Source organism: Butyrivibrio sp. LB2008 (assembly GCF_000621565.1).
Taxonomy (GTDB): domain Bacteria; phylum Bacillota; class Clostridia; order Lachnospirales; family Lachnospiraceae; genus Butyrivibrio.
Genome location: NZ_JHXZ01000012.1, coordinates 1 through 115,343 on the forward strand (window position 1 = coordinate 1; position 115,343 = coordinate 115,343).

Genomic DNA, 115,343 nt, shown 5'->3' on the forward strand with positions numbered 1-115,343 from the left:
CCTTAGCTTTGTTGGGAGATAATCAAACGGATGTGAATGTGCAATCAATTTGTAGTGATTCTTGTCCTTCAAAAATAATTCCTTCATTTCCTTTGTTTGTTTACGCGTAAGTTTTAAATCAATATTTACATCAAATTCTTCTTCATCAGGTAGGTCTAATCCATTCTTAATTCCTCGTGTACCATCCTTAATCCTTATGAGAAAATACCAACCTTTTTCTTGGATATGTGCCATACTGTGATAAGATTCGTATCCTCTATCAGCAATTACTAATGCTTTGGGAATAGGCGATCTATCTACCATCTCTTGCAATGCAGAGTGCTCATTTGCATCATGCTTTCCTTGAAGTACTACATCAGTATATAAATGATTTTCTAGATTATAGAGTGCATTTAAATGCAACAAATTGTAGGGCTTTTGTCCATTAACACTGGGATAATAAGATTTTTTATCTTCAGAATTAGTTGGAATTTGAATATCAGAACCATCAACTGCAAGAATAGTTAAATCAGAATGCGAATGATTTTGTAGTTTATTTGTAAACCCTTTAAAGATGTCTCTAAAAAATTCGGGCTTAATCTTTTGTCTTTGCTGAACAAAAGCCGAGGCAGATGGCAATGAACTGACATCATGGAAGATATCAATCATCTCATTGGTTATACTCTTGCTTTCCATCTCGATGATAGCTCTGACTATTTTTTCGAATGGAAGCTTACGATTCCTAGTGAAATCTACTTTGGGATTAACAACATAATCCAACATGTTTTGAGTAGTGGTAGTGATTTCAGATAATAAAAGCTTTTTAATGTGTTTTGGTTTCATATGTGACCTCCTTGCAATCAAGTTTTCCTTAATTACAAGGGCCGCTTTCGCTACCTTTAAAACATCAGTAGCGAAAGCGGCCACACATTTACGATAATCTGTCAATACCTTTTAAGAAAAAAAGACCCCTATGTCATTTCTGACATAGAGATCTTTTGGGCTGTCATCTTAACTTAATGACATTGATTTTCTATCGGCTAGCCTTTTTCATTCTTGTTTCCACTCAACTGATATAAAAAATCATACTAAAAACCGACTAAAAAGAAGTTTTTAGTATGTACACAGGCTTTAGCTTGTGCTAAGCAAAATTTACTTTTGACACTCACATCATTATATAGGGTGATTATATCAATTAATTTCCTTAATAAAATTAACCAGGATATCTGAGCATTTCTCAGGTTTATCCAGATATATTTCATGCCATCCAGGGCACTCTACCATCTGACAATTTCCTAGCTTTTCCATATATGTTGCTTTTATATCAGGATTTTCACTTTCTACTCCATATGTTGTGGCCGCAACATATACTTTAGGTATTTCATTCGTTTTTAAGGTGTCCCAAGTCTTTCTAATGTTGTCTCCAAATAGCTTTTCTTCTGAGTTACAGGCATTTGAACCCATAGTCTTAGATAATACTCTCCAGGCTATATCTCTATGCTTTTCATCCAAGATAGCAAAAGTACTGTCGTCATCATCCTCATTACAGATAGGCTTAATCAGAGCGTTGATTAGACCAAATTTACCAGCTGTATGCATCCAACCAGGGAAGAAGTCCCAAGCACTGTACTGGTCCTCTTCAATCGGATAAACTGGTACGCCATCAAAAATTGCGACACCTTCTATTTCATCAGGATATTTGCTTTCCCAATAAGTAGAATATATACCGCCTAAGGAATGGCCTATAAGAACATATGGAGGCTTCACGCCGGCATTTTTAAGAGCCTTGCGATAGTCCTCAACAACATATTCAACTGTCATATCGTTTTTAGTGTCGTCACTCAAGCCATATCCAGCCCTGTCGATGAAATACAATTCATTATTCTTTTCAATTTCTTTTGTCATTTCTCGCCAGGCTATGACAGCTTCACCATCAATAAATCCCGATAAGCAAACTATTCTATGATTACCATTTTCTTTTCCACACTGATACACATTAAGCGAATAATCACCCACTGAAACTCGATTTTCATAGCCTTCTGTTCTAAGCTGCTTAAGAGCTCCATGCATATTCAAATGCTGATAAACAGCAAATATAGTAATAAACAGGACAATCCCTGCCAAAATAACACCTGTGACACGGCCTATTATCTTCTTCATCTTTCTCCTATTAATAAAACATATTCCGATTTCTATACTCGACTGCCATAGTATGTCTGACGTAGTATGTTATATCATAGGATTTCTTCCCTGTCAAGGATTCAACAAGATAGAGTTTCGCTATGCGAAACTCCCGCAGTGCGAGCCTGCAATTGCTGAAAGCAATTAAGTACATATGCAGGCGAGACACATCTTACAAGCGCAGCTTGTTTTTTATGTAATAGGAGATTCCAGAGGAATTTCCTATTACATAAAAAAGGCTAGCCACGGCTCAATGTCATTAATTTAAAATAACAAACATAGATTCCTATATCAGAAATGGTATAGGGGTCTTTTTTTTAACACTTGACACGAGCGACAAAATGTGCGGCCGCTTTCGCTACTGATCGAATAGAGAGGTAGCGAAAGCGGCCCTTGTAATTAGCAAGAGTTAATTGCAAGGAGGTGCTTATATGAAACCAAAACACATTAAAAAGCTATTAATGTCGGAAATTGAAACTGTTGCAAATGCTTCTGATAAGTATTGTTCAAATCCAGGGCGTGATTTTTCACGAGAACGAAAACTCTCTTTTAAAAAAGTCGTGGAAAGTATTATCGGAATGGGTAGCAAGGGACTTACAAATGAGTTGATTGACATCTTTAATAATGACCCTGAAATGCCCTCCGCCTCTGCTTTTGTCCAACAACGGAGCAAAATCAAGCCTGAAGCCTTCAGGGATATATTGGCAGGGTTCACAGAAAAGATAACCGAGCAATCTTGCCAATTAAGATTATTGGCAGTAGATGGTTCTGATATTCAAATCGCAACTAATCCAGATGATGAAGATACCTATTTTCCAGGGGCAAATGGTCAGAAGCCTTACAACCTAATTCATTTAAACGCCCTTTATGATCTTGAACAACATATTTATGTTGATTCAAGAATACAAGGGCGTATGAGTGGGAATGAACATATGGCATTGTAAGAAATGGTTGATAAATCAGACATACAGAAGGCCTTAGTCATCGCAGACAGGGGATATGAATCTTATAACAACATGGCTCATATACAGGAAAAAGGATGGTTCTTTTTGATACGTGTAAAAGATGGAAAAGCTGGCATAAAGGACGGATTGCTACTCCCTGAAGAGAATGAATTTGATGTTGATATTTGCTTGAAGCTTGTACGAAAACAAACCAATGAAATAAAGGAACTTATGAAAGATAAAAATAAATATCGATTTATCCCCCATAACGCAAGTTTCGATTATTTACCGGAGAAAACAAGAAAAGCAGATCCTGTTATATTTTATGAATTAAAGTTCAGGGTGGTCCGTTTTGAAATAGGAACTGAGAGTTACGAAACAGTACTCACGAACCTTGACAAAGACGCGTATCCAGCGACAGAGTTAAAGCGACTATACGCTGCCCGTTGGGGAATTGAAACATCTTTCCGAGATTTAAAGTATACATTAGGGATGCTTGATTTTCATTCAAAAAAGGTGATGTGCATCCATCAAGAAATCTATGCACATCTGATTATGTATAACTTTTCTGAAATGATTACCTCGCATGTAGTCATTGCTAAAAAACAAAGAAAGCATACATATAAAGCAAACTTCTCAGTTGCCGTCCATATGTGCAGACTCTTCTTCTATGAAAGAGCATCACCACCCAATCTGGAAACCATAATTGCAAGAAATCTTATACCGATACGGCCAGAACGACATCGCACTCGAAATCTGACTACAAAGATTTTTCATGGTTTCTTGTATAGAGTAGCATAATTATACTTAATTGAATACTTTTTGCGGCAGACTTTCGTCTGTCTTGTTGTGATGCTCAGAAATAAAAAAAGAACGATTGAAGATATAAATACCTCAATCGCTCTTGTTGATTCTTTGGTTAATCCCTTAATTGGTCAATGTTAACTTAATGACATTGATTATTGAATGTACTGCTTTTTTTAAAACATAGATAGAGCTGTGAGGTTAATCAAGCAGATCTGTCATGCTCCTTATACTGAGTGCAACCGTTGATGTGTTATGCAGAAGTGACGTTGTGGTTGGGCTGAATATTCCAAACATTCCCATAAGGATGAGGAATGAGTTAAAGCCCAGTATTGCGCGATAGTTAAAGTCAATTCTATCCATCAATTTAGTGCTTAGTTCTTTTAAGGTTATGAGCACCGAAAGATCGTCGGAAGAAATGGTGATATCGGCAATTTCTCTTGCTATTGAAGCGCCGGTGCTTACGGCTATTCCGGCATCAGCTTCGGAGAGAGCGGGAGAGTCGTTTATTCCGTCTCCGACCATTATGACTTTTCGGCCTGCTTCGTGTTCTGCTTTAATAAATGCGGCTTTGTCTTCAGGCAGAACTTCTGAGAAATACTTGGTCACGCCTGTTTTTGAAGCGACCGATGCGGCAGTTCTTTCGCTGTCGCCTGTCATCATTACGATATTTTCAAATCCGATGTTCTTTAGCTTCTTTATAACTGACGGAGCTTCTTCTCTGATAGGATCTTCGATAAGTATGACGGCTGACAAAACTCCACCTATTGCCATATATAGGTGCGAATACTCATTTGGAAGATTGTCAAAGCGTTCTTTTTCTGTTTCGGGAATAGTGCATCCTTCATCTTCGAAAATGAAATGATGGCTTCCGATACATACTTTCTGATTATCGATGGTACTTGAAATTCCATGTGCGACGATGTACACAGCCTTAGTATGTTTTTCTTCATGTGACAGGTTGCATTATCGGCTACTTCTGTGGTGCTGCTACCGGTATCTGAAGCGGATGAATCCACGCCGTCTTTTCCGCATCCTGTAAGAGATAATACAAGAATAGCAGAGAAGATGACTGACAAAACTTTGATTTTCATATTTATAGCTCCTCTCTTAAGTAGAAAAATAATATGTTAGCGAGTGCTAACCAGTCACCAGTGAAGTCTATCATAGATTTCGTGGCTTTGATATGAGCAAAATAGACAAAAAAATGTAAATGGTTACCAGAAACTAACGGAAAAGTGTTGACAAAGAAGTTAGCGAGTGCTAACATAAACGCAGTTAGGTGAATCTAACGTGTGACATACGTATGCTTACAGAAATCTCCTACACAAAATGCCGCATCTTGCCAATGCGGCATTTTTCTGCGGTTTGGTGGATAGAAATGTTTTTGCGATTATGCTATTGACAAACATTCTTAATAAGAATATTCTATGTTTGGGGTTAGCATAAGCTAATAGTGATTGTATGATGCTAACTCGAGTTACAGGAGGGTAATATGACACTTAATGATGCGGAACTTGGTAAGGAATACATAATTGATGCTATAGACACAGGTGGAGATGAGGAGATGGAGAGCTTCCTTTTTTCACTGGGATGTTATAGCGGAGAGAAGATTACTGTTGTTGATAAGAAACGTAATCTTGTGGTCGCTATTAAGGATGCAAGATATAATATCGATCCTGAGTTAGCGGGAGCTATCAATATCTGAGGATGTGCAGAAATCTGCTTTCCATAAATTTTTTTAAACGATTTTAGGAGGAATTGTAATGAGAATCGCAATGGCAGGTAATCCCAACAGTGGAAAAACGACCATGTACAACGCTCTGACGGGAAGGAGCGAGAAGATTGGTAACTGGGCAGGAGTTACTGTTGACAAGAAAGAGCATGCTATTAAAAAGAGTTATTATGATGGAGACAAAGAGCTGATCGCTGTCGATCTGCCCGGTGCATATTCGATGTCACCGTTTACTTCAGAGGAGAGCATCACAAGTGCTTATGTAAAGAATGAGCATCCTGACGCGATAATAAATATCGTTGATGCAACTAACTTAAGCAGAAGCCTTTTCTTTACAACACAGCTCCTGGAACTTGGGATTCCTGTTGTTGTTGCACTCAACAAGAATGATGCCAATGACAAAAAGGGCAATTCAATTGACGAGAAGGCATTGGCAGAAAAGCTCGGATGCCCTGTGATCAAGACTGTTGCAACATCTGAGAACGGTCTCAAAGATGTGGTTAAGGTTGCGGCATCACTTGAAGGAAAAGGACAGAAGGAACCTTACAGACAGGGAGATGTTGACGTTCATGATAAAGCGGCGGTTGAAGCAGCTGACAGAAAGCGTTTTGAATTTGTAAATAAGATTGTAAGCGAAGTTGAAAACCGTAAGGTACTTACAAAAGATAAGAACTTTGGCGATACGATCGATAATGTGATAACACATCCTGTTATCGGAATTGTTGTTTTTGCTGCTATTATGTGGCTTGTGTTCTATATTTCACAGACAACGGTCGGAACATGGCTTGCAGATATTCTTGCAGGTTGGATTGAAAGCTTCCAGGGAATGGTCGGAGATGCAATGGCAGATGCCAATCCGCTTCTCTATGCACTTCTTGTAGATGGTATCATCGGTGGTGTAGGAGCGGTTGTAGGATTTCTTCCTCTTGTTATGGTAATGTACTTCCTTATCGCGCTTCTTGAAGATTGTGGATACATGTCAAGAGCAACTGTTGTGCTTGATCCTATCTTTAAGAGAGTAGGTCTTTCAGGAAAGTCGGTTATTCCTATGATCATCGGAACAGGTTGCGGTATACCTGCGATCATGGCTTGCCGTACTATCAGAAATGAGAGAGAAAGACGTGCAACAGCTATGCTTGCAACATTTATGCCTTGCGGAGCCAAGCTTCCCGTTATCGCACTTTTTGCAGGCGCATTTTTCCCTGAATCAAGATGGGTAAGTTTCATCTGCTATATGGGAGGTATATTGCTTATCCTTCTCGGAGCACTTCTTATCAAGGCTATTACAGGTATGAAGTACAGAAAGAGCTTCTTTATCATCGAGCTTCCCGAGTACAAGGTTCCGAGCCTTATGTTTGCGATTAAGTCAATGCTTGAGAGAGGTAAGTCATACATTGTTAAAGCAGGAACCGTTATCCTTGTTTGCAATACTGTAGTTCAGATCATGCAGACATTTGATTTCAGCTTCCAGCCTGTAGAAGAGGGAATGGAAGGAACATCAATCCTTGCAGGCGTTGCAGGACCTTTTGCTTATCTTCTTATTCCGATTGTAGGCGTCATGAGCTGGCAGCTTGCGGCAGCAGCTATCACAGGATTTATTGCGAAGGAAAATGTAGTAGGAACAATCGCTACCGTATATGCAATCTCAAATCTTATCGATACGGAAGAACTTGAGCTTATCGGAGAAGGTAACGCTGTTGCGGCAGTAATGGGAATCACTAAGGTTGCAGCTCTTGCATATCTTATGTTTAACCTTTACACACCACCTTGCTTTGCAGCTCTTGGTGCTATGAATTCTGAGATGAAGTCTGCCAAGTGGCTCTGGGGAGCAATCGGACTTCAGCTTGCATCCGGATTTACTGTTGGTTTCCTTGTATACCAGATTGGAACACTTATTACAACAGGAACTGTAGGCGCTGGATTTGCGGCAGGACTTGTTGCAATCGCAGTATTTGCATGTGTTATTGTATATCTCATAAAGAGAACTCAGAGAGAGATGGTACTTGAATATAAACTTGACTAATAATTTGTAAGCCCGTTTAATGCGGGCTTACTTAATAACAAAAGGTTAGCTTAAGCTAACATACGATATATAACAGACGGAACAGTATGATGGCTTTTTGAATTGGAGACGAGATTATGAATGATGAACAGATAATCATGATGCTACGAAACAACGGAATGCGAATAACTAAACAGAGAAAAATTGTGGCTAAGGTTATTGCTGAGAATAATGGTGTTTCATGCAAGACAATATGCTGTATTGTCAAGAATAGAGACGAATCAATAGGGACAGCAACTGTTTATCGTATGATAAAAGAATTGGAGGACATTGGGGCTGTTGAGAGAATAGACATGATCAAACATAATTGACGGCACCATTCCATAGAACAAGGAATTATTATGCAATTAGAATTACAGAACATCAAAAAATCGTATGGCGAGGGTGGAAGCCGTATTGAAGTACTTAAGGATATTAGTCTTGGCATTGAAAAAGGGGAGTTTGTGGTACTTCTTGGCCCGTCAGGTTCCGGAAAGTCCACTCTCCTTAATATAATCGGAGGGATTGATACCGCCGATTCAGGCAAGATAATTATCAGAGAAAAGAGTATGGCGGATATGGATGAGAAGGCACTTACTTCATACAGAAGAGAGCACCTTGGGTATATTTTTCAGATGTATAATCTAATCCCTAATCTTACCGTCAGAGAAAACATTGAGGTTGGGGCATATCTTTCCAAGAAACCGCTTGATATTGACGAAATCATAGAGGTACTTGGTCTAAAGGAACATCAGAACAAAATACCGAGTCAGTTGTCGGGAGGGCAGCAGCAAAGATGCTCGATAGGAAGAGCAATCGTAAAGAATCCGGATATTCTTTTGTGCGACGAACCCACAGGAGCCCTCGATTACAATACTTCCAAGGAGATTCTTGCACTTATTGAAAGAGTTAACAAGGAATATGGAAATACGGTCATCATGGTCACTCACAATGATGCCATAAAAAATATGGCAGATTTTGTAGTGAAATTAAGAGACGGCGTTATAAGAAAGAGTTACAGAAATGAAACGAAACAAACAGCGGAAGAACTTGACTGGTAAGATGAAGAAACCGCTTAACAAAAGACTTATCAGAGAACTTACAGGCGATATTGGAAAATACATTGTTATTTTCATTCTGCTAGTTTTTTCAATAGGTTTTGTTTCGGGTTTTCTTGTTGCCGGTGAGAGCATGATTAAAGCTTATAATGAGAGCTTTGAAAAATATAACATAGAAGATGGGAACTTCAGAACAGAAGAGAAAATAACCGCCGCTCAAAAAGAGCGGATTGAGAAAAAAGGAGTTTCCATATTTGAAAACTTCTATATAGAAAAAGAATTTGATAACAACACAAAACTTAGAATATTTGCAAACAGGGAACAGATAGATAAGGTATGCGTGATGGAGGGAAGACTTCCGGATGACCTTTATGAGATTGCGATAGACAGAATGTATGCAGATAATAACGGGCTGAGTGTCGGAGACAAACTGGTTTCGGGAAGTGAGAGCTATGAGATTGTAGGTCTCGTGGCATTGTCTGACTACAGCGCACTTTTTTACAGCAATAACGACATGATGTTTGACGCATCTGCATTTGGTGTTTCAGTTGTATCGGATAAGCAATTTGCGGAATATGATGAAGCTAAGCTTCGTTACAACTATGCCTGGCTGTATGACGATAAACCACAGACTGACGAAGAAGAGAAAAAAGCTTCTGACGATCTGATGGACGTTCTGGCTAATATTGTTTCACTCGAGAATTTTGTTCCGGGATATCTTAATCAGTCGATTACATTCACGGGAGAAGATATTGTCGGCGACAAGGCAATGATGGAAGTTCTTTTGTACATAATAATCATCATTGTTGCTTTTGTATTCGGAGTTACGATCAATAACACTATACATAAAGAAGCTACTGTAATAGGTACGCTCAGGGCGTCGGGATATACGATAAATGAGCTTATAAGACATTATATGTCAATGCCGCTTATAGTAACCGTTATCGCTGCAATTATCGGAAACATTCTGGGATATACATGTTTTAAGAACGTATGCGTTGCTATGTATTACGGAAGCTATTCACTTCCTACATATGTGACGATCTGGAGTGCGGAGGCTTTTTGGAAGACCACTGCAATTCCGGTAGTGATAATGATCTTTATAACTTATTTTGTCCTTAGGAAAAAACTGAGCTTAAGTCCTTTAAAGCTTATCAAGCGCGACCTTAGCGGGAAGAAGCCGCGGGCTGCGATTGCTTTGAATAAAAAGATAAGGTTTTTTGACCGTTTTCGCATACGAATTCTTATTCAGAATAAGAGTAGCTACATAATCCTCTTTATGGGGCTTTTGTTTGCAAATCTACTTCTCTTTTTCGGAATGATGCTTCCGCCGCTTCTTGTGCATTTTCAGGGAATCGTGACGGAGAACATGCTTGCAAAGCACACATATATGCTTCAGATTCCGGCAGGGGCGATAGATGACGAAGATGAATTGTCGGCGGCTTTTTCATATGTCTTTTTACTGAACAAGATAAGTACAAATAATCCGACGGCGGAGAAATTCTCTGCTTACGGGCTTAAGACAACGGGCGAAGGCGGAAGCAGGGTTGAAGATGTAAGCCTATATGGGATAAAAGAGAACAGCAAGTATATTCACGCTGACTTTGATGATAAGACAGTGCTTGTTTCTTCGGCGTATGCAGATAAGTACGGGCTTAAAGAAGGCGATGTGATAACACTTAAAGAGCCCTATGAAGATAAATATTACGGCTTTAATGTAACGGGGGTATATGACTACGACGGCGGAATTGCGGTCTTTATGAGCAAAAAACATCTAAATGACATAATGGGACTTTCGGAAGATATGTTCTCGGGATATTTCTCCGATACGGAAATTACTGATATAGAAGATAAGTACATTGGTACTGTCGTAGATGAAGAGTCGCTTACAAGAGTGTCGAGGCAGCTTATGATTTCGATGGGGAATCTCATGTACATGGTAGACGGGTTCTCGGTGGTCATGTTTATTGTGCTGATATATCTTTTGTCCAAACTCATCATCGAAAGGAATGTGCAGTCGATATCTATGGCTAAGATTCTGGGGTACACGGGAAAAGAGGTTGCTGCGTTGTATATAGTCCCCACAGCACTTGTGGTTGTGGCTTCGCTCCTTATTTCGTACCCGATATTGTCTTATGTCATGGTCGGAATATTCAGAGTGATGTTAAAGCAGATGATGAGCGGCTGGATGGTTATCTGGCTTGATCCGTCGGTTTATGTAAAGATGTTCCTCATGGGAATAATTACTTATGCGGTTGTTGCCGTTATTGAGTACAGGAAGATTGGTAAGATTCCGATGAGCGAGGCACTTAAGAATGTTGAGTGATGGATTTTGGGTAAATTACTCGGTGTGAACTATGCAAGTTGACTAGGGTTTGAGCTTGCCGGATAAAAAAGATGAGAGGATGAAAAAATATGGGATTATTCAAAAAGTATGTAAATCAGGTGAGTAAACCGGAAGGTTTTCTGGGAAAGATGATGATTGATACTATGAACGGCGGACATGCGAAGATGGCTGACTGGGGAATATCGCACCTTCAGACAATTGCGCCGGATGAAATTCTGGAAGTCGGATGCGGGGGCGGAAGAAACGCATTTGCGCTTATGAAGAAGTATCCGTCTTCTAAGCTTACTGCAATTGATTATTCGGAGTTATCTGTTGAGAAGGCCAAGGCTTATAATGCAGATATGATATCGAGTGGACGTTGCAAGGTGCAGCAGGGGAATGTTGCTGAGCTTAATATGAATGAGCAGTTTGATCTTGCTACTGCGTTCGAGACTATTTATTTCTGGCCGGGGCTTGAGAAATGTTTTGGTGAAGTGAATAAGGCACTTAAGCCCGGTGGAACATTCATGATCGTAAATGAATCTGACGGAATGGACAAGGCAAGTCTTGGATTTGAGAAGATTGTTGAAGGCATGAAATGTCATACGATCGAAGATATCAAGAGTGCACTTAAAGGCGCAGGCTTTAAGAAGGTTGTTGCGGATCATCATGGAAACAAGCCGTGGATAACGGTTATCGCGAAAAAGTGATAAAGGAAAATGATTTAAATGAGGTTTTTGTGAAGAAGTGATGAAGGCTTGGGTAACGGTTACTTCCAAAAAAGAATTGGGAATAAGGTCTGAAGGAATGGGTGTGGAGAAATAAGGTCTGAATGAATAAATGTAGTGGGGGCATGTTTGGGGATAAGCGGTTACTAATATAGAATGTCATATATGTGAGGTGCCGATTATGTCAAATATTATAATAGCAGCGATTTTGGCAATGATTTTGTTCGCGGCTTTTAGCGGAGCGATTAAACACTTTAAGGGTGAAGGAGGTTGCTGCGGAGGCGGTGGCTCGACAGTGAAAGAACCGGACAAAGAGCTTGCCGGTCCTGTTATAAAGACTAAAGTGTTTGAAATAGAAGGGATGCACTGTGAAAACTGTGTAAACCGAGTTAAGCGCGCAATAAACAGAATTGACGGCGTTTCAGCCAAAGTCAATCTGCGAAGGAAAGAGGCGGTTGTCAGCTATGACAGGGAGATTGACGACAGCTCTTTTACCAGAGATATAGAAGCTTTGGGATATACAATTACGGAGAAATGAGGAAGAACACGCCAAGCAGCCGGAGCATGCATTAAGAATGCATTGTGTAAAGGTGCATTATAGGGGCGTTAGGTAAAGACTGCGAGGCTGAATAAGTGAAAGTATGCCTTAAGAGGATGAAAATCATGATGTAAGGCATATTTTAATAAGAGAATGCAGCGTTGAAACGGTACACTGCGAATAGACTATTTTGATATTACGGTAGCTTGCATAAGCCCTTAATATAACATAATTTTAGGAAAGGGGAAGTATGTCCGGACCTATCACGATAGTAGTCGGACAATACGAAAAAAACATGGAAAAAAATTATTTTGACTTAACAGAGAGAGTGGCACTTATCACAGGATGTTCCTCGGGACTCGGAGTGCAGATGGCTAAAGCGCTTGCATCACAGGGATGCAATATCGTAGCTGTTGCCCGTCGTAAAAATCTTATTGATGAGGTTGCAAAAGAGATCGCTGAAAAGTATAAGGTTAAGGCGATAGGCGTTACATGTGATATCACAAGCACAGAAAATGTAGAAAATGCTGTTGATATTGTGATGCAGAAATTTGGAAGAATTGACATTCTAATCAACAATGCAGGCACGGGATCGGGAGCTACAGCTGCCGAGAATGTTGAAGACTCGCAATTTGAAGGTGAAGTTGCGATAGATCTTACAGGAAGTTTCAAGATGGCAAGAGCGGTTGCAAAGAAAGCAATGATTCCCGCTGCATATGGCAGAATTATAAATATTGCTTCCATGTACGGACTTGTTGGAAATAACATTGCTCCTGCGGTTGCATATCATGCAGCAAAGGGTGGTGTAGTCAATCTTACAAGAGCGCTTGCTTCCGAGTGGGGAAATAAGGGCATTACGGTAAATGCGATCTGTCCCGGATATTTTGAAACACCGCTTACAAAAGAAACTTTGGACAGCGAGTTCTTCCAGCAGTACGCGCGAACAATGATTCCCATGCAGCGCTATGGAAAAGAAGGAGAGCTTGACAGTGCGGCAATCTTCCTTTCATCTCCGGCAAGTACATATGTAAATGGAGTTATCCTTCCCGTTGACGGCGGATATACGGCCATGTAAAAGTGAAGAAAGTGAATCAATCCCGGACAACCTCCGGGATTGATTTTTCTGCTTTATATCATGGGGGATTTCTAAATACGTGATAGATGTGCAATTTAATTATTCAAGCTAAAACTTGTATGCATCGGCGTACAAAGCAACTCTTGCGATACCGTAGAATATTGGCGACAGATAATAACTGAGCTTGATTAAAACGTAATACTATGGTTAAACTGGATATGAATGAGTATTTGAGTATGCAATGGTAACATAAGGAAAAAATGATCTGGGAGAGAAAAGATATGAGAAGAGTGGCGTTGATCCTTGTTTTGGCTGTTACTACATTGACGGCGGTGAGCTGCGGCAAAAGAGAAAAAGAAAAAGAGATTGCTGAGGAAATAGAGGAAATATACAAAGATGGCCCTACATCTGTTTATATTTCGCCGGATGCAGATCAAGATACGATTGATGGTCTTATATCATCTATAAAAGATTATAATGCACAATTAGACGGCAGATGGCAGACTGCATCAATGTCTTATGAAGCCGATGGAAGTATGCAGCCGGAGTTCTATGTTGAGTTTACGGATAGTGAGATAAAATACGGACATCTTAAGGATGATGAGTTTGTTGTAGATCATGCCGATAAGATTGAGTCGATGTTATTCGGTGAAAAGTGTGTAATACAGGCAACATCACAAAACGGAGTTAAGTATACATACAGGACTTCGGAAAGTGACAGCAATATTCTCGAATACTATGAGACTTGGAACGAAGAGGAGTATCCTGACGCGTACAGAGGGGGTGCTTCACTTAGCAGATGTGAGTAAGTGCGTAAAGCAAAATTGTCATCTGTGTTTTGGCGAGAAATTTCGGAGAAAAAACGGAGAACACAGATTGGAATTGAGTCAGCGATATCATTTATCTGTGTTTTAGCGAGAAATTTCGGAGAAAAAAACGGAAAACACAGATAAGAACTGTAGAAGTGAATATCCTTATCTGTGTTTGGCGAAAAAATCCGGGAAAAAGAGCCCCAAAACACAGATAAGACTTGAATAAGTGACACCATTTATCTGTTTTCAGGCAATAATCCTGAGGAAAAGAAAAACCCGAAAACAAGAATAGTAACAATAATATAGCCTTTTTCTAAAAAGATGTGCTATTATATGTGATGAAAATTTTATAAGAAGCGGAAGGTGTCCGCAGTTTGATGTTTATTGAGAATTGTTTCTTAAATTTCCAATGAAAAAAAGTGATGTGCAAGGCAAACTGCTAGGGAAGCGCAAATTGACTTTTGTTCTATATCAAACTGTGGGTGAAAAGGGAAGCAGGTGCAAATCCTGCACGAACTCGTCACCGTGATTCGAAAGTTTATGACTTCTTGAATGAAATTACAGAAATCCGCACTGGTTGCGGATTTCGTGAGAAAGTGATTCAAGAGTCAACCAAGCCTAATCGACAAAGTCGATTCTAATTGGCTTGGTTGATACATTCTTGAACATTATGTTCAAGAATGTATACCAATCGATCAGCCGGGAGACCTGCCTGTCGCTGTACATGGGATACCCAAGCCACGAGGAACTGGTTGTACGAAGAAATGGTTTGCTGTAAAACGCAGCAAATTGGTTTTTTGCGCATTTTATATCGTATGGATTTAGGGCTCGTGTAACAATAAGCACGAGCTTTTTCAATATAAGTAGGAAATCAATTTCCTACTTATATAAAACCGCTCCGCTACACCTCATTTCTCAACGGCTTTCGTAATCATATATTTTCACGGAGGACTATTATGAAAAAGAAAACACTTGCATTAGTACTTGCAACAGCACTGTGTGTATCAATGCTTGCAGGATGTGGCAAGGCACAGACTGAGGCACCTGCTGACGGAGCGTCTGCAGAAGTGTCATCCGAAGAGGCAGATGCAGCAACTTCAGAAACGTCAGATGCCGAGGCGGCAGACGGAGAGCTTGCAGACGGAACTTACACAGCTTCTTTTAACACAGACAGCTCAATGTTCCATGTAAATGAGGCAAATGACGGAAAAGGAACACTTACTGTTAAAGACGGTAAGATGACAATCCACGTATCACTTGCATCAAATGGTATTTTAAATCTGTTCTGCGGAACTGCAGAGGATGCGCAGAAGGAGGGAGCAGAGCTCCTTCAGCCTACAAATGATACAGTAACTTACGAAGACGGAACAACAGAAGAAGTTAATGGCTTCGATATTCCCGTTCCTGCAATTGATGAGGAGTTTGATGTGGCACTTATTGGAAAAAAGGGAAAATGGTACGATCATAAGGTTTCTGTTTCTGATGTTAAGCCCGAGGCTTCGGATGAAGATCAGGCAGCAGCTGATAATGTTGCAAAGCTGATCGATGCTATCTATGTTCAGGAGCGTACGGATAAGACTGATGAACAGTGCGCCGAAGCAAAGAAAGCATGGGATGCGCTTACAGACAGTCAGAAGGAGCTTGTTGAAGGTGAAGAGGCAGATCCTGATTACTTCGGAAGAGATACAGGCGATGCATCCAAGGATGATGCCCTCAATGCCGATAAGATTGGGGATAAAGAGATTCTTGTAGTAAGTTTTGGAACTTCTTTTAACGAAAGCAGGGTTGAGGATATAAGCGGAGTGGAGAAGGCTCTTGCAGCAGCTTATCCTGATTATGCGGTAAGAAGAGCTTTCACAGCACAGATTATTATCAACCACGTTCTTGCAAGAGACAATGAAGCTATCGATAACGTGGATCAGGCACTTGAGAGAGCAGTAAATAACGGCGTAAAAGAGCTTATCGTTCAGCCCACACACCTTATGCACGGTGCGGAGTATGACGAACTTATGGATGCGCTTAAGAAATATGAGAGTAAATTTACTAAGGTGGCGGTAGCAGAGCCTCTTCTTGGTGAAGTTGGAAAAGATGCTTCAGTTATCAATAAGGATAAAGAAACTGTAGCAAAGGCAGTTGTTGCAGAAGCGGTTAAGACAGCAAAGTTTGACAGCATCGAAGCTGCTGATAAGGACGGCACAGCATTTGTTCTTATGGGACATGGGACATCACACACAGCAAATGTAACTTACAGCCAGATGCAGACACAGATGGATAAGCTTGGATACAAGAACGTATTCATCGGAACAGTAGAAGGCGAGCCTGAAGAGACTGAGCTTAGCAAGGTTATTGAGAAGGTTAAGGCAGCTGGATATAAGAAAGTAGTTCTTCGTCCCCTTATGGTTGTTGCAGGAGATCACGCAAACAACGATATGGCCGGAGATGATGCCGATTCCTGGAAGAGCGGATTTAAGGCAACGGGTGCATTTGACAGTGTTGAGTGCCAGATAAGCGGTCTCGGAAGAATCGCAGATGTTCAGAAACTCTATGTTGAGCACACAGGTGCTGTTATCAAATAAATGAAAACCACAATGAACAGGCAGAAAAATATACTGAATAAATATATAAAGAGTATTGTATTTCTTCTGTTTTTCACCATAAGTGTAATCGGATGCGGCAATATTTCAGACGGGGAATATGCCGCATCTGTTACTCTTACGGGAGGAAGCGGAAAAGCAACTATAGAAAGTCCTTGCGCAGTAACTGCCCAAAAAGGCAAACTTACGGCGAGGATTGTTTGGAGTAGCCCAAATTACGACTACATGATCGTAGACGGGCAAAGATATGATAAAGTAAATACTGAAGGGAATTCTGAATTTGAGATTCCGATAGTCCTTGATAAAAAGATGGATGTTCAAGCTGATACGACAGCCATGAGTAAGCCACATCTTATTGATTACACACTTACTTTTTCTGTTTCCGATTCCAAAGATGATTCAAAAAGTGAAGATGAATCTGCAAAAGAAACGAAAGTAAAGCTTAAAACAGAAACTGAACTTGAAAAACCACCTGTGATAGCAGGTCTTACATATGAATCAACCGATGATAACAACTTCGCAAAGTGCTACAGAATACACAGATATTCAGACGGCTACGCGGTTATAAGTATAGATGACGGAAGAAATTATCTTATAGTACCTGACGGAAAAGAAATCCCGAAAGTAGAAGAAAAAGATATGAAAATCTTACAGCAGCCGCTTGATAAGATTTATCTTGCTGCATCAGGCGCAATGTGTCAGTTTGATACGATAGGAGCCACCGGGAACATCGTTCTTTCGGGAATCGAGCGAGACAACTGGTACATAGATTCTGCCGTAAAGATGATGGATGAAGGAAAACTTAAATACGGCGGGAAGTACAGCGCGCCTAATTATGAGATGATGGTGTCCGATGACATCGAGCTTGCGATTGAATCGACTATGATACTTCATTCTCCTAAAGTCATTGAGAAACTTGAACAGCTCGAAATACCTGTTTTTATTGATAAATCGAGCTATGAGCAGGACCCGCTCGGAAGATGCGAGTGGATAAAGATATACGGTCTTTTGACGGGAAAAGAAAAAGAGGCGGAGCAGGCTTTTTCTGAGCAGATTGCAAAAGTTACATCGCTTGATGATATTGATTTTTCGGGCAAAACAGTATCTTTTTTCTCTGTAAATTCAGAACATCTGATATTTACGAGGGGGAAAGACGACTATCTTGCAAAGATGGTAGAAAAAGCAGGCGGAGTCTACGTTGCACCGCCGCAAACCGGTAAAGAAGGTAATTCGTCATATCTTAGCGTAAGTACTGAGGCATATTATGACTATGCAAGAGATGTTGATATTCTCATATATAACGCCGCGATAGAAGATGCGCCCGCAGATCTTGCCGAACTTAAGCAAAGCGATGTGATATTTAATGATATGAAAGCTGTAAAGAACGGCGATGTCTGGTATACAGACAAATCACTGTATCAGTTTGCAAATAAAACCGGTGATATAATAAGTGACCTCGGCGGGGTGCTCTCAGGTAAAAGCGATGATACGGGATTTTTTCATAAGCTCAGATGATACATGACAGCGGCATTAAAAAGAGGAAAACAGATGGAAATTAAGCACATTCTTCCTTCCGATATAGAAAAAACAAGTCTTGGCATAATAAAACAAGAACTCACACAAATGGGAAAGACGCTTCCGGATGATACAGAAGCTACCGTGATAAGGGTGATTCATACCACAGCTGATTTTGAGTACGCGGATACAATGATGTTCTCGGAAGGCGCGGTGGAAAAGGGGCTTGAGGCCATTAAGAATGGCGCACACATTGTGACCGATACGAATATGGCACTTTCGGGAATCAGCAAAAAGACTCTTGCGAGATTCGGAGGAGAAGTTCATTGCTTTATGGCTGATGAGGAAGTTGCAAAGGAAGCCAAAGAGCGAAATGTCACAAGAGCTTATGTCAGCATGGAAAAGGCGGCAAAGCTCGGCGTTCCGATAATTTATGCGATAGGAAATGCGCCGACGGCACTTATCAAATTAAAAGAGCTTATGGATGAAGGCTACAGACCTGAACTCATAATAGGTGTGCCGGTCGGTTTTGTAAACGTTGTTGAGGCAAAAGAACTTATAATAGATAATGACAAAGACGTTCCTTATATAGTTAACAGAGGACGCAAGGGCGGAAGCGGTGTTGCGGCGGCGATATGCAATTCGCTTTTGTATAAATTGTATCGTTGACGCTGTTTTTGGCATATGGACGAGTGTGTTGTTTTGATCATCTATAATCAGATTGTGCAGTATACTGGGGTAAATTCTGTTTATTTACAACTGTGACAGAGCATCGGAGGAAAATAGGCATATGGAACTAAGGAGCGGCTTTACGACGGGGAGCTGTGCGGCGGCTGCGGCGAAGGCAGCGCTTATGATGCTGCTGGACTCGGTTGAGGTTTCGAAGGCGGAAGTAGAGCTTGATTCAGGTCGCGGACCTGTCGCAGATAACAGAGTTAAGGATATTGAGTATGTGAATATAATGACTCCCAAGGGCGTACCGTACTACGCGGAGATAGTCAATGTCGTGCGCGATGAGAGCGGGAAAAAAGTTACCTGTTCCGTTATTAAGGACGGCGGCGACGATCCGGATGTCACGACGGGGGCTTATATCGAGGTCAGCGTTAGAATTGTAGACAAACCCGGAATTACGATTGACGGCGGAAAAGGCGTCGGACGTGTTACTAAGCCGGGACTTGATCAGCCTATAGGTGAAGCTGCGATAAATTCTGTTCCGAGGAAGATGATAGAAGAAAATCTTCTTGAAGTTCTTAAGGAAAGAAATGCCGGGAACACCGGGCTTGAAGTTATAGTGAGCGTACCCGATGGTGAAAAAATTGCTGAAAAGACCTTCAATCCAAAGCTTGGAATAGTCGGAGGAATATCTATTCTTGGAACGACGGGCATAGTTGAGCCCATGAGCGAGAAGGCGATAGTTGATACGATAAGAACCGAGATGCGCGTAAGGAAAGCGGAGGGGCGACAAGTTCTTTTGGCTGCGCCGGGTAACTACGGAATAACTTTCCTTAGCGAAAAGTGCGGGATAGATAAAGACATTGCCGTTATGACTTCTAATTTTGTTTATGACTCCGTTATGATAGCAAAGGAAGAGGGCTTTTCCGAGATGGTCTTTGCGGGGCATATCGGAAAGCTTGTTAAGGTCGCAGGCGGGATTAAGAATACCCACTCAAGATACGGCGACCACAGGATGGAGATTCTGACTGACATCACGGGAATGTTTTCATGCGGAAAAGAGTTTGATGAGTTAAAAGAAAAGATCGCAGAGTGCGTTATGACGGATGAAGCCGTCAGGATAATCACGGAAGCAGGGCTTGCTGATAAAGTTTTTCCTAAGATGGCAAGTCTTATAAAGGAAAATATGGAAAAATGGGCTGAGGGAATGCTTAAAGTTGAAGTAATAGTTTTTTCTAACGAATACACGGAACTTGTAAGTACCGTAAATGCCCATGAATACTTGGAAAGGACAACTTAATGGTACATTTTGTCGGAGCGGGCCCCGGAGCTGTCGACCTTATAACGGTCAGGGGAAAAGAACTTTTGGAAAAAGCGGACGTCATAATATATGCGGGATCGCTTGTAAATCCTGAGCTTCTTAAGTATGCAAAAGACGGCTGCGAGATACATGACAGCGCAAAGCTTGACCTCGGGCAGGTTATAGAAATCGTGCAGAAAGCGGAAGAAGAAAATAAGATGACGGTGAGACTCCACACGGGGGATCCGAGCATCTATGGCGCGATAAGAGAGCAGATGGACGAGCTTGATAAGCTTGGTTTTGAGTATGATGTGACGCCGGGTGTCAGCTCTTTTTGCGGGGCGGCGGCAGCACTTAATATGGAATACACATTGCCGGGCGTAACGCAGAGCGTAATTATCACAAGGATGGAAAAGAGAACTCCCGTGCCTGAGAGAGAGTCTGTAGAGGAACTTTCAAAACACGGGGCTACGATGGTTTTCTTTTTGTCGGCAGGGGATACGCAGACACTTAGCAGGAGGCTAATAGAAGCGGGAGTTGCAAAAGATACTCCTGCGGCGATTGTATATAAGGCAACCTGGGATGATGAGAAGAAGTTTGTTACGGATGTTGAGAATCTTCCGAATGTTGCGGTAGAGAACGGTATAAATAAGACGGCGCTTATCATAGTCGGAAACAGCGTCAAACAGGCGGATTACGAGAAGTCAAAGCTGTATTCGCCTGATTTTACTACGGGCTTTAGAAAAGGCAGAAATACAAATGACTAAGAATGGAAATAAAAGAGCGGTAGTGGTTTTTGCGCTACTGATAGGTCTTTGCGTCTCAGCTTTTTTTGCAAATATTATTATCGGAAATGTCAGGATAAGTCTTGATGAAGTGATGAGGATATTGTTTGCGGGCGGAGGAGACGTTAAGAGCAGGAATATAATAGCAAGCATAAGACTTCCGAGGACTGTTATGACATTTGTTCTTGGGGGAGCTCTTGCGGTATCCGGATTTCTTTTGCAGACATATTTCGCCAATCCGATCGCGGGCCCGTACATTCTGGGGATTTCGTCGGGCGCAAAGATGGCGGTTGCGATGAGCCTGATATTCATAACATCGGGAACGGGTTATACATCGAATCTGATGCTTGTGATGACTGCTTTTGTCGGAGCGATGGCTGCTACGGGCTTTATCATTCTTATTTCCAAGAGGGTGCGGAATATGGCGGCGCTTCTTGCGGCGGGAATAATGATAGGCTACATATGCAGCGCTGTGACGGATTTTCTCGTCACTTTTGCGGAGGATTCGGATATTGTCAATCTTCACAGCTGGTCGCAGGGGAGTTTTTCGGGAGCGTCGATGAGCGCTGCTTGGTTTTCTGCGGTGATCGTGGCTATTGTTTTTGTTGCGGTCATGCTTATGAGTAAAGTTCTGGATGCGTTCAGGCTCGGAGAAGTGTACGCTGCGAGTGTCGGCATAAATGTGAAGCTATGCAGAGTCCTTCTTATCGTGCTTTCAAGTATTTTGTCGGCGTGTGTGACGGCATTTGTGGGGCCTGTTTCTTTTATCGGAATCGCGGTGCCTTTTCTTATGAGAGAAGTATTAAAGTCGTCTAAGCCGATAATCCTGATTCCGGCGTCTTTCCTGTCGGGAGCGGTTTTTTGCATGATAAGCGATCTTCTTGCGAGGATGCTTTTTGCACCGACTGAGATCAATATTTCTGCGGTGACTTCACTTTTTGGGGCGCCGATAGTTATTTTCATGATAATAAAAAGAGGTAAGACAGGGTGAAAATAGAGGATTTATCTGCGGGATATCGCGGAAAGGCGGTTGTTCCGGGAGTTAATCTTGAAATAAAAAAAGGAGAGATAATCTCCTTCATAGGACCGAACGGTGCGGGAAAGTCCACTCTTTTAAAGACTCTTTACAGGGAACTTACGCCTGTTGCGGGAGCGGTATTTATTGACGGCGCAGATGTGTCCAAGATGACGCTTAAAGAGCTTGCAAAGAAACTGTCCATAGTTACGACGGACAGGATAAAGCCCGAGCATATGACTTGCAGAGAGGTTGTGATGGCGGGGCGCCTTCCTTATACGGACGGATTCGGAGTTCTTGGGAAAGAGGACAGGCAGGCTGCGGAAGATGCGATAGCTCTTATGAAAATCGAGGGCTTTGCGGACAAGCAGTTTAGTAACTTGAGCGACGGGCAGAAGCAGCGGACGCTTATTGCAAGGGCAATAGCGCAGTCTCCCGAGTATCTTGTAATGGATGAACCCACATCCTATCTGGACATTAGGTACAGGATGGAACTAATGGAAGTTCTGGAAGGTCTTGCGAAAAAAGGTGTGACGATAGTTATGTCGATTCACGAGCTTGAGCTTGCTGTTTCTGTTTCCGACAGGCTTCTTCTTGTATATGATGATGGAAAGACGCTGTGCAAGACACCTTTAGAAGTCATGGAAGAGGGGCTTATCAAGGATTTGTTTTCACTTACGGATGAAATGTATGAAAAGATTTATGGAAAAGGCAGAATATAAGAATTATAAGATTATAAGTTTCACTTCAAGGGGAAAAGAGCTCGCGGAAAGAGTGCTTTTCCTTGTTTCGGGTGGAGAGTTTGAACGAGGCTGTGATGGCAGTGGACTTGGTAAAGGAGAACGATATAAGAAAAGTTTTGGCAGAGAAAATGCTGTCGTGAAAGGTATAGATGAGGGCTTTACATTAGATGGCTTTGTTAAAGAAAACTTTCATCAGGGAAATGTTCTCATATTCATAGGCGCTGCCGGAATCGCGGTAAGGGCGATAGCGCCTTATATTGAAGATAAAACGAAGGATCCTGCTGTGATTGTTATAGATGAAGCGGGAAAGAATGTGATACCTCTTTTGTCCGGACATATCGGAGGCGGTGTGAGAGAGGCAAAGCGGATTGCGGAGCTTCTTGGTGCGAATCTGGTTGTTACTACGGCGTCTGACGTTTCCGGAGAATTTGCGGTTGATGTTTTTGCTTCCGAGAACGAATTTGTGATTTCCGATATGAAGAAGGCTAAAGAGTTTACGGCAAGGCTTCTTGAGGAGAAAGAGGCTGTGTATGAGGTGGATAAAGAGCTTGCGGGGATGCCTTCTTATGATGTTGATGCGGGATATGCGAATGTAGTCAGGCGATTGGCGGATGGAGAGAGTTGTGGCAGTGAGGTTAAAGGCACTGATATCAAAGTAGATGCAGATTGTAAATGCGCTGAAAATATAGCGGGTAAGAATGCTGTTAAAGAGAGCAATATTGAAAGAGACAAAGCATGTTTTACAATTTCTTTTCGCAAGGATAAGTCTGAGAGCGGAGTGCTAAACCTGATTCCTAGGTGTATTGTAATCGGCGTCGGCTGCAAGAAGGGGACGCCTTATGAGAAGCTGCTGGCTTTTGTTGAGGATAAGCTTTCGGAGCACAATATAGATAAGAGGGCGGTAAGTGTGCTTGCTTCCGCGGATATTAAGAAAGAGGAAGAAGGTCTTATAGGTCTGTCAAAAGAACTTGGAGCAGAGTTTAAGTTTTTTTCTTCGGATGTCCTGATGGCGCAGGAAGGGGAGTTTACGGCTTCTGAGTTTGTAAAGAGTATAACGGGGACGGATAATGTCTGCGAGAGAGCGGTCGTTGCCTGTGGTTGCAAGAAGATTCTTGTTAAGAAAGAACGCTTTGACGGGATGACTTTTGCGGCAGGTGTGATGGGAAATGGCAATGTAACGTCTCAGGGCACGGAGTGTGACGGAAGCGCAGAGAGTGTTGATATGGATTTTGCATGCGTTGGCGGAGAGACTGTAAGTGATAGAAGTTGTGGAAAAGTCTCGGTTGTCGGAATAGGACCCGGAAATTATGAGAATATGACGGTTAAGGCGGCAGAGACGCTTAAGGCGTGCGATGTAATCGCAGGATATACTGTGTACTGCGATCTTGTCAGACCTTTTTTTCCTGATAAAGAATATATCTCAACGCCAATGATGGGTGAGGAAAAGAGAGTCAGACTTGCTTACGAGAAGGCGGCGGAAGGATTTAAGGTAGCGCTTGTATGTAGCGGAGATGCAGGAGTTTACGGAATGGCCGGGCTTTGCTATGAAGAGGCGGTTAATTTCGATAACGTTGATACGGAAGTTGTTCCGGGCGTTACGGCGGCAATCAGCGGAGCGGCACTTCTTGGGGCCCCGCTTATACATGATTTTTGCCTGATAAGTATGAGCGACAGGCTTACGCCGATGGAACTGATCGAGAAGAGGCTTCGTGCTGCGGCTTTGGCGGATATGGTGATCGTGATCTACAATCCTCAGAGTAAGGGGAGGAAAGGGTATCTTGCCCATGCCTGCGAGATTCTGATGGAGAATCTGCCACCCGAGCGGGTTTGCGGAATTGCAGGAAACATCGGAAGAGATGGCGAATACTGTAAGGTTATGACTTTGGGTGAATTAAAAGGTGCTGAGGTGGATATGTTTTCGACGATATTTATCGGAAATTCTTCTACTAGAAATATTACAGAGCACATGGTTACTTTAAGAGGATACAGAAGTGAGAGATAAGGTTCTTATTTTCGGAGGAACAACTGAAGGAAGGGAACTTGCGGCTGCGCTTTCTGCAGCAGGTATAGAGCATTTGGTGAGCGTTGCGACTGATTATGGCAAGGAAATTGAGGACTCTTTTGGAGAGAAAAATGTCATTGTCGGAAGAAAGAACTCGGATGAGATGGCAGAGCTTATGGTTTCCGGGGGCTTTACGGTTTGCGTTGATGCGACACATCCTTTTGCGACGCTTGTTTCTGCTGAGATTAAGAAGGCCTGTGAAAAGACGGGAGTTGAGTATATAAGGCTTCTTAGAGATACAGGGGCGAAGGCTTATTTGGAGATAGCTTCGAGTGAATGTGGCGGTGAGAAAAGGTTTGATGAAAAAGTGGTGCGTACAGCGGGAGTTGAGATAAATGGCCTGAATCGATTGCCGTTATGTGATGCAGGTTCAGATGGATTTCATGCTGATATGGAGAATGGCGGAATTAAGATTTTGAGTTGTGATTCTGTCGTGAGCGCGGCGAAGGAGCTTGAGAAGATACAAGGCAACATACTTCTTTTGACGGGAAGTAAGAATCTGAAGGCGATTATGACTGAGATTTCCGATAAGAGCAGGGTGTACGCCAGAGTTCTGCCGAATATCGAGAGTATCACAAAGTGCGAAGATGCGGGGCTTCGCGGAAAGCAGATTATTGCTATGCAGGGGCCTTTTTCCAAAGACATGAATGTAGCGCTTATTAAAGAGATTGGAGCGGCGGTTATTCTTACTAAGGAGAGCGGTGCTACGGGTGGACTTGATGAGAAACTCCTTGCGGCAAGAGAGTGCGGGATTAAGGCCATCATGATAAAGAGCCCGGAGAGCAGAGCTGGCGGTCCGGGAAGCGATGAGGGCGCATTTGCAAAAGGGTACAGTCTGCCGGAAGTGTTGGAAAAACTTGGAGTTGATGAGCAGAGGATTGAATCAATTAAGGTTGAGAATGATGAAATAAGCAGTATTGGAGTTAATGAATCCGGCGAGAATGAGAAAAAATGTCGAGTATCAAAAGGGGGCAAGACAAATATCGGTAGGCATATCACACTTGCCGGAATAGGCCCCGGTGATGCGAGATATTATACAAGAGAACTTGAAGTGGCACTTGAGAGCGCGGATGTGATCTTCGGAGCAAAGAGTATTCTTGAGAGAGTTGATAAGAGCAGGATCAGAGCTGAATTTGTGCCGCTTTATATGGGAAAAGATATTCTTGAGTACTTGGAAAAAAGTGGATTTGATGAGGCTGTCGTTGTGCATGAAGAAAGTAGTGAAAGTAAAGCAAGTGATGTAGGCGATGTAAGCGGTGACGGAAATAAGAATGTGATTTTTGATAAGTCCGCTTTTAAGTACAAGAATCCGTTGGCTCTTTTTTCGGGAGATATAAGCCTTTGCAGCGGCGCAAAGAATGCTACGCAGGCTTTTGAAGGTGCAGGGTATAAAGTGCGCAAGATATCAGGGATTTCTTCGGCAGCTCTTTTTGCAAACAGATTGGGTCTTGGGCTGGAAGACTGCAGTATAGTGAGTGCGCATGGAAGAGAGTGTAATGTTGCGGGATATATTGCGGAAACTAAGAAGCTTATCATTCTTCCTTCGAGCTGTGCGCACGCGGGCGAGATTGCGAGATTGGCATTTGATGTTGCTGATAGTATCTGTGATAGGAACTACGAGAATAAAACGGCAGAACAGATTGGCTTAAAATATGCATTGGAAGTGAATGCAGAAGGTCTTAATGATGATGCGGATAATGAAGTTTCTGCCGGATGTGGAAATCTTAAGATAGTGATCGGATATGAGCTTGGGACGGTTTCGGAGAAAATTCTTGAGATTACGCGTGATGACTTATGTGCTTCCGGAGAAGAAATGTTTGGAGATAGTGCATCTGAAAAGAAGATGTGTGAATATGGAATAGTTAGTTGTGGGAACAGTATTTTTTCACCTGATGAGAAAGGAAAATGTCTGTTGTATATAGAAAATAAGCGTGTCGGCGAAACGCCTGTAATAAGAGGAATATCTGACGATGAGTTCATCAGGGGCAAGACTCCGATGACCAAAGAGGAGATAAGAGCTATATCTATCAGAAAGCTGGGACTTTCCGCGGATTCCGTGCTCTATGACATTGGCGCGGGGACAGGTTCAGTATCTGTCGAAGCAGCTCTTTTGCACCCTGATATCAAGGTCTTCGCGATTGAGAGAAACGATGAGGCGGCCGAGCTTATCAAGAAGAACAAAGAGAAGTTCTGCGCGGATAACATTACTGTGATAAAGGGCGAAGCATCGGGGGTGCTTGGCAAGATGGCAGTATCGGAAATTGCAGCGCCTAAAGAAACAGGGAAATCCGGTATTTTTGCTTCAGCAAGCGAGTGCTCTGATATTGGTGTTGAAGGAAAGTTACTTGTGCCTACGCATGCTTTCATTGGCGGAAGCGGCGGGAATATGCGGGCTATCATTGATCTTCTCAAACAGAGGAATCCCAATGTGCGAATCGTGATAAACTGCGTCACGCTCGAGACGCTTACTGAAGTGCTTACTGTTATCAAAGAGGGAGATTTTGCGGAGCCTGATATTGTGCAAGTCAGTGCGAACAGGTATAGGAAAGTCGGAGAGTATCATATGGCCGATGCGATCAATCCTGTGTATATAGTGGCAGTGAGCGGTATATGATTTATGGGAACATATAGGGGCAATATATGGGGGATGTTCACTGAGCTGAGAATGCTACCATTATGTATTTGAGAATGGTAGCAGAATTACTGAGGCTAAAAAACTGTTGGAAATATGAGAAATCAGAATATCAACAGGGAGTTTAGGCTAAAATACCCTGTTGGGAATGCGGTAAATAGAATATCAACAGGGAACCTGGGCGTAAAATATTCTGTTGGATATGCAAGAAATCATAATACCAACAGGTGGTTTAGCCGGAAATACCCTGTTGGAAATGCAGAAAATAGGGATGTTAACAGGTAGATAGGGCAAAAATACTCTGTTGGGAATGCGGGAAATAGAATATCAACAGGGGCGCTAGGCTAAAATGCCCTGTTGGAAATGTGAGAAATCAGAATATCAACAGGGGGTTTAGACAAAAATACCCTGTTGGGAATGCTGAAAATAGAATATCAACAGGGGGTGCTAGGCTAAAATGCCCTGTTGGAAATGTGAGAAATCAGAATATCAACAGGGAGTTTAGACAAAAATGCCCTGTTGGGAATGCTGAAAATAGAATATCAACAGGGAGTTTAGACAAAAATACCCTGTTGGAACGCGGGAAATTCGAATATCAACAGGAGGTAAAGACACTAAGAATGCCACTATTTTTATATGCGTAATAGTGGTAGTAAATCATGTTTGATTAGTAGCGGAATTTTATAAGCGGTGTAAGCATGTTAGTAGGCATTAGACAAATGTATATAAAATTACATCGGATTCTGCCAAAACATGCCAAGACATGTCAAAGCATGCTAAAGCATATCGAAACATGCCAAACATGTCAAAACATGTCAAAGCATACCAAAGCACACCGAATCACTCCTGATCCGGTGAGTGGCCTGAATTGCCGTAAGGTTCGATTTCATCGATCATCTCCATGTCGTCTTCCGAGAGCTCAAAGTCAAACAGCTCAGAATTTGAGCGGATTCTTTCGGGATTGACGGACTTGGGGAGCGGAACGACGCCGTGCTGCATTTCCCAGCGAAGGATGATCTGGGCAACGGTGCGGTCGTACTTTTCGGCAAGGTCCTTGAGAAGCGGATGCTCGAGGGATTTGCCTCTTCCGAGCGGGCTCCAGGCTTCTACGAGGATGCCGTGTTCCTGACAAAAATCTACTGTATCTTTCTGCAGGAAACCGGGATTTATCTCAATCTGGTCAACTGCAGGGATGATGTCGAATTCCATGAGTGCCTTGAGGTGATGAGTGAGAAAGTTTGAAACGCCGATTGCTTTGACGCGTCCTGACTTGTATATCTCGATCATAGCCCTCCAGGTCTCTCTGTTTGTATTCTCCCAGTCATCGTCGAATGCATATGATGCGGGCCAATGAATAAGATAGAGGTCAAGATAATCAAGACCGATCTCGCTCATTGTCTTTTCAAAAGCTGCAAGAGTCTTTTCATAGCCAAGTTCTGACTTCCATACTTTGCTGGTTACGAAAATATCATCCCTTTTAGCAGCACCCGTAGCGATAAAGTCGTTTATGGCCTGTCCGACCTGCTTTTCATTTTCATAAAAAGCAGCAGTATCTATATGACGATATCCAATCTCGAGAGCAGATTTTACAGAGTTGTAAGCTTCTATGGGATCTTTTATCTTATATGTGCCAAAAGCAAGGCAGGGTATAGCTGTTCCGTTATTTAGCTTTATTCTGTCCGTGAGTGTATTCATTGGTTATACCTCTTTCTTTTAGAGAAATGTTTATCTGAATCATTTTTTCCGGTGCTTCTGTCACCAAATAACTCGACTTATTTGGTGACAGCGGCACTGATTACATACTTACACAATAGTACCATATAATTCTTGAATAAGAAATTTAATAATGTCGCAAACAAGCCTGTTTGGTAAGAGCATTTTAGTGACAATCCGATACTTTGGATACCCTTACGAAAAATTGGTGATAATTAACAAATTAAAAGTATATAGGTGAAAATGTTGTGTACTAATGAACAGAGTTAAAATAAATTTTAAAAAACGCTTACAAAAGTACGGTTATGTTGTATTATAGAAATACATAACACTACTACAACAAGGGGTATCTATGACTAATTATTTTCCAAGAGTAATGATTTCGGGAACCGGAAGCGGCAGCGGCAAGACAATGGTCACATGCGCTCTTCTGAGGATTCTTAAAAGAAAAGGTTACAAACCTGCAGTATTTAAGTGCGGGCCTGATTATATAGATCCGATTTTTCACAAAACGGTTTTGGATGTACCTTCAAGAAATCTTGATATCTTTATGGCAGGAAAAGACGGTATTCGCCGTACACTCGACAGAGGAAGCGAAGGCAGGAATTTTGGCGTTATAGAAGGTGTAATGGGCTTCTATGACGGTATCAGCGCATCCGGAATCGATGGATCGAGCTATGATATCAGTAAGGAAACGGAAACCCCTGTTATACTTGTTGTAAATGCAAAAGGGATGAGTATGTCCATAGTTCCCATGGTACAGGGATTTTGCGATTATGTCGGTAGAATTAACAATCCAATTAAGGGAATTATACTCAATAATATCTCCCCGATGATCGCGGATGATATATCAAGACGCATCGAGGAAGATGTTCATATACCGGTTGTAGGATATATCCCTCATATTAAGGATGCCAATATAGATAGCAGACATCTGGGGCTCGTACTTCCGAATGAGATTCCGGATCTCCTTGAAAAGATAGATGCCGTAGCTGATAAACTTGAAGAAACGCTTAATTTTGACAAACTCATTGATATCGCTGAAAAAGCGGAGGGCTTTCGTACTTTGCAGACAAGTTTCGCGCTTCCGCTCTGCGCAGAGCCTGCTGAGGGTGGCCCGCTGAAGGTTGCAGTGGCAAAGGATGAGGCTTTTTGCTTCTATTATGAAGATAATTTTGACCTTATGAGAGATATGGGGCTGGAGCTTGAGTTCTTTTCTCCTCTTCATGATAAAAAGCTTCCTGACGCGGACGGTTATATTTTTGGAGGCGGTTATCCGGAGCTTTATGCAAAAGAGCTGTCTTCCAATACTTCAATGCTCGAAGATATAAAAAAAGCTACCGATAACAATGTCCCTATTATTGCGGAATGCGGCGGATTCATGTATCTTCAGGAAGAAATTGAGGATAAAGACGGTAATACCTATAAGATGGTAGGAGCGATTCCCGGCAAGGCATTTATGACCGGCAAATTGACAAGATTTGGATATGTGACGATCGCGGCTGCAAAAGATAATACATATCTTAAGCCGTTTGAATGCATAAACGGACACGAGTTCCACTATTATGACACGACGAATAACGGAGATACCTGCATTATAACCAAGGGCACGCAGAACCGTTCCTGGGAAGGAATTCAGATAAAAGGTAATCTCTTTGCGGGATTCCCGCATCTTTATTACCCTTCATGCAATTCTTTTATAGAAAGATTTGCAGCAAGCATGCTGGTAGTTCGTTCACAAAAAAATGAACTGTGAGAGGAAAAGTTTCCAAATGAACATACATCTTTGCAAAAACGACGAAACTCTTGAACAGGCGCTTGAATATATTAACGAGCACGATTCAGAGGGAAGAAAATATACATTTGATAAAGAAAAAGACAGATGCTACGTCGGCGACGAAGCTTTTGCATCCGCACCTGTCATCATAAATCATAAAAACAATTATTGGGCACTACACATTGCAGAATAAGAATGTGAGTGATGCCGGTTATTGAAAAAGTATGGTGTTGTTAGCATATGACGGATACCTTGTTAATGTGCAGACAATACCATTTTTTTATATCATAGAATTAAAATAAAGATATTCTTTTTAATATGTCTTTCAGTTATAGGAATATGATAAAATGAATACGTATTAACGTACACAACACGTTGATTTATATTGTGCATCGTATATGCATAATCAATAATCATTACATAGATGAGAAGCCAAAGAACCAACTCCGTGCCAGCGAAGGCGTATATATATTTTTTGCGATTTTGTGCCACGGAGATGAGCCCAAGTCATAATTTCATGCCTATGCATGTAATTATGACTGCCCTGGGCTTATCGCAGTTCCCGGCACAATCGGAGCAAAAAATATATATACGCCTTCGCTGGCACGGAGTTGTCCCTTGGCTATCCATAATGTTTCTATTTGCATTTACACGTAACGAAGCTTACAGGTGAGCCTATGAGAAAAAGTAAGTATTTTGTTTTTTTTACCAAAAGAAACCAGGTTGATCTGGTGCTTGTACTTGTAGCATCTGCCCTTACTTTGATTTTGGCCGATATTTTAGGGAACGTAGGACCGGATTCCATATTAAGAACTGTTAAGTATATCCCAATCATGCTTGTTACGGCACTTTGTGGTATTATCCCCGGAATGCTGAGTCTTGTTCTGATTTTTATCTTTGGTTCTTTTTTGCAAGGATCGATCATGTATCATGCTTTTGCATATCTTCTGATCGCTTGTGCTATGAATGTTCTTACCAGAACCGGTTTTTTCAAAAAATTTTTTAAAGTAATACTTGCTTCTATGATCTTGCAATTTATTTTGGGCGACTTGTGGGGATTTTGTAAGCTTGTGCTTAATGACATTGGTTTGGCCGGATTTGACACTGGGAAGCTTATTCCGCTGTTTTTTAGAGAAGCCCCCGGATGTCTGTTTACCTGTTTTTTCGTATATATTCTTTTTAAAAAATTGCCGGATGATATCAAATTACAATTAGGAAGCGGACTGTACTATGTGGACACCACAAAACTTGATGAGGACGACAGATATGTTGTTGAAGGTAAGTCCAAAATCGGAAGCGTTGTAATGCAGGTGATAGTTTTTGAGGCAATAGTGCTTGGAATTATTGCTGAGATTGCAGCGAGAGAGCTGTACGCGGATATGACATTACGCGGCGGAATAGAGATGGCGATGCTCATATCGATCATAATTACTCCGATGGCGATTTTTGTTAATAACTATGCGCAGTACAGGATTGCAGAGCCTATAAGGATTTTGTCGAATGCCGTTACCGATATTTACAATTCCCAGGACACGGATATAAATGCAAGCGTAGAGGGGGTTCATAGACTTAGGATAGATACCAACGATGAGATAGAGGATCTGTATCATGCTATCGATCTTACTTTTTACAGATTCATGGAATACATTGAACTTGTGAAGAGCAGACAGCATATTGAGGATCAGCTCAGAGTGGAAAAGAGTGCCAATGAAGCCAAGTCGCGATTTCTTTCAAATATGTCTCATGAGATAAGGACACCTATAAATGCTGTACTAGGTTTTGATGAATTGATACTCAGGGAATGTAATGATGCGAATATCTTAAGCTATGCCACAGATATTCAGAATTCGGGAAAAACTCTTTTGGCACTTATAAATGACATACTTGATTTCTCCAAGATTGAAGCGGGAAAGATGGAGATACTGCCTGTAGAGTACGATGTCTGTTCGATGTTAAACGATGTCATCAATATGATCGATGTAAAGACCTATGAGAAGGGGCTTGAGTTTGTCGCAAATATTGCGGAAGATATACCGCATGTGTTGTTTGGCGATGAGACGAGAATAAAGCAGTGTATAATGAATCTTCTTACAAACGCGGTGAAATATACCGATACCGGAACGGTCACAATGGTCATATATAAAGAGGATTATGAGCCTGAGATAAACAGTAATGACTTTAGCGAGAAGATAGTCCTTGGTGTGCGGATAATCGACACCGGAATAGGGATAAAAGAGGAAAATATTGAAAAACTTACGCATGCCTTCGAGAGAGTTGATGAAATGAGAAACAGAACGATTGAAGGCACAGGACTTGGAATAAGCATAGTCACAAATCTTTTGGGACTTATGGGGGCAAAGCTCAATGTAAAGAGTGAATACGGAAACGGCTCGGAGTTCTCTTTTGAAGTGATACAGACCGTGATCAACAGAGAGCCTGTCGGAGACTTTAGCAAGAACTACAGTCACAGCAAGGTTGACATGAAGCAGTATAAAGAAAGCTTCCATGCACCTAAAGCCAAGATTCTTGTTGTCGATGATGTGAGCACGAATCTTGCCGTGATACAGGGACTGCTAAAAAAAACACTTATTACTGTCGATACGGCGCTCAGCGGAAGAAAAGCTCTTGAACTGGTTGCCGCCAATAAATATGATATTATTTTCCTTGATCACAGAATGCCTGAACTTGACGGCGTTCAGACTCTTCATATGATGAAGGGGCAGAATAACAATATGAATAAGAAGACTCCGATTGTGGCACTTACGGCAAATGTCATTTCGGGATCGAGAGAAATGTATTTCAGAGAAGGATTTACGAATTACTTATCAAAACCTGTTTCGCCGGGTAAATTGGAGGAAATGATACTCAGCTATCTTCCTTCATATAAAGTTTCACTTCCGGGAGACAGCGATTTTGTTGAAGCCGGTAATGAGGATAAAAAGAAAGAAGATGATATAGAATCAAGGCTTGGGCAAGTGCAGGGGATTGACGTTAAGACGGCTATAGCAAGGTGCGGTTCGCCCGAAGCGGTTGTTGATGTTATCAAGGATTTCAGGATTTCAATAAAAGAAAAAGCTGATCTTATTGAAAAAACTGCGGATGAAGATATCAAAAATTACAGGATATATGTACACGGGCTTAAGAGCTCCGCGATGGCGATAGGAGCAAAAGAACTCTCACGACTTGCGGAATATCTTGAGGATTGTGCGGAAAAAGAAAATCTGATCGAGATCGAGGCGCAGACGCCTAAGCTTCTTGAAATGTACAGAAGTTACATTGACAAACTGGCCGGTATCGCGGGCGAAGAAGAGGACGATCAGGATAAGCCGGTCATACCGGAAGATGAACTTAAAGATGCTTTTTCTGCGATAAAAGAATTTGTTTCGGCGTCATATTTTGATAGTGCCGATGACATAATGAACATGCTTGAAGAATATAGTATTCCTGAGAAATATAAGGATAAGTACAGAGATGTAAAAAGACTTATGGCGGCAGTTGACAGAGACGGACTATTGAATATATTGTAGTAATAGCGCAAAGCGGAAGGGCATGATATGGAAAAACGCGTACTCTTAATAGGCCATGGAAAAAGCTTTATGGTTAATGCCATAGAGAAGGGGCTCGAGAAGGAAGGATACGGAGTTTTAATGACAGAACCCGAACGGGAGGATATTGAGGACATGGAGAACCGGCCCAATATCTATCTTTTGTACATGGGTGATCTGGCGGAGTCTGACCATGAGCTGCTTGAATATCTTAATGATGCGATAGACAGCGAACGTTTTTTGCTTTATATCATTGGGAATAAAGAGGAACTTGATCTGGCGATCAATTATATTGCCAAGGAAAAAGTTCAGGAAATGTATCTCAGACCTCTCGATGTTAAGCTGATTACGGAAAATCTCAATTCTGTTGTGGAATACAGCGAGATTGATGATGAGCTGAAAAAGAAAATCCTCATAATAGATGATGACGGAACTATGCTCAGAATGATGAGAACCTGGCTGTCGGTGAAGTATCATGTATATATGGCAAGCTCGGGAAAGATTGCTCTGTCTTTTTTGGCGAAAAATCCTATAGATCTTGTACTTCTTGATTATGAAATGCCGGGAATGGACGGGGCAACGGTTTTGAAGGAAATAAGAAACACTCCTGCATACAAGGATATTCCTGTTATTTTCCTTACCGCTAAAGATGACAAGGAGAGCGTTATGAAGGTGGTTGGACTTAAACCCGAAAAATATCTCCTTAAATCAATGCCGAAAGAAAAACTTACCAATGCGATTGATGAGTTTTTTATTATTAAATCTATGAAAAAAGCGAGGAAGGAATAGTTATATGATTTCAAAATTGATCGACAAGATTGTAAACACAGGTGCGCCTATTGTAGTGGGACTCGATCCCAAGCTTGATTTTGTACCTGATGCAATAAAGAAAAGATGCTTTGAAGAAAAGGGTGAGAATCTTGACGGAGTTGCAGAGGCGTTCTGGCAGTTTAACAAAGAAATCATTGACAATATATATGATGTGGTTCCTGCAGTAAAGCCACAGATTGCAATGTACGAGGAGATTGGTATTCCCGGTCTCATCGCATTTAAGAAGACAGTAGATTACTGTAAGGAAAAAGGACTTATCGTTATCGGAGATATCAAGAGAGGCGATATCGGTTCTACAGCACAGTCTTACGCAGTTGGACATCTTGGCGGTGTTAAGGTTGGAGACAAAGTATTTAAAGGCTTTGATGAAGATTTTGTAACTGTTAATCCTTATCTTGGATCTGACGGTGTTAAGCCTTTCATAGATATTTGTAATAAGGAAGACAAGGGAATCTTCGTTCTTGCAAAGACATCAAATCCTTCAAGCGGAGAGTTCCAGGACAGAATTATCGACGGAAAGCCTCTCTATGAGATAGTAGGCGCTAAGATAAGAGAGTGGGGCGAAGAGTCGACAGACGGTTCATACAGCAATGTGGGTGCCGTAGTCGGAGCAACATATCCCGAGATGGGCAAGGTGCTCAGAGAGATCATGCCTCACAATTACATCCTTGTTCCCGGATACGGAGCACAGGGCGGTAAGGGAAAAGACCTTGTTAACTTCTTTAATAAAGACGGACTCGGAGCAATCGTAAATTCTTCGAGAGGAATCATAGCAGCATGGAAGAGCGACAATTACAAGCAGTTTAGTGACGGGAAGGTTGGAGAAGCTGCAAGGGCGGCAGTCCTTGATATGAAGGCGGACATCGCAGGTGCGCTCGTTCAGTAACAGAACAAAAGGAATAATTTGCATATTGGCAGCGGCTTTCGGCTTTGCACTTATGACGGCGTTTGTACGTGCAGCCGGAGACGTGCCCGTAATGCAAAAGAGTTTTTTCAGAAATTTGGTGGCAATGTTCATCGCGTCTATCGCTCTGGTAAGATCGGGCATTGGCTTTAAAATTGAGAAAAGCTACAGACTTGATATTTTCTTTAGGTGCCTATTTGGCACGTCAGGTGTTATCGCAAATTTTTATGCAATAGGAAAACTTGGGATAGCGGACGCAAACATGCTAAACAAGCTAGCGCCGTTTTTTGCCATAGTGCTCTCAATACCGCTGTTAAAAGAAGTTCCGTCAAAGGTGGATGCCATATCAACTTTGATCGCATTTATCGGAGCTCTTTTTATCATAAGACCGACAGGTATTGTTTCCGAGATGTTTCCGGCTCTCGTTGCTTTTTACGGAGGATTCGGTGCGGGAACGGCATACGTGTTTGTTAGAAGAGCAAGCAAAAAAGGTGCAGAGACACCGACTATTGTTTTTGCGTTTTCAACTTTTTCATGCCTTGTAACGCTTCCGTTTATAGTATTTGACTATCATCCCATGACAAAGTGGCAGCTGATAAGTCTGCTTATGGCGGGAGTATCCGCTTCGCTCGGACAGTTTTCGATTACTTCGGCGTATCGCTTTGCTCCGGCAAAAGATCTGTCGGTATTTGACTACACACAGGTTATATTTGCCGCGCTTATCGGTATTGTGGCGTTTTCTGAGACTCCGGTTTTGCTGAGCATAATCGGATATGTCATAATAATAGGCGTTTCGGTGGTCAGATGGCTTAAGAGAAATGAAGAAAAATGAAGTGAATATATTAATTGTAGATATTAATGTAAGATGCTATAATACTTTCTCAGAGGAAACGAATACGTTTCGACATTATATATAAAGACAATATAACCAAAGGAGTTTATGAGTTATGGAGAGATATAAGGAAGAGTTCATTGAATTTATGGTAGACAGCAATGTCCTTAAGTTTGGAGAGTTTACTCTGAAGAGTGGTCGTAAATCTCCTTTTTTTATGAATGCGGGAGCATATGTTACCGGTTCACAGCTTAAAAAGCTCGGTAACTACTATGCGAGAGCAATTCATGATACATTCGGACTTGAATTTGATGTCCTTTTTGGACCTGCATATAAGGGAATTCCGCTTACTGTTGCAACAAGTATGGCAATCAGCGAGCTTTACGGAAGAGAGATCAGATATTGTTCCAACAGAAAAGAAGTAAAGGATCACGGTGATAAGGGAATTCTTTTGGGAACAAAGCTTCGTGACGGAGACAGAGTTCTTATAATCGAAGATGTTACAACATCCGGAAAGTCTATCGAAGAGACAGTTCCGATCATTCAGACTCAGGCTGATTGTGATATCGTTGGACTTATGGTATCTTTGAACAGGCAGGAAAAAGGTCAGGACAGCGACATGAGTGCTCTTGACGAGATCAAAGAGAGATATGGCTTCAGCGCACATTCAATTGTTACTATGGATGATGTTGTAAGTTATCTTTACAACAGACCAATCGACGGAGAGATCCTTCTTACAAAAGATATCAAGAAGGCAATTGACGAGTATTACGCTGAATACGGCGCTAAGAAAGACTGATAACAGACTGCAGCGGTGAAACCGCCTATGGAGGTACATTATATGGAAGAACATACATACAAGGTGCTTGGAGGCACGGGCGCTATGAATATAGCATTGGGAGTGGTTTCACTTGTAGTGGGGATAACTGCCGGAATATTGCTTATAGTATGCGGAGCAAAGCTTCTAGGCAGCCGAAAGAATGTAATTATCTGATATTTAGAAAACGACTGGAAGGCATGAAGAAATTCAATTTAAAAAAGATCAATATTCTAAATAAGCTTAGTCTAGTCAGGGAAAAGTACGTCTTTACTGACAACAGACATCCTGAAAAAGGAATAATGTCTACCATACTCGGAATCCTGTCAGATGTATCGCTGGTGACGGCAGTACTCTTTTCATACAGGAACGGGGGGCAGGCTCTTATGAGATACGCCGCAGCGGCATTTGTTGCGGCGATATTTTCATGTTTGGGACTCACTCTTGGAATCATGTCCCGAATGGAAAAAGATATATTTAAGTTGTTCCCGAATCTTGGAATTATACTTAACCTGATTGCAGTTCTTTTTATTATTTTTATTTTGGTTCTCGGCTTTATGTGATCATAAGCGGGAAAGAACAGCGGGAGCGAAAGGAAAACGGAAATGACTGAAAATGAATCAGTATTTGAATTTAGCGTTGGAAATGATGTTACCGATGAGAGATACTCTCTTGCAATTGAGAGGGTGACGGAGATTTCCGATGAGCATATAGAGAATAAAGAGTTTGATGACTATTTTCACACAGTCAGAGATTTTATTCTTATGATAGACGAGACCTATAAATGGTCCGAAAACGGCGGGAAAGATGCGGATACTCTTAAGGAGCTTCAGGATAGAAATAAGAAACTCTACAGCGACATTCTTCCCGAGAACTATGACAGAAGTTATGGAAATCCTGCATATGCATGCGGTAAGCTCGGAGATGAATTCGGCAAGATTTTATCGGCATTGTATTTTGAACTTCGATCAATGATCACAAATGCTTTTGAGCTTCAGAAGTATGAGATTTTGATCAGGGTAGAAATGTTTCTTGAAGTATACGGAGCTTTTTTGCAGGCTTCGGAAGAAGGAAAACTTCCTGAATATGAGAGCATCAGACAGATCATGTACTGGTTCTACAGCGATTATGCTGAGGAAGAGAAGATGCTCAGATTTGCACAGATGGTCGATCCTGAGGATGATTATTTCAGGAATATTATAATGAACAGTGATCTGAGTGACATACGTTACCTGTACAAATTCGGTGAGTATGTAACGGACAATGAGATAAAGACAGCAGAACATCTCATGAAGATGTCGGAAGAAGAGATTACCAAGATAGCCGATACTTTCACTGAAGGTTATCGTATCGGATTTGCCGTAACAGGCAAGGATATCAGCATTAAAAGTACTGCATCTGTAATTTATATTTTGGGATTTGAGAGAATCATCAGAAAGGCTGTTGCCAATTTTGAAAAGATTGGACTTAAATCCGGAATCTTTCGTTCCGTCATGAGCACTTTCTACACAGCAGGAAGTGCAAGAAGGGCCGGATGTCACGGTGCGATTCCCAACAAGCAGTTTGATTACGATCACAAGGATGACGATGGTTTATTCCTTGATGCAGCTCTTGTTAACAGAAGACTTGAAGCAGTCAGAGCTGCGGGAGAAAAATATAAGAAAGAAGCCAAGTTATACGGCGGTCCCGCTGTGCTTGACGGATTCGGCGATGTACCTTTTTCACCCGAACAGAAGAAGGAAGCGGTTCATCTTAATGACGAGCAGAGTAAGCTACTTAGTGATTTCAAGATCAGGGCTTCGCTTATTCAGAACGAATATATTATAGGAAAAGAGAGAAGCTTTACTATCATTTCTTTCCCTGTGCCGAATATCGGTGACCGCTATGAAGAAATCTTTGATGAGACTGTCAGGATAAATACTCTTGATTATAATCTCTATCAGAATATACAGAAGAAGATAATCGATGCGCTTGATGAAGCAAAGTACGTGACAGTCAGGGGAATGGGCGATAATCACACGGATATCAAGGTTATGCTTCATGAGATAAAAGACAAAGAGAAGGAGACAAATTTTGAGAACTGTGTTGCGGATGTAAATATTCCCGTCGGAGAAGTGTTTACATCACCCGTACTTGCCGGAACGTCAGGAATACTGCACGTTACGGGCGTTTATCTCAAGGGGCTTTACTTTAAAGATTTAGAGATTAAATTTAAGGACGGATGTATCGAAGATTACAATTGTTCAAATTTTATAATTGAAGAAGACAACAAAAAATATATAAAAGAAAATATCATGTACAACCACGATACTCTGCCCATTGGCGAGTTTGCGATCGGCACAAATACCACAGCTTACATGTTTGCGAGGAAGTTTGGTATCGCAGACAAGCTTGAGATATTGATCGCAGAGAAGACAGGACCGCATTTTGCGGTGGGTGACACATGTTATTCCTATGAAGAGGATAACGACACATTTAATTTTGACGGAAAGAAGATCATTGCAAAAGAAAATGAGATTTCCGCAAAGCGTAAAACAGATCCGGATAAGGCATATTTCAGCTGCCATACAGATATAACGATTCCTTACGACGAGCTCGGCGAGATAAAAGCCGTAAGAGAGGACGGAACCGGCGTAACTATCATAGAAAACGGCAGATTCGTGCTTCCCGGCACGGAAGAGTTAAATAAGCCTCTGGATGAATAAAATAAACCATAGGTTGTAAGAAAAAAAACCATTGGTTGAATAAAAAAGTGGCACAATATATTGTGTTGTGCTATGATACAAGTGGCTAAATGTTGAAGCAGAAAAATGGAGGAAAACATGGCAAAAGTTGGAATAGTAATGGGCAGTGATTCAGATATGCCTGTTATGGCAAAAGCTGCAGATATTCTTGAGGAGCTCGGGATTGAATATGATATGAGAATTATATCCGCTCATAGAGAGCCCGATGAGTTTTTTGAATATGCGAAGACTGCAGAAGAAAAGGGATTTAAAGTAATTATCGCCGGAGCAGGAATGGCGGCACATCTTCCCGGAATGTGCGCTGCGATATTCCCTATGCCCGTTATAGGAATCCCTATGCACACAACTTCTTTGGGAGGCCGTGATTCTTTATATAGTATAGTTCAGATGCCTACCGGTATTCCTGTTGCTACAGTTGCTATCAATGGTGGAGCAAATGCAGGTATACTTGCAGCAAAGATTTTGGCAACAGGTGATGAGAAGCTTCTTGAGAAACTTAAGAAGTACACTTCTTCACTTAAGGACGGAGTTGTTGCCAAGGATGCAAGACTTCAGGAAGTCGGATACAAGAACTATTGATCGGTTATTGAATATAAATAGGCGAAATGCGAGGAGTTAAAATATTATGGCATTGGATTACAAAAAGGCTGGCGTTGATATCGAAGCAGGATATAAGTCTGTTGAACTTATAAAAGGTTATGTTAAAGAGACAATGAGACCGGAAGTACTTGGAGGACTCGGTGGCTTTTCGGGTGCATTTTCACTCAGTAAGATAAAAGACATGGAAGATCCGGTTCTTTTGTCCGGAACAGACGGAGTCGGAACAAAGATTAAGCTTGCGTTCCTTCTTGACAAGCATGATACTATCGGAATTGATGCTGTTGCAATGTGTGTAAACGACGTTGCATGTGCAGGCGGTGAACCGCTGTTTTTCCTTGATTATATTGCATGTGGCAAGAATATTCCCGAGAAGATCGCTGCAATCGTTAAGGGTGTTGCCGAAGGTTGTAAGCAGTCTGATGCTGCACTTATCGGCGGAGAGACAGCCGAGCATCCCGGACTTATGCCCGAGGATGAGTATGACGTTGCAGGATTTGCTGTCGGCGTTGTAGACAGAAAAGATATGATCGACGGAAGTTCAATAAAGGACGGAGACGTACTTATCGGTGTTGCTTCAAGTGGTGTTCACAGTAACGGATTTTCACTTGTAAGAAAAGTATTCGATATGACAAAAGAGAGCCTTGAGACATATTATGATGAGCTCGGTGCTACTCTTGGTGAGACACTTCTTACACCTACAAGAATCTATGTAAAGATGATGAAAGCAATCAAGAATGCAGGTGTTAAGGTTAAGGGGTGCAGCCATATCACAGGTGGCGGATTTTATGAGAATGTGCCCAGAATGCTTCCTGACGGAATCAAGGCTGTGATCGAGAAGAACAGCTATGACATTCCCCCTATCTTCAAGCTTATGCAGACAAAGGGCGGAATTGAAGAACAGATGATGTATAACACATATAATATGGGACTTGGCATGGTTCTTGCCGTTGATCCGAGTGATGTTGATGCTGCAATGAAAGCTATTGAGTCAGCAGGCGATAAGGCTTGGGTGGTAGGTAAGGCAGTTGCAGGCGAGAAGGGTGTAGAACTCGTATGAAGATAGCGGTTATGGTTTCCGGTGGCGGAACAAATTTGCAGGCTATAATTGATGGTATCGCAAACGGTACTATCACAAATACTGAGATCTCACTTGTATATAGCAATAATCCGAATGCTTATGCAATCGAGAGAGCAAAGAAAGCCGGTATTCCTTACGCGGTTAAGAGCCCTAAGGAATTTGAAAACAGAGATGATTTTAATAAAGCATTATTAAAGATCTTACAGGATGCCAATCCGGATCTTATTGTTCTGGCGGGATGTCTTGTTGTTATTCCGGAATGTGTTGTTAAGGCATTCCCCAACAAGATAATCAATATCCATCCTTCACTTATACCGGCATTTTGCGGTACGGGTTTTTACGGACTCAAGGTGCATGAACAGGTGCTTAAGAGAGGCGTAAGAGTATCAGGTGCTACAGTTCATTTTGTTGACGAGGGAACTGATACGGGACCGATAATATTGCAGAAGCCTGTTATGATAAGACAGGATGACACTCCGGAAGTGCTTCAGAAGCGTATTATGGAGCAGGCAGAGTGGAAGATCATGCCGATGGCGATTGATATGATAGCAAACGGCAGAGTAAGAGTAGAAGACCATAAAGTAATTATTGACGGATACGAAGAGGAGAATATTTTTTCATGAAGGTTTTAATTGTTGGCGGAGGCGGAAGAGAACATGCTATTGCTGAGGCTGTTTCAAGAAGTCCTCAGGTTTCAAAGATATATTGTGCTCCCGGAAACGGTGGAATTGCTGAACTTGCTGAATGTGTGCCGATAACACCTATGGAATTTGATAAGCTTGTTTCTTTTGCAAAAGAAAAAGAAATCGATCTTACCGTTATCGGAATGGACGATCCTCTTGTAGGAGGAATCGTAGATGCATTTGAAGCTGAGGGACTCAGAGTATTCGGCCCCAGAATGAATGCTGCAATACTTGAAGGAAGTAAGGCTTTTTCAAAAGACCTTATGAAGAAATACAATATCCCTACAGCGGCTTATGAAACATTTGATAATGCCGGGGATGCTCTTAAGTATCTCGAAACAGCTAAATTTCCCATTGTTCTTAAGGCTGACGGACTTGCACTCGGTAAGGGTGTTCTTATCTGCAACAACCTTGAGGAAGCTAAGGATGGCGTAAAAGAGATCATGGAAGATAAGAAATTCGGAGATGCCGGTAATCACATGGTAATCGAAGAATTTATGACAGGAAGAGAAGTTTCCGTATTGTCTTTTGTAGACGGAAAGACAATAAAGCTCATGTCCTCAGCTCAGGATCATAAGAGAGCGGGAGACGGAGATACTGGACTCAATACGGGGGGAATGGGCAATTTCTCACCCAGTCCTTTCTACACGGAAGAAGTAGACAAGTTCTGCCGTGAGAATATTTACAGCAGAACCGTTGAAGCAATGGCAAGTGAGGGAAGAGAGTTCAAGGGAGTAATCTTCTTCGGACTTATGCTCACACCGGACGGACCTAAGGTTCTTGAGTACAATGCAAGATTTGGAGACCCTGAGGCGCAGGTGGTACTCCCGAGACTCAAGACGGATATTATTGATGTATTTAATGCATGTATCGACGGCAAGCTTGATGAGATCAATCTTGAATTTGAAGATAAGGCAGCCGTATGTGTTGTTCTTGCAAGCGAGGGATATCCGGTAAGTTATGAGAAAGGTAAGCTTATAACCGGTCTGGATAATTTCAAGGGCAAGGATGGATATTATTGTTTCCATGCGGGAACAAAAAAGACTCCGGAAGGAATTGTTACTAACGGAGGAAGAGTTCTTGGTATCACCGCAAAGGGTGATACATTGGAAGAGGCTCGTACTAAGGCCTATGAAGCTACAGAATGGGTAAGCTTCGAAAACAAGTATATGCGTCATGATATAGGAAAAGCGATCGATGAAGCAAAAAAGTAATAAAACCTGCAAAAAGTGCCTGCAGTATATGGCACAAATCCTAAGTTGAAAAGGAGGCTGTATGAAGAATACGATGGAAAAGATAATAAGAAACACTATACTTTCTCTAGCATTGTCATTAGCAGTTTTTATCGGCTTCGGGATTGGTGCGAATGCATATACAACGACAACCGGAAAAGTAAAAGCTGATAATGTTAAAGTCAGAGAATCAGCAAGTACCACATCTTCTCAGGTATCAAGTGTAAGCCAGGGAGCTACGGTTGACATTGTAGATGAGGAAAAAGACGATTCCGGATATGTATGGTATAAGATTAAAGTAAAAAATGATGAATATGGCTACATAAGAAGCGATCTTGTCGAAAAGTCAGGCGGTTCATCAGGAGACTCATCCGATAACAGCGGATCATCTTCTGAAGTAAAAGCTGTTGATCAGAAGACCGTAGAAGTTCTTGCTGACAGTGGAACTATCAGACAGGGTGCAGGTACAAATAAGGACGCTGTAGGAAAAGTAAAAAAAGGCGATACAGTAACAATTGTCGGAGAAACAAAAGGTTCAGACGGAAAGAAATGGTATGAAGTTACTTTCGGAGAGAGCAACAGTAAGGGTTTTATCAGAAGTGATCTTGTTGCTGATTCGGAAGTTGCATCCCAGTCCGTAAAGTCAGAACAGACTGATGCTCCTTCGGATAACAGTAGCCCGGATGTTGTTGCTGAACTTGCGGAAAGCGATGAGCTCTTGAATGAAGACTCAGAAGAGGAGCCGGAAGCAGATACTGAGGCTGAAGCAGGTGCAGAGCCTATTGCTCCTGATGAGGTAGGAGACGGAAAGTACTCTCTTACATATGAATCTGAGAACGGTGCATGGTTCCTTAATGTTATAGAAAAGAAACAGAGAGTGGATGTTGATCAGCTCTTGCAGGTTGCTGACAGTTCCAAAGGATATTATGAAAACGCTCAGACATTTAAGAAAATAGCAATTGCTGTAGGTGCATTGGCGATTGTTCTTGTGATCGTAATTGTAATCCTCATTTTCAGACTCAGAGATGCAGCTTATTATGATGACGAAGAGGATGAAGATGATGAGGATGACGAAGACGAGGAATTTGATCGTTATTCTTCACCCAAGAAGCGTTCAAGAGATAATGCAAGAAACAGAGATGTATCGAGAAGTGAAGTAGAAACTGACGACGATATGGGCGTTAACTTAAAGAAGAGAAGACGCTCAAGAGATGAGGATGAAGAAGAACCTCAGAGCCGCAGAGCAGCAGCCAGAAGAGCTCCTGAAGATGCTCCCGAAAGACCGGCAAGGAGAACGGTTACTCCGGAAGATAGAGCAGCCAGACCTGCAAGGCCTGAGCGTCCTATGAGAAGAAGACCTGATGATTCTTTCGAAGAGCGTCCTTCAAGAGGCGCGGAAGAGAGAACTGTCAGACCTTCAAGAAGAGATGACGATTCTTTATATGAGGATTCAAGATATGAAGAAAGACAGCCATCTGACAGAAGGATGAGGACAGAGGAGACAGCAAAGGATGAAGCTCCTTCAAGAAGAGCTAAGAACTTCCTTGGAGACGATGACGACTTTGAGTTCGAGTTCCTTGATCTTGATGATGATGACAGATAATTTGAACAAAAATGATTTAAAAGCGCCGGTTCTTGGCTTTTGTGAGAGAACCGGCGCTTTTTTCGGTATTTTTTATTCATAAAATTGACGAATCTGTATCACGTGTTATACTAAATATATCACAAGTATGCAACAGGAGGCGGAGATGATCATAGAAATTGATTTTAACAGTGATGAAGCTATTTACATACAGCTTTGTAATCAGATCATTTTGGGCATAGCTACGTCTCAATTTCGCGAGGGAGAACAGCTTCCAAGCGTGAGGCAGCTTGCGGAGACCATTGGTATCAATATGCATACGGTCAACAAGGCTTATTTGATCCTGCAGAGAGAGGGATTTGTTAAGATTGACAGAAGGCGGGGAGCTATAATCGCCATAGATATTAACAGGATTCAGGCACTTCAGGAGGCTCAATCAGAGCTGGCTGTCGTTCTTGCAAGAGCTATATGTAAGGGTATAGGACGCGGCGAGATACATGAACTTGTAGATAAGCTTTACGACAATTACGAAAGGATAGATGGGATATGAATGATCAATTTACTGTCATGGCTGAGGATGCGCTCAGACTCGCCAAGAAAACAGCAAGAAATTTAAAACTTAATTACGTTGGTACAGAACATATTCTTATGGGACTTATCCTTGAGGACGGAAGCGTTGCTTCCAGGATCCTTATCGATAACGGAATAGATGAAGCCAAGATGATGGACATGATAAAGGACCTTATCGTTCCGGGAAGCAGTGTGAGGACACTCGACAGGGATGGTTTTTCGCCGAGAGCGGAGAAGGTTCTTGAGGATTCACATATCATGTCTGAGCGTTTCAAGGCGGATAAGACCGGAACAGAGCATATTCTGCTTGCTCTTATCAAAGAGGGTGAGAATGTGGCTGTAAGACTTATCAGCACGCTTGGTGTACCTGCGCAGAAGATTTATGCAGAGACTTTGGCTGCAATGGGAGAAGATCCGAATCTGGTAAAAGAAGATCTCGGAAGAAGGCCCAATCCCAGAGGAAACAAGAAAGGTTCTATTCTTGCGCAGTACAGCAGGGATTTGACTGCTCTTGCGCGTGAAAAAAAACTTGATCCTGTAGTGGGAAGAGAAAGAGAAATAAAGAGAGTTATTCAGATATTAAGCCGCAGGACCAAGAACAACCCTTGCCTCATAGGTGAACCCGGTGTAGGTAAGACTGCGGTTGTAGAGGGACTTGCACAGAGAATAGTTTCCGGAAATGTGCCTTTTACAGTGCAGGATAAGAGACTTGTTACACTGGATCTTTCCGGAATGATCGCAGGCTCCAAATACAGAGGTGAGTTTGAGGAGAGAATCAAGAAAGTCATAAAAGAAGTTACAGAAGACGGAAATATAATTCTTTTTGTCGATGAGATGCATACTTTGATCGGTGCCGGCGGTGCAGAAGGCGCAATCGATGCATCAAATATCTTAAAGCCCTCTCTTGCAAGAGGTGAGATTCAGATGATCGGTGCGACCACTATTACTGAATATCGCAAGTATGTAGAGAAGGATGCTGCTCTTGAGAGACGTTTCCAGCCTGTAAATGTGGATGAACCTACAAAGGAAGAGTCTGAAGAGATATTAAAGGGCATAGTAAGCAAGTATGAAGAGCATCACAGGGTTACTATTACTCCTGAAGCAATAAAGGCTGCCGTAGAGCTCTCTGAGAGATATATTAACGACAGAAATCTGCCGGATAAGGCAATAGATCTTATCGATGAAGCTGCATCCGCTGTAAGACTTCGCACGGTTGGAGGATCACCTAAGCTTAAAGAAGTTGAAGATGCTATTGCTGAATATGATCATAAGATTGAAGAAGCGCTCAAGAGTGATGATTTTGACCTTGCGGGACAGCTTAACAATGAGCAGAAGAAGCTTATGTCCAAGTATAACAGGGTAAAGAATGCGGACAAGAAGAAAGAACTTTCTTCAGGCTTTGTTGTAAATGAGAATGATATTGCGGAAGTTGTTGCCCAGTGGACAAGAATTCCCGTTAAGAAGATTGCGGAGAAGGAATCGGAGAAGCTCCTTAAGCTTGAATCTATTCTTCATAAGAGAGTTATCGGACAGGAAGATGCCGTTAAGGCAATATCCAAGGCTATAAGAAGAGGTAGAGTCGGATTACAGGATCCTAACAGACCTATCGGTTCGTTCCTGTTCCTCGGACCTACGGGTGTGGGTAAGACAGAACTTTCAAAGGCTCTTGCCGAGGCTATGTTCGGCGATGAGAATGCTCTTATACGAGTTGATATGTCAGAATACATGGAAGGCCATTCGGTATCAAAGATGATAGGATCACCTCCGGGATATGTCGGCTATGATGAGGGCGGACAGCTAAGTGAGAAAGTCAGAAGACATCCTTATTCCGTAATACTTTTTGATGAGATTGAGAAAGCTCATCCCGATATATTCAATGTACTTCTTCAGGTTCTTGATGACGGACATATAACTGATGCAAAGGGGCGCAAGGTAAGCTTTAAGAATACAATTCTTATTATGACTTCTAATGTAGGCGCCCAGAAGATTGTTGATCCCAAGAAGCTTGGATTTGGCGCGGGTGATGATGCAAAGAAGGACTACGTGGATATGAAGGCCGGAGTAATGGAGGAAGTAAAGAGACTCTTTAAACCGGAGTTTATCAACCGTATTGATGAGATACAGGTATTCCATGCGCTCACAGAGAAGGAGATGATGGATATTGTTACACTTCTTTCGCGTAATCTCAGTAAGAGATGCAAAGAGCAGATGAATATCAATCTTACTATTTCTCCTGCGGTTAAGAAGTTCCTTGTTGAAAAGCATTCTGATGCCAAAATGGGTGCAAGGCCGTTAAAGAGAGCTATTCAGTCAGCAATTGAAGATGCGATGGCAGAAGAACTTTTAAAGGGCAATATCAAGGGTGGAAGCGATGTTACGGTATCATTAAAAGACAAAAAGATCGTGTTTGTTTCAAGTGATGGCAAAAAAACATCAGTAAAAAAAGTGGCTGTAAAGACTACTAAGCCCAAGAGAGCGCTTAAAACAAAGACTTCTGTGACAACCAAGAAACCTGCTTCAAAAACAAGTAGAAAAAGTGCCAAAAAGACGTCAAAAAAATAAGTGAATTTTAAGTTTATAATTTGACGAATATGAATTATAATAATAATAACTATTATTAGCACTATATCTCAGGAGGGTTATTATGGCTGTCGTAGAGCAGTTGATACGTGCCGAGAGCGATGGAAGCATCAGCTTCGGTAACTATGAGCTTAAAGAAAAGACTAAACTAGAAAACTTTGAACACAATGGAGATGTATTTAAAGTAAAGACCTTTAAAGAAATTACAAAGCTTGAGTGTAACGATAATTTCGTATATGAATCCGTTCCGGGCACTGCAGTTACAGGCTTTAAAGAGAATGAAGGAGGAGTTGAGTTTAGTGTAGAAGGCGAGAATGATGCGCAGATTACACTTGGTCTCCTCGAAAATACAGAGTACAGTGTTTATGTGAATGGTAACAGCATCGGCAAGATGAGTACCAACCTCGGAGGAAAGCTTAACCTGAGCGTTGAGTTATCCGGAAATGGCGCTACTAGCGTTAAAGTAGAGAAGTAAGATTATGTCGGAGGGCTTTTCGAGTATTTTCGAAAGGCCCTTCGCTTTTCGTAGAAATTGTTTTATTTAGGGGGAGAATGTATGGCAACAAAGATCAAGACAGTTTTTTATTGCCAAAACTGCGGGTATGAGTCATCCAAATGGATGGGGCAGTGCCCGGGATGTAAAGAATGGAATACCTTTGTGGAGGAGACTGCAAAGCCTGTTTCAAAGAAAAAAGGTAATTCATCTGTATTATCAAACGGAGGCGAATACAGCAGTCCGAAATCACTTTCCGAGATTGAGATGAAAGATGAGGAAAGGGCTGATACTCATATAAATGAACTTAACAGAGTGCTTGGAGGCGGCCTTGTCAGGGGCTCACTGATACTTGTGGGCGGTGATCCCGGAATCGGCAAATCAACGCTTCTTCTTCAGGTTGCAGGCAATCTTTCAGGTGATAAGAGAGATGTTCTCTATATTTCCGGAGAGGAATCGCTTAGACAGATAAAAATCCGCGCAAACAGGATCGGTGATTTTTCCGAAACTCTTAAGTTTATGTGCGAGACTAATCTTGAGAACATCGAAACAACCATAAACAGAGTTAAACCTGAGATTGTCGTTATAGATTCGATTCAGACAATGTTCAGTGATTCTGTGACATCGGCGCCCGGAAGTGTTTCACAGGTAAGGGAGTCGACGGCTGTACTTCTTAGAATTGCAAAGAGCCTTAATATAACGGTATTTATCGTTGGTCATGTTACGAAAGAAGGACAGGTTGCGGGCCCCAGGGTACTTGAGCATATGGTTGATACTGTTCTGTATTTTGAGGGAGACAGGCACGCATCATACAGAATACTTCGCGCTGTTAAGAACCGTTTCGGATCTACAAATGAGATAGGTGTTTTTGACATGCAGGAGAAGGGACTTGTTGAAGTTACCAATCCTTCAGAGTTTATGTTGGAAGGAAAACCTGAGAATGCCAGCGGATCGATCGTGACATGCTCTGTTACGGGAACAAGACCTATACTTATCGAGATTCAGGCCCTAGTATGCAGAAGCAATTTTGGATTCCCAAGACGTCAGGCAAACGGAACCGATTATAACAGGGTAAACCTCCTTATGGCAGTTCTTGAAAAGAGAGTAGGACTTCAGATGGGTGAGTATGATGCATATGTCAATCTGGCAGGTGGAATGAAGCTTGCAGAACCTTCACTTGATCTTGGAATCTGTATGGCGCTTATATCGAGTTTTAAGAATAAGCCTATAGGAGATGATGTGATCGCTTTTGGAGAAGTAGGACTTTCTGGTGAAGTTAGATCGGTGAATATGGCTGATTCAAGAGTGCAGGAAGCTGAGAAACTGGGCTTTAAGACATGCATAGTCCCCAAAGCTCTCGAAGATAAGCTCAAAAAGAATGTAAAGAATATAAAAGTTGTAGGTGTCTCATCTGTAGCGGATGCGATGAATTACATAGGGTGAAATAATCTTTATATGAAAAAAGAGAGTTGTGAAAAACTCTCTTTTTTCATATATATTATTCGTTGATCTTTGCTTTTGAAAGATATATTGCCGTCACGGCAGCTGTCAAAATGATAAAGAAGCGCAGATTAACATGTGTTGCGTCGAATGTTTTGGACATTCTGGCCAATCTGCTGACACCAAGAATCTGGTTATCATTTTCTGCACTTGTTTTTTCAAGACTCTTACCGCCTACGATAATGGTCTTTTTGGAATTCTTAGTATCTTTTGTTGCCGTTGCCGGCGTAGTCTCGGTAGTTTTGCTCGATCCCTTACCATTATCCTTGGCATCGACAAGTGTGAGTTTTCCGTTTACACAGTTTACCTCGTAGTATTTGGTAACATCATTGCCGTTTTCATCGACAATTCTGAAATTTGTGATCTCATTTACGGATGAACCGACACCGCTCTGGCTTCCGTTGATAACGACGTCAACAAGTTTGTGGCCTTCAAGGAGCGCACCTGATGTAATCTTGACGTTATTGTTTGTTATAGTCTTTCCTGAGTAGTTCTGCACTGTTGTACCGGCTTCAAGTGTGAGCTTTATCGAAGTTACTTTTATCTGTGAACGTTCAGGGGCAGGCTTAACAACCTTGGATGAAGGCATGGTGGATAATACATTTCCTGAATCATCAAGCACCTTTACAACGATTTCTTCGGGAGCAATTTCTTTTCCGTCAAATATAAAAGGAATATGATATGAGCTTATCTGCTTGGCAACAACATATGCTGCATCGATATTTACCCAATAATGTATGCCGTTGTGTTCAAAATGTGTTCCTTCACCTTTTGCGCCGGCATTTACTTTCTTTGTCACAAAGTTACCGAGCGCGTCAAAGAAGTGTGTCACGGAATTTACCAAAGGATCGTTATCCTTTACAGTGATGGAAAATCCACCGAAATAGTGATCCTTGCCATCGTATACAAATTCCGATGTGTCGCAGAATGTTGAAATCTCAATAGTTACATCGGGGACAAAAGCCTCGACAACTTCCTCTTCTTTTTTCTCAATCTCTTTTACGGGAGTCTTTGCTCTTATGACACCGTCTACATATATGTTGTCGGGGTCGCATCCGTCTATAAGGTACCAGATAACATACTGTTTCTTGGGGTTGAAAGAAGGGTATACCTGTTGAATATCAGTTTCGCTCGGATAACGCTTTAATGAAGATACAATCTTGTTTGTAGCGGTAAAATTGTCTTCTTCAAGATTGTCTTCCGAGCCGTCTGAATCGCTTTCGTCCATTGTATCGGCAATAGCATCTCTGAGTGTTATGCTGTCTAAATAGTCATAACCGGTAGAAAACGCAGTTGCTTCCTCGACGTTACCGTCAGGACCTCCGAGGATACGGAAAGTAACGGGATAACTGTAGCTTTCTTCGGCAACTTCCTTGAGTTCTTCTTTGTATTCTTCTTTATATTCAACTTTGGGCTCTTCTTCATAGAGCTCTCGGATTTCTTCTTTTGGCTTCTCAACAACTTCATTCGGAATTGCGTTGTTATCTCTATCAACTTTTTTTTCTATAACTTTGGGTAGATCTGATGAATTATCAAAGGATGTCTTTTTACCAATAGATGTCGGTTCATCTTGTAATTTACGTTCTGAAGTATTATTGTCTGATGAAGTATCACCTGTACTTGAGCTGTTGCTTTGTACGGTTTCAGCTTCTTTTGCATACGTCGGAACAGAAGGGCAGAGACATTCTGCCATGGTCAATCCTGCGATCATTATAATAGGAATTATCGCAGAGATACATCTCTTGCGCATAAATAGTTGCTCCTGTTTTTCAAATATAAATGTTCCAAATTTAAATATTCCGAACTATAATAACACAAACCTAAACTTTTTGTAAAATATGTCGATTAATTTTATATACTGTATATAAGATAATCCTATTCGGAGGAAAGTAATAGATGAAAAATGTAGGTTTGAAGGTGGTTTCGGCAATATTATCGGTGATTATTTTTACTTGTATCTCTTTTTCGGAAGTAGCAACACTAAAAATTCATGCCGGAGACGATCCTTATACGGCTTTTTCCAAAGCAACGACGGTTTATAACGGAGTTGATTATAAAGCGGAATATAATCCTTTGTACTACTATCTGAATTACGGAGATCTCAGAGCGGCTTACGGTGCCAATCCGGACAAGCTTATCGAGCATTGGGTGACATTTGGTAAAAAAGAAGGAAGAGTTGCCAACAGACTTATCGGAGACAGCACGGAGTTTGTTGTTCCGACAGGTGATAAGGATGTGATCGTTATTCCAAAGACTAAGCATGACAACGGCGGGATGACATACGATCAGGAAATACAGGCAAGAAATATTGCAAAGCAGATCGCAGAGGCGATTGAAAAAGCTGCCGACGGAGGAGATTCTTCGGGATCTTCCAAGTCCAAATCATCCAAGAAAAAGAATATTAAAGATGTTGAGAAGGTCGCATATGCTGCGGGAATAGTTAAAGCATACTGTGATCTTGGTACATATACAACAAAAGGCAAGATGTACCGCACTGCCTACGGAGTATTTATCGGAGGCGAGTATTCATGCGCGGGAGCTACAAGGGCTCTTGGACTTATACTTGATTATCTTGGCATATCATGGGTTCATAAGAATATAAATACATGGGAAGATCAGTGGTGCCAGGTTATCGTGGACGGCAAAGAGGGATACGGTGACGGTATAAGCGCTACCGCCGGATACGGTAAGCATCCGAATGAAGGCGGAGATGTCAAGGATGTTGTATCTTATTCAAAGATAAGGTATAAATTTGATGTGGCTACTGAAAAGCCAAAGAAGGATAAATAATGAATAGAAAAGGAATGCGAAGGGGAACGAAAATAGCGGCGGTGCTGTTATCTTTTGCTATAGCATTCGGATTGGAGGTTGAAGCAAGAGCTTCGGGTAATACTTCGATAGATGCTCTTACTTTTAAGAAAAATCCGGATGTGACCACTATTCATATCGGAAGTGAAGTAAATTCGATAACATCGGACGCATTTAAGGGACTCTTTAAACTGAGGTCGATTACTGTGAGTGAGAAGAATCCATATTACTCATCATACAGTAATTGCCTCTATAACAAGAATAAAACTGAATTGTTGTGCTTTCCGCCCGCGCTTTCGGGAGCGAAGATACCTGCAACGGTTACTTCGATAGGAGAAAATGCGCTTCTTGGTGTGGGACCGGAATTAAAAAAGCAGATAATAAATGCCGTTAGTTCTCAAACGGGTGACAATCTCACGGAAGATAAGATTCCGGGAGAACATTTTATTCATACTCAATATGGGATCAGATGGAAAGACAAAAAGGGGAATCTGATCGAACCAAACAGTGAGATTATGAGGCTTACGGCTTCTGTTGTGGAAGCATGTACCGACGGAAGCATGACGCAGAGCAAACAGCTTGAAAAGTGCTTTAATTACTTCATAAATGAGGTTTCCTATGAAAGGGAGATGAAAGTCCCGCTTGGTGATTGGACGGGCGATTATGCGCGTCAGATTCTTTTTACGGGAAAAGGAAATTGTTATAAATATGCTGCAGCATTCGCTTATATAGCAAAAGGTCTTGGGTACGATGCAAAAGTTTGTACAGGTACCGTTGCGGCAGCGACCGGAGGAAGGACGCCGCATGCGTGGACTGAAGTAAAGATGAATGACAAGTGGTATATTTTTGATACTGAGATGCAGGATGCGAAGGGGAGCGGCTATTACAAGCAGACATATGAAAAGTACCCTGCGGGACCGCTGGAAAAAGAGGCCACTTGGTCAGTGTATTTTGATTAAATGGGCTCTAGCCTGTTTAAATATATTTTTTTGAGGGGAAGTTTTACAAATGAAAAAAGTAGCAGTAACATCGTTGATATTCATGGGATCGGTTATCTGCCTGTGTGTATTCAACATCATTCTATGTGTGGCGGTGCCGGGATACAAGGATTTTTTGGCATCGGCGGTCGTAGAAGACAAAATCATGCCTGTAGCAGAAGTAAAAGATACGAAGGCTTCAACTGAAGCTTCTACAACGGGCGAAAAGAAGATGACGCTTGAGGAACTGAAAGAGAAATATGATATTTCTGCTATATCGTGCGTTTCATCGGACAACGATGAGGACGATGATAAAGCGGGGCTTTCTATTGTTGATAAAGCTTATCATGAGGATTGCGGAACAGGGAAAGGATATTGGGTTATTACTTATTCTGACGGAAGTACCGCGGTTGAGTGATGAAATTCATATATTTAGTGGGAAAAAGGTGCTGGCGTAGTTATAGTCAGCATCTTTAAATTTGGAGGATAGAGAGAATGAGAAGGAAATTGTTTACTTTGTTGACAGTTTCTGTGATGACGATTGCTATACTTACCGGATGTGCAAAAGAGAACAGTGAGATTTCGGAGGCGGCAAGTGTTGCTTCTTCTGAAGAGGAGAAGGAACTTACTCCCGCGGATATGAAGGTTGGAGTGTGCATACACAAGTTCTCGGATACTTATATGTCCCTGTTTAAGAATGAGCTTGAAAAAGATCTTATAGAAGCGGGATTTAACAAGGATAACATCAAGATAGTAAATTCAGCCGTCAGTCACGGATATGAAATGCTTCAGATCAGGAAGCTCATTGAGGAAGGGGTTGATATTCTTATTGTAAATCCCGTAAATACATCTATGACGGAAGAAGTTACAGATCTTGCAATTGAAGCCGGAATTCCTCTTATATACGTGAACAGAGAGCCTTTGGCGGCAGAAGAGCTTCGATGGGAGAAAAATAATTGGAAAGTCACCTATATCGGATGTGATGCCAGACATGCCGGAATCATTCAGGGTAAGATTATCACGGATCTTGGAATGGATGTTGTTGATAAGAACGGCGACGGTGTTGTTCAGTACATCATGATCGAGGGTGAGAGAAATAATACTGATGCCTTTTTTAGAACCAAGTTTTCTGTATCGACGTTGGAGAAGGCAGGATGGAGAGTCGCTTGTCTTGCCGACAGTTATGGCAATTGGGATAAGAATATTGCGGAATATGCCGTTAATAAGGCACTTGAAGAACATCCGAATGCGGAAGTGATTTTTTGTAATAATGATTCTATGGCACTAGGGGCTTTGGTTGCTGTGGACAACGCAGGACTGATTCCGGGGGAAGACCTTTACATTGTCGGAGCGGATGCATTTGAAAGTGCACTTGAAGAAATCTTAAACGGCAAGATCGCAGGAACGGTATTTAACGATTATGTTCAGCAGGCGCGCCTTACAACAGGGGCGGTTTTGTCATATATGAAGAAACAGAATGTCGAGCATTATTACGGCTGTGATTATGTGAAGGTTACAAAAGAAAATGCAGAGAGCATTCTTGATATTATCAGGGATGACAGCGAGGATGAAGAGGAAAATGTGGAGTCCTCCGCAAATTAATGATTATACACTGTGAAAAGCCTGAAAGCATGATGGATACGACGGTTTAATATTTTTTTTAGCATTGTTTTTGTCCGGTTATAGTATTATATAAGTACTCCTTTTTTGGTGGGGGTGAATGGAGGCATTATGCACGAAGCGACTCAAATCTCGTATGGTTTGGGCACAGTGAATATTACTCTTAATTCAGAAAGCCGGACAGAAATAGATGCACCGGACTTTCGCTTTGCAGACTATGACCAGGTGCTGTGTTCTTGCTTTACGCAAAAAGAATTAGAACAGATTGCGGAAGGCGATCACGCTGAACTTATATTCAATCTTGTTATGAATGATTCTTCCGGCGGTGAAAATGCCGTAAATCCGTTGTCCGGTTTTGCAAGGCTACAGGACAAGATTATTCGTAATTTTAATGAGGGCGTGTATCTGAGTTTTGATGCGTCCAAATCACTTGGGAATAAAGAAGAGTCACAACTTGAGATGTTTTATGAAAAAGTAGATCTTCAGTTTGATATTCCCGAATATCTTTTGAGTGAAGGAAGAGAATTTTTTTTATATTCTGATTATATGGGAAGTGCTGAATTGTTTGAAGATACGGATAAAGAAGCTGAAACATTATCTGTAAATACCAATTTTATCGGTACAAGCATGTTGGGATATCGGGATTTTTCATTTGTTTCCAATGCAAAAGCAAGTTATCATCAAGGCCATCAATCCCAGTATTTATGCGTGATTGGGATAATAGCACTCCTGCTGTTATGGAAAAGAATTGATTTTTTACATAAAAAAGAATAAAAAACTATTGCTTTTCTCAAAACAGCGTTATATAATGGAGAACGTCGTCGGGGTGTGGCTCAGTTGGTAGAGCACTATCTTAGGGAGGTAGGGGCCGCGTGTTCGAATCACGTCACTCCGACTATTAAAAACCGCTCAGTTGAGCGGTTTTTTGTTGCTCGTTTTTTAAATTTGTTTGACCAAATGTTTGACCTTGTATTGTTTTCACCATTTTTATATATTTTATTGATTTACTTATTATTTTATTTATATTTTTTTCGATATACATATTGGAGGTATATCGAATGAATACATCATTTAATACAATATGTTCTTTATCACAAACATATTCTTACTCATTTTCTTCGGTCGAAAAAAATACCGAAAGCAGTAATGATTTATCAAAAAAGTTTGATGTAACACCGGTACCTAACCAAAATGAAATAAAGCATGATGAGTTAGTTCGCATTGATTTTGCATTTTGCGGTGAGAAGGAAAATCCATCTGAGCCTTACTGTCAATTTTATAAACCTGCAAACTATTCTGATGATGATCCTGTTTTCGTTGCAAAATTTTATCCATGGGACGATTCAGAGCCTGTTTCCCGCGAAATTCATTTGAAAGATATAGATTTTTCTCATACAGACAAATACGAAGCTTTTGCCTATGGCATATACTTGGAAGAACAAGGGAAAATTTCTTATCTGGATGACATGGTAATTGCTTTTGATCATGCAAATGATAATATGCCGGACAATACTTCAAATTTTAACAAGGTAGATCTCATAGGTTCTATAAAAGAATTTATGAATGAAGGGCTTAAGCATGGATACTATGAACAGTATATGCACTACTTAACTATCTTTAATTCAATAAAAGGAGCAAAGCTATGATTAGGATTAATAATTCATCTAGTCCATTAACCTATAGTAAACCCGCTACTTTATCTTCTGAATCACAGCATATGCCTTCACGTCCGCCTCAAAATGGTGCAATTCTTCAGAACTATAATGTCCAACGTGATATTTTTATCAATATAACTCCCGAAAGTAATGGAAATATGTCAGTGGATGTAATTTCACCAAAGAATCACGAAATCCTAGAGCATCCTTCTATAAATCCAATGGAGGTTAATCCTTCTAATGCGTCTTATCTTGAAATGCTTGCATTGGAACAACACTTATATTCACAGGGAAAGTGTGAGCAATTACTATCAGGCTTTTTCGGAATTCTTTACGAAAATGAAGGCTTGAACGAAAAAGCAAATGATATTTATGTATTGATATAAAACTTTGGCAATCTTAAAAGAATGGAAGGCGTAAAATCTTCTTTGATTAATGTTATAATAAAGCCACAGAAGGGAGCTTTATGTCAGAAGAAATACTTAATGATTGTCTGGATGATAAGCTAAAAACTACAAGTTCATATAAGTCTCCTCTAAGAATCCCAGATGAACTTAGAAAGTTTACAGAACGTAGAGAACAACGTGCAGAAGAACTTGGAATTGCATTGTATGTTTTGGAGACAGATACTCGAAGTGATTATGAATTTCAGAAATTAGAAGATTATATAATGGAGAATTTTATTGATCTAGATCTAGATGTTCCGGAAGATATTAAAAAGAAATATCTGGAAATGAAGAAGGATAGAGAAAATTCTCATAATAATTGATCGGAAGGTTAAATGCATAGGAATATCTGAAGTTGCGATAAAACGTTGTGTTTGTTTTTGGCGGGGGCGAAGATGAATATAAATATAAATAGCAAGAAAAAAATTCGGATAATAGTAGCTGTTTTAATAACTTTTGGAGTTATTTTGACAGCAATCATTAGTAGCGCTTGTTTGAGAGCAAAAGCAAATTATGAACAACAGATGCAAGATCCTGACATGATAAGATATAGGCAAGAGCTGGCAATCAAAGAAATGATTGATGATTATACAGATGAATATGTAGAACATACTTGGGTATTTGCGCACCAAGAAGATAACAGCGAGCAGTTAAGCGATATAGCTGCATTTATTGTATATAATACTGAAGTTCCTGAGGATATAAAAACTTCTTTGATTGAGGCTATATCTGATGAATTTTCTATAGATAAAAGTAGTATTACGCTGGAATATATGGATTATGAGGAGCTTAAGAAATATTGAGTAAAAAAGGATAAAGAACTACAAACATAGATTTATCTAAGTTTGTAGTTCTTTTGCGTAGAAACAAAGAAATTTGTCGTTGTTGAGAAAGTTGAAATAACCATTTAAAAATGATATATTTTATTCAAAAGAATTTTATTAAAAACAATTTGAATAAAAATAATTTGAATAAAGCGGGAGATTTTGAATGTTTATTGGAAGAGAGCGTGAATTACGTTCGCTGGAAGCAGTGTATGATAAAGCCGGCTTTGGAATGACTGTTATTTATGGCAGACGAAGAGTAGGAAAGTCTACGCTTATTACAGAGTTTATTAAAGGGAAAAAGGCGATTTTTTACACTGCAACGAAAGTAGGAACGGAAAGAAATGTGGAGCTTTTTGCAAAGCAGGTTTTGGATGTGGTAGATCCTGACTATAGTGATGCGTCTTTTTCGTCTATTGAGAGTGTTCTGGATATTCTGACTAATAAAGCGTCTGAATCAGATGAGAAGATTATTCTTGTTATAGATGAGGTCCCTTATTGGGCAGAAAAAGATGAGGCACTTCTTTCGGTTCTTCAGAAATATATAGATACACGGTGGCTTGATAAGAACCTTATGCTGATATTATGCGGCTCGGCACTGAGCTTTATGGAGAATAAGGTGCTGAGTGAAAAGAGCCCTGTTTTTGGAAGGCGTGATTCTCAGATAAAGCTTGAAGCATTTAATTATAGGGATTCTGCATTATTTGTTCCCGGATATTCTTCTGAGGATAAAGCCATTTGCTATGGCGTAACCGGTGGTGTGGCTAAGTACCTGGCTATGATTGATCCAGCCAAAAGTTTGGATGATAACATAAAACGGCTATTCTTTAGCACGGATGGCTATCTTTTTGATGAGACCAAGAACCTTCTTACGCAGGAGTTTACCGATGTGACGCTGGTTAATAATGTTATTGAGCAGGTTGCGTCCGGAGAAAATACTCTTAATATAATAGCAGCTAAAGTAAGAGAGAAAGATACCACAGTGCTTTATTCTTTGGAAAAGCTGATCGATGTGGGATTGGTTGAAAAGAAAAAGTGCATTACAGAGGAGAAAAACAAAAAGAAGACCCAGTATGTGCTGAAAGATCATATGTTTAAGTTTTGGTATGAGTTCATACCAAAAGCCATAAGCGTAATAGAGATGGGGCAGGGAGAGCTATATTATGAAAAAGTCGTAAAGCCGCAGCTGCATGCGTTTATGGGAAGTGTATTTGAGGATATGTGCAGATATTATACCCTTGAACAGGGAATTCAAGGCGCTTTTGGATCTTTTTTGACAGAAGCAGGTACATGGTGGGGCATGGAACAACTTCAGGATGATAATGGCAAGTGGTATCAGCAGGCTACGGATATAGATGTCGTAGGGGTGTCTACAGTGGATAACACTGCTGTAATCGGTGAATGTAAATTCAAGAATGAGAAAATTGATAAGAGCATATATGAAACGCTTATAGGAAGGTCGAGGTTGATTTCGGGTAAATATAATATAACAAAATATCTTCTGTTTTCGCTGAGTGGATTTACAGATTGGTTTGATACGCTAGATAAAACCAATATTGTCATGATTACAGTAGATGATATGTACAAATAAAAAAGTGCAGACTTTTGCACATATATAATTTAAACGAGGAAAATTAAATGAAATATATGGTAATTTTACTTGAAAAGATGTGAATCGAATGGAGAAAAGCGTGGAAGAGAAGCAGCATAAAAGACGAGTTCGTTATTCGGGAAAATATCCAAAGAAGTTTGAAGAAAAGTATAAAGAGCACAATCCGGAGAAGTACAAGGATGTGGTGGAGCATGTTATAGCCAAGGGTTCTACGCCTGCGGGGATGCATATTTCCATCATGGTAAAGGAGATACTTGATTTCCTTCAGATTGAGCCGGGGCAGCAGGGGCTTGACTGTACGCTGGGATATGGCGGGCATACTTCAAAAATGCTTGAAAAACTGCAGGGAGATGGCTGTATCTATGGGCTTGATGTTGATCCCATAGAATCAAAGAAGACCGTGGATAGACTGCGAAACGCCGGATACGGTGATGATATATTTAAGTTTAGGCTGATAAATTTTGAAAATATAGATAAAGTTTGCGAAGAAGCGGGCAAGTTTGATTTTGTGCTGGCGGATCTCGGTGTTTCGTCTATGCAGATAGACAACCCCGAAAGAGGCTTTTCCTACAAGATTGACGGGCCTCTTGATCTAAGACTCAATCCTGATAGCGGAGAGTCGGCGGCAGAGCGCCTTCATAATATTACCAAAGAAGAATTTGTCGGAATGCTTGTTGAAAATTCCGATGAGCCGTATGCGGAAGAAATTGCGGAAAAAGTCTTTTCACTTATGAAAAAAGGTAATCCCATGGATACGACAACGGCGCTAAGGGAGGCTATCGAGGCGGCTCTTTGGAAGGTCCCCAAAGAGGAAAAGGCCGTGACTATAAAAAAGAGCTGTGCCAGAGTATTTCAGGCACTTAGGATTGATGTAAACAGCGAATTTGAAGTGCTTTATTCTTTTCTTGATAAGCTTCCTGCGATTCTTAAAGACGGAGGGCGTGTTGCGATACTTACGTTCCATTCGGGTGAAGACAGGCTTGTTAAGAAGTCTTTTAAAGAACTGAAAAAGGCAGGGGTATATAAAGAAATATCAGAGGATGTTATCAGACCGTCCGCGGAGGAGTGCAGGATAAATCCCAGAAGTAAATCTACAAAGATGAGATGGGCTATAAAAAACTAATCTATGGAATGGAGACAGAATGGGGAGAAGAATTCTTATAACCAATGATGATGGGATAAAATCGGAGGGACTTTACAGACTTGTAAAAGAAGCGGTTAAATTTGGAGAAGTGTGGATAGTTGCTCCTGAGAGTGAAAGAAGTGCGGCATCACACAGCATTACCTTAAGACATGGAATAGATGTATATCCTGTGGAATATGAGGTAGAGGGAGAGTATGCGGTTCATGCATATTCCTGCAGCGGAACACCGGGAGATTGTGTGAGAGTAGGATGTACCGCTATAGTTCCGGAAAAACCTACCGTAGTTCTTTGCGGAATCAACTTTGGCTACAATGTGGCTTCTGATATTCAATATTCGGCTACATGCGGATCTGCTTTTGAAGCGGAATTCCAAGGGGTTCCCGCGATAGCGTTTTCAGAAGGCGCGGGGAAATACCATGAGGTTTCGGACAGATATCTTTTTGAAATATTGGAAAAGCTTATCGATACAGAATTTATGCCGGGAAAGATTTATAATGTAAACTTTCCTTTTTGCCCTCTTTCCGAGTGCAAGGGAGTTCTTTTTGACAGAGGAGTGTCAAGAGGAATGGTATATAAGGACGGATATAAGGTGGCTGAAAAGCTTGAAAACGGCGGCGCGAGATATATGGTCGACGGAGTTTTTACTCCTGAAGCGGAAAATGGGACAGATTACAGAGCCGTTCTTGATAATTATGTATCTGTCGGAACGGTACAAAACGTCGGAAATATATAATGAATATCATTTATAAAAATGCTGAAAAGAATGCATAAAAATTTTGATTTTTCTTTATTTGCTGGAATAAATTATCAGAATAATATAAAATTAATTGTATGAATACTGATAAGGTCTTTGGTAAAAGTGCATATTTTTATGATAAAAGAACTGATCCCGAGGAACTTATAAAGCTTGTTTCTTACGGGATTCAGCAGGATGACAACGGCTATCTTTTTCTGGATAATAAAGGAAAATGTGTCTATGCAAACAGGAAAGCCTATAGCATGTTCTATGTTATGGAGGATCTTGACTTTTTGTATGAAACATTTGATTCGTGGAGAAGAGGACTTGGCATAGAGGCGGATGCTACGACCTGGTGCAGAATCTATGCTTCTACGGGAAAAGAGCGTCTTTATCGTGTCAGATTCAGAAGAGTGCATGATGAGAACGGTAAGATCATAGGAAGCGTATATGTCGTTCAGAATGTATCGGATTCACTTGAGGGAGAATACGGCGAGCATTACAGGCTTACTCATGATGACCTTACCCAGCTCTACAACAAAGAAGGATTCATTGCAGCTGTCAGGAACCTTCTGATGAATTCCGAGGAAGAGAAGAGCTATGTGCTGGTTTATTCCAACATAAGAGACTTCAAGCTAATCAATCAGCTCTTTGGCATTGATAAGGGAAATGATATTCTCGTCAATATTGCTGATGCGATTTCCCAGAGAGTCAGGGAAGAGGACGTATACGGAAGGATAAACGGCGATCAGTTTGCTCTTTGCATGCCCAAGGAGAGATTTGACGAAAACGAGTTCAAAGGTGCGGTAAAAGATGTTACAACGCGTCTTACGAGTGCGTCTTACTCTGTGCATATGCAGCTTGGCGTGTACGAGATAAGAGACAAAGATATGGACATATCGCTTATGTGCGACAGGGCTTACATGGCATGCAAATCGATAACGAAGGATGGAGCCTGTGAGATTGCATGGTACAGCGATGATATGCTTATCAATGCTCTTTTGGAAAAAGAAATTCTTTCGAGCTTTGATTTTGCTATCATAAACAGACAGTTTGGGATTTATCTTCAGCCGCAGGTCTATGCGGACGGGAAACTGTTTGGGGCGGAGGCTCTTGCAAGGTGGATTCATCCCGAGAATGGTATTATCCAGCCGGGTGTATTCATCACTGTTTTGGAAAAAGCAGATCTGATATACAAACTGGACAGATATATATGGGAACTTGCTGCTAAGCAGCTTGTTCAGTGGAAGGGCACCGATATGGAAGATATTTCTATTTCGGTGAATGTTTCTCCAAAAGATCTGTACTACATTGATATCAGAGAAGAATTCAATGATCTTGTCAGAAAGTACGGGATAAATCCCCGGAATTTCAATATAGAGATTACAGAAACTGCGGTAACAACCGATGTTGCCAAGTGTGCACAACTTATTCTGGGGCTTCAGAAAGACGGATTTATAGTTGAGATCGATGATTTCGGAAGCGGTTATTCATCCCTGAATATGTTGAAAGATATAAATGCCAATATCCTGAAGATAGATATGGGATTTTTGAGAAAAACCGAGAATCAGAAGAGAGCACAGGTGATTCTCAATTATACGATCGATATGGCTCATGAACTCGGTATGGGCGTGATTACCGAAGGTGTTGAGACTGCTACACAGCTTGAATTTTTAAAAGAGCTCGGTTGTGAGATGTTTCAGGGATACTATTTTGATATGCCGATGCCTGTTGATGAGTTTGAAAAGAAATACAGAGAAAAATATAAATAAGGCATATAAGCCGTAAATTCTTCATGTTTAAAGTAAAGATAGAATGTCTAACCGCCTGGTCGGATAGATATTCTATTTTTTTTTCTTGACATAATACGACTGACGTAGTATATATACTATGTCAGACATACTACGGGAGACGTAGTACGACTGGCGGGATATGATTAAACAAAAAGTATTAATCCGGATAATAAACTATTTTAGGAAGGAAACATGGTATGAAGAAAGGAATACAACGTTTTGCGGCTGGAATGACACTTGCATCTGTGCTTGCTTTTTCTTTTTATGGAGCGGATGTTCGGGCTGAAGAAGTGAATATTAAAGCTCAAAACGGTACACAAACCAAGGAGTCAGAAGATATACGCCCTCAGGATGATTTTTTTGGATATGTAAATGCAAAAGTACTTAGGGAAGCGGATATCGATCCTAAATATGGATTTGGTGCGTTTGATGATTGTAAAAAGATTACAGATCAGAAATTGTTTGAAATCATAGATGAGATAAAAGGGGAAGCAGTTCATACTTCGACGGATGCAGAGATGATCGCAGATTATTATGATCGGATCGTATCATATGATGCAGCTTCAAGCGATGCCGATAAGGATTTTGAAAATGTAAGAAAAGAGATTGAAGGGGTGAGCAACAAGCAGGAGTATATGGAACTGCTTGGAAAGTATCAAAGACTCTACGGAATAAGCCCTGTACTTTGTTTTGGGATAACAGACGGACAGGTTAGGGCTGATGAATATTCTTTTTTCTTTTCGGGGGTCAGATCAATATTTGAGAAAAATAATAAAGATATTGCGGAATCTCTTGAAGGCAGAACAGGTGTCAGGGATCATGTAAAAGAAGTTCTTGTGGGGCTGGGAACAGACAAAAAGGAAGCAGAAAAAACAGCGGATGATTTTGCTCGCTTTGCTGTGGATATCGCGTATAAAAGTAAAGATATGAAATTTGAATTTTATAATGCGGAAAAAGTAGACGCTAAGGAGATGGAGAAGCTTAAGTTTGATATCAAGAGCTTTGAAAAAGGCATGCAGATTGAAAATCCTTACGGTTACTGGCTTATCAATGAAAAGGACCAGTTTGCGTATATAGCGGAAAAGCTTGATGATAAGAATAATCTTGATGAGTTTAAAACATGGCTCCTTATTGAATATATAGACAGTTATAACAGATTTTTATCTGATAAATACAAGAATTTGAAGGCTACATATTCGGAAGATACAGAAAACATGGATATGCAGGCAAAGGTGAGGATAATATCAGATCTTCCGGACAATATTGGAAGGCTGTATTCAGAAAAGTGTTATCCGCAGTCAAGAGATGCGAAAGTAAAAGAAATGTGTGAGAGTATCAAGGATTCATACAGAGAATTGATAGGTAAAGCAGATTGGCTTACGGAAGACGGAAGAACAAAGCTTCTTAATAAGCTCGAAGCAATTGAATTCACAACCGGCGGAAATTATAGTGAAAAGCTTATAGATACTGATAATCTAATCGGAAAAGATTCATATGACACATATAAGAATATTCAGAATTTTAAAACTGAGAATTACAAAGAACTGATAAAGAGGCCCAGACCTAAGATGGGGTCGACTATGCAGCCTCAGACGGTGAATGCATGTTATTGGGTGGACAATATGGTTGTTATGACTGCTGCGATTACCGAAGGAGCATTCTTTAACGAGAATAACAGTGAGTTTAGCAATCTTGGAAGGCTTGGAATGGTTATAGCTCATGAGGTTGGCCATGCATTTGATTCAAATTGTATCAATTGGGATGACAAGGGAAATTACAATCCACAGTGGCTTAATGAAACTGACAGGCAGGCGTTAAAGGAAAGAGCCGGTATGTGCATCGATTATTACAACGCTTATACGATCATGGATGTATATCACGTGGACGGAGTTCAGACGCTTGGTGAAAACTATGCAGATATCGGTGCTATAGAGTGTATTTCCAATATAGCAAAAGAAAAGAAAGACTATATTGAAATGTATGAAGGATTTGCAGAAATCTGGCGAGGAATCAAAAGTGATACAGAAGCAATCGCAGCCCTTCATACTGACGAACACAGTCCGGGACCTGTAAGGGTTAATGCTCCGCTTAGTTCTTGCGAGAAGTTCTATGAAGTCTATGACGTAAAAGAAGGAGACGGTATGTACGTCGCTCCTGAGAAGAGGGTCGAAAGGTGGTAACATGGGAGTTATTTTAAAACATACATTCAGAAATATATTTGCGAAACCACTTATGACAATATTTCTTGTGGTTAGTATTACGATATGCTCATTTGCGGGGATGTTGGCTTTCGATATGAGCAATAGTTTGGAAAATGTTTTGCTGGGACTATTCAATTCGGTGTATGGAACGGCAAATGTAATTGTTAATTCGACGGATGATATAGAAGAAAGCGATTTTGAAGGTCTTACCGATTTTGAAGCGACGTATATTTCGTCAAAGACTTCAAATGTTACGGTTCGTAATGATCAGATGTATGCATATTACAATCAGAAAAAGCTTAATATATCGGGTGTTGATACATTGATTGCTTCTAAGATGAGACTTATTCCGAAAGATGTTGTTCTGAACGCGGATGAAATAATCATTGATGAAGTTATGGCTAAAGAGCTTGAACTTAAAGAAGGTGACACATTTAAGGTTTACGGCGATAACTATGTTGACGCTGAGTATAAGATCAAAAAGATATCAAAGATAAACGGTCTTCTTTATTCGGAGTATTCGGCGGTTGTTTCTGATGAAGGAATGGCAAGATTGTGTTATGACGGCAGACCAAAGTATGACCTTGTTTATATCAGGGTTAATGATAAAGCACAAGTCAGTGAATTCTGTAATACAGTTGAAGAAAGGTTCCCCAACTATGATGTGCAAGATCTGATTGGTGGAAAGAATACCCAGGATCAGATAAAACTGATCAGTAATGTCTTTAAAGTTCTGTTCCTTATAACGCTTATGCTTGTTATCTTTGTTACGGTAACACTTTCTGAAAGAATAATGCGTGACAGAATGTCAACGATAGGAACTTTAAGAAGTCTTGGAGTATCACCCAATATTACAGCCAGGGTCATACTTATTGAAAATATGTTTTACGGATTATTTGGAGGAATAATCGGAACAGGGCTCTATGCAGCTTCTAGAGATGCCATATTTAATTCCGTTTTTATAGTAAATGCGGGAAGTATAGAAGTAAACATGGATCTAGGAAAAGTATCGATTCCGGTTATGATAGCGGTGATTATTGGATCGATAATTGTGGAAATGCTTTGCCCACTCAGAGAACTTCTTAAGTCTACAGGTACAGCTATCAGAGATATCATTTTTGACAATAAGGATACGGAATATAAATATAAAAAGAAAAATAAGATTATATCGATTATATGTGCAGCTCTGGGCGGCATAATGGCTGTTCTTGTGTTTTCGGTATGCAAAGACAATGCGATTCTAAGCATTTTGGCATTTATATTTATAGTACTTTCTTTATTTTTTGGATATCCGTTCATGCTTAGATCGATATCAAAGATGATTGAAAAGGCCGGCTTTAAGAGTAACAAACCAATACTTGGACTGGCTGCTACGAATCTCAGAACCAATAAGACTTCAATTGGAAGTTCAAAACTCGCATTTATTGCGACAAGTCTATGTCTTGTGCTATTTATACTGATTACTTCGCAAAAACATAATATGGAAATGCCGCCGGCGGATGCGGAGGTAATTCTAAGAGGACTTTCGGAAAGTGCGGAATCATATGATTATATAAAAGATCTTAGTGGGGTAAAAAAGGTTGAGTATGATTATTCGATATCTGACAGAATACTTGTCGGAAAAGAGGACGTGGAAGACTATCTTGAGAATAAGTACAGCAAAAAGTTTGATGATGAGTTTGTGAATGTAAGTATATTCGGAACTGAAGGTAATCCGGAGGTGAATTGCGGTTATAAAGGCCTTCCTGATGTAATAAATGCTGATGAAATTTATATAGCGAAAAATATAGCAAAAGAGCTGAATCTCAAAGTCGGAGACAATGCGGATATTATGCTCAATGCAGAGGGTGTGATTCCGTACAGAGGTACTTTCAAGGTTGCAGGGATTATTGATTCCGGCAAGGCGGACGGTACCAATAAAACAGTAGTTTTACCTTTGGAATTATATAAACAGATTTATTTAGACAGACCGAAAAACGCCTATGTACAAACGGATGATCCGGAGAAAACGGTTGAACTTATCAAGAGCTATTCATCCAGTACGATAGAAAAAGTAAATACCATGGATGATTATATGAAGGAGATTAAAGATCAGGGTAGCGGCTCAATGGCACTTCTTTACATGATAATGATCATGGGAGCCTCATTGTCACTTATTGGTATATACTGCAACCAGATTGTGAGCTTTGAGAGCAGAAAGAGGGAAAGTGCGGTTCTTGTTTCAACCGCTATGAGCAAGAGTAATCTGGTTAAGCTTTTCTTTAATGAGACGGTATTATCGGGAGTCATAGCAATCGGTTTTGGAATGGTGATAGGATTTGCGGAAACTGTGATCCTCTTTAAAGCTTTGAAAGCGTTTGTTGAAATGGAGATATTTATTAATGCCGGGCAGATTGCAGCATTCTTATTGATCATGTTTTTTACATTCAGTATTACGGTGGTAAAAACGATGAAAGATATAAATAAGATGAAGATAGCAGAACAGTTAAAGTATGAGTAAGGAGCAAAAAAATGGAAAATATAATCGAAGTAAAAAATGTAAAAAAAGAGTTTGGTTCGGCAAAGACAGTCAGTACCAAGGTACTTGACGGGGTAAATATGAATGTTAAAAAAGGAGAATTTGTATCCCTTATGGGCGCTTCGGGAAGCGGCAAATCAACCCTTCTTTATCTGATCGGAGGCTTGGATAGGGATTTTACCGGTGATATTTCCGTATGCGGAAAGAGCATTTCGAATATCAAAGAAAAAGAGCTTTCAGAGATAAGACTTAATGATATCGGATTTATATTCCAGTTCTATAATCTGGTACAGAATCTTAATGTTGAAGATAATATAATGCTTCCGCAGCTCGTGGCCGGAAAGAGCCGTGCAAGTCTTAAGAGGAAGCTTGATGATATCCTGAATATAGTGGGGCTTACGGAAAAGAGAAAACAATATCCATCCAAACTTTCGGGAGGGCAGCAGCAGAGAGTTGCCATAGCCAGAGCTGTTATGGGGGATCCGAAACTTATTCTCGCAGATGAGGCTACCGGAAATCTTGATAAGAAGTCCGGAGCCGAGATAATGGATCTGTTCAGAAGAATAAACAAAGAGAAGGGAATCAGCATTCTTCAGGTTACGCATTCGGAGAAGTGTGCGGAATACGGAGACAGGATAGTCTGGCTTGATTCGGGCAAGACTATTTGAAAAAGTCTTTTTATATAAATTTGCAGCTTGCAAAAATATTGCGGACCGCAGCGAGGTACTCACCCTTGCTGCGGGCTTTTCTTATTGATTTTAAATATTTGTCGCAGTTTTCAAAGTGGGTATGTATAAATGCCCAGTGCTCAAGAAGCTTGAAGATGACATTTCGATCTTCGGGGATATACTCTTCATATCCTGAGTAGAGCCTGGTGAGGTATTCTTTTAACTCGGAAGCTGAAAGCTTCTCTCCGCCTGTAAGTTCTCTTGCAAGTGCCGGATTTTCAAGAATACCTCTGCCGAGCATCATAGAACTTACTTCGCTTGCGATGCCGCTACTTTCGAGCTTATCCATGGTGTTTTCGTAGTCTTTTTGGGAAAAGATATTTCCGTTGTAGCATATTGGAGCCTTGCCTCCGCATTCTCTGTATCTTTTTATACTGTTGCAGAATGCATCAAGGCGAGGTGTATTCTTATAAAAGTCATCTTTAACCCTTGCGTGTACAGTAAGCTCACTTATGGGATATTTGGCATATATTTCCATGAGCTTTTCGGCTTCGCTTTCATATGTTACGCCGAGCCTTGTCTTTAATGAGATTTCTATATCTTTTAATTCCTGAGTTTTTTCTTTTGCCTCAAATATATCTGATAACATTGAATCGAGATAATCTGTATCGGCCAAAAGACCTGCGCCTTTGTGTCTGTTTACAACAGTGGAAGCGGGGCAACCGAGGTTCAGGTTTATCTCTTTGTAGCCGAGCTGTGCGATCTCTTTTGCAGCCCAAAGGAAAGTCTCGGAATTTCCTGACATTATCTGGACTACAAGAGAAGTGTTCGTATCTTCAAAGAAAGGAGTGTTGTGAATGGGAAGAATGTCATTTTTTTCCCTATTTTTAAAGTGCTTACTCTTTGCGGCTGTGACAAAAGGGGAGTAGTACTTGGAGACAGAGCCGGCGAACATTTCTTTATGGATATTTCTGAGAGGGTACATAGTTATACTCTCCATTGGTGCAAAATAAAAAAACATTGATATTCTCCTAAATAATTCCTAATTTCTCGATTATTATGGTATTATATGGGTTGAGCGTCAAGAAAATAATATCGATTCGGAGAATTGCTATGGATTATAATTATAAGTATGACAAAGATAATATGAAAAACGGGATCGGTGATATTGTAAATCTGATTCTTAATGATTACTCAAACGGCAGAGACATTGACAATATGGATATCTACAATCAGCCGGACAGAGATGCTGTAAAAGATATCGTCATAAAGCTTATAAGGATCATATATCCCGGATATTACAGGGATAAGGTGTACAAGAGCTATAGTGATGCGAACAGGATCGCTATTGTTATCGAGGACGTCATCTACAACATGAACAAGCAGATAGCCATAGCGTTTAGGCATAGCGACAGTTACAGGGATGCCAGTGATGAGACGCTTGAGTGCGGGGCGCGGAAGATAACCCATGAGTTTTTTGAGAAGCTTCCTAAGATAAGAGAATATCTTGATACCGATGTTCAGGCTTGTTATACGGGAGACCCTGCAGCATACAGTAAGGAAGAAATAATCCTGTCATATCCCGGTCTGTTTGCAACTTCGATCAACAGGATCGCTCATGAGCTTTACCTTTTGAAAGTGCCGCTTATTCCGAGAATGATGACTGAATACGCGCATTCCAAGACGGGAATAGATATACATCCCGGTGCAACTATCGGAAAATATTTTATGATAGATCACGGTACGGGCATTGTTATCGGTGAGACTTCGATAATCGGTGAGCATGTCAAGATGTATCAGGGTGTTACTATAGGCGGATTGTCGACACGAGGCGGACAGGCGCTTAAGGGTGTTAAGAGACATCCCACTATTGAAAATGATGTTACTATCTACGCCGGTGCTTCAATACTTGGCGGAGATACCATAATAGGTGAGGGGAGCGTTATAGGTGCGAATGCATTTATCACGGCTTCGGTACCTGCAAATAGCAGGATAAGCATGAAGAATTCATGATATTTCGCATGAATGTTACAAAATAAGGCTTATGTAAAATGAGATTTCAGTTATTTGGGCTGCAGGGCGCTAATAGGCATTAGCCCAGTTGCAGACAGGGCTGAGGTCTCATTTTTTTGTAAAAAAGTATTGAAATGTTACGGCGTGCGTGATAATATCTTTATAAAAGTTAATAAAGTGTTTCGAATAGGTATGCAAGACTATGCCGATGAGGAATGTTTATCATGTTCGAAAGGGGTGGTTAATGGGAAAGAAAGTAATTTGATTTTTAGAACACAAGAACAAAGTCAGCGTTGAGAAATTTTTTACTTTTTTTTATTTTGCTCTAAAGTAAATCAAAAAAGCGTCCGATAAAGGAAATAGCAGGTAGTCTGAATTGGAATTCTTTTTTCTTCTTTAGAGCAGGGAAAGGCTCGCTTATCACAGTACACGGATGTACACGAGGAAAGAGTAGGCGTTGTTTTCATATAAGACAGCGTGACTTGGAGGTATGTGTTCTATGATGAGATCACTTTGGTCAGGTGTGGCCGGACTTACAACCCATCAACTGGAAATGGATGTCATTGGTAACAATATTGCCAATGTTAATACAACAGCATATAAATCACAGGCAACAGGATTCTCGGATGTTCTTTATCAAACGGTAAAGAATGGGACGGGAGCCGGAGAGAATGTTGCGACAACAAATGCTGCGCAGGTAGGACTTGGATCTAAGGTTTCTTCTATATATACAAATATTTCGAAGTCGGGCTCCATGCAGACTACGGGAAATGCCTTAGACATGATGATCACCGGAGATGCATTCTTTGTGATCAGTCCTGACAGTCAGACCAGGAATTTCAGCCGAGACGGTGCTTTTACAATTGATGAGCAGGGAAGTCTCGTAACCCAGAACAATGGTTTTTATGTTATGGGTGTTATGGGCGATGGCGGTATAACACCGGGAGCAAATGTGACGAGGCTTGACCTTATTACTGATGCAACTAAGACAATTGGCGGAACAGCAACATCCGCATCATATTTCAGAGGGAATATTGATAGTCTTGACAGCTCTTTCGAAGAGGCAGGCGGCAAGAGCCTCAGACTTGAAGTATTCGGCAATGATGGAAGAACCTATACCCTTAAGTTTAATCTGACAGGTGGAGGAGATGACGCAGATAATACTTTTATGCTTTCTCTTGCATCGATTCAGGACCAAGAGGGAAATCTTCTTCAAAACACTACAGAAACCAATATCAATCTTGTGTACAGCAAGAGTTCGGGAAAGCTTATAGATGCAGGGGGCAACGCGGATGGAATCGTTAACCTGTCATTCGGAGGCGGAGCTTCGATGATAGGACCTCTTAATATAGACTTTTCAAATACGACAAACTACGCAGGCACAACTGCGGCGCATCATTCATCAATATACGCTTATAAAGGGGATGTGCAAGGTTTAAATGTCGGATATGCAAACGGAACGATGACCGATTTGTCTATAACGGACAACGGATCGGTGTTTGCTAAGTATTCCAACGGACAGACCGTTAAGATCGCACAAATAGCTGTTGCGGAATTTAACAATGCTATGGGACTGGAGAAAGTTGGGGATAATCTCTATGCGGAGTCTCTTAATTCAGGAGAAGCGCAGATCATGGATGTTACTATCAACGGAGGATATTTAACATCGGGAGTGCTCGAATCAAGTAACGTGGATTTATCGAAAGAGTTTACTGATATGATCACTACACAGAGAGGGTTCCAGGCAAACAGCCGTGTGATCACGACATCTGATGAAATGCTTCAAATTCTCAGAGGTCTGAAACGGTAAAAATGGAAACTAAGAACTTTTTTTGCGAAAATGAAATTTTGTAACACAGGGCTGGACGCGGGTTCAGCCCTTTTTTAGTGGAAACTGTGTTTTTTCTGTGAAAAAGTGGTTGCGTTTTATTTTCCGATGGGGTATATTCATTTTACGAGATGACGAAATTTAGTTTTTTGTATATTTTTTATGTGTAAGCGCTTTCGTTATAACGTGTTTGACTTAGCAAAATAAAGGGCAAAGCCGCTGAAAGGCGGTGACGCAAAACTAGAGGGTCTTAATCACATATGTGACAGACAGCCAGTTGCTGGCGCTAGGTTAATAGCGCCAAAATGAAGACCGGGCTGCGCATTTTTTCAGACGGTCTAATTTTATGCAAGTTACGGTACGAGTTTGTTCATGGATGAACCACCGATGTGTTTACGGTGCGTACTATGGAAACGTAATTTCATTAACACTGACCTCTAGTACTTTGCGATTGCTTAAAAAATTTAAGGTATCATGCAAAGACCTGTGGGTTAGATGCACGATATCTTAATTTGTTATATTTAATTACGTTGCAACCGTTAACTTGTATGAGATTCCTCAACAATAGCAAAACATAGGGACAGAGAATGGCAGAGGTCAATTTAAAGAAATTAAGCAGAGCGGAACTTCTTGAGATGATGATCAATTTCTCCGAGGAGGCCGATGAAGCTAAAAGGCGTGAACAAGAAATTAAAGAAGAAGTCGAGAAAGAGAAGCAACAACTTCTCAAGGAATTGGCAGAAGAAAGAAGTAACCTGTTAAAGAGCTTCGATGAAGAAAAGGCTCAGATGAGAGCCAAGTTCAACGAGCAGAAAAATCAGATGCAGGAGAAGTTCGATAAGGACATAACCGGTCTGAAAGCCAGGCTTGCCAGGGAAAAGGCAGAGTTGGAACAGCAGGTTGATGATGCACTTGAGAAGATTGAGAACTCGCAGTCACTCGCCGAAGCGTCCATACAGTTGGGCGGCATCATGGAAGCGGCTCAAAGAGCAGCTAACATCTATGTTGATAATGTTAAAAAGAATGCGGAAGCTGAGTACAAAGAGCTAATGAAGGGCATTAAAGAAAGTAAGCTCAGAATGGCAATGTACGAGAAGACGCAGATGGAAAACATAGATGCTAAGGTGGCGGAAGCTGTAGAAAAGGCAGTTGCACAAAGGCTGGCCCGCACAGGCACTATAGAAAAGGCAAGACCACAGCAAGAAGCTTATACAGGTACATTGGGAAGACCAATGACACGAAGTGAAGCTTATTCAGGCACAATTGAAAGGCCTAGGATATATAAAAGAGAAAAAGACTGAGAGTACAAATGGATAAACAGAAGAAAGAACAAGGCAAACCTTCTCAAGAACAGCAAGAGCAGGTAAAACCTTCTCTGGATCAGTTAAAAAATGAACTGAAAAGGGAAAACAGCAAAAAGGAATACAAGAAGGTATTGAGAAATACGTTGATAGTAGTTGTCGTTGTCGCGGCACTTGCAGTTCTTGTTTCCAGCTTTTTCATAGCGGTACTCAGGGTTACGGGAGACAGTATGACGCCCACGCTTGAGACCGGAGATATAGTAATAGCATATACCAGAACAACTTTTGAACCCGGTGAACTGGTAGCTTTCTACTATAACAATAAAGTATTGGTTAAAAGAATCGTGGGTTCACCCGGTGATTGGATAAATATGGACGAAGAAGGCAATGTGTCAGTAAATGGGGAAATACTAGATGAGCCTTACGTCGAAAAGAGTCATGATCCTACAGATCTGACATTTCCATATCAGGTTCCGGAGAACAGGTATTTTGTTCTGGGAGATCACAGAAGCGCTTCTATTGATTCAAGAAGCAGCGTGGTCGGTTGTGTAACAAAAGAACAACTTATCGGCAAGGTAGTGTTTAGAGTCTATCCGTTCGATAAATTCGGAGGACTATAAGCAATATAAACATGTAACTTGAAGACAAATTGGGTAAAAGGGTAAGAGGATAAGAGATATGCGCAAAGCTTATGAACACCGCGCAGAAAACTACATCAAAAAGCATCAGAATTACAAGAAATGGCTTGCTTTTGTTTTGTGCGTTGCAATCATTACAGGCTCTATTACGTTGTATGTACTTAATAAGCCTGCCGCTGCGATGACAGAAGACGGAGCAAAGTCAATCGGCCTTGTACTTGAGACAGCTGATGACGATTTCGAGAGCGGACTGATCGATGAAATGAACGAAGAAAGCGGAGATGAAGGCGAAGGAGAAGGAGAGACCGGAGCTGAAGTCGAGGAAGTGACAGACGAAAGTGCAGATAACACTGAAGCTGTTGAAGTCGAGACTGAGCAGGTTGAGAGCGCCGACAAAGCTGATGGTTCTGGTGAAGCTAATGTAGAAAATGGGGACAACAATAGCATTGTTGAGACCGCCGATGAGGCGAAGAAAGACGATACTAGCGATAGTGCGGCTACAAAAGGAACAACTGCTAAAACGGAAGAAGAAAAATCTGATATAGCTGCTTCTACAGCAACAACAGCAGAAACAGCTTCTGACGCATCAACTACAGCAGCATCTGAAATGTCAATCGAAGCATCAACAGAAGCATCTTCAATTGAATCTTTGGAAGATTTCAAAGATGTAATTGTTACTGTGAATTATGTTGATACACATGACAAGCAGATTGCTGAATCAAAAGAACTTTCTATTACAGATACCTTTGATATTAAGAAAGATGCAAAGAATTTTGAGGGCTATTTCTTTAGCAAAGCGGTTATCGGAGAAGACGAGATCGTAAAGGTTGAGAAAGAGACCAAAGAATTTAGTACATCTAAGCAGGGCGAAGAGAATGAAGATAGTGCGTCACTTCTTACAGATGTGAAGGACGGAACGGTTGAGCACGCAATTTATAAAGTGACAACTGCTGACGGTGAAGTGACAGAGCTTAAAGAGGATACAGAACTTAACCTTGTATACTATGCTGCAAATACTCAGAGAGAGTTTGTTTATACAGATGGTGATGCTACAGTTAAGGTTGTATTGACAAAGCCTGAAGTATTCCCTGAAGGAATTCAGCTCACAGTTACAAACGTAGAGCCTACTACAAAGGGATATAATTACGCTGCTTATCTTGCCGCTCTTAATAGCAAGGCAGATGAGATTGCAGGTGAAGACGCAGGAGAAGATGCAACACCTGTAGAATTTGATGAGAAGAATACAGTTCTCATGGATATTGCATTCTTGCTTGATAATGTAGAGTACGATCTTACAGACGGAACAGCTTCAGTTTCGATTGAGTACACAAACAGCAAGATTTCAGCAGATCTTGATACAGATAACTCAGAGGATGTTACTATAGTACATCTTCCTCTTACAGATGAAGTTAAAGAGAAATTTGATTCAACAAGTGAAGCTACAAGCATTTCAGCCAATGACATTCAGGTAGAAGTATTTGATGACGGAAAAGTCGATCTTGGCGATTCAAGTGATAAGGTTTCATTCCAGACCGATTCATTCTGTATTTTTGCTGCAGTAAAGAACGGAAACGGTCGTACATGGGAAGGAACAAAGAACTATTCCTCAACTGAGATTATCGATATGCTCGGTGATTCTACATACTTCGGTGTCGTTGCAAACGACTACGATGGATGTAACAACCACAGTGAAGCAAATATAGCCGTTAAGACTATTAAAAATGTTCAGGACTATACAATTGGTAACTCAACACAGACATATCAGAAAATTGGCGATTACAAGATTACAGTAAATAAAGTTGTAAATGGTGCAAAGAAGTCCGGAAAGTTCTTCTTCGCGGTATATCAGGATGCTGAGGGAACAAGAAAGATTCAGGGAAGTGACTTTAGTATAACAACAGGTGCCGATGGTAAGGGATCTTATACATTGGATTACAAGCACCTGGGACAGAATTCTCCAAGATTGTATGTCTTTGAGCTTGACAGAGAAGGCGGAAAGCCGGTAAAGAACAACGAAAAGTATGGATCATATACTGTTACTTATGGTGCTAACGGATTTGATGGCTTAAATGACAGTATGGCATTATATACCGACAACTTTGTTGAGAATATCGGTGGCAGAACAAGAGAGCAGATCGGTAGACTTATTCAGCATATTGACGGAGCAACAATTTATTATAAGAAGTCCGGCGGAACATATGGATGCATTACTTACGATCATGGTGCAAGAAGTGGAAGCCAGTATTTAGAGTATACATTTAACGGAGAGTACCCCGTAAGTGTTGACAACTTACTTTCAAAAGCAGCAAGTGCTGCAGGTAATATTGCCCTTGCTAAGTCGAACGGAAGTGTTGAAGTTGCAAATGTTATAGCAACAGATGGCGGAAACCTTTGCTCGGATCTTACAAGATATTACTTTGGCAAGAACGAAGATAATTTTGCAGTAAATCAGGGATTCAGTGTTGGAAGCAAGCTCCTTGTTATCAACGTAGATCTTACAAATGTTCGTTCTTATAAGTTTAACAAGATTAAGGTTAACGGCTTGGGAACAGGTGACTGGAGTGAGGTGGCTAACCAGATAGTTCTTAACCCTGTAGTTAAGACATGTTCAGGTTATGCTCCTTATGAAGGAAAGCTTACTGTAGATATTTCATCGGGAGCTCTTGTAGCACCCAAATGTACTGTTGAATGTACAGGATCATACAGTGGAACAATCATCGCAAGTAGTGTTATCAAGAGATGTGAGATCCACAAGATGGTTGTAAGAAAGCACCTTAGCATGATGGCTTCAACAACAGTTACAAACACGGATTCAACACGTGTTCCTGTTGAACTTAATGTTGGAAAGCTTGTTGATGGCAAGACTCCTGAAGCAGAAGATGTATTCTCATTCACATTGAAGAAATATGATGAGAAGAATAAGGGATGGCAGACACTTGCAAATGATTTACATAATGATTTTGATAAGATCAGCTATACAATAGAAGATCCTCAGTCAGTAGGTATGGAGTATGGCAAGGGTAATGTATATTACTTCATGTTTACTGAGAATGATACAACAGGTACTTATATAAAGGATAATTCAGCAATCCTTGCAAAGGTTGAGTATGAAGAAGGCCAGGGCGATGCAGCTATTAAGGGTATCTCATATTACAAAGTTGATGCAGAAAATGCAGCTAAGCTCAATGCAGGATTTGATAAGAAGTACTACAGCGATAAGAACAAGGTAACAGATAATATCAATTTCAATAATAAGAAGATTCAGAACTTCGACCTTAGCCTTACTAAGTTCCTTAACGGAAGTCCTCTTCAGGATAATAACCTTAAGTTCAACTTCTGGGTAAGACTTGTTAAGACTGATGCTAACGGATCAAGAGCAGTCGAAGGCGGAGACAGAAGAAAGTATCCTGCTGCTATGAGCAGTGTCATCAATAACGGAAGCAAGATTGAATATCCGGTTGATGCAGTGGCTTGGGGACTTGAGCATGGCAATACATATTACTTTGTATTCGGTGAAGGTTCAGCAGATGCTTCAAATGCTACTCAGACAATTCTCGATAAGGCTGTAGTTGTAGCAAAGGTTGACTACTATGTTGATGGTGAGAACCTTCAGAAGACATTCTACAGAATCACAGACCAGGCAACAGCAGAAGCAATTCTTGCAAGCCCTGACAGCTGTGCAGGTATCGTAGATCAGTGTAATGATTCTACAGCCGTACCTGAAGACAGAGCAGGTTTCTATAACAAGTCTTCAGCTAAGCTTGTACTTGTTAAGAATTGGAAACAGAGCTCAACAAACGGCATTTTCGATGTAACCGTTAAGATTAAGAGACACGTAGAAGGCGGAGAACTCGAAGATTATAAGGATGTTGTTATCAGCGCATCTGATTGCGGAGATCATGGCGGAAAGATCAGCTCAAACGAATATGTAATTGAGGACCTTGAGACATGTGACGCAAGCGGAAATAAATATGAGTATGTTGCTGAAGAGTATTACAACAACGGCTCAGAACTTGTAAGATTTAATCCTGTTAAGACTGTAGCTGTAGATGCTGCCGGAAATGTAATTTCACAGTCTTCTGAGGCAGAAGATGCAGTAGCAACAGTAAACGGATACAAGCTTACAGATGTAACGATTACATATGACGAAAGCGGAAATGTAAGAGTAGAACTTACAAACGATCCATACATTAAGATCAGAAAGAGCTGGACTCTTAATGGTGCAAATGTTCCTTATGACGGAACAAAGGATTTCGGAACCGTATTCGTTAACCTTTACCAGGAAAGTGGTAGTGGATCACCGGAGCTCGTAAGAGGACCTATCGCTCTTAGCTATGGCGGCGAGTGGACAGCTGAGGTATCAGTTCCCGGACAGGGCAAGTACTTCATTGTAGAGTGCGATTCTACAGGCGCGGTTGAATATCGTCAGGCTCCTAAGATCACATACTACGCATACAATAAAGATGTACAGACAATGACATCAACAGAGTGGACAGAAGTCTACGCAGAAGGCGGCAACATGACTCTTGTAGTTGCCAACGAAAGAAGCGGCAATGTACTTCCTAACTCAGGCGGAATGGGTGAATTCCCTATTCTTGCAGTAGGTCTTGGAACAGCCTTGACAGCAGTACTTGGCGGAAGTGCATATAACAGACGCAAAAAAAAGGATGAATCCGAAGACTTTGAATGATTTTCAGAATTACTAGAACTATTTTCAGCAATATGGATTTAGAGCAGAAATGCTTTAAAACAGGTGCTCATTTGCATCGGATATATTATTGAACGACATTATAAAAAAATAAACTGACACAAGATTCAAAGAAGGAGAAAAAAATGAATAGAATCAAAAAACTGATAGTAGGATTCCTTGTATCTGCTATGGTACTTGGAATGGCAATCACAGCCTATGCGGCTTCCGGAACAATTACAATTGGAAATGCCAATGCAGGTCAGACATATGACGCTTACCGCGTATTTGACTTTGTGCCTGCTGATGAAGGAAATCTTCAGGATTCAGGCGGTATTTACAAGCTTGCTTCAAAGTTTTCCGGCCTTCCTTCATACACATATGATAATGATGGAAGTAGTGTACCAATGAGTTCATTCTTCACGGTTGGTGACAATGATATCCTTGATACATCAGGACTTACTTCAGAAGATGATGTTAAGGTTTTTGGTAAGGCTGTACTTGCTTACGTAAAGGCTAACGGAATCGCAAATGACGGTTCAACAACAGCTACAGAAGATGGCGTAGCTACAATTTCAGTTAGTGAATATGGTTATTATGTAGTGGATTCATCACTTGGTAGTGCGGTAGCAGTTGATACAACAAGACCTGATGCAGCTATCACAGAGAAGAACAGTGCACCTGAAATTAGTAAGCTGGTTAAGTCTGCTACAAATGAGTCAACAGTTTACGGCGATAAAACAGGAAACGATGCACAGATTGGTGATACAGTAGAGTTCACTATCGAAGCTAAGCTCAAGGTTGGCGGTGAGAACTATGCTATCGTTGATACATTGACACCCGGACTTACACTTGTTGATCTCCAGGACAGCAATGTTTCTTTCTCAGACAGTTCTCTTGGTTTCAGCATTGACAATGCTTATGTTGACGAGAATGGAAATAAGGGATTCAAGATTACATTTGAGGGTGAACCTAAGTCTGATACAACAGCAACTGTTACATATCAGGCAGTAGTTAACAAGGATGCGGTTATCGCATCTGAGGAAAACATCAACGAAGCTTTCCTCATCTATGGTAACGGAACAGAGACAACACATGTTACAACAAAGACAATGACATATCCTCTTCAGATCAAGAAGATCGCTAGAGGTGATGCTTCCGAGAACCCGAAAGTTCTTCCCGGAGCAGAGTTCCAGGTAATCAGAGAATTTGATAATTCAGTTGTTAAGCTTACAAAGGTTTCTGATACTGAGTACAAGGTAGATCCTGAAGGAACAGTAGAGGCTATCGTTACAGTTACAGAGACACCTGTTACAGTTGAAGGTCTTAACGCAGAGAACTATGTTCTTGTTGAGACAAAGGCTCCTCAGGGATACAACCTTCTTGAGAGTTCAGTAACTGTAAATGGAACAGAGTATAAGCATGCTCAGCAGGTAACAGTTTCTAATACATCAAATACCGCAAAAGCTCAGGTTGCGATTGTTGAAGATGGTACAGGTCTTACACTTCCTTCAACCGGTGGTATCGGTACAACTATCTTCTACATCATCGGTGGAATTCTTGTTGTAGCCGGAATCGCATATTTCATCGTTCGCAGAAAAGCTGACGCTGAGTAATACCCGGTATGAAAAAGTTTAATTGTTTTGAATCTTGATAAATCGTTCGATCATTTTATTCTTCAGGGGAAGGTTACTTCTCCTGAAGAATATAAATATCCGTATTGATTTCTAAAGATTGATATGAAATAAACCGATAAGGTGAAAAGATAAGAATTGCTCAGATGAAGAAAGATAAACCAAAAAAAAATAACCTAAAGAAAAAATTACCCAATATAATATTCGGATTGATTTTTATTGCAGGATTAGGTATATTTTTATATCCTTCAGTAAGTAATTATATCAATTCACGAAATCAGAGCCGAGCAATTTCTAACTACGAGGAAATGGTTAACAGCATTTCCGAAGAAGATTATTCAAGGATGTGGAGCGAGGCGCGGGCGTATAATGAAGAGCTTGCGAAGAAGCCACTTAATTTTGAACTTTCAGATGAAGAGAGGGAAGAGTACAATAGCATTCTTAATGTATCTGGAACAGGAATAATCGGATATATTGAAATTGAAAATATAGGGGTCAACCTTCCAATTTATCACGGAACCGCGGAATCGGTTTTACAGGTTGGTATAGGACATTTGGAGGGAACATCGTTTCCCACCGGGACTAAGAGTACACATGCGGTACTCTCGGGACATCGAGGACTTCCGTCCTCTAAGCTTTTTTCTGACCTTGATCAAATGATCGTAGGAGATACGTTTTTACTTCATATTTTAGATCAGACGTTCGCATATCAGATTGATAAGATAAACATTGTTCTTCCGGAGGAGACCAATGATCTTGCAATAGTCGATAATGAAGAATACGTCACGCTTGTTACCTGTACTCCTTATGGAGTTAATACACACAGAATGCTTGTTAGGGGAAAGCGTGTTGATTATAACGAAGAAACTAGACTTATAGTACCGGCAGATGCCTTAAGGTACAACAACATGGTAGTGGCACCGTTCATCGGGGCACCGATTCTTATAATAGCTTTTGTAGTATATCTAATTAGGACGTCAAAGCCTAAAAGGGTAAAGGGAGCAAAGAAAGAGTAATTGCTCTACGAGGTATTTGTTTTATGATTAAGGTAAGAAAATTATTAAGCCGAACAGTTGTTACACTCATGACTGCAGTGATGATTTTCGGTCATGCTTCTGTGGCAGCGCAAGCCAGAGAGAGCATTGACACATCCAAGAACGGTTCATTGTCTGTTACATACAAGTTTGGCGAAGACAAGTTGTTTGATGGTGTTAATTCACGCATCTACAAAATTGCCAGTGCTACGGAGGGAGGTTCATTTACTCTCGATCCGGGTTACATCGACAGATCATCAATAAAAGATCTGGACGGTATTACAGATGAAGCTTCTGCTCAGAAGGAATGGAAGCAGATTTTGGATGATGTTATGCCTTATGCTGTTAGTGAGCATAAACCTGATCAGGAAGTTGTTTCAATAGGTGGTCAGGCAAAGTTTAATAATCTTCCACTTGGTATTTATCTGGTTTGTGCAGATAATTTCTATGAGACAGAGAATACATATGCATTTACACCTTTCTTGATATCTGTTCCTCAGCTTGATGAAAATGACAGTTGGGTTTACGATGCGAAAGCAGGAAGTAAATGTGAGAAGTTTGACAGAATGGTAGATCTTGAGCTTCACAAGAGATGGAATGATGATGGATATACTGACAAGCGTCCCTCTTCCATTGATGTCAAGATTATAAAGAATAACGAATTATATCAGACAGTTACACTGAATGATTCAAATAATTGGACATATGCTTGGAAAGAGAAGCCCGGTAATACATGGACATTTGAAGAAGTATTAGCTTCAGATTCCGGATATTCAGCTTCAATTTCCGAATCAAAAACATATAAAGAAGATGTTGCATCGGAGATTTATACAATTACAAATACGTATACGCCTCCTACAACACCTCCGCCAAGTGATGATGAGCATCATGAAGATAACGGCGGACATGATGACGGTGACGGCGGAAATCAGGAATTCCCTGATGTTCTCGGTGCTGTAAGAAAGCTTAGCGAGCTTCCTGCGGTATTGGGTGCGAGAAGACTTCCACAGACAGGTCAGTTGTGGTGGCCTCTTCCCATCCTTATTATTGCCGGAGTGGCACTTATAGTAAAGGGAATTAGAAGGAACCGTAATATTTAATAGCTTATATATACCCCATGAGATATACTCATGGGGTAATACTATATAAGAAATGTGAGGGGCAATAAATTGAAAAAGATTCCAGGATATCTCTATATGCTTTTGGGTGCAGCGCTTATTTTTATCGCAGCACTTATTGTAAAGAATAATTTTGATGAAAACGCGGAAGCAGGAGCGGCTTCTGACAACCTTTTGGGCGGTGTTATCGAGCAGATGCCGGGAAGAGTTCTTGAACCCGAATTGTCAGGAGACATGCCTATTGTTGATGTTGACGGTAGAAGTTTTATTGGTACTGTTGAGATACCTTGTCTCGGACTTTTACTTCCTATTCAGAATGAGTGGAGTAATGATAATGCCAAAGTATCCGTCTGCAGATATATGGGATCGGTATATGATAACGATCTTATCGTTGCCGGACATAATTACATTGAGCATTTCGGTAAACTCAAGGAATTAAAGACAGGCGATAAAGTTATTGTTACTGATATGAACGGAAGAAGCTTCTATTTCCAGGTTTCTAACATGGAGACTCTCGGAGCATACGATACAGAGAAGATGGAATCCGGAGATTGGGATCTTACCCTCTTTACGTGTACAATCGGCGGCGCAAACAGAGTGACAATCAGGTGTGAGGCGACAGGAGAAGCATCTCAGGTCGGAGAAGTTCCTGATGTAATAAAAGCTGCTGAAGAAAGTAAACATATCAGAAAACGTAAATAAAACAAAAATAAAACATCTAATTTATATACGCATCAATCCGATATAAAAAATAGCAATAAATAAGAAACTTATATTTTATAGAGTTAATAAAGTTTTTAGCACTCTGTTGTGGACAGTGCTAATGTTACATTATATAATGACAGTACAAAGAATCCATGGAGAGGAGATGATGCGTAGTGATCATAGTAAAAATGAATGATACAACTGTAGAATGTAGCATTGCAGCATCTGAGCTTCATGAAATCGGACTTACTCCCGAAGCGGTTATAAACGGCGAGGAGAATACCACATCTTTTTTTGCAAAGCTTAATAAAGAAGTAGGACAGCAGTTAGGATACAATCCGGAAACTGAAGTCATGATGATGAGCAAGAACATGATGATGGATGGCAGCATCAGAATTTTTGCGGTTAAGATGAGCAATGACGATATACAGACAGCATCCGATCGCATAAAAGGAGCAGCTGAGACTGTTCTCAGAATACTTACTCAGGAAAAGATTGATGAGATCAAGTCAAAGAGCGGCAGAGAAAAGGGAGTTGCACTGAATGAGGTTATAACCAATGTCAGTGAGGCAATAAACAGAATTTACGGCAGAGACAAGCTTTATACTCTTCCGGAGGAAACACCCAATACTCCCGAAACAAGCTATCAGCCACTTTCTGATTATGCCGAGTACATGGTTGAATTTGATACTTTTGATGAAGCAAAACGTTTCTCAAAAGTAGTCCAGAAGCTTCCAATCGTAGATTCTTCTTTGTATAAACTTGAAGAAGGCTACTATATGATATTGGGACTTCTGTCCAGGGATGAAAGTGTTATCTACGATCTCAGAAGAGCTGGAGTTGAATATTCAAACATGCTTGTTGTTAACGCAAGGGAAACGATGTATGTTAGAGAGCATGGAGAGAGCTTGATAAAGAGCGATGCGATAGTACATCTTACAGATTTGGCTTGATGAGGAATGCATATTTAAGACATGAACGATCATATTACAGTATTTGATTTTTCAGGAATATATAATGAAGAGAGCTTTTATCATGAAGATAAAAGCTCTCGTTTTTGTATTATAAATTGCAGGAATATCCCCGGTACGAATTGTATGTGCGATGATGATGCAATCGCGCAGATAAGGGAAAAAATCAGAGCAAATGCCTTGGAAATGGCAAAACCTGCCGGTGATAATGACTGCGAGGAATACTTTGCCAAAGGAATCCACTTTATCGATTCGGGAAATTATCACTATATGTCTGCGATAATCACCGATATGATAAAAGAACCTTTTTCCTTGGTTGTTCTCGATCACCATCCCGATATGCAGCCACCTATGTTTGGCGACATATTGTCATGCGGCGGATGGGTTATAAAGGTTATTGAAAATAACCCAAATGTCAGAGACGTTCATGTAATTGGCGCTGACAGAGAATTCATAGATAAGCTTGATATAGATGATGCAAAACTCGTTAAATTCTACGATGTTTCAGATGTGAGAGAGAGCCTTCCTGAAACTCAGTGTCCTGTATTCTTATCTATTGATAAGGATGTTATAAGGAGAGAAGAACTTGTAACAAACTGGGACCAGGGCGAAATGACCAAGGATGAGCTCCTTAAGTTCATAAAAGAGTTATTTAACAGTAGAGAAGTCATCGGAGTCGATATCTGCGGCGAATGTGCCCCCGATCAAGAGGGCATAGATATTACAAAAGAGGCTTCGGTAAATGACGAACTCAACCTTAAGATCATAAAGGAAATTATAGATTTATGAAGAGGCAATCAGAATGCTCTTTTTGGACAATGTAAGTATGAAAAATATAAGTCAAAAAACTTGGAATTAATTCTTACAAAGTAGTATTATTCATGTAGAGGGACCTATTAATCATATAGAGAAAAAGGAGAAGCCGGGATGATCATTGGATTCGCTATCTGGAGCATTGTAGCACTAACTTTTGTTGCGATTGCCATTTCTACTTACAGAGCTGAAGAGCCGGTGGGATTTTTTACTTTTGTAAAGCCGCCGGTAGTTAAAGATATAAAAAAATATAACAAGGCAGTATCAGTCCTTTGGCTTGTTTTTGCAATAATACTTGAAGTTATAGGCATACCATTCTTATTTTTAAAACAAAACTCTCCACTTTTCTTAGTAATGATTTTAGGAGTCGTAGTTCTTGTTATAGGCCTTATGATTGCTTATTTGAAAATTGAAGCTAAAGAAAAGGCTTGATTTAGCACTGTAGAGTTAACCGCTATCTATATAATTGAGATAGCGGTTTTATTTTGGTTTCACTGCCAGAAGCTTTTTTTAAATCGTTGGCATTTGTATAAACTGCAGTCTTAGTTTTTATCTCCCTTAATATTTCTTATATGTTTAATATATTAGATTGGAATTTTGAAATAATATCTTTCCCATCCGCGTAGCCAATGGGACTTTGAGCAGAGCACTTAGCGGCTGTGACTACTTAACGAGGTATTTCCGAGTTTAGTAGTCGCGTGTTCTGGCGAGCAAAGCGAGAGCAGAACTTCCTTAAGTTAGCTTAGTGCGAGCCATGGGTGAACACTTGACGAGCTTGTTCACAAGCGAGTCTAGTGTGAATCCCAGAACCCGCGCAGCGAAGCTGCTGGGTGAGAGTCCCCTTCCGTACGAACAAAAAAAGGAACCGGTTCATCGAACCGATTCCTTTTTGTTCGTGCGGAAGATGGGACTTGAACCCACACGACATAAACAGTCACAAGATCCTTAGTCTTGCTCGTCTGCCAATTCCGACACTTCCGCATATATACGCCCTTTATGAGCTATAAACTTACTCATTGCATTGGATTAAATCCAATGCAGGAGAAGGGACTTGAACCCTCATGTTGTTGCCAACACATGGACCTGAACCATGCGCGTCTGCCATTCCGCCACTCCTGCAAACAACGTAGTTAATAATACCCACTTTTTGACGCTCTGTCAAGAGGTTTTAAAGGGCTTAAATAAAAGTAAATCAATAAATCTGTGTTATCTTATCTGCAAATACATAAAGACGATTCATTGTGTCGCGATTTTTAAAGTATCCTTTTGCGAGATAACCTGCGCTGGCACCGGATAATATGGCGAATACAAGGCAAAGCTGCGACTGGCTGATAAAGCTTGCTCCAAGAAGTACACTTGCGGAAATTAAAAGGGATGCCAATATTATAATGTGCTTCATCATTTCCTGATGCATAACATTTATGTGTAGCTGAATCCCCTCGCGTTCATCTCGGATCTCTTCATCTGAAAGGACATCCCAATCGAGTTTGTCCAAATGTCTCAAAAAATCTCTGAATCTCTTTTCCATCTTTTTTCTTTTCTCTCCTGAATATAGTTAACTAAAATTTCATACAACATTATAGCAAAAAAGATTTAATATACAATAATATTCGATAGATATGATAAAATAGCAATTATGAAGAAGAAGCTGATAATTTTGTATCTGGTATTTACAATAATCCCGCTTGCGATCTTGGATGCAGTTGTTGTAGGGGGGATTTTGCGCTCTGAACAGACCAAAAGGTATCACGAGATGGAGAATGTTGCCAGCGCGATAAAATATGCCTGCTCTGCTGAATTTGAAAGCGCCGTGAAGGTTGCTAACAGCATATATACAAGTAAGTATATCTATGATTTTATCAATGAAGATTTTGAATCGGCGCTTGAATACTACACCAGATACAAGGAGTTCTTTGATGACACGCTTATTGATGTTATGGCAGCTCAATATGATGTATCTTATAAAATTTACAGTGACAACAAGACAATGATCAGCGGATCGCAGTTTCAGAGGCTTGTAAAAGCTTATGATGAGCCATGGTATAAGTTTATGAAGGAAAAAGGACTCAAATCGGGACTTTTTTTTGATTACAATACCAAACAGGTCGGACTGGACTCGAATACGAGAAAAATTTTCTATTTTAAGGTGCTGGATTTCTATGACTACGGCTCCGAAAATGTTCTTCTTATAGATATCGATTACGGCAAATTCAGCCGTGCTCTCATGAATATGAATTATGATCTTGATGCATACCTTTGCGATAATGACAAGATTCTTTTGACAAACGGTAAAGGAATGAGTGTAGCTAAACCGTACAGCTATGTATCGGAACTTGAAAATATCGGATATACGGAGGATATGCAGATATATAACCAGCTTCTTAAGATCTATGTTGTTGACACTCAGTCGGAGATATATGACTGGTGGGGAAGTTGGGGGATTTATTTGCTTGTTTTGGCAGGATTTAATGTTATTTTTCCGGTTCTTTTGCTGCTTCGAATCAATAAGATCGCATACGGTTATACTCTTAGAGAGCAGACAATGATAATGACAAGACAACATGCCGAGCTTCTTGCGCTTCACAGTCAGATTAATCCGCATTTTCTTTTTAATGCGCTTGAGAGCATAAGGATGCACTGCATTATAAAAAAAGAGTCGGAATCCGCCTACATGATAGAAAGACTTGCAAAGCTCCAGAGGCAGTATACGGAGTGGCAAGAAGACAATACAACGATTGAAAATGAAGTTGATTTTGTAAATAACTATCTGGAACTTCAGAAGTACAGATTTGGTGACAGGCTTTCTTATTCGCTTGATATCGAACCTTCGTGCAAAAAATTTCTTGTGCCGAAGCTGACACTTGTTACGTTTGTAGAGAATGCCTGTATTCATGGAATTGAGAGTAAAACCTCAAACGGCTGGATTTTTTTGAGGGTCCATGAAAAAGATAATAATATGGTCATAGAGATAGAAGATACCGGAAACGGAATGAAGGAGGAAGAAACGGAGAAGCTTCTTACTTCAATGCGCGAAGCAAATATCTCGATGCTTGAGAAGAAAGGGCGGGTAGGCGTTGTAAATGCGTGTATTCGTCTGAAGATGGTTACTGACGATAAGGTGTTGTTCAAGATTGATTCCGAAGAAGGAATCGGAACGATAATAACAATAACTGTTCCGGAAGAATGTTTAAAGAAGGGAGTATAGAGTGTTAAAAGTATTACTTGTAGATGATGAGCCGTTTATTTTACAGGGGCTTAATGTTCTTATTGATTGGGAAGATTACGGATTTGAAGTTTATACAGCACAGGATGGTAAGACTGCTTATGACATGATATCCGGGCAGGGATTTGATCTTGTGATCGCAGATATCAAAATGCCTGTCATGGACGGCATTGAGCTGCTTAAAAGAATAAGAGAAGATGGTAATGATGTATCATTTGTAATACTGAGCGGATTTGCCGAATTTTCCTATGCCCAGGAGGCATTAAAGCATAGATGTTCGGCCTATATACTAAAACCGGTTGAAAAAGACAGCCTGATAGCGGTCGTTGAAAAGGTCATAGCCAGCAAGGAAGACCAGGAAATAGAGACAAAGCGCAATAAAAGATTTGAGAAAGCATATTTTGAGCAGAGCCTTAAGAGAGTTCTTCGCGGAAAGCACAGTGAAGAGGATATTGATTATCTTAGCGGCAAGATAGATGCGGATGAGGATATGTGCTATGTGGGGATAGAATTTGCGCCTGAAATAGATGAGCTTGAGGTAATGGATGATGAAAAGAACAATCGCCTCGACAGGCTTTATGAGATTGCATCGGAGTATCTTGGGAATGATAATTATCTGCTTATGAGATACGGTTTTGGCGATGAGAATATTTATGATATAGGTTTTCTTTACATAAGTAATATCGGAAAAGATATAGATCAGAGCGACGAAGTGTTTTTGAAGGAAATGATAAAATATCTCAAGAGAGTGAGCGGACTTCCGATAGTTATGCTTGTGGGAAGAGTTGTCAGAGGGCTTGAATCCATCTCAACATCCTATACCAGTGTCAATATTCTTCACTCGTTACAAGGTTTTAGAGAGAAAAAAGATATCTATTTCTATGAGGAAGAGTATCAGATAAAAGATAAAGGAATCCAGCTCTGCAAGAATAAACTTGATGAGCTTATTTCCGCTATTGAACTTAATGAGAAGGTTAAGATAAAGCAGAAGGTTGATGAGTTCCATGATGAGATGAAAAAATCCGGAATTACAGGGAAAGCATATAATCTCAATATAAACTATCTCTTTTTTCAGCTTATTCATATTACAGGTGAGCAGGACAGCGAAGTTGATCAGGAAGAAATTCTCAGAAATATATCGGAGAATGTTTACGAACAGGGAATTCGAAGAGGTTCAAAGGCACATCTTTACAGGATGGCATGCGAGTACGGCGATTATCTGGGGCAGCTTCAGAAAAATGTTTCAAAGGGCGTTCTGGCCAATGTTGAGGAGGAGATAAAAAATAATTATTCCAGCAATCTTACTTTGAAGGGACTTAGCGAAAAGTATTATGTAAACAGCGCATACCTGGGACAGCTTTTCAGGAAAAAGTATGGATGCTCGTTTAAGGATTATCTCAACAGGCAAAGACTCGATGAAGCGGCTCTTCTTCTTAAAAAGACCGATGATAAGATCTACACGATCGCAGAAAAAGTGGGCTACAAAGACGTTGATTACTTCGTAAACAAGTTCATTGAAGCTAAGGGATGTACCCCGGCAAAGTATAGAAAACAAGAACAATAATTTGTCCTACTTTTATATATATTTCCTCCCATGTTTTAAATATAAAATTTTAATAAAATGTTTATATAAAAATAAGGAGGATTTCTTTTATGAAGAAGAAAGTTGTTAGCATGCTCATGGCATCCTGCATGATTGTTGCGGCACTGTCAGGGTGTGCATCGGGTGGAAAATCAGATCAAACATCAGCAGGAAACTCCGGTTCAGACGGTGGGGTAAAAGAATTTACAGCATTTTTCTCTGTTCCTCACGCTGAGATCAATGACGACAATGAGATCCAGCAGATCATTGCCGAGAAAACAGGAGTAAAAGTAAAAGAAACTTGGCTTACCGGTCAGACAGCAGAAGAGGCAATCGGTACTCTTATTGCGGGCGGCGAGTATCCTGACTTTGTAGATGCAGGAGACGGCTCCGTACAGATGTATGAGGCGGGCGCACTTGTTGCACTTGATGATTACATTGATAAATATCCTAACATCAAAGAATTCTTCACGGATCAGGAGTGGGATTCACTTCGTCAGAGTGATGGTCACATCTATTGGATCCCTCAGTTCTCTAACATCTATGGTGAAGAGAGAGTCTGCGCACATAACGACGAGGCTTTCTGGATCCAGACAAGAGTACTTGAGTGGGCAGGTTATCCTCAGATTCATACAATGGATCAGTACTTCGATCTTATTGAAAAATATTATGCAGAAAATCCGACAATGGAAGACGGAACAGCAAACATTCCTTACACAATTCTTTGTGAGGACTGGAGATACTTCTGTCTTGAGAATGCACCTCAGTTCCTTGACGGATATCCGAACGACGGTTCAGTTATCGTTGATACAGATAACATGAAGATCGTTGATTACAACACAACAGATACAGCTGTTAAATACTTCAAGAAACTCAATGAAGAGTACAAGAAGGGCATTGTTGATCCCGAGTCATTCACACAGACATACGATGAGTACATTGCAAAGCTTTCAACAGGACGTGTACTTGGTATGATCGACCAGTGGTGGGATTTCGCATACACAGCAGGTGATGCTCTTAAGGCTGCAGGCCTTGATGCAAAGGGCTGCCAGTATGTACCCCTTCCGATCACAATCGAAGAAGGTATGCACAACCAGTGGCACAACTCAGGCGGAATTGTACACACAAGTTCAGGACTTGCTGTTACAACAAGCTGTAAGGACGTTGAAGGTGCACTTCAGTTCGTAAACGACCTTCTTAGCCAGGAAATGATGGATCTCAGATTCTGGGGCGTTAAGGATGTTGATTACCAGGTTGGCGATGACGGAATGTACTCAAAGACACAGGATATGAGAGACAAGGATGCTGATACAGCATACAAGGCTTCTCACAAGTGCGAGTATTCATATTTCCCTCAGTGGGAAGGAACAAGCAGAGACGGCAAGAACGCTATGAAGCCTGAGCAGCAGGAGACAGAGTTCTATGATGGACTTTCAGATAACCTTAAGAACTGCTTCAAGGCATATGGTGTTAAGACTTACGTTGAGATGCTTGGAACAACACCTGCACCCGGACCTTGGTATCCTATGTATACATTCTCACAGACTATGACTACAGCAACACCCGGTGGTACAGCTTGCAATCTTATGGATGAATGTAAGCACCAGTACCTTCCTAAGGTAGTTATGGCAGATGATTTCGATGCAGGATGGGCAGAATATATGGAAGCATATAAGAAGTGCAAGCCTGAAGACTTCATCGCTGAGATGCAGACTGAGTTGGAGAGAAGAGTTGCAGAAGCAGCTAAGTATAACAACTAAGTAGAAGGAAAATATATAGCGGGCTTTCTTGGTATTCCAAAAGAATGCCCGCTATACTTATACGATTTTATAGGGAAATAGAAGAAAACGAGGAGTGGTTTTATGGCTCAACTGGATAAAGAAAAGCTTTCAAGTGAACAGGTAGTGGAAGTGGATATTAAAAGTGCACAGAAAGCTCATTTAGTTAAAGAATTTAAAAGACAGTGGGTTCTTATCGTATGGTCTTTATTCTTTTTTGCATACGGTATCCTGTTTTGTTATGCACCTCTTGTAGGGTGGCTTATGGGATTCCAGCAGTATAAGCCTAAGGATGGAATCTTACATTCAAAATGGATCGGATTGGAGAAATTTAGAGCTCTTTTTTCCGATGCTACATATCTTAGAGTAATCAGAAACACGCTTGCAATGGGTGTTATTAACCTTGTTGCTACAACAATTATGGCAATTTTGTTTGCTATTCTCTTGAATGAGATTCAGGGAATGCGCAAGAAAAAGTTTGTTCAGACTGTTTCTTATTTGCCGCACTTCCTGTCATGGATCATTGTTACAGGTATTCTCCATGATGCTCTTTCAGGAGCGGGTATTGTTAATGAGCTTCTTACTAAATTCCATTTAGTTTCTCAGCCCATTAACTTCTTTGCACATGAAAAGTATTTCTGGCCGATCGTTGCCTTTGCCAATGTTTGGAAGGAAACAGGTTGGAATGCAATTATATATTTGTCGGCAATAACAGCTATCGATCCTGCTTTGTATGAAGCAGCTGCTATCGATGGAGCGGGAAGATGGGATAAGATCAGATTTGTTACTATTCCCGGAATCAAGTCGACTATCATCATTCTTCTTATCATGAATGTTGGTAATGTCCTCAACGCAGGATTTGAGATTCAGTATCTCTTGGGTAACGGTCTTGTTCAGCAGGTATCTCAGACAATTGATATCTATGTTCTTAAATGGGGTATCAGCCAGATGGATTACTCACTTGGAACGGCTGCGGGTATATTTAAGAGTGCAGTCAGTATTGTTCTGATCTTGATATGTAATGAAGTCGCCAAGCGTCACGGCGAAGAGAGATTGTTCTAAGGGGGAATCGCGATGAGTAATACTAATAATAAAAAAAGAAAGCTGTCTAAAGCAGATATTGCTTTCTATACATTTAATTCGATATTCATGGCAGCGTTTGTAATTGTTACGCTATACCCTGTTTTGAATACGCTTGCAATTTCATTTAATGACGGTCTTGATGCACTTAGAGGAGGTATTTATCTTCTTCCCAGAAAGTTCAGTATCAAGAACTATATCACAGTATTTAACAAAGACGATCTTCTTGTAGGTGCTTACATTTCAGTTGCAAGAACCGTGGTAGGAACGGCACTTTCGCTTATTGCCTGCGCAATACTTGCATTTATTGTAAGCCGTAAGAATTTCATTTTTGCAAAACAGCTTTCATTGTTCTGGGTTATAACAATGTATGTTAACGGTGGAATGATCCCTATTTTCCTTTTGTACAAGGGACTTCATCTTACAAATACATTCTGGGTATATGTTATCCCCGGAATGGTATCGGCGTTCAACATGCTCGTTATAAGAACATATATGAACGGTATTCCTAACAGTTTTGAGGAATCGGCACAGCTTGACGGTGCAGGATATACAACGATATTCCTTAATATCATTTCACCGCTCTGTAAGCCTGTTTATGCTACTGTAGCTCTTTTTGTGGCTGTATATCAGTGGAACTCATGGTTTGATGTAATGCTTTACAACAGAATGAGTGATAAGCTCACAACTCTTCAGTATGAGCTTATGAAACTTCTTGCTTCTGTAACAAGCCAGAGTACATCGGCTCAGTCAATGAAGAACTCTACAAGCTCCATTACACCTACTTCGATACGTGCGGCTGCTACTATAGTTACGATGCTTCCGATCATTTGTATCTATCCTTTCTTGCAGCAGTACTTTGTAAGTGGACTTACACTTGGTGGTGTCAAGGAATAATGTAAAATATAATATTTTTTTATAGATGCCCTAGGGAAATGTTATCCTTGGGGCATTCTTTTTTTATTGTTTTTTCATCCCCCTAGTAGGCTGATATGTAATATAATGTTGATACAAAAAATTTGACTAAAGTCTTTTTTAACTCACGCCGATAAATAAAAAGTAATTGGAAGCCGTTGTTTATATCAGTATGGAGGATTGCCTATTGACTTCTAGAGATATAAGCTTAATTGCAAAGAGAAAGGTGCGCAATGCATCTTTTGACTTAAAACGACTTGTTGAGATGAGCTGGGGAAAAATAGTTCGTGCTATGGTATCCATGCTGCATGTTTATCTGTGCTTTTGGATTATCGAAACCGGGAATGTAACTCTGTTCAAAGGAGTGCTTCCTGTTTCTTTTATTAGCGGAGCTTTTTTCCTTAATTTCATAATTTTTGCTTTATTCATAGCAATATTGTATCTGATTATCGGAAATGATTATCTTTGCGGAGTTATTTCCATCTCTATTTCTGCGGTTATTGCGATAGCCAATCATTATGTTGTTCTTTTACACGGATTGCCACTTTCATTTCAGGAATTACAGAATTTCGGAACGGCACTTAATGTTATCAGAGGAACTTCATTCACCCTTGATGCGACAGTATTAAAAATATTGGGATTATTCTTTTTCGGATTATTCTTGTTGGCGGGAAAATATATTCTTTGCAAGGAAGATAATTCAACGTGGGGAGAGACACTTTGGAAGAGACTTATATATGCGATCATTGCTTTTGGAATATTTGATATGTTTCTTCTTTCACCTGCTTCAAAAAAGCCGGAGAGCATACTGGCATGGTCATGGCGCGAGGTTTATCCCACATATGGATATGCGCTTTGCAGTCTTGAGTCATTTCAGAATTTGCATAATGTTGTGGAGAAACCAGACGGTTATGAGGTTGCAGATATTCCAACGCTGAATATTTCGACCTGGTATACAGATGAACGGCCTGACATAATAATGATCCTTAATGAAACGTTTTATGATTTTAATGTTGTTACAGACCTTGAGACGGATACGGAATACCTGCCTTACATTTCAAATATGGAGGATATCAAAAAAGGTTATGTGGTTGTTCCAAACGTAGGAGGCGGAACAAATGCCACTGAATATGAGCTCCTTACAGGTAATTCCAATAAGCTGATCAATAATTTTGCTCCGTTTAATGTTATGGATATGAGCGATGGCCTCAGTATTGTTTCTATCTTAAATGAGCTTGGATATGAGACGACAGCAATGCATTCGGAATCGGGTTCCAATTATTCCAGATACAGAGGCTATGAAGAACTTGGTTTTGACAATATTTATTTTGAGGAAAGCTTTAAGGACCTTGAGTACTATGCGGACAGAGTTTATGCCACGGACAAGTCATTATATGACAATATGATAAAAAAATATGAAGAATCCGTTGCACAGCAGACAAAGGATGAATACAAACCGCAATTTATGTATCTTTTGACAATTCAGAATCATGGAAGCTGGGATCAGAATCCGGAAAATGAAGATATAATTCATTCACTTAAGGATTATGGCGGAGCAACATCCGCTTTAAACGAATTTTTGTCATGTATGCAGACTTCAGACAAAGCGTTTTATGATCTCATTCAATACTACAAAAACGTTGAAAGACCTGTGGTTATATGTATGCTAGGAGATCATTGTCCTTCCTTTGCAGGCGATGTAATGGATATGGATATGGCATCCGATATAAAAGAATATAACTTAAGACGAACACCGTTTTTGATGTGGAGTAATTTTGAAACCAATTCGTATTCATGGATTGACAATATAGGAACTATTAGTACCAATTTTATAGTCCCTGAGCTTTTAAAGGAGCTTGAGCTCCCGCGACCTGCTTATTATCAGTATATGACCCAGATAGCGCCAGAGTATCCCGTGCTCGGATCGGGCATGAAATACATGGACTCAGAAGGAACTGTACACTTGTATGATGAAGCGCCGATTGATGTTACCGGATATTTCTATATGGAATACAACAATATCGGCGACAGACAGGGAAATATCCCGGATCTGTTTATGGTGCCGCGATGATTAGAAAAATGACGATTGATGAATTTAATAATGTTTCCAAAGTGGATGAATCGGAAGAAAAGAAAGTTATCCAAAAGGGAGAAATGCGCTTCTTTAAGAGCATAGGTATCTGTTTATATATTCTCTCATTTATTTTGAATATATGGCTGCATGTGATCGTGCTCAGATATGCGCTTAACAAAGTAGAAGCAATGAGCAGTGTGCTGTTCTGGTTGTTTTATACATGGTCATTTATTGCATTTACGCATGCTACGGTGTTCTTCGTTGACTTTATCTTTTCTGTACTTCCTCCGGTTGTAAAGATACTTAACGGAAAGCAAAAGATAAACAATGATTTTTATATGAATACACTGTGGCTTGATTACGACAAGGATAAGCTTCCGGATGTTACTATCTCCATTCCCGTATACATGGAGGAGAACGGAGTTATATTTGAAACTGTCTACAGAAGTAAGCTTGCAGCTGAGGATTATACAAAACAGACCGGTAAAAAATGTAATGTTATTGTTTCCGATGACGGAATAGGGGTACTTCTTAAGGATGTGGGACCGATTTCTTCTCTTGAAGATAAAATTGAAGAATATTCCAAGTGCGGAACAGTTGCCGGAATTGAGGTTGAATCTGATGTATACAGAGTTATAGAGAGAGTTTACTTCTATAGGAAGACCAATGTGAGCTTTGTTGTAAGGCCTCCTTATAACAGACCCGGAATATTTAAAAAATCATCCAATCTTAATTATACGCTCAGGATCGGAGGCAGGGTTGATGAAGGTCATACAGTTGATGAGCTTGTAGGTGAAGGTTGCGAGTTTGAAGGCGGACATGCTGAGGGCAATATCCATACAAATTCGATAATACTTCTTATAGACAAGGATTCCGGACTTCATCCTGAAATAATCAGCGCGATAGTACCTGAGTTTACAAGAGATGATAAGCTTGCATACGTACAGTGCGCAACAAAAGCGTCAAACATGGAAGAAAACTTCTTTGCAAGACTCTCAGGAAGACAGGTTAATAATAATAATCAGAATGTCTTTCCGTGTATGGCTCTCAAGGGAATATTTGTCCCGCTTGTAGGACATAATGTGTTTATCAGAAGAGAAGCGCTTGCTAAGCTTGGCTACTGGCATGAACACAGAGTTTCCGAAGATTTCGATCTTGCGATAAGGCTCTATGCAAGAGGCTGGCACGGCAAGTATGCACAGGTTCACGGACTTGAATTTACGGAGTATGCTTCAAGAACATATTCAGAAGATGCCATGAAGGAATATAGATATACATACGGGCTGATCGAGATGTTCTTAAGCGGAACAATGGAGTGGGGCAAGACCAGATGGTATGACGCTTTTTACATGATCATCTATTTCATAGCAAGGATAAACAACGCATTGCTCCTTCCGTATATTGTTATCATTACAATAAGCGGCATGCTTGACCTGATGTTCTGGGGTTATGCCATCTGCTGCATAGTATTTATTGTACTTCCGTCACTCAGGACTATATTACTCGGAAGGCAAATAAAGAAAGAATATCTATTTAGGATTTCGGAGAGCTTTTTGATGTTTTTCACATTCTCAGGATGTACATTCCCTGCAGGTGCGGGAGCTGTAAAGTATTTCCTTAATGTGATAACCGGAAAAGAGCATGCTTTCCCGGCTACATCAGTAAGTACGCTGGTATATTCATTTAAAGAAGGACTCAGATTCATTTACAAATACTTCCTGAAAAATAAAGGCGTTTTAGTTGTATTTGTATTCTGTGTCGAGAGAATAATTCATATATATCTGTATTCACCGCGACTCGGAAGCGCAGAGGTTGCTTGTATATCAGAGCTGTTTCTGATAGCATTTGCTCCGTTCTTCATGACACCGCAGTTGTTCCAGCGAAAGAAAGGCGGAATTTTGGTACGAAGGGAGTACGATAATATGCTGAAATGTTTAAATGCTTCTGTTTTCTTTAAAGAAGGAAGACGATTCATCGATGAAAATGTTGATAAGGCACTTTATCTCTATGCAGTTGAGATTGACAACTTCCACGTGCTCAACCTTTGGTACGGACATGATGTGGGAGAAGAATATGCTGACAGAATAGGTGATAAACTTGCGAGCATAATTGATAAGTTCGGTGGCGTTCCCGGACATATCTCCGGCGGAAACTTTATCTGCATCGTGCCAAACGGAGATGCTCTTTTGAATCAGGTGCAGAATGAGATGTCTGAACATGTTAAGACTGATCCGAAGTTTATGGGATTTTTCCCGCTTATAAGTGTTTATGAGATAAACGATCCAAGTCTTGCCATTGAGACAATGTATGACAGAGCACTTATTGCACTTGACGGTCTTAGAGGAAATCTCAAAGAGCGTTCTGTCCATTACAACTCTGATATGGATAAGAAGCTCGATGCTGAAGTTAAGATGCTTAGGGATGTCCGTAGAGGTATAGATAATGATGAGTTTACATTCTTTGTACAGCCCAGATGCGATATAAATACCGGAAAGATCGTAGGTGGAGAGGCGCTTGTTCGTTGGAAACACAGAGAGCGCGGATTTGTAAGTCCCGGTGAGTTTATTCCCGTGCTTGAGAAATCAGGTCTTACACTTATCGTCGATCAGCTTATATGGGAAAAGGTTATAGCATGGCAGGGTAAAAGAATTAAAGAAGGAAACGAGAGTATTCCGATATCGATCAACATAACCCGTTCGGATCTTTTTGCAATAGATGTAAAGAAGACACTTGAGGATCTTTGCGAAAAGTACGGTGTTCCGCATAACAAGGTAATGATCGAGATTTCCGATAAAACATATAACGATGTTGATAAAGATGTCCTTGACATGATCAAAGAGCTTTCGGATGACGGATTCCCGCTTATAATAGACGGTTTTGGAAGCGGATATTCATCTATGATAATGCTTCAGGCTATACAGCCCGATATTATCACATTCAATATGAAAGTTCTGAATGATGAAGAAGGACATATAACAAAGGCTGCTTTGATACTTCGTACAGTTGCGAACTGTGTGGAAGTTATGGATATTCCGCTTGTTGTTAAGACGGTTGAGACTGAAGAACACGATAAATATCTTAAGAATTTTGGCTGCAAGTACGCTCAGGGATTCTTCTACTACAAGCCTATGGAAGTCAGCGAACTTGAAAGAATTATAAAGTCAAGTGACAAGGTTGATTTCAGAGGAATAACCGGTGGACAGGGTGAAACTATTGAAGAAGCATTTGAAAATGAGCAGGCTGAAGGAAAAGGTTTTTTGCATGACTTAACCGATATAAGACAGTATGTGAGAAGAAAAGTGGGGATTGAGTGAAAGAAAAGCTTAAAAAGAAGCCTTTAGCAATCATGATATTTATGGCTGCCAGCTTTCTGCTGGCAGTCCTTTGTGTTGCCTATTCTGTGTATTATCAGAATTCTATAGAACTGACGGAGAAATACGGAAAAGAGAAAGGGCTTGCGCTTGTTTCCCTTAAATCCGCGATTAATGACATGTCAGAGAATTCGGGTGATGAGAAAGGGCTCTTTTTGCTTGCTTCTTATGATTCAGAAGAGCAGGGCCGGAAAGATGTTGCCTATTCGTACGACAATGCTCTGTGTGCGCTTGCATTTATGGCAGATGGAGATAAAGAATCTGCATCGGGGATTCTTGATGCTTTTGTATATGCTGCCATTAATGACAGAGGTGATGTGCAGAGAGTGCGAAACGCTTATGTTGCGGGAAATATCAAGGGAGATGTGTACGGAAGTGTGAGGCTCCCCGGATATTATGATACTGAGCGCGATATGTGGATTGAAGATCCGTCGCTTGTCGGAAGCAGCAGCGGAAATCTTGCGTGGGTTTCGCTGGCACTTCTTTGGTATGACAAATTATACGGAGAGGAAGAGGACACATATCTTTATGTCAAAACGGCTGCAGCCCTTATGGAATGGGTACTTGATAATTGTGCGGATGAAAATCCCGGATATATTGCGGGAATAAACGGATGGCCTGAGAGTGATGCATCAAAGGGGCAGGTGCTTAGCTATAAGTCTCTTGAACACAATGTGGATTGCATGGTTGCATTTGAAGCACTCTATGAGATAACGGGAGATGAGAGATATCATGAGGCTTCACAGAGCGCTTTGAGTTTTATAAAGAGCATGTATGATGCGAAAAAAGGATATTACTATACAGGGACTTCATCTGACGGTGTGACGCCCAATACCGAGTCTGTGGTTCTTGATGCGCAGGTGTGGACGGCGCTTGCGGTTGATGACGCCGGCAAAAACGGCCGCGTTAGGAAGAATATCAGGAAAATGAAGACTTCCGACAAAGGATATGCATTTTGTCTTGATGAGGCAGCAGGCGGATTCTGGGCAGAGGGAACGGCTTTTACTGCGCTTTATTATCTGGAATGCGGAAAGAAAAAAGATGTTTATGAGGCTATGGATGCCTTATGTTCAATTCAGAAGGTTGACGGGCGCATTCCGGCGTGTTCGGGAGACAGCATAAACACGGGGATGGAGCTGTTTAACGGCGCCGCATGGGTATATGATAACAGCCCGCATATAGCACCGGCAGCTTGGTTTGTTATGGCAATTGACGGGTTTAATCCTTTTGATATTGATATTTCGGATGAGGATAAAGGCAGGTATGAAAGCGTACGGCTTATGCATGAAGTAAGTGATGTTTCGGGGATGCGTACGCTACTTTGCAAAGAGCAGCTTATCATTCATGCGGCAGGGCGTTATGTCACGGGTGACGGGAAGGAGCTCTTTTACACAAATAGTTCGGAAGCATTGGAGAATGCATATGAAGCCGGCAGGAGAGTGATTGAGATGGATTTTATGTTCACGACTGACGGATATCCGGTGTGTGCGCACAATGCCGACGGAGAGTGGGCTTTGGGATTTCCTTTTGCAAATGCGCCTACACATGAAGAGTTTATGAATTCAAAGGTCTACGACTGTCTGACTCCTCTTGATATATACGGACTTATTGATTTTATGCGGGAACATACAGACCTGTATATCGTTACCGATATGAAAGATGCGCTTTGGAGCGGCACAGATAAGTTTGAGGTGCTTAAAAAGTGTGCACCTGATCTGATGAATCGCTTTATTATCCAGATATATCATGATGAGGAATATGATATCGTGAAAAATCTGGGATTTCCGTATGTTATTTACACTTTGTATGCTGCGGATGAGGATGAAAGAGAGCTCGCGGCTATTTTAGGTGCCTGCCGCAATATGGAGCTTGTCGCGCTTACAATGCCTGATGTCTGGGTGGATGATGCGGGTTTTGTTTCTAAAGTGAATGAAACGGGAGTGCCGCTCTTTGTTCATACCATCAATGATGAAAAAGAGAGGGAGCGTTTTGGGGCGCTTGGGGTTAAGGGCTTTTATTCTGATTATTTTCAATAAATTCTATTGAGATTTTGATATTTATTTTATGTAAACATGTAATATAATATATACGACATGATATATTATATTACGTGTTTTTTGTGTTTTCTTGAAATTGTTGATTTCGGATAACAGATTATTTTTTACTTTAGGAGGCATTTCGAAATATGAAAAAGAAAGCAGGAAAGACAACCATAGGTGCAAAACTTCTCAGTATTTTAATACCGATGGTCACGGTATCGATTGTTTTTGTTATTGTTTTTCTCAGCGCACAGGCGAGGGGGATAATAATCAATCTGGCAACATCATCCCTTGAAAGTGATTCGGGCAAAAACGCTGCAAATGTCGGCGTCAAGATGTCAAATATATTGTATGCTTTCGACCAGAATATTAAGACTATAAACAGTCTTGGGCTTAAAGATAAAGCAGATATAGAAAAAGCTCTTGAAAGAACTCTTGATCTTACCGATATGGCGCCCAACGGTCTTTATGGTGGAATGGAGAACGGAACATGGATGGATCCGTCCGGATGGGAACCTGATGCGGACTATGTAATAACCGAGAGGGATTGGTATAAGCAGGCCCTTGGTCATGAAGAGTTTGTAATTGGCGATCCTTATGTCGATGAAAGTACAGGTGGCATAGTTGTTACCGCATCAAGAGAAGTAACTCTTTCAAATGGCAATAAAGGTGTGTTTGCGGCAGATCTTGAGCTTAATTCTATAGTTGAGGAAGTTTCGCAGTACAAACCGCTTGGATTGGGAACTTCAATGCTTTTCTATAATGATTTCATTCTTTCAGGCGATCAACCTGAATATAACGGAAGCACGATATCGGCACATTCTGATGATGAGCTTCTTAATGGGATAAAAACACATCTTAGTGCGGATTCCGGCGTTTATGAAGTGAAGGCTTATGGAAAGACTTATTATGTTGCGACATCTGCTGTTGCCGGAACACCGTGGACAATGGTCTCGGTTGTGGATAAAGGTGAAGTTTTAAAGGACATGAATGCTTTTCAGATTATCTGCTTTGTTGTAACGATTGTGCTTATAGTACTGATCGGAGTGGTAATGCTTACTCTTACCAAGAAGTTCATTTCAGCACCTGTATCTGCGCTTATTGATAATATTGACAATATTACCAAGGGAGATTTTTCTGTTGAGATAGATTGTAGCGGTAATGATGAGATAGGCGTAATGAACCGCTGCATGAATGAATATGTTGAGAGTATGAGAAAGACTCTGGGGCAAATGCAGACTGTTACTCACAAGCTTTCTGATGAGGCAAAGTCTAGCCAGGATGCTTCGGGTAATCTTTATCGTGAAGCAGAAGAGCAGAGTAAATCCATGGAACAGATAAGAGATACCATGGGAGGCATATCCAATTCTGTCAATGAACTTGCAGAGAATGCGACTACGCTCGCACAGGCTGTTGCGGACCTTACAGAAAAGGGTAATTCCACAAGTCAGACTATGGAAGATCTGCTTAAGCAGGCTGATAAGGGGCAGAGCGATATGGAGAATCTTAAGTCCAGCATGTCGATAGTTGCGGATTCCATGTCTGATATGAATGATGTGGTTCTTAGAGTTGATGAGTCGGCGCAGAAGATTAATTCCATTGTCGGAATGATCAATTCAATTTCTTCGCAGACAAACCTGTTGTCACTTAATGCTTCAATTGAGGCTGCAAGAGCGGGTGAAGCAGGTAAAGGATTTGCGGTTGTCGCTGATGAGATCGGTAATCTTGCAAATGAGAGCTCAAATGCTACAAAAGATATTTCTGAGATCATTGCCGATATCACTGAGCAGATAAAGAATCTGTCAGAGAAGGCGATGACAAATATGGATGAGATCACACACGGAACAGAAGCAGTTACTACAGCAGAGGAAACATTCGGTGTTATCTTCCGCGATCTAAACGAGACAGGAAGTATCATGAATGATATGATCACGAAGATGAATGAGGTTAATGATATCGCATCTTCTGTTGCTGCTATCTCAGAAGAGCAGTCTGCAAGTACCATTGAAGTAACCGATACAGTCGAGGCTGTGGTTGATTCGGCTCTTCAGGTCGCAAGTGAAAGCAAAGACGTTGATCAGTCGGCTCAGACTGTTGCGGATTCAGCCGGCCAGATAGGCGACTTTGTAAATACATTTAAGATCGGGTGATGATAGGACCGGTATTTTAGTGTGATGTCTTGGTGAAAGAGGCGATGTTTAGAGGCATTTAAGATGAGAATTTTCGGGGAAACGTATGAGTAAAGGCTTCCCCGAAAATTTTTTTGAAAAAAATTCAAAATGGGTGTTGACGAACCCCACATACTTTGCTATTATAAACAAGTCGCCGCGAGAGAAACGACGACGGAATGCGGAAGTGTCGGAATTGGCAGACGAGCAAGACTAAGGATCTTGTGACTGTTTATGTCGTGTGGGTTCAAGTCCCATCTTCCGCACGAAATAAAAGGATCAACTCAAAAGAGTTGGTCCTTTTATTTTGCGCGGAAGGGGACTCTCACCAAGCAGCTTCGCTGCTTGGGTTCTGGGATTCACACTAAACTCGCGTACCGCTCGTCAAGTGTTCACCAATGGCTCGCACTAAGCTCGTGCTGCGCCTGAGGCTTGCACTTGCTAAGTGCTCTGCTCAAAGGCCCATTGGCTTCGCGGGTAGTAAAGAGATTTAATTCAGAATGCAAATTTAAAATTTGTTTTTTATTGATAATTGTGATACATTTTTATGTTGATAAATGTGCTCTATATGTATGTGAATGGTATGCGTGTATTTTTTGATGAAGTATGCACGACGACATACTATACAAAGAGTCGCGAGCGACTCTTTATTCTTGCTTTTCAGTTGGCGTTCGCCAAATTATTACAATGATTTTTGGGATTTATTGTTGAGTGAATAGGGATGGCCTTGGGAATGTTTGTAGGGAGGACTGTACAGAGGAGCTGCAGAGAATGTGTGTGGTGCAAAAAGACGAAAGAGCACCGCACAGAGGAGCTGTGGAGGATGTGTACGGTGCAAAAAGGCAAATAAGCACCGCACAGGAAAGCTGCGGACGATGTGTACGGTGCAAAAAGGCGAAAGAGCACCGCACAGGAGAACTGCAGAGAATGTGTGTGGTGCAAAAAGACGAAAGAGCACCGCACAGGAAAGCTGTGGAGGATATGTACGGTGCAGAGAGGCGAAAGAGCACCGCACAGGAAAGCTGCGGAGGATATGTACGGTGCGGAAAGGCAAATAAGCACCGCACAGAGGAGTTGCAGAAGATATATACGGTGCAGAAAGACAGAAAGACAAAAAGACAGAAAGACAAAAAGACAGAAAGACGAAAAGAAAAAAAGACAAATAATAAGCATCATACAGAATTCAGAAAGGAAAAAGTATAAATGATAGATTACAAAAATGAGTTAATTGAACAATTTAATGAAATTCGAGGGATGATCAATACTCTTGAGAAAAGGAAAGCGAGATATAAAGGCTTTGAAGGTGGCAAAATTTTAGTTACATCCTGCCGCGGTGTTCCGCAATACTATTTTCGCAAGAAATGTGACAAGAAAAGAGAGTATATAAGATCTGAGAGGAAAGATGTGATACGCCTCCTGCTTCAGAGAGATTATGACGAGAAGCTTTTGCGTGAATTAAAATCGCTGATGAAGAGGATGGAGATTTTTATAAAAGGATATGATATTGAAATAATCGATAAAATATACATGGGGCTGTGTCGCGGAAGAAAAGAGATGATAAGCCCGATACAGCTTACGGAAGAAATGAGAATTGAAGAATGGTACAACAAGCTTAATGGTGGAAAGAACTCTGTAGAAATGGCTGTTGCTTATAAAACAATTAAAGGGGAGGCGGTCAGGTCCAAATCAGAGAAGATTATTGCAGATTATTTATATAGCATGAAGGTACCGTATGTATATGAGCCGGAATTTGTGTTAAAGGATAAAAGACATGTCTTTCCGGACTTTGCATTGTATAGCGCAAGAAAGAATAAAACAATTTATTGGGAGCATCTGGGGCGTGTTGACGATCCTGACTATGCGGTTAAGAATCTTAAAAAGCTGATAGCATATGAGAAAAGCGGATTAGTGCTAGGTGATACATTGCTTATATCTACGGAATGTGCAGAAAGTCCGCTTGATTTTGAAACTGTAAAAAAGAAACTTGAAGCAGTTTTGTGAATGGAAAAAGAGAGTAGTCCAGATGAGTAGGTATTCTTGATTGTAAAAATCAAAAAAACGCATTTACATAGAGACTCGTGTGATAAAGATAATACATTAGTACAGCATATTGAAATAAGCAGTATCATTTAGATAAATATGAACTTTCTGCGAATTCCCTTTTGAAATAGTTAAAATATGTTAAAAATTATGTTATTCTTATGCACGGGTTAAGCGCTAATAGATTTTTTTAGACACAAGGAGAAGTACATGAAGAAAAAAAGTTTTTTAGCGAAGATATTGATTTTTGCTCTTGTTTTGGCTACAGTTGCGCCTGTTGATGTTCACGCGAATTCAAATGATGATAATAAAGCGGCGCTTGCGAAGAGGAGCGATCTTGATGAGTCGGGTAAGATGCTTAAGACAAGCAAAACAATTGATGGTATAAAGTATTCACTTACCATTGATCTTACCAAGTGGGACGGATATACAGATGTTGAACAGTTCGATCATATAGAGAATCTTTTTTATGAAGTATATCCTCAGATGTACAGGAGATTCGGAGATTATAAAAATGCTACAACAGATGTTACGATAGCGATTGAAAATGAAGGCTATGAAATTGCTTCGGCTAATTCAAAGAAGAACAGGATTCACCTTCATGATAAGTATTTGGACAAGCACTATGATCATTTCGATGTTCTTACACATGAGCTTGCGCACATTGTGCATGGCGGTTTTGTCAGGGATAATCTAGAGTTCCCTAAATATTCGGAAGTATTTGCAGATTATTGCAGATATATTTATGCATACAAAGACGGAAGATACAATGACAAGAACTGGGTTCTTCCCGATGCCAATACTCAGAAGACACGCGAAAGTTCTGTAAGATTTTTGGTATGGCTTGATAAGGAAACATCTTCATCCAGTCGTGATATTATCCGCGATTTCTTTGAAGTTTGCTGTATGTCGGACTTCAAGAAGGATAAATGGGGAGAGATGTGGAAGAGTCTTTTCAAAGGTACCAAGTTTGAAGGCAAGACAATAGATGAGGTGTGGGAGATATACAAGAAGTCTGACTTTGCATATATTTCCGCAAAAGCACCCGATAAGGATACAAAGTCCGAACTTCTTAAGAAAACTGACGTAAGGAACTTTATAAGAAAGAACAGCTATACATTCAAGAATAAATAAAAAGAGTAACAGTTATAGGATTAAGTGGTATCATATATGTAAAATGATTTCAATTTTGTATTACGAGTATATGAAAGGGGGATCTGTTATATGGAACCGCAGAATGTTGGGGATATTGTGGCTGAAAAAGCTACGGATAATGTTACGGCTACTGCAATGCAAGGCAATCTTTCGGAGAGCCTTCTTGCCGAGATGCGAGATTTGTCAAAGAAAAGACTTTTTTTCCAAAGGATAGCGACATGTTGTCTGGCGGGGGTGTTTTTGACTGTATTTACAGCATGTTTGATCGTTGTCCCGAAGGCGATGACAACGCTTACAAATATCAACAATGCCGCAGTTAAGGCCGGAAGTTCGCTTGATGATATCGATACGATGACGGAGGATATCACGACAGCGACGAACAATCTCAATGAATTGGTTTCAAATAATTCCGTAAAACTTACGGATGCGGTTACATCTTTATCTCAAATTGATTTTGAGGGGCTCAATAAGGCAATCACCGATCTTCAGACCGCGGTGGGACCTATGGCCAATCTTATGAAAGGGTTTAGATAATTGCGAAGGGAGACATTATGGGTATGAATTCTACAGAAGAGAAGATAAAAGAGATAGCAAGAGAAGTTTCCAAGGCAACTGAGCCTGTTATAAAGGAAGCAAAAAAGGCTGCAGGACCTATCATCAGAGATGTCAAGGAAGCTGCCAAGCCGTACACGCAGAAGGCAGAACCCTATCTTAAAGATATCAAGGGAAAAGCCGAACCGTACATAAAAGATATCAAAGGTAAAGCTGCGCCTGTATATTCGGATGTAAAAACCAAGGCAGAGCCTTACATCAAGGATATCAAGGAAAAGGCAGAGCCCTATCTTAACAAGGCAAAAGAAAAAGCGGCCAAGACCACATGTAAGGAAGAAGTATTTGTTCAGTACAACCATCATGAGATAAAGGCAGCGGATATAATCGACAGGGCAAAAAAAGATTATGTGAGCAAAGGGCATAAGGCTACATCGATCAAAGAGATCCAGGTATATATAAAGCCTTCAGACAATGCTGCATATTATGTGGTAAATCATACTGATACAGGTAAGGTTGAGTTTTGATAACATGGCAATAGAGCGAAAAGAATTTTTTAATTTAATGCATTATGAATACGGTGAGGCTTATTTTGGGAGTTATAAGGGAATGAGATACAGACTTGCAAGAGAACCTCTTGAAAATGTAAAGTTTGTTCCCGTTGACCAGAGAGGGCCGGCGACTTTGATGGCTACAGTGTGGCCTGAACCGTATTCTTACGGTAAGACCGATAAGTCACTTATGACAAGTGAGAATTTTGAAGTGAGCGAAGATGGCTTTACAAAGGCTGTTGAATGGATAAATGAACAGTATGAAGCACGCTTTGCATTGCAAAAATAATTTTTTTAAAAATAAAAAAGGATTTACGAAACCCACGTCGAATAATAAAGATGTGGGTTTCATTTTCCTACAAAAAGATTTGCAACTCAAAAAATTCTAATAGAAAGAAGACGAAAATTGAAAATTCGTGAACAACTAGAAGAAAGAGAAACACAGATCTTAAGCAAACATGCTACACTCAGCATGAATTCCAAAGGTAGAGAAAAAGCTGAAAAACCTTGTGATATAAGACCCTGCTTTCAAAGAGACAGGGATAGGATTCTTTATTCCAAATCGTTCAGAAGATTAAAAGATAAGACACAGGTTTTTCTGGCGCCTGACGGAGATCATTACAGGACCCGCATGACGCATACTCTTGAGGTATCGCAGAATGCGAGGACTATTTCCAAAGCTCTCATGCTTAATGAGGATCTTACGGAGGCGATAGCGCTTGGGCACGATCTTGGGCATACTCCTTTCGGGCATGCCGGTGAGAGAGCGCTTGATGCGGTTGTTCCCGGAGGATTCAGGCACAACGAGCAGAGCCTTAGGATAGTTGAAAAGCTTGAGAACTACGGACAGGGACTTAATCTTACGCGTGAAGTTAAAGACGGTATCCTCAATCATGAGCTTAATCTCACGCCTTCAACGCTTGAGGGTAAGGTTGTAAGACTTTCCGATAAGATCGCATATATGCATCACGATATGGATGATGCGATCCGTGGCGGAATCATGAAAGAGAGCGACGTTCCCGAGGAACTTGCCAAGGTTATAGGGCATACCAACGGAGAGTGGCTTGATACGTTTATCCATGACATAATCGCAACAAGCATGGATAAGGACGATATCATGATGTCGGAGGAAATATACGACGCATTTTTGAAGCTGCGGAAGTTCATGTTTGAAAGAGTGTATACCAATCCCGAGGCCAAGGGGCAGGAGGGAAAGGTAGAAGTTATGATAAAGATCCTCTATCATCATTATCTTGATCATGAGGAGAAACTCCCGGATTACCTTAAAGCAATGATGGCAGCAGGTGAATCCAAAGAGAGAGTTGTCTGTGATTATGTGAGTTCCATGACGGACAGATATGCAGTTTCAGTTTTTGAAGAAGTATATGTTCCGCGCTCATGGACAGTACTTTAATAGAAAAACAAAATATTCAGGAGACCTAAATTGCGCTACTCAGATGAAATAATAGAAGAGGTGCGCTCCCGCAGCGATATTGTGGATGTGATCGGGCAGTATGTTCATTTGCAGAAAAAAGGTTCGAATTACTTCGGACTATGCCCTTTTCACAATGAGAAATCAGGTTCGTTCTCAGTATCGCCGCATAAGCAGATGTTTTACTGTTTCGGATGCGGAACAGGCGGGAATGTCATCACTTTTTTGATGAAATATGACAATTTAACTTTTCAAGAGGCTATCAAGCAGCTTGCCGAGAGAGCGGGCGTCAAACTGCCCGACGAAGACAATTCGCCGGCAGCAAGAGCCATGAGAGACAAGCGGCAGATTCTTCTTGATATCAATAAAGAAGCCGCAAAGTATTACTACTACCAGCTGCGCGGAAAGAGCGGACAAAAAGGCATGGAGTACTTCAGGAACAGACAGCTTTCCGATGAGACCATGCAGCATTTCGGGCTTGGTTATGCCAATATCTCAAGTAACGATCTTGTGAAACACTTAAAGAGTCTTGGTTATAACGACAGCCAGATAATTGACGCGGGACTTGCTTCTCATGATGAGAGGATGGGGACACATGACAAGTTCTGGAACAGAGTAATGTTTCCGATTCAGGATGCGTCGCAGAAGGTAATAGGATTCGGCGGACGTGTTATGGGCGACGGTAAGCCCAAATATCTAAATTCCCCTGAAACACTTATATTTGATAAGAGCAGAAACCTGTTCGGCCTTAACTATGCCAAAAATGCCAGAGCGGGCTACATGATAATCTGCGAGGGTTACATGGACGTTATAGCTATGCATCAGGCCGGCTTTAATATGGCTGTTGCATCGCTCGGTACTGCATTTACTGCGGGACAGGCCATGATACTTAAACGCTATACCGATGAAGTCATACTGTCATACGACAGCGACGAGGCTGGAACGAAGGCGGCGCTTCGTGGAATAGGAATTCTTAAGGCGGCGGGGCTCAAGGGCAAAGTCCTTGACCTTAGGCCACACAAAGACCCAGATGAATTTATCAAGAATGAGGGAAAAGAAGCTTTCGAAGAGAGAATACGAAATGCCGAGAACACGTTCTTTTTCGAAGTAAGAGTCATGCAGTCCAAACATGATATGTCAGATCCCGAGTCAAAGACTGAGTTCCACAGGGCTCTTGCCAAGAAATTATGTGAGTTTGAAGAAGCTCTCGAGAGAGAGAATTATATAGAGGCTGTAGCAGCCAAGTACAATATAGCTGTTGACGATCTGAGAAGACTTGTCGCTCATTACGCTTCGCAGGGCGGAATTGTAAGACCCGCGGAGAAACCAAAGAGCGGAATTCAGAAAAAGAATCTTCCCGAAGACGGCGCGAGGAAGAATCAGAGACTTCTTCTTACATGGCTTACGGATGAACCGGCTATTTTCCCTAAGGTAAAGAAGTGGGTAGCTCCCGATGACTTTACCGACGAGCTCTACAGAAGTGTTGCGAACGAGCTCTTTGAGGGAATGGAGCGCGGTAATTTTTCACCGGCGGCTATTTTGGATAGATTTACAGATGAAGAACAGCACAGCAAAGTCGCTGAGATGTTCAATACCAATCTCATCGAAATAGAAACGAGGGACCAGAGGAAAAAAGCGTTCAGAGATATAATTTACGGAGTAAAATCCGCAGGATACGAACGGCAGAAGAGAGAACTAAAACCTGACGATCCCGAGTTTTTGACAAAGACAATACAGGGCAAAAAAGATCTTGAGAAACTGGCGCATGCCGATATCTCACCCGATGACTGATCGCCCGAAAATGGCATTTTTATCAGACATTACGCAGAATATTTGCAAATACAATAAAAACAGAAAAGGAAAAACAATATGACAAAGAAGGTTACGGATACTACAGAAAAAGAGACAAAGAAGGTTTTAAAGGCAGCGACTCCCGCAAAGAAGTTGTCTGCAAAGGCACCTGCCAAGAAGGATGCGGATAAAAAGGAAACTGAAAAGGCTTCTGCAAAGAAGGTATCTGCAAAGAAGGAAGAAGAAAAAGAGACAGCCAAGAAGCCTGCAAAGAAGACTGCGGAGGCTACAGAGACCAAGAAGGCTTCCAAGAAGTCAGATGATGCCAAAACTACCAAAAAGGGCGGAAAGAAAGCTGATGAAAAGGCTGCTTCAAAGGATGGAAAGGGTGAAGTTATCGATGATGCTACAAGAGAACTTTTTACTCAGAAGATAAAAGAAATTCTTTCTCTTGCAAAGAAGAAGAAAAATGTTCTTGAGTATTCAGAGATAAGCGATTTCTTCGCAGAGCTCAGCTTAAATGAAGATCAGATGGACAATGTGCTTGAAGTTCTTGAGAATTCGGGAATCGATGTCCTTCGTGTTTCTGACAATGACGAAGATGACATCCCGGATGATGATGACATGATGCTCTCCGAAGAGGACGAGGTTGATATGGAGAATATCGATCTCTCTGTTCCCGACGGAATCAGCATTGAAGATCCTGTAAGAATGTACCTTAAGGAAATCGGTAAGGTTCCGCTTCTTACGGCAGATCAGGAGATCAATCTTGCAAAAGAGATGGAAGCAGGACTTGAAGCTGAAAAGGAACTTGCAGAGAGCAAGGAGAACGGAACAAAGCTTTCAAAGAGCAAGCTTGACGAGATCGAGATGGCTATCTATAAGGGAGATGAGGCGAAGAAGCGCCTTGCTGAAGCAAACCTTCGTCTTGTTGTAAGTATCGCCAAGAGATATGTGGGAAGAGGAATGCTTTTCCTTGATCTTATTCAGGAAGGTAACCTCGGACTTATCAAAGCTGTAGAGAAGTTCGATTTCCGTAAGGGATTTAAGTTCTCGACATATGCTACATGGTGGATCAGACAGGCTATCACAAGAGCTATTGCCGATCAGGCGAGAACAATCCGTATCCCTGTACATATGGTTGAGACTATCAACAAGCTTATCCGTGTAAGCCGTCAGCTCCTTCAGGAACTCGGACGTGAGCCTATCCCTGAGGAAGTTGCAAAAGAGATGAACATGCCTGTTGAGAGAGTAAGAGAAATCCTTAAGATATCACAGGAGCCTGTTTCACTTGAGACACCTATCGGTGAAGAGGAAGACAGCCATCTTGGTGATTTCATTCAGGACGACAACGTACCTGTACCTGCAGATGCAGCAGCTTTCACACTTTTGAAGGAACAGCTTGTTGAGGTTCTCGGAACTCTTACAGAGCGTGAGCAGAAGGTATTAAGACTCCGTTTCGGTCTTGATGACGGAAGAGCAAGAACTCTTGAAGAAGTAGGTAAGGAATTTAACGTAACCCGTGAGCGTATCAGACAGATTGAGGCAAAGGCACTCAGAAAGCTTCGTCATCCAAGCCGCAGCCGCAAGCTCAAGGATTATCTTGATTGATGAATATGACTAATAAGAATAATGACATAAATAATGACGTGGCGCTAAAGATGTCCGTCCGCTTGAGGAAGATAGCAGAGCTCCTTCGAGGCCCTGAGAAATTAAGAGCGGCTGATGTCGGATGCGACCACGGATATGTATCCATATATCTTGTCACGCATGGCATTGCGAAGTCTTGCATTGCCATGGATGTGAGAAGCGGTCCGCTTTCCGGGGCAAAAGAAAATGTGGCTGAATACGGACTCTCGGATATCATAGAGACGAGACTTTCGGACGGATTAAAAGAGCTTGAACCCGGAGAAGCCGATGCACTTGTGATCGCGGGCATGGGCGGAAATCTCATGAGAAGGATCCTTGAAGAGGGGAACCCTAAAAAGCTTGGAATAAATACGGCCGTTTTGCAGCCTCAGTCCGATATAGCCGATTTCAGACAGTTTCTAAGAGACAGCGGATATGTGATAACAGATGAGAAGGTAATTGAAGAAGACGGAAAGTTCTATTTTCCCATGAAGGTAAGATTGGAAAAGGGGACATTTTCAGAATCTTACTGCGAAGAAGCTTTTGATAAAGCTTTTGAGCTTATCAAAAAGACAGATGCGGATATCGGGGAAGAGCAGCTTCTTAGGATATGCAACAGATACGGAGAGTGCAATCTTATTAATGGAGATGAGACTTTGAAAAGGTATCTGCTTCATGGCAAAAAAGTATGCGAATCCATATTGAAGAGCCTTGATAAAGAGGGACACGCAGACAGGGTAAGGGAAATTGTTACCGAACTTTCGGATTTGGATGTTGCATTAAAGACAATGCGGTGATTTTTAAAAGGAGAGCGGTATGCCTATAATAACAATCAATAATGTAGCAAAAGAATATAAAAAAGGCACGAAATTCGAGGATATAGCAAAAGAGTATCAATCGGAGTGTAAATACAGGATCGCGGCGGTTCTTTTTAACGGAAAGATAAGAGAACTTATGAAGGAAGTAAAAAAGGACGGGGAAGTATCCTTCCTTACTTTTGGGGATAACATAGGTCATAAGACTATGAGAAGAACTGCGGTCATGATGTTTGTAAAGGCAATAAGGGATGTTGCCGGAAAAGATGAGGCTTCTGCCGCAAAGATAGAATTTCTTATCTCGAACAGCTATTATTGCACACTTCACGGAGCAGAGGTTACGGATGAACTTGTAAAAAAGATCTCTGACAGATTTCAGGAGCTTAT

Annotated in this window: 95 protein-coding genes, 4 tRNA genes, 2 pseudogenes and 2 riboswitches (1 of these 103 running past the window's edge); of the genes and pseudogenes, 92 read left to right on the top strand and 9 right to left on the bottom strand. The window is 40.9% G+C overall.

Features of this window, described 5'->3' with window-relative positions:
- Both T356_RS17995 and T356_RS0101635 read right to left on the bottom strand, forming a co-directional pair.
- Window positions 1–822, bottom strand: an 822-nt coding sequence (locus tag T356_RS17995) for a transposase (RefSeq protein ID WP_155838942.1), incomplete at its 3' end; no start/stop codon positions are given.
- Window positions 823–1,170: 348 nt separating this feature from the next.
- A complete protein-coding gene (locus tag T356_RS0101635; protein WP_026512991.1) occupies window positions 1,171–2,139 on the bottom strand; it encodes an alpha/beta fold hydrolase in 969 nt (322 codons plus the stop codon).
- A 452-nt stretch (window positions 2,140–2,591) separates the two neighbouring features.
- On the opposite strand from T356_RS0101635, the gene T356_RS21410 reads away from it, so the two are divergent.
- Together T356_RS21410 and T356_RS21415 are read left to right on the top strand one after the other, a co-directional pair.
- Entirely contained in the window at window positions 2,592–3,104 is a 513-nt protein-coding gene (locus T356_RS21410; RefSeq protein ID WP_051563075.1) for a hypothetical protein, read from the top strand.
- 3 nt (window positions 3,105–3,107) lie between these two features.
- Entirely contained in the window at window positions 3,108–3,905 is a 798-nt protein-coding gene (locus T356_RS21415; RefSeq protein ID WP_218141017.1) for an IS4 family transposase, read from the top strand.
- Between the two features lie 204 nt (window positions 3,906–4,109).
- Here the strand turns inward: T356_RS21415 and T356_RS18000 are convergent.
- Window positions 4,110–4,868, bottom strand: a pseudogene (locus tag T356_RS18000) (HAD-IC family P-type ATPase); the annotation flags it as partial.
- A gap of 535 nt (window positions 4,869–5,403) precedes the next feature.
- Between T356_RS18000 and T356_RS0101660 the strand changes: the two are divergent.
- The 21 genes and pseudogenes from T356_RS0101660 to T356_RS0101750 all read left to right on the top strand — a co-directional run bounded on the left by T356_RS0101660 (window position 5,404) and on the right by T356_RS0101750 (window position 28,183).
- The gene (locus tag T356_RS0101660) at window positions 5,404–5,616 is read left to right on the top strand and encodes a FeoA family protein (protein ID WP_026512996.1); all 213 of its coding nucleotides are present in this window, start codon (window positions 5,404–5,406) and stop codon (window positions 5,614–5,616) included.
- 58 nt (window positions 5,617–5,674) lie between these two features.
- Entirely contained in the window at window positions 5,675–7,666 is a 1,992-nt protein-coding gene (gene feoB, locus T356_RS0101665) for a ferrous iron transporter B (protein ID WP_026512997.1), read from the top strand.
- Window positions 7,667–7,782: 116 nt separating this feature from the next.
- On the top strand, window positions 7,783–8,016 hold the full coding sequence (locus T356_RS0101670; protein ID WP_026512998.1) for a transcriptional repressor: 234 nt from the start codon (window positions 7,783–7,785) through the stop codon (window positions 8,014–8,016).
- A gap of 30 nt (window positions 8,017–8,046) precedes the next feature.
- Window positions 8,047–8,745, top strand: coding sequence for an ABC transporter ATP-binding protein (locus tag T356_RS0101675; RefSeq protein ID WP_026512999.1), 699 nt, complete (start codon window positions 8,047–8,049; stop codon window positions 8,743–8,745).
- Window positions 8,708–11,068 carry an ABC transporter permease gene (locus T356_RS0101680; protein ID WP_330370869.1) on the top strand — a complete coding sequence of 787 codons (2,361 nt, stop codon included), beginning with the start codon at window positions 8,708–8,710 and terminating at the stop codon, window positions 11,066–11,068. Before T356_RS0101675 ends, T356_RS0101680 begins: the two co-directional genes overlap by 38 nt.
- Before the next feature lie 89 nt (window positions 11,069–11,157).
- Window positions 11,158–11,778 carry a class I SAM-dependent methyltransferase gene (locus tag T356_RS0101685; protein WP_026513001.1) on the top strand — a complete coding sequence of 207 codons (621 nt, stop codon included), beginning with the start codon at window positions 11,158–11,160 and terminating at the stop codon, window positions 11,776–11,778.
- Between the two features lie 199 nt (window positions 11,779–11,977).
- A complete protein-coding gene (locus tag T356_RS0101690) occupies window positions 11,978–12,334 on the top strand; it encodes a heavy-metal-associated domain-containing protein (protein ID WP_026513002.1) in 357 nt (118 codons plus the stop codon).
- 250 nt (window positions 12,335–12,584) lie between these two features.
- Window positions 12,585–13,409, top strand: a complete 825-nt coding sequence (locus T356_RS0101695) for an SDR family oxidoreductase (protein ID WP_035780185.1) — start codon at window positions 12,585–12,587, stop codon at window positions 13,407–13,409.
- 281 nt (window positions 13,410–13,690) lie between these two features.
- Entirely contained in the window at window positions 13,691–14,218 is a 528-nt protein-coding gene (locus T356_RS0101700; protein WP_155838943.1) for a hypothetical protein, read from the top strand.
- A 466-nt stretch (window positions 14,219–14,684) separates the two neighbouring features.
- A riboswitch (cobalamin riboswitch) is annotated at window positions 14,685–14,933 on the top strand.
- Between the two features lie 724 nt (window positions 14,934–15,657).
- Entirely contained in the window at window positions 15,658–16,797 is a 1,140-nt protein-coding gene (locus tag T356_RS0101705; protein ID WP_442856025.1) for a sirohydrochlorin cobaltochelatase, read from the top strand.
- The gene (locus tag T356_RS18005) at window positions 16,798–18,330 is read left to right on the top strand and encodes an ABC transporter substrate-binding protein (RefSeq protein WP_051563076.1); all 1,533 of its coding nucleotides are present in this window, start codon (window positions 16,798–16,800) and stop codon (window positions 18,328–18,330) included.
- A 33-nt stretch (window positions 18,331–18,363) separates the two neighbouring features.
- Window positions 18,364–18,999: a precorrin-8X methylmutase gene (locus T356_RS0101715; RefSeq protein WP_026513006.1), complete on the top strand. Its 636-nt coding sequence runs from the start codon at window positions 18,364–18,366 to the stop codon at window positions 18,997–18,999.
- Window positions 19,000–19,120: 121 nt separating this feature from the next.
- On the top strand, window positions 19,121–20,302 hold the full coding sequence (cbiD, locus tag T356_RS18010; protein ID WP_035780186.1) for a cobalt-precorrin-5B (C(1))-methyltransferase CbiD: 1,182 nt from the start codon (window positions 19,121–19,123) through the stop codon (window positions 20,300–20,302).
- Window positions 20,302–21,069, top strand: coding sequence for a precorrin-4 C(11)-methyltransferase (gene cobM / locus T356_RS0101725; RefSeq protein ID WP_026513007.1), 768 nt, complete (start codon window positions 20,302–20,304; stop codon window positions 21,067–21,069). Before cbiD ends, cobM begins: the two co-directional genes overlap by 1 nt.
- Complete coding sequence (locus T356_RS0101730; RefSeq protein ID WP_026513008.1) at window positions 21,062–22,078, top strand: FecCD family ABC transporter permease; 1,017 nt, start codon at window positions 21,062–21,064, stop codon at window positions 22,076–22,078. The genes cobM and T356_RS0101730 overlap by 8 nt, the downstream gene beginning before the upstream one ends.
- Window positions 22,075–22,824, top strand: a complete 750-nt coding sequence (locus T356_RS18015) for an ABC transporter ATP-binding protein (protein ID WP_051563078.1) — start codon at window positions 22,075–22,077, stop codon at window positions 22,822–22,824. Before T356_RS0101730 ends, T356_RS18015 begins: the two co-directional genes overlap by 4 nt.
- Window positions 22,805–23,986 (top strand): annotated as a pseudogene (locus T356_RS21755) (cobalt-precorrin 5A hydrolase); the annotation flags it as partial. The gene T356_RS18015 and the pseudogene T356_RS21755, both read left to right, overlap by 20 nt.
- Window positions 23,987–24,067: 81 nt before the next feature.
- Window positions 24,068–24,847 (top strand): precorrin-3B C(17)-methyltransferase, encoded by a 780-nt coding sequence (gene cobJ / locus T356_RS21760; RefSeq protein WP_051563103.1) that lies wholly within the window; start codon window positions 24,068–24,070, stop codon window positions 24,845–24,847.
- A complete protein-coding gene (gene cbiT / locus T356_RS0101745; protein ID WP_026513010.1) occupies window positions 24,837–27,521 on the top strand; it encodes a precorrin-6Y C5,15-methyltransferase (decarboxylating) subunit CbiT in 2,685 nt (894 codons plus the stop codon). The genes cobJ and cbiT overlap by 11 nt, the downstream gene beginning before the upstream one ends.
- Window positions 27,522–27,635: 114 nt before the next feature.
- On the top strand, window positions 27,636–27,824 hold the full coding sequence (locus T356_RS20990; protein ID WP_155838944.1) for a hypothetical protein: 189 nt from the start codon (window positions 27,636–27,638) through the stop codon (window positions 27,822–27,824).
- A gap of 80 nt (window positions 27,825–27,904) precedes the next feature.
- The gene (locus tag T356_RS0101750) at window positions 27,905–28,183 is read left to right on the top strand and encodes a hypothetical protein (protein ID WP_026513011.1); all 279 of its coding nucleotides are present in this window, start codon (window positions 27,905–27,907) and stop codon (window positions 28,181–28,183) included.
- Between the two features lie 196 nt (window positions 28,184–28,379).
- Here the strand turns inward: T356_RS0101750 and T356_RS0101755 are convergent, their stop codons facing one another.
- A complete protein-coding gene (locus tag T356_RS0101755; protein WP_026513012.1) occupies window positions 28,380–29,234 on the bottom strand; it encodes an aldo/keto reductase in 855 nt (284 codons plus the stop codon).
- 370 nt (window positions 29,235–29,604) lie between these two features.
- On the opposite strand from T356_RS0101755, the gene T356_RS18020 reads away from it, so the two are divergent.
- The 19 genes from T356_RS18020 to radA all read left to right on the top strand — a co-directional run bounded on the left by T356_RS18020 (window position 29,605) and on the right by radA (window position 50,963).
- The gene (locus T356_RS18020; RefSeq protein WP_051563079.1) at window positions 29,605–31,008 is read left to right on the top strand and encodes a cobyrinate a,c-diamide synthase; all 1,404 of its coding nucleotides are present in this window, start codon (window positions 29,605–29,607) and stop codon (window positions 31,006–31,008) included.
- Between the two features lie 16 nt (window positions 31,009–31,024).
- Window positions 31,025–31,222: a hypothetical protein gene (locus T356_RS0101765; RefSeq protein WP_026513013.1), complete on the top strand. Its 198-nt coding sequence runs from the start codon at window positions 31,025–31,027 to the stop codon at window positions 31,220–31,222.
- 484 nt (window positions 31,223–31,706) lie between these two features.
- The gene (locus T356_RS20050; protein ID WP_051563080.1) at window positions 31,707–34,556 is read left to right on the top strand and encodes a response regulator; all 2,850 of its coding nucleotides are present in this window, start codon (window positions 31,707–31,709) and stop codon (window positions 34,554–34,556) included.
- Between the two features lie 27 nt (window positions 34,557–34,583).
- Window positions 34,584–35,363: a response regulator gene (locus T356_RS0101775; protein WP_026513014.1), complete on the top strand. Its 780-nt coding sequence runs from the start codon at window positions 34,584–34,586 to the stop codon at window positions 35,361–35,363.
- A gap of 4 nt (window positions 35,364–35,367) precedes the next feature.
- Window positions 35,368–36,291 (top strand): orotidine-5'-phosphate decarboxylase, encoded by a 924-nt coding sequence (pyrF, locus tag T356_RS0101780; RefSeq protein ID WP_026513015.1) that lies wholly within the window; start codon window positions 35,368–35,370, stop codon window positions 36,289–36,291.
- Entirely contained in the window at window positions 36,275–37,141 is an 867-nt protein-coding gene (locus T356_RS0101785; protein ID WP_026513016.1) for a DMT family transporter, read from the top strand. Before pyrF ends, T356_RS0101785 begins: the two co-directional genes overlap by 17 nt.
- Before the next feature lie 115 nt (window positions 37,142–37,256).
- Window positions 37,257–37,940 carry an orotate phosphoribosyltransferase gene (gene pyrE / locus T356_RS0101790; RefSeq protein ID WP_026513017.1) on the top strand — a complete coding sequence of 228 codons (684 nt, stop codon included), beginning with the start codon at window positions 37,257–37,259 and terminating at the stop codon, window positions 37,938–37,940.
- A 42-nt stretch (window positions 37,941–37,982) separates the two neighbouring features.
- Window positions 37,983–38,135, top strand: a complete 153-nt coding sequence (locus T356_RS21225; RefSeq protein WP_026513018.1) for a hypothetical protein — start codon at window positions 37,983–37,985, stop codon at window positions 38,133–38,135.
- Window positions 38,136–38,158: 23 nt separating this feature from the next.
- Window positions 38,159–38,521 (top strand): DUF6142 family protein, encoded by a 363-nt coding sequence (locus T356_RS0101800; RefSeq protein ID WP_035780187.1) that lies wholly within the window; start codon window positions 38,159–38,161, stop codon window positions 38,519–38,521.
- Between the two features lie 42 nt (window positions 38,522–38,563).
- Window positions 38,564–40,663, top strand: coding sequence for an aminopeptidase (locus tag T356_RS0101805; RefSeq protein WP_051563082.1), 2,100 nt, complete (start codon window positions 38,564–38,566; stop codon window positions 40,661–40,663).
- Window positions 40,664–40,780: 117 nt separating this feature from the next.
- Window positions 40,781–41,281 carry a 5-(carboxyamino)imidazole ribonucleotide mutase gene (gene purE / locus T356_RS0101810; RefSeq protein WP_026513021.1) on the top strand — a complete coding sequence of 167 codons (501 nt, stop codon included), beginning with the start codon at window positions 40,781–40,783 and terminating at the stop codon, window positions 41,279–41,281.
- Window positions 41,282–41,333: 52 nt separating this feature from the next.
- The gene (gene purM / locus T356_RS0101815) at window positions 41,334–42,359 is read left to right on the top strand and encodes a phosphoribosylformylglycinamidine cyclo-ligase (RefSeq protein ID WP_026513022.1); all 1,026 of its coding nucleotides are present in this window, start codon (window positions 41,334–41,336) and stop codon (window positions 42,357–42,359) included.
- Window positions 42,356–43,003, top strand: coding sequence for a phosphoribosylglycinamide formyltransferase (purN, locus tag T356_RS0101820; protein ID WP_026513023.1), 648 nt, complete (start codon window positions 42,356–42,358; stop codon window positions 43,001–43,003). Before purM ends, purN begins: the two co-directional genes overlap by 4 nt.
- The gene (gene purD / locus T356_RS0101825) at window positions 43,000–44,277 is read left to right on the top strand and encodes a phosphoribosylamine--glycine ligase (RefSeq protein ID WP_026513024.1); all 1,278 of its coding nucleotides are present in this window, start codon (window positions 43,000–43,002) and stop codon (window positions 44,275–44,277) included. The genes purN and purD overlap by 4 nt, the downstream gene beginning before the upstream one ends.
- A gap of 61 nt (window positions 44,278–44,338) precedes the next feature.
- On the top strand, window positions 44,339–45,898 hold the full coding sequence (locus T356_RS0101830) for an SH3 domain-containing protein (RefSeq protein WP_026513025.1): 1,560 nt from the start codon (window positions 44,339–44,341) through the stop codon (window positions 45,896–45,898).
- Window positions 45,899–46,043: 145 nt separating this feature from the next.
- A complete protein-coding gene (locus T356_RS0101835; protein ID WP_026513026.1) occupies window positions 46,044–46,427 on the top strand; it encodes a GntR family transcriptional regulator in 384 nt (127 codons plus the stop codon).
- Window positions 46,424–49,009: an ATP-dependent Clp protease ATP-binding subunit gene (locus T356_RS0101840; RefSeq protein WP_026513027.1), complete on the top strand. Its 2,586-nt coding sequence runs from the start codon at window positions 46,424–46,426 to the stop codon at window positions 49,007–49,009. Before T356_RS0101835 ends, T356_RS0101840 begins: the two co-directional genes overlap by 4 nt.
- An 82-nt stretch (window positions 49,010–49,091) precedes the next feature.
- The gene (locus T356_RS0101845) at window positions 49,092–49,502 is read left to right on the top strand and encodes a hypothetical protein (RefSeq protein WP_026513028.1); all 411 of its coding nucleotides are present in this window, start codon (window positions 49,092–49,094) and stop codon (window positions 49,500–49,502) included.
- Between the two features lie 81 nt (window positions 49,503–49,583).
- Window positions 49,584–50,963 carry a DNA repair protein RadA gene (radA, locus tag T356_RS0101850; protein ID WP_026513029.1) on the top strand — a complete coding sequence of 460 codons (1,380 nt, stop codon included), beginning with the start codon at window positions 49,584–49,586 and terminating at the stop codon, window positions 50,961–50,963.
- Between the two features lie 55 nt (window positions 50,964–51,018).
- Here radA and T356_RS0101855 read toward each other — a convergent pair whose 3' ends face one another.
- Window positions 51,019–52,770 (bottom strand): hypothetical protein, encoded by a 1,752-nt coding sequence (locus T356_RS0101855; RefSeq protein ID WP_026513030.1) that lies wholly within the window; start codon window positions 52,768–52,770, stop codon window positions 51,019–51,021.
- 146 nt (window positions 52,771–52,916) lie between these two features.
- Here T356_RS0101855 and T356_RS20055 point away from each other — a divergent pair, with 146 nt between their 5' ends.
- The 17 genes from T356_RS20055 to T356_RS0101940 all read left to right on the top strand — a co-directional run bounded on the left by T356_RS20055 (window position 52,917) and on the right by T356_RS0101940 (window position 70,022).
- Window positions 52,917–53,810, top strand: coding sequence for a hypothetical protein (locus tag T356_RS20055; RefSeq protein ID WP_026513031.1), 894 nt, complete (start codon window positions 52,917–52,919; stop codon window positions 53,808–53,810).
- Window positions 53,810–54,787 carry a transglutaminase domain-containing protein gene (locus T356_RS0101865; protein ID WP_026513032.1) on the top strand — a complete coding sequence of 326 codons (978 nt, stop codon included), beginning with the start codon at window positions 53,810–53,812 and terminating at the stop codon, window positions 54,785–54,787. Before T356_RS20055 ends, T356_RS0101865 begins: the two co-directional genes overlap by 1 nt.
- A gap of 49 nt (window positions 54,788–54,836) precedes the next feature.
- Window positions 54,837–55,223: a hypothetical protein gene (locus T356_RS0101870; protein WP_026513033.1), complete on the top strand. Its 387-nt coding sequence runs from the start codon at window positions 54,837–54,839 to the stop codon at window positions 55,221–55,223.
- Window positions 55,224–55,300: 77 nt separating this feature from the next.
- A complete protein-coding gene (locus T356_RS18035; RefSeq protein ID WP_035780191.1) occupies window positions 55,301–56,407 on the top strand; it encodes a substrate-binding domain-containing protein in 1,107 nt (368 codons plus the stop codon).
- 114 nt (window positions 56,408–56,521) lie between these two features.
- Window positions 56,522–57,199: a hypothetical protein gene (locus tag T356_RS0101880; protein WP_155838945.1), complete on the top strand. Its 678-nt coding sequence runs from the start codon at window positions 56,522–56,524 to the stop codon at window positions 57,197–57,199.
- A gap of 48 nt (window positions 57,200–57,247) precedes the next feature.
- Window positions 57,248–57,320: transfer RNA gene (locus T356_RS0101885), tRNA-Pro, on the top strand.
- A gap of 163 nt (window positions 57,321–57,483) precedes the next feature.
- Window positions 57,484–58,071 (top strand): hypothetical protein, encoded by a 588-nt coding sequence (locus T356_RS0101890; protein ID WP_026513035.1) that lies wholly within the window; start codon window positions 57,484–57,486, stop codon window positions 58,069–58,071.
- Window positions 58,068–58,466 (top strand): hypothetical protein, encoded by a 399-nt coding sequence (locus tag T356_RS0101895; protein WP_026513036.1) that lies wholly within the window; start codon window positions 58,068–58,070, stop codon window positions 58,464–58,466. Before T356_RS0101890 ends, T356_RS0101895 begins: the two co-directional genes overlap by 4 nt.
- A gap of 80 nt (window positions 58,467–58,546) precedes the next feature.
- On the top strand, window positions 58,547–58,849 hold the full coding sequence (locus T356_RS0101900; protein WP_026513037.1) for a hypothetical protein: 303 nt from the start codon (window positions 58,547–58,549) through the stop codon (window positions 58,847–58,849).
- 72 nt (window positions 58,850–58,921) lie between these two features.
- Window positions 58,922–59,329: a hypothetical protein gene (locus T356_RS0101905; RefSeq protein WP_026513038.1), complete on the top strand. Its 408-nt coding sequence runs from the start codon at window positions 58,922–58,924 to the stop codon at window positions 59,327–59,329.
- Between the two features lie 187 nt (window positions 59,330–59,516).
- Window positions 59,517–60,941 carry an ATP-binding protein gene (locus tag T356_RS0101910; protein ID WP_026513039.1) on the top strand — a complete coding sequence of 475 codons (1,425 nt, stop codon included), beginning with the start codon at window positions 59,517–59,519 and terminating at the stop codon, window positions 60,939–60,941.
- 88 nt (window positions 60,942–61,029) lie between these two features.
- A complete protein-coding gene (gene rsmH, locus T356_RS0101915) occupies window positions 61,030–62,085 on the top strand; it encodes a 16S rRNA (cytosine(1402)-N(4))-methyltransferase RsmH (RefSeq protein WP_035780193.1) in 1,056 nt (351 codons plus the stop codon).
- Window positions 62,086–62,104: 19 nt separating this feature from the next.
- Window positions 62,105–62,839 (top strand): 5'/3'-nucleotidase SurE, encoded by a 735-nt coding sequence (surE, locus tag T356_RS0101920; protein ID WP_026513041.1) that lies wholly within the window; start codon window positions 62,105–62,107, stop codon window positions 62,837–62,839.
- Between the two features lie 98 nt (window positions 62,840–62,937).
- A complete protein-coding gene (locus tag T356_RS18040) occupies window positions 62,938–64,614 on the top strand; it encodes a putative bifunctional diguanylate cyclase/phosphodiesterase (protein WP_051563083.1) in 1,677 nt (558 codons plus the stop codon).
- A gap of 218 nt (window positions 64,615–64,832) precedes the next feature.
- Window positions 64,833–66,815 carry a M13 family metallopeptidase gene (locus T356_RS0101930; protein ID WP_026513042.1) on the top strand — a complete coding sequence of 661 codons (1,983 nt, stop codon included), beginning with the start codon at window positions 64,833–64,835 and terminating at the stop codon, window positions 66,813–66,815.
- Window position 66,816: 1 nt separating this feature from the next.
- Window positions 66,817–69,336, top strand: coding sequence for an ABC transporter permease (locus T356_RS0101935; protein ID WP_026513043.1), 2,520 nt, complete (start codon window positions 66,817–66,819; stop codon window positions 69,334–69,336).
- A gap of 11 nt (window positions 69,337–69,347) precedes the next feature.
- Window positions 69,348–70,022, top strand: coding sequence for an ABC transporter ATP-binding protein (locus T356_RS0101940; RefSeq protein ID WP_026513044.1), 675 nt, complete (start codon window positions 69,348–69,350; stop codon window positions 70,020–70,022).
- A gap of 10 nt (window positions 70,023–70,032) precedes the next feature.
- Here the strand turns inward: T356_RS0101940 and T356_RS0101945 are convergent, their stop codons facing one another.
- A complete protein-coding gene (locus T356_RS0101945; RefSeq protein ID WP_026513045.1) occupies window positions 70,033–71,043 on the bottom strand; it encodes a tRNA dihydrouridine synthase in 1,011 nt (336 codons plus the stop codon).
- A 92-nt stretch (window positions 71,044–71,135) separates the two neighbouring features.
- Here T356_RS0101945 and epsC point away from each other — a divergent pair, with 92 nt between their 5' ends.
- The 12 genes from epsC to T356_RS0102010 all read left to right on the top strand — a co-directional run bounded on the left by epsC (window position 71,136) and on the right by T356_RS0102010 (window position 87,196).
- The gene (epsC, locus tag T356_RS0101950; protein ID WP_051563084.1) at window positions 71,136–72,035 is read left to right on the top strand and encodes a serine O-acetyltransferase EpsC; all 900 of its coding nucleotides are present in this window, start codon (window positions 71,136–71,138) and stop codon (window positions 72,033–72,035) included.
- Between the two features lie 499 nt (window positions 72,036–72,534).
- On the top strand, window positions 72,535–73,845 hold the full coding sequence (locus T356_RS0101960; protein WP_026513048.1) for a flagellar hook protein FlgE: 1,311 nt from the start codon (window positions 72,535–72,537) through the stop codon (window positions 73,843–73,845).
- A 217-nt stretch (window positions 73,846–74,062) separates the two neighbouring features.
- Window positions 74,063–74,148, top strand: a riboswitch (cyclic di-GMP riboswitch).
- Window positions 74,149–74,450: 302 nt separating this feature from the next.
- On the top strand, window positions 74,451–75,164 hold the full coding sequence (locus tag T356_RS18045) for a hypothetical protein (RefSeq protein ID WP_035780195.1): 714 nt from the start codon (window positions 74,451–74,453) through the stop codon (window positions 75,162–75,164).
- Between the two features lie 8 nt (window positions 75,165–75,172).
- Window positions 75,173–75,784 carry a signal peptidase I gene (lepB, locus tag T356_RS0101970; protein ID WP_051563085.1) on the top strand — a complete coding sequence of 204 codons (612 nt, stop codon included), beginning with the start codon at window positions 75,173–75,175 and terminating at the stop codon, window positions 75,782–75,784.
- 58 nt (window positions 75,785–75,842) lie between these two features.
- Complete coding sequence (locus T356_RS0101975) at window positions 75,843–80,492, top strand: hypothetical protein (protein WP_026513050.1); 4,650 nt, start codon at window positions 75,843–75,845, stop codon at window positions 80,490–80,492.
- A gap of 143 nt (window positions 80,493–80,635) precedes the next feature.
- On the top strand, window positions 80,636–82,105 hold the full coding sequence (locus T356_RS0101980) for a SpaH/EbpB family LPXTG-anchored major pilin (protein WP_026513051.1): 1,470 nt from the start codon (window positions 80,636–80,638) through the stop codon (window positions 82,103–82,105).
- Window positions 82,106–82,269: 164 nt separating this feature from the next.
- Complete coding sequence (locus tag T356_RS0101985; protein ID WP_035780198.1) at window positions 82,270–83,139, top strand: class C sortase; 870 nt, start codon at window positions 82,270–82,272, stop codon at window positions 83,137–83,139.
- Window positions 83,140–83,162: 23 nt separating this feature from the next.
- The gene (locus tag T356_RS0101990; protein ID WP_026513053.1) at window positions 83,163–84,257 is read left to right on the top strand and encodes a Cna B-type domain-containing protein; all 1,095 of its coding nucleotides are present in this window, start codon (window positions 83,163–83,165) and stop codon (window positions 84,255–84,257) included.
- Window positions 84,258–84,326: 69 nt separating this feature from the next.
- Window positions 84,327–84,977 carry a sortase gene (locus T356_RS20060; RefSeq protein WP_051563086.1) on the top strand — a complete coding sequence of 217 codons (651 nt, stop codon included), beginning with the start codon at window positions 84,327–84,329 and terminating at the stop codon, window positions 84,975–84,977.
- A gap of 176 nt (window positions 84,978–85,153) precedes the next feature.
- On the top strand, window positions 85,154–85,933 hold the full coding sequence (locus tag T356_RS0102000; RefSeq protein WP_026513054.1) for an adaptor protein MecA: 780 nt from the start codon (window positions 85,154–85,156) through the stop codon (window positions 85,931–85,933).
- A 21-nt stretch (window positions 85,934–85,954) separates the two neighbouring features.
- Complete coding sequence (locus T356_RS0102005) at window positions 85,955–86,740, top strand: arginase family protein (protein ID WP_026513055.1); 786 nt, start codon at window positions 85,955–85,957, stop codon at window positions 86,738–86,740.
- A 138-nt stretch (window positions 86,741–86,878) separates the two neighbouring features.
- A complete protein-coding gene (locus tag T356_RS0102010) occupies window positions 86,879–87,196 on the top strand; it encodes a hypothetical protein (protein WP_026513056.1) in 318 nt (105 codons plus the stop codon).
- 464 nt (window positions 87,197–87,660) lie between these two features.
- Here the strand turns inward: T356_RS0102010 and T356_RS0102015 are convergent.
- The 3 genes from T356_RS0102015 to T356_RS0102025 form a co-directional block, all read right to left on the bottom strand.
- Window positions 87,661–87,745 (bottom strand) — tRNA-Leu (locus tag T356_RS0102015).
- A gap of 55 nt (window positions 87,746–87,800) precedes the next feature.
- Window positions 87,801–87,883 (bottom strand) — tRNA-Leu (locus T356_RS0102020).
- Between the two features lie 73 nt (window positions 87,884–87,956).
- Window positions 87,957–88,292 (bottom strand): hypothetical protein, encoded by a 336-nt coding sequence (locus tag T356_RS0102025; RefSeq protein WP_026513057.1) that lies wholly within the window; start codon window positions 88,290–88,292, stop codon window positions 87,957–87,959.
- 108 nt (window positions 88,293–88,400) lie between these two features.
- On the opposite strand from T356_RS0102025, the gene T356_RS0102030 reads away from it, so the two are divergent.
- The 21 genes from T356_RS0102030 to T356_RS0102130 form a co-directional block, all read left to right on the top strand.
- Window positions 88,401–89,969, top strand: a complete 1,569-nt coding sequence (locus T356_RS0102030; RefSeq protein WP_051563087.1) for a sensor histidine kinase — start codon at window positions 88,401–88,403, stop codon at window positions 89,967–89,969.
- Window position 89,970: 1 nt separating this feature from the next.
- Window positions 89,971–91,551 (top strand): response regulator transcription factor, encoded by a 1,581-nt coding sequence (locus T356_RS0102035; RefSeq protein ID WP_026513059.1) that lies wholly within the window; start codon window positions 89,971–89,973, stop codon window positions 91,549–91,551.
- A gap of 89 nt (window positions 91,552–91,640) precedes the next feature.
- The gene (locus tag T356_RS0102040) at window positions 91,641–93,329 is read left to right on the top strand and encodes an extracellular solute-binding protein (RefSeq protein WP_026513060.1); all 1,689 of its coding nucleotides are present in this window, start codon (window positions 91,641–91,643) and stop codon (window positions 93,327–93,329) included.
- Between the two features lie 102 nt (window positions 93,330–93,431).
- Entirely contained in the window at window positions 93,432–94,409 is a 978-nt protein-coding gene (locus tag T356_RS0102045; RefSeq protein ID WP_081777713.1) for an ABC transporter permease, read from the top strand.
- Between the two features lie 12 nt (window positions 94,410–94,421).
- The gene (locus T356_RS0102050) at window positions 94,422–95,324 is read left to right on the top strand and encodes a carbohydrate ABC transporter permease (RefSeq protein WP_026513062.1); all 903 of its coding nucleotides are present in this window, start codon (window positions 94,422–94,424) and stop codon (window positions 95,322–95,324) included.
- A gap of 205 nt (window positions 95,325–95,529) precedes the next feature.
- Window positions 95,530–97,413 carry an LTA synthase family protein gene (locus T356_RS0102055; RefSeq protein WP_026513063.1) on the top strand — a complete coding sequence of 628 codons (1,884 nt, stop codon included), beginning with the start codon at window positions 95,530–95,532 and terminating at the stop codon, window positions 97,411–97,413.
- Window positions 97,410–100,730: an EAL domain-containing protein gene (locus T356_RS0102060; RefSeq protein ID WP_026513064.1), complete on the top strand. Its 3,321-nt coding sequence runs from the start codon at window positions 97,410–97,412 to the stop codon at window positions 100,728–100,730. Before T356_RS0102055 ends, T356_RS0102060 begins: the two co-directional genes overlap by 4 nt.
- The gene (locus tag T356_RS0102065; protein ID WP_026513065.1) at window positions 100,727–102,823 is read left to right on the top strand and encodes a glycerophosphodiester phosphodiesterase family protein; all 2,097 of its coding nucleotides are present in this window, start codon (window positions 100,727–100,729) and stop codon (window positions 102,821–102,823) included. The genes T356_RS0102060 and T356_RS0102065 overlap by 4 nt, the downstream gene beginning before the upstream one ends.
- Before the next feature lie 149 nt (window positions 102,824–102,972).
- Window positions 102,973–104,976 carry a methyl-accepting chemotaxis protein gene (locus T356_RS0102070; protein ID WP_026513066.1) on the top strand — a complete coding sequence of 668 codons (2,004 nt, stop codon included), beginning with the start codon at window positions 102,973–102,975 and terminating at the stop codon, window positions 104,974–104,976.
- A gap of 199 nt (window positions 104,977–105,175) precedes the next feature.
- A tRNA-Leu gene (locus T356_RS0102075) sits at window positions 105,176–105,260 on the top strand.
- Window positions 105,261–105,765: 505 nt separating this feature from the next.
- A complete protein-coding gene (locus T356_RS0102080; protein WP_026513067.1) occupies window positions 105,766–106,197 on the top strand; it encodes a hypothetical protein in 432 nt (143 codons plus the stop codon).
- Entirely contained in the window at window positions 106,198–106,995 is a 798-nt protein-coding gene (locus tag T356_RS18055; RefSeq protein ID WP_051563088.1) for a hypothetical protein, read from the top strand.
- A 249-nt stretch (window positions 106,996–107,244) separates the two neighbouring features.
- Window positions 107,245–108,168 (top strand): hypothetical protein, encoded by a 924-nt coding sequence (locus tag T356_RS0102090; protein WP_026513068.1) that lies wholly within the window; start codon window positions 107,245–107,247, stop codon window positions 108,166–108,168.
- Window positions 108,169–108,258: 90 nt separating this feature from the next.
- Window positions 108,259–108,723, top strand: a complete 465-nt coding sequence (locus T356_RS0102095) for a hypothetical protein (protein WP_026513069.1) — start codon at window positions 108,259–108,261, stop codon at window positions 108,721–108,723.
- A 23-nt stretch (window positions 108,724–108,746) separates the two neighbouring features.
- Window positions 108,747–109,265, top strand: a complete 519-nt coding sequence (locus T356_RS20065; protein ID WP_155838947.1) for a DUF6465 family protein — start codon at window positions 108,747–108,749, stop codon at window positions 109,263–109,265.
- An 82-nt stretch (window positions 109,266–109,347) separates the two neighbouring features.
- Window positions 109,348–109,578 carry a hypothetical protein gene (locus tag T356_RS18065; RefSeq protein ID WP_242846539.1) on the top strand — a complete coding sequence of 77 codons (231 nt, stop codon included), beginning with the start codon at window positions 109,348–109,350 and terminating at the stop codon, window positions 109,576–109,578.
- A 117-nt stretch (window positions 109,579–109,695) separates the two neighbouring features.
- A complete protein-coding gene (locus T356_RS0102110) occupies window positions 109,696–110,703 on the top strand; it encodes a deoxyguanosinetriphosphate triphosphohydrolase (RefSeq protein ID WP_026513070.1) in 1,008 nt (335 codons plus the stop codon).
- 30 nt (window positions 110,704–110,733) lie between these two features.
- Window positions 110,734–112,512 carry a DNA primase gene (dnaG, locus tag T356_RS0102115; RefSeq protein ID WP_026513071.1) on the top strand — a complete coding sequence of 593 codons (1,779 nt, stop codon included), beginning with the start codon at window positions 110,734–110,736 and terminating at the stop codon, window positions 112,510–112,512.
- Between the two features lie 396 nt (window positions 112,513–112,908).
- Entirely contained in the window at window positions 112,909–114,123 is a 1,215-nt protein-coding gene (rpoD, locus tag T356_RS0102120; protein ID WP_026513072.1) for an RNA polymerase sigma factor RpoD, read from the top strand.
- Window positions 114,123–114,938, top strand: a complete 816-nt coding sequence (locus T356_RS18070) for a class I SAM-dependent methyltransferase (protein ID WP_051563090.1) — start codon at window positions 114,123–114,125, stop codon at window positions 114,936–114,938. The genes rpoD and T356_RS18070 overlap by 1 nt, the downstream gene beginning before the upstream one ends.
- Window positions 114,939–114,957: 19 nt before the next feature.
- Window positions 114,958–115,343, top strand: the start of a protein-coding gene (locus T356_RS0102130; protein WP_026513073.1) for a nucleoside kinase. 1,267 nt of this gene lie beyond the right edge of the window; 386 of the gene's 1,653 nt are visible here — the first part of the coding sequence; the start codon lies at window positions 114,958–114,960; the stop codon falls past the right edge of the window.

What these genes read in the sequence shown, in the direction of transcription:
- T356_RS0101910 (WP_026513039.1), top strand. Translation starts at nt 59,517, where the DNA reads ATGTTTATTGGAAGAGAGCGTGAATTACGTTCGCTGGAAGCAGTGTAT.
- epsC (WP_051563084.1), top strand. Translation starts at nt 71,136, where the DNA reads ATGGATTATAATTATAAGTATGACAAAGATAATATGAAAAACGGGATC.
- T356_RS0102095 (WP_026513069.1), top strand. Translation starts at nt 108,259, where the DNA reads ATGGAACCGCAGAATGTTGGGGATATTGTGGCTGAAAAAGCTACGGAT.
- T356_RS0101660 (WP_026512996.1), top strand. Translation starts at nt 5,404, where the DNA reads ATGACACTTAATGATGCGGAACTTGGTAAGGAATACATAATTGATGCT.
- T356_RS0101890 (WP_026513035.1), top strand. Translation starts at nt 57,484, where the DNA reads ATGAATACATCATTTAATACAATATGTTCTTTATCACAAACATATTCT.
- T356_RS0101635 (WP_026512991.1), bottom strand. Translation starts at nt 2,139, where the DNA reads ATGAAGAAGATAATAGGCCGTGTCACAGGTGTTATTTTGGCAGGGATT.
- T356_RS0101835 (WP_026513026.1), top strand. Translation starts at nt 46,044, where the DNA reads ATGATCATAGAAATTGATTTTAACAGTGATGAAGCTATTTACATACAG.
- T356_RS0102005 (WP_026513055.1), top strand. Translation starts at nt 85,955, where the DNA reads ATGAACGATCATATTACAGTATTTGATTTTTCAGGAATATATAATGAA.
- T356_RS0101690 (WP_026513002.1), top strand. Translation starts at nt 11,978, where the DNA reads ATGTCAAATATTATAATAGCAGCGATTTTGGCAATGATTTTGTTCGCG.
- T356_RS18055 (WP_051563088.1), top strand. Translation starts at nt 106,198, where the DNA reads ATGATAGATTACAAAAATGAGTTAATTGAACAATTTAATGAAATTCGA.
- purE (WP_026513021.1), top strand. Translation starts at nt 40,781, where the DNA reads ATGGCAAAAGTTGGAATAGTAATGGGCAGTGATTCAGATATGCCTGTT.
- T356_RS0101685 (WP_026513001.1), top strand. Translation starts at nt 11,158, where the DNA reads ATGGGATTATTCAAAAAGTATGTAAATCAGGTGAGTAAACCGGAAGGT.
- T356_RS0101800 (WP_035780187.1), top strand. Translation starts at nt 38,159, where the DNA reads ATGAAGAAATTCAATTTAAAAAAGATCAATATTCTAAATAAGCTTAGT.
- T356_RS0101975 (WP_026513050.1), top strand. Translation starts at nt 75,843, where the DNA reads ATGCGCAAAGCTTATGAACACCGCGCAGAAAACTACATCAAAAAGCAT.
- T356_RS0101670 (WP_026512998.1), top strand. Translation starts at nt 7,783, where the DNA reads ATGAATGATGAACAGATAATCATGATGCTACGAAACAACGGAATGCGA.
- T356_RS0102025 (WP_026513057.1), bottom strand. Translation starts at nt 88,292, where the DNA reads ATGGAAAAGAGATTCAGAGATTTTTTGAGACATTTGGACAAACTCGAT.
- T356_RS0101855 (WP_026513030.1), bottom strand. Translation starts at nt 52,770, where the DNA reads ATGCGCAAGAGATGTATCTCTGCGATAATTCCTATTATAATGATCGCA.
- T356_RS20050 (WP_051563080.1), top strand. Translation starts at nt 31,707, where the DNA reads ATGAGAAAAAGTAAGTATTTTGTTTTTTTTACCAAAAGAAACCAGGTT.
- T356_RS0101905 (WP_026513038.1), top strand. Translation starts at nt 58,922, where the DNA reads ATGAATATAAATATAAATAGCAAGAAAAAAATTCGGATAATAGTAGCT.
- T356_RS0101990 (WP_026513053.1), top strand. Translation starts at nt 83,163, where the DNA reads ATGATTAAGGTAAGAAAATTATTAAGCCGAACAGTTGTTACACTCATG.
- T356_RS0101700 (WP_155838943.1), top strand. Translation starts at nt 13,691, where the DNA reads ATGAGAAGAGTGGCGTTGATCCTTGTTTTGGCTGTTACTACATTGACG.
- T356_RS0101775 (WP_026513014.1), top strand. Translation starts at nt 34,584, where the DNA reads ATGGAAAAACGCGTACTCTTAATAGGCCATGGAAAAAGCTTTATGGTT.
- T356_RS0102050 (WP_026513062.1), top strand. Translation starts at nt 94,422, where the DNA reads ATGAGTAATACTAATAATAAAAAAAGAAAGCTGTCTAAAGCAGATATT.
- T356_RS20990 (WP_155838944.1), top strand. Translation starts at nt 27,636, where the DNA reads ATGAGAAATCAGAATATCAACAGGGAGTTTAGGCTAAAATACCCTGTT.
- T356_RS0101945 (WP_026513045.1), bottom strand. Translation starts at nt 71,043, where the DNA reads ATGTTTTTTTATTTTGCACCAATGGAGAGTATAACTATGTACCCTCTC.
- T356_RS0101870 (WP_026513033.1), top strand. Translation starts at nt 54,837, where the DNA reads ATGAAAAAAGTAGCAGTAACATCGTTGATATTCATGGGATCGGTTATC.
- T356_RS0101730 (WP_026513008.1), top strand. Translation starts at nt 21,062, where the DNA reads ATGACTAAGAATGGAAATAAAAGAGCGGTAGTGGTTTTTGCGCTACTG.
- surE (WP_026513041.1), top strand. Translation starts at nt 62,105, where the DNA reads ATGGGGAGAAGAATTCTTATAACCAATGATGATGGGATAAAATCGGAG.
- cobM (WP_026513007.1), top strand. Translation starts at nt 20,302, where the DNA reads ATGGTACATTTTGTCGGAGCGGGCCCCGGAGCTGTCGACCTTATAACG.
- T356_RS0101985 (WP_035780198.1), top strand. Translation starts at nt 82,270, where the DNA reads ATGAAGAAAGATAAACCAAAAAAAAATAACCTAAAGAAAAAATTACCC.
- pyrF (WP_026513015.1), top strand. Translation starts at nt 35,368, where the DNA reads ATGATTTCAAAATTGATCGACAAGATTGTAAACACAGGTGCGCCTATT.
- T356_RS0102030 (WP_051563087.1), top strand. Translation starts at nt 88,401, where the DNA reads ATGAAGAAGAAGCTGATAATTTTGTATCTGGTATTTACAATAATCCCG.
- T356_RS0101695 (WP_035780185.1), top strand. Translation starts at nt 12,585, where the DNA reads ATGTCCGGACCTATCACGATAGTAGTCGGACAATACGAAAAAAACATG.
- T356_RS0101845 (WP_026513028.1), top strand. Translation starts at nt 49,092, where the DNA reads ATGGCTGTCGTAGAGCAGTTGATACGTGCCGAGAGCGATGGAAGCATC.
- radA (WP_026513029.1), top strand. Translation starts at nt 49,584, where the DNA reads ATGGCAACAAAGATCAAGACAGTTTTTTATTGCCAAAACTGCGGGTAT.
- T356_RS20065 (WP_155838947.1), top strand. Translation starts at nt 108,747, where the DNA reads ATGAATTCTACAGAAGAGAAGATAAAAGAGATAGCAAGAGAAGTTTCC.
- T356_RS21410 (WP_051563075.1), top strand. Translation starts at nt 2,592, where the DNA reads ATGAAACCAAAACACATTAAAAAGCTATTAATGTCGGAAATTGAAACT.
- T356_RS18045 (WP_035780195.1), top strand. Translation starts at nt 74,451, where the DNA reads ATGGCAGAGGTCAATTTAAAGAAATTAAGCAGAGCGGAACTTCTTGAG.
- T356_RS20055 (WP_026513031.1), top strand. Translation starts at nt 52,917, where the DNA reads ATGAAAAATGTAGGTTTGAAGGTGGTTTCGGCAATATTATCGGTGATT.
- feoB (WP_026512997.1), top strand. Translation starts at nt 5,675, where the DNA reads ATGAGAATCGCAATGGCAGGTAATCCCAACAGTGGAAAAACGACCATG.
- T356_RS0101755 (WP_026513012.1), bottom strand. Translation starts at nt 29,234, where the DNA reads ATGAATACACTCACGGACAGAATAAAGCTAAATAACGGAACAGCTATA.
- T356_RS0101895 (WP_026513036.1), top strand. Translation starts at nt 58,068, where the DNA reads ATGATTAGGATTAATAATTCATCTAGTCCATTAACCTATAGTAAACCC.
- T356_RS0101935 (WP_026513043.1), top strand. Translation starts at nt 66,817, where the DNA reads ATGGGAGTTATTTTAAAACATACATTCAGAAATATATTTGCGAAACCA.
- T356_RS0102070 (WP_026513066.1), top strand. Translation starts at nt 102,973, where the DNA reads ATGAAAAAGAAAGCAGGAAAGACAACCATAGGTGCAAAACTTCTCAGT.
- T356_RS0101805 (WP_051563082.1), top strand. Translation starts at nt 38,564, where the DNA reads ATGACTGAAAATGAATCAGTATTTGAATTTAGCGTTGGAAATGATGTT.
- T356_RS0102080 (WP_026513067.1), top strand. Translation starts at nt 105,766, where the DNA reads ATGTGTGTGGTGCAAAAAGACGAAAGAGCACCGCACAGAGGAGCTGTG.
- T356_RS0101680 (WP_330370869.1), top strand. Translation starts at nt 8,708, where the DNA reads ATGAAACGAAACAAACAGCGGAAGAACTTGACTGGTAAGATGAAGAAA.
- lepB (WP_051563085.1), top strand. Translation starts at nt 75,173, where the DNA reads ATGGATAAACAGAAGAAAGAACAAGGCAAACCTTCTCAAGAACAGCAA.
- T356_RS18040 (WP_051563083.1), top strand. Translation starts at nt 62,938, where the DNA reads ATGAATACTGATAAGGTCTTTGGTAAAAGTGCATATTTTTATGATAAA.
- T356_RS0101675 (WP_026512999.1), top strand. Translation starts at nt 8,047, where the DNA reads ATGCAATTAGAATTACAGAACATCAAAAAATCGTATGGCGAGGGTGGA.
- cobJ (WP_051563103.1), top strand. Translation starts at nt 24,068, where the DNA reads ATGGATTTTGCATGCGTTGGCGGAGAGACTGTAAGTGATAGAAGTTGT.
- T356_RS0101930 (WP_026513042.1), top strand. Translation starts at nt 64,833, where the DNA reads ATGAAGAAAGGAATACAACGTTTTGCGGCTGGAATGACACTTGCATCT.
- T356_RS0101980 (WP_026513051.1), top strand. Translation starts at nt 80,636, where the DNA reads ATGAATAGAATCAAAAAACTGATAGTAGGATTCCTTGTATCTGCTATG.
- cbiD (WP_035780186.1), top strand. Translation starts at nt 19,121, where the DNA reads ATGGAACTAAGGAGCGGCTTTACGACGGGGAGCTGTGCGGCGGCTGCG.
- T356_RS0101715 (WP_026513006.1), top strand. Translation starts at nt 18,364, where the DNA reads ATGGAAATTAAGCACATTCTTCCTTCCGATATAGAAAAAACAAGTCTT.
- rsmH (WP_035780193.1), top strand. Translation starts at nt 61,030, where the DNA reads ATGGAGAAAAGCGTGGAAGAGAAGCAGCATAAAAGACGAGTTCGTTAT.
- T356_RS18035 (WP_035780191.1), top strand. Translation starts at nt 55,301, where the DNA reads ATGAGAAGGAAATTGTTTACTTTGTTGACAGTTTCTGTGATGACGATT.
- T356_RS21415 (WP_218141017.1), top strand. Translation starts at nt 3,108, where the DNA reads ATGGTTGATAAATCAGACATACAGAAGGCCTTAGTCATCGCAGACAGG.
- purN (WP_026513023.1), top strand. Translation starts at nt 42,356, where the DNA reads ATGAAGATAGCGGTTATGGTTTCCGGTGGCGGAACAAATTTGCAGGCT.
- T356_RS0101840 (WP_026513027.1), top strand. Translation starts at nt 46,424, where the DNA reads ATGAATGATCAATTTACTGTCATGGCTGAGGATGCGCTCAGACTCGCC.
- T356_RS0101865 (WP_026513032.1), top strand. Translation starts at nt 53,810, where the DNA reads ATGAATAGAAAAGGAATGCGAAGGGGAACGAAAATAGCGGCGGTGCTG.
- T356_RS0102040 (WP_026513060.1), top strand. Translation starts at nt 91,641, where the DNA reads ATGAAGAAGAAAGTTGTTAGCATGCTCATGGCATCCTGCATGATTGTT.
- pyrE (WP_026513017.1), top strand. Translation starts at nt 37,257, where the DNA reads ATGGAGAGATATAAGGAAGAGTTCATTGAATTTATGGTAGACAGCAAT.
- T356_RS21225 (WP_026513018.1), top strand. Translation starts at nt 37,983, where the DNA reads ATGGAAGAACATACATACAAGGTGCTTGGAGGCACGGGCGCTATGAAT.
- T356_RS18005 (WP_051563076.1), top strand. Translation starts at nt 16,798, where the DNA reads ATGAAAACCACAATGAACAGGCAGAAAAATATACTGAATAAATATATA.
- T356_RS0101900 (WP_026513037.1), top strand. Translation starts at nt 58,547, where the DNA reads ATGTCAGAAGAAATACTTAATGATTGTCTGGATGATAAGCTAAAAACT.
- T356_RS0102045 (WP_081777713.1), top strand. Translation starts at nt 93,432, where the DNA reads ATGGCTCAACTGGATAAAGAAAAGCTTTCAAGTGAACAGGTAGTGGAA.
- T356_RS0101765 (WP_026513013.1), top strand. Translation starts at nt 31,025, where the DNA reads ATGAACATACATCTTTGCAAAAACGACGAAACTCTTGAACAGGCGCTT.
- T356_RS18020 (WP_051563079.1), top strand. Translation starts at nt 29,605, where the DNA reads ATGACTAATTATTTTCCAAGAGTAATGATTTCGGGAACCGGAAGCGGC.
- T356_RS0101940 (WP_026513044.1), top strand. Translation starts at nt 69,348, where the DNA reads ATGGAAAATATAATCGAAGTAAAAAATGTAAAAAAAGAGTTTGGTTCG.
- T356_RS0102010 (WP_026513056.1), top strand. Translation starts at nt 86,879, where the DNA reads ATGATCATTGGATTCGCTATCTGGAGCATTGTAGCACTAACTTTTGTT.
- T356_RS0101830 (WP_026513025.1), top strand. Translation starts at nt 44,339, where the DNA reads ATGAAGAATACGATGGAAAAGATAATAAGAAACACTATACTTTCTCTA.
- T356_RS0102060 (WP_026513064.1), top strand. Translation starts at nt 97,410, where the DNA reads ATGATTAGAAAAATGACGATTGATGAATTTAATAATGTTTCCAAAGTG.
- T356_RS18070 (WP_051563090.1), top strand. Translation starts at nt 114,123, where the DNA reads ATGAATATGACTAATAAGAATAATGACATAAATAATGACGTGGCGCTA.
- T356_RS18065 (WP_242846539.1), top strand. Translation starts at nt 109,348, where the DNA reads ATGAGATACAGACTTGCAAGAGAACCTCTTGAAAATGTAAAGTTTGTT.
- purD (WP_026513024.1), top strand. Translation starts at nt 43,000, where the DNA reads ATGAAGGTTTTAATTGTTGGCGGAGGCGGAAGAGAACATGCTATTGCT.
- T356_RS0101960 (WP_026513048.1), top strand. Translation starts at nt 72,535, where the DNA reads ATGATGAGATCACTTTGGTCAGGTGTGGCCGGACTTACAACCCATCAA.
- T356_RS0102090 (WP_026513068.1), top strand. Translation starts at nt 107,245, where the DNA reads ATGAAGAAAAAAAGTTTTTTAGCGAAGATATTGATTTTTGCTCTTGTT.